This window comes from Streptomyces sp. NPDC018610, assembly GCF_044391765.1.
In the GTDB taxonomy this organism is placed as follows: Bacteria; Actinomycetota; Actinomycetes; order Streptomycetales; family Streptomycetaceae; genus Streptomyces.
The window spans coordinates 504,103-617,969 of record NZ_JBISAL010000002.1 but is presented as its reverse complement, the minus strand read 5'-3'; the positions used below and the strand labels follow the sequence as shown (position 1 = coordinate 617,969).

General features: G+C 73.9%; 99 protein-coding genes and 2 pseudogenes (1 of these 101 running past the window's edge). 63 read left to right on the top strand and 38 right to left on the bottom strand.

The genetic code is table 11. The features are described from left to right. Both ACH5A8_RS08080 and ACH5A8_RS08075 read left to right on the top strand, forming a co-directional pair. Window positions 1-427 carry the final stretch of a YihY/virulence factor BrkB family protein gene (locus ACH5A8_RS08080; protein ID WP_398999800.1) on the top strand. 611 nt of this gene lie to the left of the window's left edge, so the window shows 427 of its 1,038 coding nt (coding positions 612-1,038); its start codon lies beyond the left edge, outside the window; it ends in the stop codon at window positions 425-427. 77 nt (window positions 428-504) lie between these two features. After that, window positions 505-1,227: a helix-turn-helix domain-containing protein gene (locus tag ACH5A8_RS08075; RefSeq protein ID WP_398999193.1), complete on the top strand. Its 723-nt coding sequence runs from the start codon at window positions 505-507 to the stop codon at window positions 1,225-1,227. Here ACH5A8_RS08075 and ACH5A8_RS08070 read toward each other — a convergent pair. Then, window positions 1,207-1,611: a VOC family protein gene (locus ACH5A8_RS08070; RefSeq protein WP_398999191.1), complete on the bottom strand. Its 405-nt coding sequence runs from the start codon at window positions 1,609-1,611 to the stop codon at window positions 1,207-1,209. The two genes, ACH5A8_RS08075 and ACH5A8_RS08070, sit on opposite strands and share 21 nt — an antisense overlap. A gap of 265 nt (window positions 1,612-1,876) precedes the next feature. Here ACH5A8_RS08070 and ACH5A8_RS08065 point away from each other — a divergent pair, with 265 nt between their 5' ends. The 4 genes from ACH5A8_RS08065 to ACH5A8_RS08050 all read left to right on the top strand — a co-directional run bounded on the left by ACH5A8_RS08065 (window position 1,877) and on the right by ACH5A8_RS08050 (window position 6,080). After that, window positions 1,877-2,533 carry a ThuA domain-containing protein gene (locus tag ACH5A8_RS08065; RefSeq protein WP_398999189.1) on the top strand — a complete coding sequence of 219 codons (657 nt, stop codon included), beginning with the start codon at window positions 1,877-1,879 and terminating at the stop codon, window positions 2,531-2,533. A gap of 214 nt (window positions 2,534-2,747) precedes the next feature. Further along, complete coding sequence (locus ACH5A8_RS08060) at window positions 2,748-3,611, top strand: oxaloacetate decarboxylase (RefSeq protein ID WP_398999187.1); 864 nt, start codon at window positions 2,748-2,750, stop codon at window positions 3,609-3,611. Further along, complete coding sequence (locus ACH5A8_RS08055; protein WP_398999185.1) at window positions 3,608-3,898, top strand: hypothetical protein; 291 nt, start codon at window positions 3,608-3,610, stop codon at window positions 3,896-3,898. Before ACH5A8_RS08060 ends, ACH5A8_RS08055 begins: the two co-directional genes overlap by 4 nt. Window positions 3,899-4,490: 592 nt before the next feature. Then, a complete protein-coding gene (locus tag ACH5A8_RS08050; protein WP_398999183.1) occupies window positions 4,491-6,080 on the top strand; it encodes a carboxylesterase/lipase family protein in 1,590 nt (529 codons plus the stop codon). A 52-nt stretch (window positions 6,081-6,132) separates the two neighbouring features. Here ACH5A8_RS08050 and mmuM read toward each other — a convergent pair whose 3' ends face one another. Next, on the bottom strand, window positions 6,133-7,053 hold the full coding sequence (gene mmuM, locus ACH5A8_RS08045) for a homocysteine S-methyltransferase (protein ID WP_398999181.1): 921 nt from the start codon (window positions 7,051-7,053) through the stop codon (window positions 6,133-6,135). 202 nt (window positions 7,054-7,255) lie between these two features. Between mmuM and ACH5A8_RS08040 the strand changes: the two genes are divergently transcribed. Further along, window positions 7,256-7,624, top strand: coding sequence for a VOC family protein (locus ACH5A8_RS08040; protein ID WP_398999179.1), 369 nt, complete (start codon window positions 7,256-7,258; stop codon window positions 7,622-7,624). 74 nt (window positions 7,625-7,698) lie between these two features. Here ACH5A8_RS08040 and ACH5A8_RS08035 read toward each other — a convergent pair whose 3' ends face one another. From ACH5A8_RS08035 to ACH5A8_RS08025, 3 genes are all read right to left on the bottom strand, one after another. After that, window positions 7,699-8,484 carry an alpha/beta fold hydrolase gene (locus ACH5A8_RS08035; protein ID WP_398999798.1) on the bottom strand — a complete coding sequence of 262 codons (786 nt, stop codon included), beginning with the start codon at window positions 8,482-8,484 and terminating at the stop codon, window positions 7,699-7,701. 38 nt (window positions 8,485-8,522) lie between these two features. Further along, entirely contained in the window at window positions 8,523-9,134 is a 612-nt protein-coding gene (locus tag ACH5A8_RS08030) for a TetR/AcrR family transcriptional regulator (protein ID WP_398999177.1), read from the bottom strand. 107 nt (window positions 9,135-9,241) lie between these two features. Then, on the bottom strand, window positions 9,242-10,492 hold the full coding sequence (locus ACH5A8_RS08025; RefSeq protein ID WP_398999175.1) for an FAD-binding protein: 1,251 nt from the start codon (window positions 10,490-10,492) through the stop codon (window positions 9,242-9,244). Window positions 10,493-10,729: 237 nt separating this feature from the next. On the opposite strand from ACH5A8_RS08025, the gene ACH5A8_RS08020 reads away from it, so the two are divergent. The 4 genes from ACH5A8_RS08020 to ACH5A8_RS08005 all read left to right on the top strand — a co-directional run bounded on the left by ACH5A8_RS08020 (window position 10,730) and on the right by ACH5A8_RS08005 (window position 17,626). After that, window positions 10,730-12,091, top strand: a complete 1,362-nt coding sequence (locus tag ACH5A8_RS08020; protein WP_398999173.1) for a radical SAM protein — start codon at window positions 10,730-10,732, stop codon at window positions 12,089-12,091. Between the two features lie 247 nt (window positions 12,092-12,338). Next, complete coding sequence (locus ACH5A8_RS08015; protein ID WP_398999171.1) at window positions 12,339-13,883, top strand: cellulose binding domain-containing protein; 1,545 nt, start codon at window positions 12,339-12,341, stop codon at window positions 13,881-13,883. 253 nt (window positions 13,884-14,136) lie between these two features. Beyond that, complete coding sequence (locus tag ACH5A8_RS08010; protein ID WP_398999169.1) at window positions 14,137-16,521, top strand: phosphoketolase; 2,385 nt, start codon at window positions 14,137-14,139, stop codon at window positions 16,519-16,521. Between the two features lie 88 nt (window positions 16,522-16,609). Continuing rightward, a complete protein-coding gene (locus tag ACH5A8_RS08005) occupies window positions 16,610-17,626 on the top strand; it encodes a pyridoxamine 5'-phosphate oxidase family protein (protein ID WP_398999168.1) in 1,017 nt (338 codons plus the stop codon). A gap of 146 nt (window positions 17,627-17,772) precedes the next feature. Here the strand turns inward: ACH5A8_RS08005 and ACH5A8_RS08000 are convergent, their stop codons facing one another. Continuing rightward, entirely contained in the window at window positions 17,773-18,228 is a 456-nt protein-coding gene (locus ACH5A8_RS08000) for a Crp/Fnr family transcriptional regulator (RefSeq protein ID WP_398999166.1), read from the bottom strand. A 453-nt stretch (window positions 18,229-18,681) separates the two neighbouring features. Between ACH5A8_RS08000 and ACH5A8_RS07995 the strand changes: the two genes are divergently transcribed. Beyond that, a complete protein-coding gene (locus tag ACH5A8_RS07995; protein WP_398999796.1) occupies window positions 18,682-20,055 on the top strand; it encodes a rhodanese-like domain-containing protein in 1,374 nt (457 codons plus the stop codon). A 287-nt stretch (window positions 20,056-20,342) separates the two neighbouring features. Further along, window positions 20,343-21,089: a sulfite exporter TauE/SafE family protein gene (locus tag ACH5A8_RS07990; protein ID WP_398999164.1), complete on the top strand. Its 747-nt coding sequence runs from the start codon at window positions 20,343-20,345 to the stop codon at window positions 21,087-21,089. A 97-nt stretch (window positions 21,090-21,186) separates the two neighbouring features. Here ACH5A8_RS07990 and ACH5A8_RS07985 read toward each other — a convergent pair whose 3' ends face one another. Continuing rightward, on the bottom strand, window positions 21,187-21,474 hold the full coding sequence (locus ACH5A8_RS07985) for a metal-sensitive transcriptional regulator (protein ID WP_398999161.1): 288 nt from the start codon (window positions 21,472-21,474) through the stop codon (window positions 21,187-21,189). Window positions 21,475-21,567: 93 nt separating this feature from the next. Here ACH5A8_RS07985 and ACH5A8_RS07980 point away from each other — a divergent pair, with 93 nt between their 5' ends. From ACH5A8_RS07980 to ACH5A8_RS07965, 4 genes are all read left to right on the top strand, one after another. Further along, window positions 21,568-22,155, top strand: a complete 588-nt coding sequence (locus tag ACH5A8_RS07980; protein ID WP_398999159.1) for a rhodanese-like domain-containing protein — start codon at window positions 21,568-21,570, stop codon at window positions 22,153-22,155. A gap of 666 nt (window positions 22,156-22,821) precedes the next feature. Then, window positions 22,822-23,979 carry a ribosome small subunit-dependent GTPase A gene (gene rsgA / locus ACH5A8_RS07975; protein WP_398999156.1) on the top strand — a complete coding sequence of 386 codons (1,158 nt, stop codon included), beginning with the start codon at window positions 22,822-22,824 and terminating at the stop codon, window positions 23,977-23,979. Between the two features lie 108 nt (window positions 23,980-24,087). Then, a complete protein-coding gene (locus ACH5A8_RS07970; protein ID WP_398999794.1) occupies window positions 24,088-25,482 on the top strand; it encodes a bifunctional transcriptional activator/DNA repair enzyme AdaA in 1,395 nt (464 codons plus the stop codon). 157 nt (window positions 25,483-25,639) lie between these two features. Further along, entirely contained in the window at window positions 25,640-26,167 is a 528-nt protein-coding gene (locus ACH5A8_RS07965; RefSeq protein ID WP_398999792.1) for a methylated-DNA--[protein]-cysteine S-methyltransferase, read from the top strand. Window positions 26,168-26,176: 9 nt separating this feature from the next. Here the strand turns inward: ACH5A8_RS07965 and ACH5A8_RS07960 are convergent, their stop codons facing one another. Beyond that, a complete protein-coding gene (locus tag ACH5A8_RS07960) occupies window positions 26,177-27,166 on the bottom strand; it encodes a helix-turn-helix domain-containing protein (RefSeq protein WP_398999154.1) in 990 nt (329 codons plus the stop codon). 396 nt (window positions 27,167-27,562) lie between these two features. Here ACH5A8_RS07960 and ACH5A8_RS07955 point away from each other — a divergent pair, with 396 nt between their 5' ends. The 3 genes from ACH5A8_RS07955 to ACH5A8_RS07945 all read left to right on the top strand — a co-directional run bounded on the left by ACH5A8_RS07955 (window position 27,563) and on the right by ACH5A8_RS07945 (window position 32,155). Beyond that, window positions 27,563-29,653, top strand: a complete 2,091-nt coding sequence (locus ACH5A8_RS07955) for a protein phosphatase 2C domain-containing protein (protein ID WP_398999152.1) — start codon at window positions 27,563-27,565, stop codon at window positions 29,651-29,653. 85 nt (window positions 29,654-29,738) lie between these two features. Continuing rightward, the gene (locus ACH5A8_RS07950) at window positions 29,739-31,481 is read left to right on the top strand and encodes a pyruvate dehydrogenase (RefSeq protein WP_398999790.1); all 1,743 of its coding nucleotides are present in this window, start codon (window positions 29,739-29,741) and stop codon (window positions 31,479-31,481) included. 188 nt (window positions 31,482-31,669) lie between these two features. After that, on the top strand, window positions 31,670-32,155 hold the full coding sequence (locus ACH5A8_RS07945; protein WP_398999151.1) for an ATP-binding protein: 486 nt from the start codon (window positions 31,670-31,672) through the stop codon (window positions 32,153-32,155). 166 nt (window positions 32,156-32,321) lie between these two features. Here ACH5A8_RS07945 and ACH5A8_RS07940 read toward each other — a convergent pair whose 3' ends face one another. Together ACH5A8_RS07940 and ACH5A8_RS07935 are read right to left on the bottom strand one after the other, a co-directional pair. Then, complete coding sequence (locus tag ACH5A8_RS07940; RefSeq protein WP_398999149.1) at window positions 32,322-33,359, bottom strand: DUF2637 domain-containing protein; 1,038 nt, start codon at window positions 33,357-33,359, stop codon at window positions 32,322-32,324. Between the two features lie 363 nt (window positions 33,360-33,722). Beyond that, a complete protein-coding gene (locus tag ACH5A8_RS07935) occupies window positions 33,723-34,607 on the bottom strand; it encodes a (2Fe-2S)-binding protein (protein ID WP_398999148.1) in 885 nt (294 codons plus the stop codon). Between the two features lie 165 nt (window positions 34,608-34,772). On the opposite strand from ACH5A8_RS07935, the gene ACH5A8_RS07930 reads away from it, so the two are divergent. Beyond that, window positions 34,773-35,588: a GntR family transcriptional regulator gene (locus tag ACH5A8_RS07930; RefSeq protein WP_398999146.1), complete on the top strand. Its 816-nt coding sequence runs from the start codon at window positions 34,773-34,775 to the stop codon at window positions 35,586-35,588. A gap of 465 nt (window positions 35,589-36,053) precedes the next feature. On the opposite strand, the gene ACH5A8_RS07925 is transcribed toward ACH5A8_RS07930, so the two are convergent. Beyond that, a complete protein-coding gene (locus ACH5A8_RS07925) occupies window positions 36,054-36,821 on the bottom strand; it encodes a hypothetical protein (RefSeq protein ID WP_398999144.1) in 768 nt (255 codons plus the stop codon). 416 nt (window positions 36,822-37,237) lie between these two features. Next, the gene (locus ACH5A8_RS07920; RefSeq protein ID WP_398999142.1) at window positions 37,238-38,944 is read right to left on the bottom strand and encodes a PucR family transcriptional regulator; all 1,707 of its coding nucleotides are present in this window, start codon (window positions 38,942-38,944) and stop codon (window positions 37,238-37,240) included. A gap of 338 nt (window positions 38,945-39,282) precedes the next feature. On the opposite strand from ACH5A8_RS07920, the gene ACH5A8_RS07915 reads away from it, so the two are divergent. The 5 genes from ACH5A8_RS07915 to ACH5A8_RS07895 all read left to right on the top strand — a co-directional run bounded on the left by ACH5A8_RS07915 (window position 39,283) and on the right by ACH5A8_RS07895 (window position 46,018). Then, window positions 39,283-40,173 (top strand): FAD binding domain-containing protein, encoded by an 891-nt coding sequence (locus ACH5A8_RS07915; RefSeq protein ID WP_398999141.1) that lies wholly within the window; start codon window positions 39,283-39,285, stop codon window positions 40,171-40,173. After that, window positions 40,173-40,754: a (2Fe-2S)-binding protein gene (locus tag ACH5A8_RS07910; RefSeq protein WP_398999139.1), complete on the top strand. Its 582-nt coding sequence runs from the start codon at window positions 40,173-40,175 to the stop codon at window positions 40,752-40,754. Before ACH5A8_RS07915 ends, ACH5A8_RS07910 begins: the two co-directional genes overlap by 1 nt. Before the next feature lie 2 nt (window positions 40,755-40,756). Further along, window positions 40,757-43,144 carry a xanthine dehydrogenase family protein molybdopterin-binding subunit gene (locus ACH5A8_RS07905; protein ID WP_398999137.1) on the top strand — a complete coding sequence of 796 codons (2,388 nt, stop codon included), beginning with the start codon at window positions 40,757-40,759 and terminating at the stop codon, window positions 43,142-43,144. Between the two features lie 204 nt (window positions 43,145-43,348). Beyond that, window positions 43,349-44,815: an NCS2 family permease gene (locus ACH5A8_RS07900; RefSeq protein WP_398999135.1), complete on the top strand. Its 1,467-nt coding sequence runs from the start codon at window positions 43,349-43,351 to the stop codon at window positions 44,813-44,815. 51 nt (window positions 44,816-44,866) lie between these two features. Beyond that, window positions 44,867-46,018: an XdhC family protein gene (locus tag ACH5A8_RS07895; protein WP_398999133.1), complete on the top strand. Its 1,152-nt coding sequence runs from the start codon at window positions 44,867-44,869 to the stop codon at window positions 46,016-46,018. Between the two features lie 180 nt (window positions 46,019-46,198). Here ACH5A8_RS07895 and ACH5A8_RS07890 read toward each other — a convergent pair whose 3' ends face one another. Continuing rightward, entirely contained in the window at window positions 46,199-46,510 is a 312-nt protein-coding gene (locus ACH5A8_RS07890; RefSeq protein ID WP_398999131.1) for a YciI family protein, read from the bottom strand. Window positions 46,511-46,581: 71 nt separating this feature from the next. On the opposite strand from ACH5A8_RS07890, the gene ACH5A8_RS07885 reads away from it, so the two are divergent. Further along, complete coding sequence (locus ACH5A8_RS07885; RefSeq protein ID WP_398999129.1) at window positions 46,582-47,490, top strand: LysR family transcriptional regulator; 909 nt, start codon at window positions 46,582-46,584, stop codon at window positions 47,488-47,490. A gap of 49 nt (window positions 47,491-47,539) precedes the next feature. On the opposite strand, the gene ACH5A8_RS07880 is transcribed toward ACH5A8_RS07885, so the two are convergent. Then, window positions 47,540-47,980, bottom strand: coding sequence for an SRPBCC family protein (locus ACH5A8_RS07880; protein ID WP_398999127.1), 441 nt, complete (start codon window positions 47,978-47,980; stop codon window positions 47,540-47,542). Window positions 47,981-48,197: 217 nt separating this feature from the next. Here ACH5A8_RS07880 and ACH5A8_RS07875 point away from each other — a divergent pair, with 217 nt between their 5' ends. The 12 genes from ACH5A8_RS07875 to ACH5A8_RS07820 all read left to right on the top strand — a co-directional run bounded on the left by ACH5A8_RS07875 (window position 48,198) and on the right by ACH5A8_RS07820 (window position 61,101). Continuing rightward, window positions 48,198-49,160, top strand: a complete 963-nt coding sequence (locus ACH5A8_RS07875; protein WP_398999125.1) for an NAD-dependent epimerase/dehydratase family protein — start codon at window positions 48,198-48,200, stop codon at window positions 49,158-49,160. Window positions 49,161-49,460: 300 nt separating this feature from the next. Beyond that, window positions 49,461-51,098 carry a carbamoyltransferase gene (locus tag ACH5A8_RS07870; RefSeq protein ID WP_398999123.1) on the top strand — a complete coding sequence of 546 codons (1,638 nt, stop codon included), beginning with the start codon at window positions 49,461-49,463 and terminating at the stop codon, window positions 51,096-51,098. Then, a complete protein-coding gene (locus tag ACH5A8_RS07865; protein WP_398999121.1) occupies window positions 51,095-52,162 on the top strand; it encodes a glycosyltransferase family 2 protein in 1,068 nt (355 codons plus the stop codon). The genes ACH5A8_RS07870 and ACH5A8_RS07865 overlap by 4 nt, the downstream gene beginning before the upstream one ends. After that, a complete protein-coding gene (locus ACH5A8_RS07860) occupies window positions 52,159-52,875 on the top strand; it encodes a D-glycero-alpha-D-manno-heptose-1,7-bisphosphate 7-phosphatase (protein ID WP_398999119.1) in 717 nt (238 codons plus the stop codon). Before ACH5A8_RS07865 ends, ACH5A8_RS07860 begins: the two co-directional genes overlap by 4 nt. Next, on the top strand, window positions 52,872-53,867 hold the full coding sequence (locus ACH5A8_RS07855; RefSeq protein ID WP_398999118.1) for a glycosyltransferase family 9 protein: 996 nt from the start codon (window positions 52,872-52,874) through the stop codon (window positions 53,865-53,867). Before ACH5A8_RS07860 ends, ACH5A8_RS07855 begins: the two co-directional genes overlap by 4 nt. Continuing rightward, entirely contained in the window at window positions 53,864-54,817 is a 954-nt protein-coding gene (locus ACH5A8_RS07850) for a glycosyltransferase (protein ID WP_398999116.1), read from the top strand. The genes ACH5A8_RS07855 and ACH5A8_RS07850 overlap by 4 nt, the downstream gene beginning before the upstream one ends. Further along, a complete protein-coding gene (locus ACH5A8_RS07845) occupies window positions 54,814-56,037 on the top strand; it encodes a glycosyltransferase (protein ID WP_398999114.1) in 1,224 nt (407 codons plus the stop codon). Before ACH5A8_RS07850 ends, ACH5A8_RS07845 begins: the two co-directional genes overlap by 4 nt. A 37-nt stretch (window positions 56,038-56,074) precedes the next feature. Beyond that, window positions 56,075-56,659, top strand: coding sequence for an SIS domain-containing protein (locus tag ACH5A8_RS07840; protein ID WP_398999112.1), 585 nt, complete (start codon window positions 56,075-56,077; stop codon window positions 56,657-56,659). Between the two features lies 1 nt (window position 56,660). Then, window positions 56,661-58,076 (top strand): D-glycero-beta-D-manno-heptose 1-phosphate adenylyltransferase, encoded by a 1,416-nt coding sequence (gene rfaE2, locus ACH5A8_RS07835; RefSeq protein WP_398999110.1) that lies wholly within the window; start codon window positions 56,661-56,663, stop codon window positions 58,074-58,076. A gap of 275 nt (window positions 58,077-58,351) precedes the next feature. Beyond that, window positions 58,352-59,290: a glycosyltransferase family 9 protein gene (locus ACH5A8_RS07830; RefSeq protein WP_398999788.1), complete on the top strand. Its 939-nt coding sequence runs from the start codon at window positions 58,352-58,354 to the stop codon at window positions 59,288-59,290. Between the two features lie 18 nt (window positions 59,291-59,308). Then, window positions 59,309-60,208, top strand: a complete 900-nt coding sequence (locus ACH5A8_RS07825; RefSeq protein WP_398999108.1) for a glycosyltransferase family 2 protein — start codon at window positions 59,309-59,311, stop codon at window positions 60,206-60,208. Further along, window positions 60,205-61,101 (top strand): glycosyltransferase family 2 protein, encoded by an 897-nt coding sequence (locus tag ACH5A8_RS07820; RefSeq protein WP_398999106.1) that lies wholly within the window; start codon window positions 60,205-60,207, stop codon window positions 61,099-61,101. Before ACH5A8_RS07825 ends, ACH5A8_RS07820 begins: the two co-directional genes overlap by 4 nt. A gap of 174 nt (window positions 61,102-61,275) precedes the next feature. Here ACH5A8_RS07820 and ACH5A8_RS07815 read toward each other — a convergent pair whose 3' ends face one another. The 4 genes from ACH5A8_RS07815 to ACH5A8_RS07800 form a co-directional block, all read right to left on the bottom strand. Beyond that, window positions 61,276-61,476: a hypothetical protein gene (locus tag ACH5A8_RS07815; protein WP_398999104.1), complete on the bottom strand. Its 201-nt coding sequence runs from the start codon at window positions 61,474-61,476 to the stop codon at window positions 61,276-61,278. Between the two features lie 53 nt (window positions 61,477-61,529). Beyond that, a complete protein-coding gene (locus ACH5A8_RS07810; RefSeq protein WP_398999102.1) occupies window positions 61,530-61,844 on the bottom strand; it encodes a DUF3040 domain-containing protein in 315 nt (104 codons plus the stop codon). 68 nt (window positions 61,845-61,912) lie between these two features. Continuing rightward, the gene (locus ACH5A8_RS07805; RefSeq protein WP_398999100.1) at window positions 61,913-62,842 is read right to left on the bottom strand and encodes a polysaccharide pyruvyl transferase family protein; all 930 of its coding nucleotides are present in this window, start codon (window positions 62,840-62,842) and stop codon (window positions 61,913-61,915) included. Window positions 62,843-62,973: 131 nt separating this feature from the next. Continuing rightward, the gene (locus ACH5A8_RS07800; protein WP_398999098.1) at window positions 62,974-63,714 is read right to left on the bottom strand and encodes an MgtC/SapB family protein; all 741 of its coding nucleotides are present in this window, start codon (window positions 63,712-63,714) and stop codon (window positions 62,974-62,976) included. Window positions 63,715-63,831: 117 nt separating this feature from the next. Between ACH5A8_RS07800 and ACH5A8_RS07795 the strand changes: the two are divergent. The 3 genes and pseudogenes from ACH5A8_RS07795 to ACH5A8_RS07785 form a co-directional block, all read left to right on the top strand. Continuing rightward, a pseudogene (locus ACH5A8_RS07795) lies at window positions 63,832-64,218 on the top strand (TIGR03668 family PPOX class F420-dependent oxidoreductase); the annotation flags it as partial. Between the two features lie 147 nt (window positions 64,219-64,365). Beyond that, on the top strand, window positions 64,366-64,791 hold the full coding sequence (locus tag ACH5A8_RS07790) for a CBS domain-containing protein (protein ID WP_398999786.1): 426 nt from the start codon (window positions 64,366-64,368) through the stop codon (window positions 64,789-64,791). A gap of 85 nt (window positions 64,792-64,876) precedes the next feature. Further along, on the top strand, window positions 64,877-65,149 hold the full coding sequence (locus tag ACH5A8_RS07785) for a DUF6343 family protein (protein ID WP_398999096.1): 273 nt from the start codon (window positions 64,877-64,879) through the stop codon (window positions 65,147-65,149). 102 nt (window positions 65,150-65,251) lie between these two features. Here the strand turns inward: ACH5A8_RS07785 and ACH5A8_RS07780 are convergent, their stop codons facing one another. The 3 genes from ACH5A8_RS07780 to ACH5A8_RS07770 all read right to left on the bottom strand — a co-directional run bounded on the left by ACH5A8_RS07780 (window position 65,252) and on the right by ACH5A8_RS07770 (window position 70,442). Further along, window positions 65,252-66,076, bottom strand: coding sequence for a S1 family peptidase (locus ACH5A8_RS07780; protein WP_398999094.1), 825 nt, complete (start codon window positions 66,074-66,076; stop codon window positions 65,252-65,254). Window positions 66,077-66,376: 300 nt separating this feature from the next. After that, the gene (locus ACH5A8_RS07775) at window positions 66,377-69,313 is read right to left on the bottom strand and encodes an AAA family ATPase (protein WP_398999092.1); all 2,937 of its coding nucleotides are present in this window, start codon (window positions 69,311-69,313) and stop codon (window positions 66,377-66,379) included. Window positions 69,314-69,590: 277 nt separating this feature from the next. Beyond that, a complete protein-coding gene (locus tag ACH5A8_RS07770) occupies window positions 69,591-70,442 on the bottom strand; it encodes a response regulator transcription factor (protein WP_398999089.1) in 852 nt (283 codons plus the stop codon). Window positions 70,443-70,577: 135 nt separating this feature from the next. Here ACH5A8_RS07770 and ACH5A8_RS07765 point away from each other — a divergent pair, with 135 nt between their 5' ends. From ACH5A8_RS07765 to gcl, 3 genes are all read left to right on the top strand, one after another. Next, window positions 70,578-72,251, top strand: coding sequence for an AMP-binding protein (locus ACH5A8_RS07765; protein WP_398999087.1), 1,674 nt, complete (start codon window positions 70,578-70,580; stop codon window positions 72,249-72,251). After that, window positions 72,248-73,885, top strand: coding sequence for an AMP-binding protein (locus ACH5A8_RS07760; RefSeq protein WP_398999085.1), 1,638 nt, complete (start codon window positions 72,248-72,250; stop codon window positions 73,883-73,885). Before ACH5A8_RS07765 ends, ACH5A8_RS07760 begins: the two co-directional genes overlap by 4 nt. A 429-nt stretch (window positions 73,886-74,314) precedes the next feature. Then, window positions 74,315-76,099 carry a glyoxylate carboligase gene (gene gcl, locus ACH5A8_RS07755; RefSeq protein ID WP_398999083.1) on the top strand — a complete coding sequence of 595 codons (1,785 nt, stop codon included), beginning with the start codon at window positions 74,315-74,317 and terminating at the stop codon, window positions 76,097-76,099. Between the two features lie 405 nt (window positions 76,100-76,504). Here the strand turns inward: gcl and ACH5A8_RS07750 are convergent, their stop codons facing one another. The 4 genes from ACH5A8_RS07750 to ACH5A8_RS07735 form a co-directional block, all read right to left on the bottom strand. Next, the gene (locus ACH5A8_RS07750; protein ID WP_398999081.1) at window positions 76,505-76,741 is read right to left on the bottom strand and encodes a hypothetical protein; all 237 of its coding nucleotides are present in this window, start codon (window positions 76,739-76,741) and stop codon (window positions 76,505-76,507) included. A 502-nt stretch (window positions 76,742-77,243) separates the two neighbouring features. Further along, on the bottom strand, window positions 77,244-78,707 hold the full coding sequence (locus ACH5A8_RS07745) for a catalase (protein ID WP_398999079.1): 1,464 nt from the start codon (window positions 78,705-78,707) through the stop codon (window positions 77,244-77,246). Between the two features lie 233 nt (window positions 78,708-78,940). After that, a complete protein-coding gene (locus ACH5A8_RS07740; RefSeq protein WP_398999077.1) occupies window positions 78,941-79,834 on the bottom strand; it encodes a 2-hydroxy-3-oxopropionate reductase in 894 nt (297 codons plus the stop codon). A gap of 30 nt (window positions 79,835-79,864) precedes the next feature. Then, window positions 79,865-80,704, bottom strand: a complete 840-nt coding sequence (locus ACH5A8_RS07735) for a TIM barrel protein (protein ID WP_398999075.1) — start codon at window positions 80,702-80,704, stop codon at window positions 79,865-79,867. Between the two features lie 169 nt (window positions 80,705-80,873). On the opposite strand from ACH5A8_RS07735, the gene ACH5A8_RS07730 reads away from it, so the two are divergent. The 8 genes from ACH5A8_RS07730 (at window position 80,874) to ACH5A8_RS07695 (ending at window position 88,119) form a co-directional block, all read left to right on the top strand. Further along, complete coding sequence (locus tag ACH5A8_RS07730; protein WP_398999073.1) at window positions 80,874-81,125, top strand: hypothetical protein; 252 nt, start codon at window positions 80,874-80,876, stop codon at window positions 81,123-81,125. Further along, window positions 81,122-81,484: a helix-turn-helix domain-containing protein gene (locus ACH5A8_RS07725; protein WP_398999071.1), complete on the top strand. Its 363-nt coding sequence runs from the start codon at window positions 81,122-81,124 to the stop codon at window positions 81,482-81,484. Before ACH5A8_RS07730 ends, ACH5A8_RS07725 begins: the two co-directional genes overlap by 4 nt. A 167-nt stretch (window positions 81,485-81,651) precedes the next feature. Further along, the gene (gene uraD, locus ACH5A8_RS07720) at window positions 81,652-82,161 is read left to right on the top strand and encodes a 2-oxo-4-hydroxy-4-carboxy-5-ureidoimidazoline decarboxylase (protein ID WP_398999069.1); all 510 of its coding nucleotides are present in this window, start codon (window positions 81,652-81,654) and stop codon (window positions 82,159-82,161) included. Between the two features lie 32 nt (window positions 82,162-82,193). Further along, entirely contained in the window at window positions 82,194-82,595 is a 402-nt protein-coding gene (gene uraH / locus ACH5A8_RS07715; protein ID WP_398999067.1) for a hydroxyisourate hydrolase, read from the top strand. Window positions 82,596-82,602: 7 nt separating this feature from the next. Beyond that, window positions 82,603-83,538: a factor-independent urate hydroxylase gene (gene pucL / locus ACH5A8_RS07710; protein WP_398999064.1), complete on the top strand. Its 936-nt coding sequence runs from the start codon at window positions 82,603-82,605 to the stop codon at window positions 83,536-83,538. 64 nt (window positions 83,539-83,602) lie between these two features. Continuing rightward, the gene (locus tag ACH5A8_RS07705; RefSeq protein ID WP_398999062.1) at window positions 83,603-85,015 is read left to right on the top strand and encodes a nucleobase:cation symporter-2 family protein; all 1,413 of its coding nucleotides are present in this window, start codon (window positions 83,603-83,605) and stop codon (window positions 85,013-85,015) included. A 68-nt stretch (window positions 85,016-85,083) separates the two neighbouring features. Next, window positions 85,084-86,469 carry an 8-oxoguanine deaminase gene (locus ACH5A8_RS07700; RefSeq protein ID WP_398999060.1) on the top strand — a complete coding sequence of 462 codons (1,386 nt, stop codon included), beginning with the start codon at window positions 85,084-85,086 and terminating at the stop codon, window positions 86,467-86,469. 321 nt (window positions 86,470-86,790) lie between these two features. Continuing rightward, entirely contained in the window at window positions 86,791-88,119 is a 1,329-nt protein-coding gene (locus ACH5A8_RS07695) for a nucleobase:cation symporter-2 family protein (protein ID WP_398999784.1), read from the top strand. A gap of 69 nt (window positions 88,120-88,188) precedes the next feature. On the opposite strand, the gene ACH5A8_RS07690 is transcribed toward ACH5A8_RS07695, so the two are convergent. The 5 genes from ACH5A8_RS07690 to ACH5A8_RS07670 all read right to left on the bottom strand — a co-directional run bounded on the left by ACH5A8_RS07690 (window position 88,189) and on the right by ACH5A8_RS07670 (window position 91,164). Further along, window positions 88,189-88,611 (bottom strand): acyl-CoA thioesterase, encoded by a 423-nt coding sequence (locus tag ACH5A8_RS07690; RefSeq protein ID WP_398999057.1) that lies wholly within the window; start codon window positions 88,609-88,611, stop codon window positions 88,189-88,191. A gap of 56 nt (window positions 88,612-88,667) precedes the next feature. Beyond that, the gene (locus tag ACH5A8_RS07685) at window positions 88,668-89,312 is read right to left on the bottom strand and encodes a hypothetical protein (RefSeq protein WP_398999055.1); all 645 of its coding nucleotides are present in this window, start codon (window positions 89,310-89,312) and stop codon (window positions 88,668-88,670) included. A 110-nt stretch (window positions 89,313-89,422) separates the two neighbouring features. After that, window positions 89,423-90,040: a histidine phosphatase family protein gene (locus ACH5A8_RS07680; RefSeq protein ID WP_398999053.1), complete on the bottom strand. Its 618-nt coding sequence runs from the start codon at window positions 90,038-90,040 to the stop codon at window positions 89,423-89,425. 99 nt (window positions 90,041-90,139) lie between these two features. Beyond that, entirely contained in the window at window positions 90,140-90,343 is a 204-nt protein-coding gene (locus ACH5A8_RS07675; RefSeq protein WP_398999051.1) for a DUF397 domain-containing protein, read from the bottom strand. Next, the gene (locus ACH5A8_RS07670; RefSeq protein WP_398999782.1) at window positions 90,343-91,164 is read right to left on the bottom strand and encodes a helix-turn-helix transcriptional regulator; all 822 of its coding nucleotides are present in this window, start codon (window positions 91,162-91,164) and stop codon (window positions 90,343-90,345) included. Before ACH5A8_RS07670 ends, ACH5A8_RS07675 begins: the two co-directional genes overlap by 1 nt. A 197-nt stretch (window positions 91,165-91,361) precedes the next feature. Between ACH5A8_RS07670 and ACH5A8_RS07665 the strand changes: the two genes are divergently transcribed. Further along, window positions 91,362-91,826 carry an ATP-binding protein gene (locus ACH5A8_RS07665; protein ID WP_398999050.1) on the top strand — a complete coding sequence of 155 codons (465 nt, stop codon included), beginning with the start codon at window positions 91,362-91,364 and terminating at the stop codon, window positions 91,824-91,826. Window positions 91,827-91,869: 43 nt separating this feature from the next. Here the strand turns inward: ACH5A8_RS07665 and ACH5A8_RS07660 are convergent. The 3 genes and pseudogenes from ACH5A8_RS07660 to ACH5A8_RS07650 form a co-directional block, all read right to left on the bottom strand. Continuing rightward, a pseudogene (locus tag ACH5A8_RS07660) lies at window positions 91,870-92,440 on the bottom strand (hypothetical protein). Window positions 92,441-92,660: 220 nt separating this feature from the next. Then, window positions 92,661-93,017, bottom strand: coding sequence for a hypothetical protein (locus ACH5A8_RS07655; protein WP_398999048.1), 357 nt, complete (start codon window positions 93,015-93,017; stop codon window positions 92,661-92,663). A gap of 214 nt (window positions 93,018-93,231) precedes the next feature. Then, window positions 93,232-94,440: a pyridoxal phosphate-dependent aminotransferase gene (locus ACH5A8_RS07650; protein WP_398999046.1), complete on the bottom strand. Its 1,209-nt coding sequence runs from the start codon at window positions 94,438-94,440 to the stop codon at window positions 93,232-93,234. A gap of 81 nt (window positions 94,441-94,521) precedes the next feature. Between ACH5A8_RS07650 and ACH5A8_RS07645 the strand changes: the two genes are divergently transcribed. Next, complete coding sequence (locus ACH5A8_RS07645; RefSeq protein ID WP_398999044.1) at window positions 94,522-95,148, top strand: winged helix-turn-helix transcriptional regulator; 627 nt, start codon at window positions 94,522-94,524, stop codon at window positions 95,146-95,148. Window positions 95,149-95,203: 55 nt separating this feature from the next. Here the strand turns inward: ACH5A8_RS07645 and ACH5A8_RS07640 are convergent, their stop codons facing one another. The 5 genes from ACH5A8_RS07640 to ACH5A8_RS07620 form a co-directional block, all read right to left on the bottom strand. Next, a complete protein-coding gene (locus ACH5A8_RS07640; RefSeq protein ID WP_398999042.1) occupies window positions 95,204-96,025 on the bottom strand; it encodes a hypothetical protein in 822 nt (273 codons plus the stop codon). After that, window positions 96,025-97,290 (bottom strand): VWA domain-containing protein, encoded by a 1,266-nt coding sequence (locus ACH5A8_RS07635; protein ID WP_398999040.1) that lies wholly within the window; start codon window positions 97,288-97,290, stop codon window positions 96,025-96,027. Before ACH5A8_RS07635 ends, ACH5A8_RS07640 begins: the two co-directional genes overlap by 1 nt. Before the next feature lie 73 nt (window positions 97,291-97,363). Continuing rightward, complete coding sequence (locus ACH5A8_RS07630; RefSeq protein WP_398999038.1) at window positions 97,364-98,107, bottom strand: NUDIX hydrolase; 744 nt, start codon at window positions 98,105-98,107, stop codon at window positions 97,364-97,366. 39 nt (window positions 98,108-98,146) lie between these two features. Further along, complete coding sequence (locus ACH5A8_RS07625) at window positions 98,147-99,691, bottom strand: hypothetical protein (RefSeq protein ID WP_398999036.1); 1,545 nt, start codon at window positions 99,689-99,691, stop codon at window positions 98,147-98,149. Window positions 99,692-99,810: 119 nt separating this feature from the next. Next, window positions 99,811-101,325 carry an IucA/IucC family protein gene (locus ACH5A8_RS07620; RefSeq protein WP_398999033.1) on the bottom strand — a complete coding sequence of 505 codons (1,515 nt, stop codon included), beginning with the start codon at window positions 101,323-101,325 and terminating at the stop codon, window positions 99,811-99,813. A 91-nt stretch (window positions 101,326-101,416) separates the two neighbouring features. On the opposite strand from ACH5A8_RS07620, the gene ACH5A8_RS07615 reads away from it, so the two are divergent. The 8 genes from ACH5A8_RS07615 (at window position 101,417) to ACH5A8_RS07580 (ending at window position 113,714) form a co-directional block, all read left to right on the top strand. Further along, window positions 101,417-102,934, top strand: coding sequence for an IucA/IucC family protein (locus tag ACH5A8_RS07615; protein WP_398999780.1), 1,518 nt, complete (start codon window positions 101,417-101,419; stop codon window positions 102,932-102,934). Window positions 102,935-103,060: 126 nt separating this feature from the next. Then, the gene (locus ACH5A8_RS07610; RefSeq protein ID WP_398999031.1) at window positions 103,061-103,660 is read left to right on the top strand and encodes a BLIP family protein; all 600 of its coding nucleotides are present in this window, start codon (window positions 103,061-103,063) and stop codon (window positions 103,658-103,660) included. 237 nt (window positions 103,661-103,897) lie between these two features. After that, entirely contained in the window at window positions 103,898-107,869 is a 3,972-nt protein-coding gene (locus ACH5A8_RS07605; RefSeq protein ID WP_398999029.1) for a NocE, read from the top strand. 103 nt (window positions 107,870-107,972) lie between these two features. Further along, the gene (locus tag ACH5A8_RS07600; RefSeq protein WP_398999027.1) at window positions 107,973-108,362 is read left to right on the top strand and encodes a hypothetical protein; all 390 of its coding nucleotides are present in this window, start codon (window positions 107,973-107,975) and stop codon (window positions 108,360-108,362) included. A gap of 193 nt (window positions 108,363-108,555) precedes the next feature. After that, window positions 108,556-109,866, top strand: coding sequence for an ATP-grasp domain-containing protein (locus tag ACH5A8_RS07595; RefSeq protein ID WP_398999025.1), 1,311 nt, complete (start codon window positions 108,556-108,558; stop codon window positions 109,864-109,866). Beyond that, a complete protein-coding gene (locus ACH5A8_RS07590; protein WP_398999023.1) occupies window positions 109,863-110,972 on the top strand; it encodes a GNAT family N-acetyltransferase in 1,110 nt (369 codons plus the stop codon). The genes ACH5A8_RS07595 and ACH5A8_RS07590 overlap by 4 nt, the downstream gene beginning before the upstream one ends. Then, a complete protein-coding gene (locus ACH5A8_RS07585) occupies window positions 110,969-112,660 on the top strand; it encodes an ABC transporter substrate-binding protein (protein WP_398999022.1) in 1,692 nt (563 codons plus the stop codon). Before ACH5A8_RS07590 ends, ACH5A8_RS07585 begins: the two co-directional genes overlap by 4 nt. Before the next feature lie 10 nt (window positions 112,661-112,670). Further along, window positions 112,671-113,714 (top strand): GNAT family N-acetyltransferase, encoded by a 1,044-nt coding sequence (locus ACH5A8_RS07580; protein WP_398999020.1) that lies wholly within the window; start codon window positions 112,671-112,673, stop codon window positions 113,712-113,714. Window positions 113,715-113,867: the final 153 nt, after the last annotated feature.

Here is a 113,867-nt window from a genome sequence, read left to right as displayed (position 1 = left end):
GGTGGTGTGCAGCTTCCTGCTGCGCATCTACCTCACCAGCACCGTCGAGGGCCCCACCATCTACGGATCGCTGGCCGCGCCGGTCGCCGTGCTGCTGTGGATCGGCGTGTCCGCCTTCGCCGTGCTCGTCGGGGCGGCGGTCAACGCCGCCATCGACCGGGTCTGGCCGGCCGCGGCGACGGCCGCGGCCCGCGCCGCCAACGAGCGGGTGCGCGAGGCCCAGATCGCCGAGTACGTCGCCCGCGCCTCCGCCGTCCGGGAGTACGACGCGGACGACCCGGACGACTTCGACATGCCCTCCGAGTTCCCCGAGCGCTGGTCGCGCTTCCTGCCGCCCGAGGACGTGACGGCCCGGTTGCGGGCCCACGCCAAGCACGCACAGGCGCGCGGGCCGCACAAGGAGGAGAACAACAACAGCGGCGGCTAGCCGGCCGGCCGAGGGGGCCCGCGGGTGAGCTGTGGTCGCGGGCGGGGCTTCCCCGCAGTGCGGCTAGCCTGGCGTACGTGGCTGCCGAGACGTCCGCGCGGGCGGCCGGGTACGCGGAACGGCCCTCCCGGCTGGCCGGCGCGGTGGTGTGTACGAAGAGCCCGGCCGGTCCCGGGCCGGCGGGACTCGTGCTGCCCGACGGCTGCATGGACCTGCTGTGGAGCGAGGGGCGATTGCTCGTCGCCGGTCCCGACACCCGGGCGTTCGAGCCGGGCGGACCGCCCGCGCACTGGGCCGGCGTGCGGTTCTTCCCGGGCACCGCGCCGGGCCTGCTCGGGGTGCCCGCGCACGAAGTGCGCGACCGCCGCGTCGAACTGTCCGAACTGTGGCCCGCCGCGTCGGTGCGGCGGTTGCGCGAGCGCGTCGAGGCGGCGCCGGTCGCCGCCACCGCGCTGGAGGAGGCGGCCCTGGAACGGGCGGCCGGGGCCGGCCCGCCCGACCCCCTTCTGAGAGCCCTTGTCGTCGCCCTGGACGCGGGCCGCCCGGTCGGCCGGGCGGCCGACGAACTCGGCATCGGGGCCCGCCGGTTGCACCGGCGTGCACTGGTCGCCTTCGGTTACGGCCCCAAGACGCTGGCCCGCGTGCTGCGGCTGCGGCGGGCGCTGGCAATGGCGCGCGCCGGGGTGCCGTACGCGGAGTGCGCGGCCCGGGCCGGTTACGCCGACCAGGCGCACCTCGCGCGGGACGTCAGGCAGTTGGCGGGCATGCCGCTCGGGGAGCTACCGGGCGGGCGCCGGTAGCGGCGCGAACAGGTCGACGCCGTTGCCGTCGGGGTCGTGCACGACCGCGTACCGCATCCCCCAGACCGCGTCCCAGGGCTTGAGCTCTCCGTGGTATCCCGCGCCGACCAGGTCCTCGTACACGGAGTCGACGTCGGCGGGGGAGTCGCAGCGGAAGGCGAGCGAGACCCGGCCGCCCCCGGCCGGCGGCCGCCAGGCGGGGTGGAAGGAACGGACGGTGTCCTCGGTGTCCAGGGCGAGGGTGAGCCCGCCGGGCAGCTCCGCCTCGACGTGCGGTTCCCGTTCGGCGCCCTCGGGGAAGACGAGACCGAGGCGGCGGTAGAAGGCGAGCGCGGCGGCCAGGTCGGAGACGACCAGGCCGACCACGGCGAATCGTGGAGTCATGCCGCCACGCTAGGGCCGCGCCGTCGGCTCGTCTTGAACGAATCGGACAGCCGGGGAACGGGCGGCCGGGTGGTGGGGTAGCTGGTCGACTGACCGTTGAGCCGTTGAGCCGTTGAGCCGTTGAGCCGTTGAGCCGTTGAGCCGCCGGGCGGTCGGGCGGCCCTGGGCGGGCCGGGGCGCGGTCGGGCGGCGGCTGCGGGGCCGGTCTCCTCGGGGCCTGTCGGCCTCTTCAGCGGGGGCGCCGGCCCCCGTAGGGTCGTGGCCCATGGCCCCGCCTCGCCTCCTCGTGCACACCCGCACCACCGGTTACCGCCACGAGTCGATCCCGGCCGCCGTCGCCGCCGTGCGCGCGCTCGGCGGGTACGACGTCGAGCACACCGAGGATCCCGCCGCCCTGGAGCGGCCTCTGGAGCCGTACGCGGCCGTGGTCTTCCTGTCCACCAGCGGCGAGATCCTCACACCGGCCGGCCGGGACCGCCTGGCCGGGTACGTCGAGGCGGGCGGCGGCTTCGTCGGCGTGCACGCCGCGGCCTGCACCGAGGAGGACTGGCCGTACTACGGCGAGCTGCTGGGCGCCCGCTTCACCCGGCACCCCGAGTACCAGCCCGCCCGGGTCCTGGTCGAGGACCGGACCCACCCGGCCACCCGGCACCTGCCCGCCGTGTGGGAACGCACCGACGAGTGGTACGACTTCGACCCCGCCCCGCGCCGACGGGCGCGGATCCTCGCCCGCGTCGACGAGGCGTCCTACCGGGGCGGCGGCATGGGGGCCGATCACCCGTTGGTGTGGTGCCGCGAGCAGGGTCGCGGACGGGTGTTCTACACGGCCCTCGGACACGCCGCCGAGGCCTACGCGGACCCCGACTTCCGCGCCCACCTGCGCGGAGGCGTCGACTGGGTGACCCGACACGCCGACCAGTGACGTTTCTCCGGTGAAGGCGTTGCTCCGAACGAGTGAGTAAAGCACGTCCCATCTGGAGGTCTGCTTCAGACCTAGGGATCCTTTCGTCTTGGCAAAGGAGACACCTTGCCGCAGACCACCGTCACCGGCGGACCGCCCGGCGCTCCACGTCCTGCGGGCGCTTCGCGGCCCGGTGGGCGGCACGCCCCACCCCCCACATTCGAGGAGTCACGCCTTGACGTACGGAAAGAAGCTGCGCGAGCAGATCGCCGGGCCGGGGACCACCCCGCTCATCGGCGTCTACGACATGTACTCCGCCTCCATCGCCGCCGAACACTACGACGGGATGTTCGTCTCCGGTTTCGGCTTCGCGGCCTCCTACTACGGGCTGCCGGACATCGGCTTCATCGCCTGGCCGGACATGGTGGCGTTCGTCCAGCGGCTCCGGGGCGCCTTCCCCGCCCATCACCTGCTGGTGGACATCGACGACGGGTACGTCGACGCGGAGGTGGCCTGCCACGTGGTGGAGCAGCTGGAGCGGATCGGGGCCTCCGGCGTGATCCTGGAGGACCAGAAGCGGCCCCGCCGGTGCGGACACGCCGACGGCAAGCAGGTGCTCCCGCTGGAGGAGTACCTCGCGAAGCTGGAGCAGGTGCTCGCCGCCCGGCAGGACCTGGTGGTGGTGGCCCGCACCGACGCCACCGACGAGGCCGACATCCTGCGCCGGGCCAAGGCCCTGGCGGCCACCGCGGCGGACGTGATCCTGGTCGACGGCATCCGCGACGTGCAGTGGATCCGCCGGGTGCGCGACGTGGTCGGCGACAAGCCGCTGCTGTTCAACCAGATCGCCGGCGGCAAGTCCCCCCGCCTGTCGCTGGGCGAGCTGTCCGAACTCGGTGTGGACGTCGCGATCTACAGCACCCCGTGCCTGTTCGCGGCGCACGAGGCGATGGACAGCGCGCTCGCCGAACTCCGGCGGGCCGACGGCCGGCTGCCCGTGGTGGATTCTTCGCGCGGCATCGGCGTGCAGGCCTCGACCAGCCTGCTGGAGCGCAACATGGCGCACCGGCGGCCCGAGCGGGCGGATGTGGGCGCGTGAGCAAGGCCTCGCCCCGGCTGCGCACGGCGGCCGTCCTGGCGGTGGCGCTGCTGGGCGGCGCGGCGCACCAGGCGGCGGCGGACGACGACCCCGGCACCGGCGGAGGAAACAGCAGCGTGGTCACCGTTCTTGACAACTCGCACGCCGACTCGATCCTCGAGGTCGACCGCACCGCCAACCTCCAGACCGGGAGGGGCACCGCCGGCAGCGACCACGACGGCAGCGCCGTCGACGCCATCGAAGCCCTCATGGGCGAGCCCCACGGCGACCAGGAGGACGGCGGCTGACACATCGAACGCCCGGGCCCCGCACCGCCGTTCACCGCGAAGGGCCGCATCCCGGGCGGCGGACGCGGCTTGCGGAGGCCGGGCGCCGGGCATGCTCCCCCCGGGTGACGAACGTGAGGGACGTGCTCGCGCCGAGGAGCGCCTGCCGCACGGCCGGGCCCGTGGCGCGGTGCCGTGGCCGCGATGCCCTGAAGACGGTGCCGAGGACGCGGTCCCGAGGGCGGAGCGGACGGCCGACGGCGGACGCACGGCCGGGAGGCCGCACAAGGCCCCGGAAGAGGCCGGGAGCTCCGGCGCCCGGTCACCGGGGGGCGGCTCCCGGATCCCGGCCGCCGGGGACCGCCGGGATACGCGGCCACGGCCGGTCCGGCCGGCGCGCGGCCCCGACCGCCACGGCGCCCGGCCGCCCGGCCGCGATTCTGCCCGCCGGGCACCGGAGCGCCGGGGTGGCGGGACGCCGTGGCACCGGGGCGCCGGGTACGCCGAACAGCCCCACTTCGGACCCGTGCGGCGGAATACCGCGCGCCGTTGTGGTGCTCTGGTGTCACCGGTGCGCGCGGTGAGGCGAGCGCGGCGAAGGGCTGGTGGGCGTATGACGGCAGACCGGACGGACCCCGTGGTCACGACGCCGCACGGGGCGGTGCGCGGCAGGTACGAGCACGGCGTGGCCGTGTTCCGGGGGATCCCGTACGCGGCGCCTCCCTTCGGACCCCGCCGGTTCCGGCCCCCCGCGCCGCCCGAGCCGTGGGAGGGGGTGCGCGACGCGGGCGCCTACGGACCGACCGCGCCGAAGCCGCCGTACTCGGAGGCCTTCGCCCAGTACCTGTCCGATCCGTCCGTCCCCGGCGACGACTGCCTCAACCTCAATGTGTGGACGCCCGAGCCCGGCCCAGAGGCGCGGCTGCCCGTGCTGGTGTGGCTGCACGGGGGCGCCCTCACCCGCGGCTCGTCCGCCGTGCCCGTCTACGAGGGCCATGCCTTCGCCCGTGACGGAGTCGTCGTCGTCTCCGTCAACTACCGACTGGGCGTGGAGGGCTACGGCCTGTTCCCGGACGTCCCCGCCAACGCCGGACTGCGCGACCAGCTCGCCGCGCTGAAGTGGGTGCACGAGTCGGTCGCGGCCTTCGGCGGCGACCCCGGCCGGATCACGCTGGCCGGGCAGTCGGCCGGCGCGATCAGCGTCGGCGCGCTGCTCGCCGCCCCGCAGGCGCAGGGCCTGTTCCGGCGCGCCGTGCTGCAGAGCGGGCCGCCGGAGGCGTCCGACCGGGCCAAGGTGCGGCGCATGGTGCGCCGCATGGCGACCCGGCTGAAGGTGCCCGCCACCGCCGAGGCCTTCGCCGCCGTCGACCGTGACCTGCTGCTGCGCACCCAGGCCGAGGTGGGCCGGCTCAGCAGCCCGGTCCTCGGCGGCCCCGCCTTCGGCATCGTCGTCGACGGCGACCTCGTGCCCCGCGACCCCCTGGAGGCGCTGGTGGCCGGGGACGCCGCGCCCGGCACCGACCTGCTCATGGGATGGACCCGCGACGAGTACCGGCTGTGGCTGGTGCCCGGCGGGCTGCTGGAGCGCGTCGACCGGCTCGGCGCGGTCGCCCTGGCCGGCGCCATGGCCCGCTGCCACTGCGGGCACGAGGTGGTGCGCGGCTACCGCTCGCTGCGGCCCCGGGCCGGCGCCGCCGAGATCGTCGGCCAGCTGGTCACCGACCACCTGCTGCGCCGCCCGCTGCACCGCCTGGCCGACGCCCGCCCTGGCTCCTCGTACCTCTACGAGTTCGCCTGGCCCTCGCTCCTGCCCGACCTCGGCTCCTGCCACGCGCTGGAGCTCGGCTTCGTCTTCGACACCGGCGACGTCCCGGACTCCCGCCGGCTCGCCGGCGAGGGCGCGCCGCAGGAACTGGCCGACGCGATGCACGCCGCCTGGGTCCGCTTCGTCACCGACGGCGACCCCGGCTGGGCGGCCTGGGACCCGGCCCACCCCGTACGGATCTTCGGCGACGGCCCCCCGCACACGGCGTACGGACCGCGCGACGCTCAGCTCGCCCTGTGGTCGGCCGACGCCACGCCCCGCCCCGCGCCGGACCGGACGCCCCCGGTCCCCCCGCTCGACGGCTCCCCGGCGCGGGCCGCGGAGCTCCGCGCGGTGATACGTCGGCTGCGCCGGGCCGGCGGAGTCCGCGGCGCGTGAGCCCCCTCGGGGCCCCGGGCCTCGACCGGATCCGTCAGCCCGACGGGAGCCGTCAGACAGGCCCCAGGGACCGGGCGATCTCCGTGATCGTCTCCGGGCCCACCCGGCAGCAGCCGCCGATCAGGCGGGCGCCGAAGGCGCGCCACCGCGTCGCCAGCTCGGGGCGGAAGGTGGCGCGTCCGTTCCACGCCCGGGCCCCGGCGTCCCAGCCCTCGCCGCTGTTGGGGTAGACGACGACCGGCTTGCCGGTCACCCGTGCGGCCGTCGCCACGGCGGCGTCCGCGTCCCGCGGAGCGCAGCAGTTCACGCCCACCGCGATCACCTCCTCGGCGTCCGCGGCCAGTGCGAACGCCTCTTCCAGGGGCTGCCCGGCACGGGTGCGGGGTCCCTCGACGGAGTACGACAGCCAGGCCGGCACGCCCAGCCCGCGCACCGCCCGCAGCAGGGCCCTCGCCTCGTCGGTGTCCGGCACCGTCTCCAGGGCCAGCACGTCCGGCCCGGCCGCGGCCAGGACCTCCAGCCGGGGCCGGTGGAAGCGCTCCAGCTCGCCGACCGTCAGCCCGTAGCGGCCCCGGTACTCGGAGCCGTCGGCGAGCATCGCCCCGTAGGGCCCGACCGACGCGGCCACCCACAGCGGCCGTACGGCACCCCGGGCCCGCCGCGCCGCCTCCCGGGCGAGTTCCACGCTCGACGCGATCAGCTCCGCCGCCCGCTCTCCGCCGATGCCGCGCCGCGCGAACCCCTCGAACGTGGCCTGGTAGCCGGCCGTGATCGCCACGTCGGCGCCGGCCTCGAAGTAGGAGAGGTGCGCCTGGACGACCGCCTCCGGCCGCTCGGCCAGCAGCCGCGCCGACCACAGCGCGTCGCCCAGATCGTGCCCGGCCCGTTCGAGCTGGTTGGACAGCCCGCCGTCGAGCACCACCGTCCCGGCGGCGAGCGCCTCGGCCAGGCCGGGAGAGGTCTCGCTGGTCATGCCCCGACAGTAGTGCGCCCCGGCGCGGGACCACCCGTACGGGCGCGGGACCACCCCGTACGGGCGCGGGGACCACCCGTACGTGCGCGGGATCGCCCACGCGGGCGGGAGCGTCCGGCAGGCGCCCGTGCAGTGGCTACGGGGCCCGTGAACAGCCGAGAACCCCGGTTTCTGCCTCGGACGCCCCTGTCACAATCCCCGCATGACTTCAGCGATCCGCCATGTGACGATCGACAGCGCCGACGCCTACGCCCTGGCCCGCTTCTGGTCCCAGGTCCTCGGACTTCCCCTCCACGACGACGACGCGCCGGGCGACCAGGAGGTGCTGATCGAGGGCGCCGGTCTGCTCTTCCTCACCGTGCCGGACGCCAAGACGGTCAAGAACCGTGTGCACCTCGACCTCCAGCCGCAGGACCGCACCCGCGACGAGGAGGTCGAACGGCTCCTCGCCCTCGGCGCCACCCTCCTCGACGACCGCCGCACCCCGGACGGCAAGGGCTGGGCGGTGCTCGCCGACCCGGAGGGAAACGAGTTCTGCGTGGAGCGCAGCGCGAAGGAACGGCAGGGCTGAGCCGACGGCGCCGGCCCGGGAGGGACGCTTCGCGCGGCGCCGAAGCACTCGGCTGGTCCGACGGTCGCCCGCCTTCAGCGCCCCGGGGACCCGAGCAGGGCGGCCAGACGGTCGGCGAACGCCTCGGGCCGCTCGACGGCTCCGATGTGGCCGCCGGGGAACTCGGCGAAGCCGCCGCCGTAGTGCTCGGCGAGCAGCGAGGCGGTCCGGTGGAGCAGCCCGCCGGCCGAGTCCGCCCCGGCGGCCACGGTCACCGTGACCGTCTCGGGCACGGGAGCCGGCACGTACGAGGTGAAGGGCCGCAGCACATGGGCGAGGAAGAGGGCCATGGGCGAGCCCAGTTCCTCGGAACGGGTGAGGGGCCGGCCCTCGTGACCGTCCTCCGGCGCGCGTTCCATGAGCACGGCGCCCAGGTGCGCCCCGGCGGCCTGGAGTCCGGACGCACGATAGGTGTCGTACACCTGCGCGAACAGTGCGCGCTGTCGCTCGCCGTCCGGAAGCACCGCCACGCACGGGGGCTCGTGCGCGACGACGTGCCGCAGCCGCCCCGGGTGCCGGGCCGCCAGGTCCAGGGCCACGACGCCGCCGGCGCTGGTGCCGAACACATGGGCCGACCCGCCACGGGGGAGCACCGCGTCGAGCACCCGGGCCGCCCCCTCGCTCCACTCCTCGACCCGCTGGTCGGCGACCGGCAGCCCGAGCCTTCCGTGGGCGAGGCCGAGCGGGTCGTGGACGACGACGGTGAAGCGCCGGGCCAGGCGCTCGGTCAGCGGTTCGAGCCCCATGGGGTGCCCGGCGCCGCCGGGCAGGACCAGCAGCACCGGCCCGGCGCCGGACACCTCGTAGTACGGGTCGCTCATGTCGGCGTACGGATCGTTCGTGTCGGCGTACGGGTCGTTCATGTCGCCGGTTCCCCCTCGGACGTCTCGTTCGTCTCGTTCGTCTCGCGCGGCCAGTTGCTGAGTGCGGCGTGCAGGGCGTCGACGGCCTTGTCCCACGACGCCTGCACGTCCCTGCCGGCGTGGAAGCCGCCGGCGGCCTCCAGGGCGCAGTAGCCGTGGAAGGTACTGCGCAGCAGGCGGACGGCGTCGGTGAGGTCGGGTTCCGCCAGGCCGTAACCGCGCAGCATGCCGTAGGTGATCTCGACGGTGCGGCGCATGGCGGGGGAGCCGGCGGCGAGCGCGGGGTCGACGCGGATCCCGGTGGCGGCGTACCGCCCGGGGTGCGCGAGCGCGTAGGCGCGGTAGGCCCCGGCGAACGCCGCCAGCGCGTCCCTGCCGGCCCGCCCGGCCACGTCGGCGGCGATCCGGTCGATCATCTCCCCGCCGGCGAGCAGCGCGAGCCGGGTGCGCAGCTCCTGGAGGCTACGCACGTGCGAGTAGAGACTCGCGTCCTTCACCCCGAACCGCCGGGCCAGCGCCGACAGGCTGACGTGGTCGAACCCGACCTCGTCGGCGAGCTCGGCGGCGGCCGCCACCAGTCGCTCCACACTGAGTCCCGCACGCGCCACGGAACACCTCCCCGCACCCCGAACCTAGGCCGTCTAGGCTGCAGCCTAGCCGGGGAAGCCGATCCGTGGGCGGAGGACCGGCCGCGGTCCCGCGGGCACGACCGGCGTCAGCCGTCGAGCAGGTCCGCCACGAAGGCGTTGGTGAACTTCCCGGCCGGGTCCAGCTCGCGCGCCAGGGCCCGGAAGCCGGCCAGGCGCGGATACCGTCCGCGCAGCGCGGCGGCCGGCGTCGTGAACACCTTGCCCCAGTGGGGGCGCGGGTCGAACGGCTCCAGCGCCTCCTCCACCCGCCGCACCGCGGGCAGCACGGCCGCCGTGTCCTCGACCCAGGTGAAGTGCAGCGCCACCGTGTCCCGGCCGTGGCTCGGGCTCAGCCACTGCGCGTCGGCGGCGACCGTCCGCACCTCGCAGATCTGGAGCACGGGGGCGACCGCCCGGCGGATCCCCTCGACGGCGTGCAGCGCCGCGAGGGCGTGGGCGCGCGGCAGCAGGTACTCCGACTGGAGCTCGGCGCCGCTGCTCGGGGTGAACTCCGCCCTGAAGTGCGGAAGCCGCTCGTGCCAGGGGCCGGGCACGCCGAGCTGCTCGGTGCAGTTCTGGGCCGGCATCCCCGGCACCGGGTGCAGCGCGACCTTCGCGGGCACCCCCCACGGGAAGCCGGGCGGCGCCTGGTCGGCGCGCCGCTTCAGCCACACCTGCCTGAATCCCGGATCCCGCCAGTCGGTGAACAGGCTCACGCTGTACGCCGAGCCCGCCACCGCCTCGAAGTCCAGTCCGTCCAGCGGGAGTTCGGTGAACACGTGCTGCTCCACCCGGAAGGCCGGCACCAGCTCCAGGGTGAGCGCGGTGACGATCCCGAGCGCGCCGAGGGAGGTGACGGCCCCGTCGAACCGGGCGTCCCCCCGGGCGATCGTCACCGTGGTCCCGTCGGCCGTGACCAGCTCCACCTCGCGCACCGCCGAGGCGAGCGGCCCGTTGGCCACGCCCGAGCCATGGGTGCCGGTGGCGACCGAGCCGGCCACCGAGATGTGCGGCAGGGAGGCCATGTTGGGCAGCGCCAGCCCGTGCGCGTGCACCCGCCGGGCCAGCTCCGCGTAGCGCACCCCGCCGGCGACCCGGACGGTGCGCGCCGTCGTGTCGACGTCCACCTCGACCGGCAGCGCGGCCGGGGAGACCAGGACACCGTCCGGGCCCGGGTCGGCGATCCTGTTGAAGGAGTGCCCGCTGCCCAGGGCCCGCACCTTCGCGCTCGCGGCGACCAGCGCCCGCAGCGCCTCGGCCGACTCGGGCCGGTGCACCTCCTTGGCGGTGAAGGTGACGTTGCCCGCCCAGTTGGTCACGGTCCCGGTCCTGATCATCCTGTCGTCCTTCCCACGGTGCCACGGCCGCCTTCCCGCGCGCCACGGCCGCTTTCCCACAGCGCCACGGCCGCCCTGCGGCCCCCGTGACCCCGACAGTGTCATGTCATTTGTAAAGTGACAATACTAATTAGTGCGGGGCCTTGGCGCGCCCCCGAGGGGGGACCCGGCACAGCCCGTCCGCGGGCGGGGGCATACCGTGAGGAGTCGTACGTACGAGCCAGGAGGAGAGACGGGATGGGCAGCCGTACCGCGCTGGTCGAGGATCTGATGGACCGCTTCCCGCACGTGCCGCGGGAAGCGGTCTTCAAGGAGGACCTGCTGCGGGGTGGGGTGGCCTTCGACCCCTCCGCCCTCAGCGACAACGAGGGCGGCGAGGTCAAGCCGAAGTCGTACTTCATCTTCTCCTTCGACCACGGCACCCTGCCCGAGCTGGGCGAGGCCGCGCTGCGCCGCCCGCCAGAGGAGATCATCCTCACCGGCGGCCCCTACGATCTGAGGCGCACCGTCGTCTCCGTGCGGGTCAACCCCGCCTCGCCCTACCGGGTGGCCGCCGACGAGGAGGGCGTGCTCGGCCTCTACCTCGACGGGAAGCGGATCGCCGACGTCGGTGTGCCGCCGATGCCCGAGTACTACCGGCACACCCTGTCCAACGGGAAGTCCGTGATGGAGGTGGCCCCCACCATCCAGTGGGGCTACCTGATCTACCTCACCGTCTTCCGGGTCTGCCAGTACTTCGGCGCCAAGGAGGAGTGCCAGTACTGCGACATCAACCACAACTGGCGCCAGCACAAGGCGGCCGGCCGCCCCTACACCGGCGTCAAGGACGTCGAGGAGGTGCTGGAGGCCCTGGAGATCATCGACCGCTACGACACCCAGAAGGCGTCCACCGCCTACACCCTCACCGGCGGCGCCATCACCAAGACCGTCTCCGGGCGTGACGAGGCCGACTTCTACGGCCACTACGCCAAGGCCATCGAGGAGCGCTTCCCGGGCCGCTGGATCGGCAAGGTCGTCGCCCAGGCGCTGCCCAAGGCGGACGTGCAGCGCTTCAAGGACTACGGCGTGCAGATCTACCACCCCAACTTCGAGGTGTGGGACGAGTACCTCTTCAAGATGTACTGCCCCGGCAAGGAGCGCTACGTCGGCCGCGACGAGTGGCACCGGCGCATCCTGGACTCCGCGGACGTGTTCGGCGCGCGCAACGTGATCCCCAACTTCGTGGCCGGCGTGGAGATGGCCGAGCCGTTCGGCTTCACCACCGTCGACGAGGCCATCGCCTCCACCACCGAGGGCCTGCGCTTCTTCATGTCGCACGGCATCACGCCCCGCTTCACCACCTGGTGCCCCGAGCCCACCACCCCGCTCGGCAAGGCCAACCCGCAGGGCGCGCCGCTGGAGTACCACATCCGGCTGCTCCAGGCCTACCGCCAGACCATGGAGGACTTCGGGCTCTCCTCGCCCCCCGGCTACGGCCCGCCCGGACCCGGCCGCGCGGTCTTCTCGGTCAGCTCCTTCATGGACAGCCTCCCGGCGGACGATTCCACGGGCGAGGCGGCCGGCGGGGACGCGAAGGAGACGGTGCCCGGCGGCGCGTAGAAGGACGTGCGCGAGGACGGCGCGACGGGCGGCCGGCGGCGCGGTCTCCCGGGCGCCGTGAGCCGGTCGCGCCGCCGGCCGCGGTGACGGAGCGCGGTCGGGGGGCGCGGCGCGCGTCACGGTATGCGGATGTACGGCTTGTCAGTTGTGCAGAAGCCGTGAAAGGCTCTTGCTCCGCTGCGAGAATGGCCACAACTGCTCTATCCCTACGGTCAGTTGCCCTCGCACCCGTGGACGCAGGAGAGCCATGCCCGACCAGCCGAGCCCCAAGGACGCCACCGAGGCCGCGCTGTTCGCCGAGTGCTGGGACGCGGTGCTCTCCTACGCCGACCTGTGCACCGCCGGTTCCACCGCGGCGCACGATCTGGCCACGGAGGCGTTCGCGCTCGGCGTGCGGGACCTGCGCGCCGCCGACGCCGGAGCCTCCCGGGGCCGCCGTACGCCCCGGCTGCCCGCGATCCCGCTCATGCTGAGCGCCGTGCGCACCACCGCCGCCTCCTGGGAGGCCTCGGGCCTCGGCCACCGGCTCGACCCCGACCTGCGGCTGTGGCTCAACTCCGGCCAGGCCGCCCGCTACCCGGGCCCGCCGCTGCACCGCCCGCTGGCCCTGCGCGCCTTGCGGGACCTCCAGGAGGCGGACGCCGCCCTGCTCTGGCTCACCGAGGTGGAGGCGCTGCCCCTGGTGGTCGCGGCCCGCCGGCTCGGCCTGGACCCCGCGGCCGTGTCGGGCGAACTGGACCAGGTGCGGGCCCTGTTCCGCGACCGCTGCCGGCGCGACCACCTCGACACCCCGATGCACGCGGAGTGCCGCAGCTACGCCCGGCTGCTGGACGCGGTCACCCGGCCGGCGGCGGCCGCCGCCGCGGCCGAGGCCCCCGAGGACCTCTCCCGGCACCTCGCCACCTGCGCGGGGTGCGCCGAGGCCGCCGCCTGTCTGCGCCTGCACGGCGGGGGACTGCCCGCCGCGCTGGCCGGCGGAGTGATCGGCTGGGGCGGCCTCGCCTATCTGGAACGCCGCCGCCGGGCCGCCGAGGCGCGTCTGGGCGCACGGCGCCCCGCACCCGGGGCGACGGACGACGAGCTGCGGGAGGGCGGTGCGAGCCGGGCCCGGGTGGTGCGCGGCAGCCTGCTCGCCACCGCCGTCGCGCTGTCGGCCCTGGCGCTGACCGTCTCGCTGATGCCCGCGGGCGGCTCCGCGAGCGATGCCGCGCAGGGTGACAGCGGCGGGCAGTCGGTCGCCGACCCCGGCGTCCTCCCGCTGACCGCCGATCCCTCGCCGAGCCCGGACGCGGGCGCGGGCGCCGCGGCGGCCACGTCGTCCGCCGCGCCCCCGTCCGCCACGGCGTCCTCCGCGTCCGGCAAGCCGTCCCCGGGCGGCACGGCGACGGGCCCCGGCCGCGAGAACCCCGACCCGGAGCCCCAGGGCACCGCCTCGCCCACCGCCGGCGACGACGCACCCGGCCAGGCGGGCCGAGCGGCCGCCTGCCAGGTCCGCTACGAGGTCGTCAACCAGTGGACCGACGGCTTCCAGGCCACCGTCACCGTCACCACCGCCCGCGCCCTCGACACCTGGCGCCTGTCCTGGTCCTTCCGCGACGGCCAGCGCATCGGCCAGATGTGGGACGCCGGCGTCGCCCAGAACGGCTCCCGGGTCACCGCGACCGCCACCGACTACAACGGCTCCGTGACCGCGGGCGGCACCCTCGGCTTCGGCTTCGTCGCCTCATGGCACGGCGCGAACTCCGCACCGTACGGCTTCGCGCTCAACGGGCACGGCTGCGCCACGGCCTGACCGGAAGCCACGGCTTCGCTCGAAGCGGTGGCCCGATGGCGGGCCGCGGCCCGACTCGAGACGACGGTCCGGACAGGCCGCGGCCGGTCCGGAAACCGCGCCGGAACCGGAGGACACGGACCCCCGGGTCCCGAGTGTGACCCGAACGGCCCTGTCGGGTACCCGGACGGCCACCGGAGGGTGGAGGGTGTGCCACGTGGCACGCACGCGCAGCACGCTCACCGCCGCTTCTTTCCACCAGGAGGGAATCCCGATGTCCGTCGAGACGCAGCAGGCGCCCGCCGCACTCGCGGACGAGGAGCTCGCAGACCTGGACGCCCACTGGCGTGCCGCGAACTACCTCGCCGTCGGCCAGATCTACCTGATGGCCAACCCGCTGCTGACCGAGCCGCTGCGCCCGGAGCACATCAAGCCGCGGCTGCTCGGCCACTGGGGCACCTCGCCCGGCCTCAACCTCGTCCACACCCACCTCAACCGCCTCGTCAAGAAGCGCGACCTGGACGCCGTGTGCGTCTGGGGGCCCGGTCACGGCGGCCCGGCCGTGCTCGCCAACTCCTGGCTGGAGGGCTCGTACACCGAGATCTACCCGGACGTCACCCGGGACGCGGCCGGCATGGCCCGGCTGTTCAAGCAGTTCTCCTTCCCCGGCGGCGTGCCCAGCCACGTCGCGCCCGAGACGCCCGGCTCCATCCACGAGGGCGGCGAACTCGGCTACGCCCTCTCCCACGCCTACGGCGCCGCGCTCGACAACCCGGACCTGCTGGTCGCCTGCGTCATCGGCGACGGCGAGGCGGAGACCGGACCGCTGGCCGCCTCCTGGCACTCCAACAAGTTCCTCGACCCGGTCGACGACGGCGCGGTCCTGCCGATCCTGCACCTCAACGGCTACAAGATCGCCAACCCGACCGTCCTGGCCCGGCTGCCCGAGGCCGAACTCGACGAGCTGCTGCGCGGCTACGGCCACGACCCGCTGCACGTCACCGGCGACGACCCGGCGGCCGTGCACCGCGCCCTGGCCGCCGCCCTGGACACCGCCGCCGACCGCATCGCCGCCATCCAGCGCGCCGCCCGCGAGGACGGCGCCGGCGAGCGGCCCCGCTGGCCGATGATCGTGCTACGTACCCCCAAGGGCTGGACCGGCCCCGCCGAGGTCGACGGCCTGCCCGTGGAGGGCACCTGGCGCGCCCACCAGGTCCCCCTCGCCGCCGTCCGCGACAACCCCGAACACCTGCGGCAACTGGAGGCCTGGCTGCGCTCCTACCGGCCCGAGGAACTCTTCGACGAACACGGCGCACCGCGCCCGTCCGTCCTGGCCTGCCTCCCGCACGGCGCCCGCCGGCTCGGCGCCACCCCGCACGCCAACGGCGGCCTCCTGCTGCGCGAACTGCCCCTGCCCCCGCTGGAGAAGCACGCCGTCGCCGTCGACAGGCCCGGCGCGAGCATGCACGAACCCACCCGCCTCCTCGGCGAGTTGCTCCAGGACGTCATGCGGGCCACCGCCGACCGCCGCGACTTCCGCCTCGTCGGCCCCGACGAGACCGCCTCCAACCGCCTCCAGGCCGTCTACGAGGCCAGCGGCAAGGCCTGGCAGGCGACGACCCTCGACGTCGACGAACACCTCGACCGGCGCGGCCGGGTGATGGAGATCCTCTCCGAACACACCTGCCAGGGCTGGCTGGAGGGCTACCTCCTCACCGGCCGGCACGGACTGTTCTCCTGCTACGAGGCCTTCGTCCACATCGTGGACTCCATGGTCAACCAGCACATCAAGTGGCTGCGCACCACGCGCCGCCTGAGCTGGCGGGCCCCCATCGCCTCCCTCAACTACCTGCTCACCTCACACGTGTGGCGCCAGGACCACAACGGCTTCTCCCACCAGGACCCCGGCTTCGTCGACCACATCCTCAACAAGAGCCCCGAAGCGGTCCGCGTCTACTTCCCGCCGGACGCCAACACCCTGCTGTCCGTCGCCGACCACGCGCTGCGCAGCCGCGACTACGTCAACGTCATCGTCGCCGGCAAGCAGCCCTGCTTCGACTGGCTCTCCATGGAAGAGGCCACCGTGCACTGCGCGCGCGGCGCCGGCGTCTGGGACTGGGCCGGCACCGAGGACGGCACCCGCGAACCCGACGTCGTCCTGGCCTGCGCCGGCGACGTGCCCACCCTGGAGGTGCTGGCCGCCGCCCAGCTGCTCCGCCGCGAGCTGCCCGAGCTGGCCGTGCGGGTGGTCAACGTCGTCGACATCGCCCGGCTGCTGCCCAGCGAGGAGCACCCGCACGGCATGTCCGACTTCGAGTACGACGGGCTGTTCACCGCCGACAAGCCGGTGATCTTCGCCTACCACGGCTACCCGTGGCTGATCCACCGCCTGGCCTATCGCCGCAACGGCCACCGCAACCTGCACGTGCGCGGCTACAAGGAGATCGGCACCACCACCACGCCCTTCGACATGGTCGTCAGCAACGACCTCGACCGCTACCGGCTGGTCATGGACGTCATCGACCGCGTCCCCGGCCTCGCGGTGCGGGCCGCGGCCGTACGCCAGCGCATGGAGGACGCCCGGCTGCGCCACCACTCCTACATCCGCGAGCACGGAGTGGACCTGCCCGAGGTGGCCGACTGGTCCTGGGACGGCTGAGGAGAGCACGGAACGGCCGGTCCGCCCGTTGGTGCCGGAAGCGGAGGCGGGCGATCCTGGGAGACGGGTCCCGGAGGGAGACACGGTCATGCACGCTCAGCTAGGCGACCGGCTCGTCGTCGAGAGCCCGGCCACCGGCGTCACCCGGCGCGACGGCGAGGTCGTCGGCCTGCACCACGACGACGGCACGCCCCCGTACGACGTGCGCTGGTCGGACACGGGCGAGATCACCCTGGTGTTCCCCGGCCCGGACGCCCACGTCCACCACCCGGCCGAAGGACGGGAGCCCGCCTCCGCCTCCGCCGCCCCGGCCGGGGCGGCGGAGGCGGGCGAGGCAGGGGCGTCGGGCACGGGCACGGGTACGGGCACGGAAAGGGCGGGGGGCGCGGGTACGGGCGGTACCGCCGAAGCCGGGCCGCCCGGCGGCGGGCCCGGCGCCACCGGAGCGCGGGCGACCCGGCCCGGGGACATCGGGCGGCGGCTGACGGCCGCCCGCGAGCGGCAGGGGCTCGGCCTGGAGGAGGCGGCCGCGCGGGCCCGGATGTCGCCCCACTACCTGGCCTATCTGGAGGGACACCCCTCGGACCCGAGCCTGGCGACGCTGCTGCGTCTGGCCGACGCGCTGGGCACCACCCTCGACGGGCTGCGGGGCGGCGACCAGGACCTGCCGCCGGGACAGGGCCACGCGCTGCTGCACCCGCGGCTGACGGACATCGGCGAGGAGGAGAGCAGGGCGCTGCTGTCCACGCACGGGCTGGGGCGTGTGGCGGTGACCACGGCGGACGGGCCGGTGGTCCTGCCGGTCAACTACGACGTGATCGACGGCGACGTCGTCTTCCGCACCGCGCACGACGCGGCGCCCGCCGCTGCCGTCGGCGCCGAGATCGCCTTCGAGGTCGACCACGTCGACGACGCGCTCAGCCGGGGCTGGAGCGTGCTCGTGGTCGGTCCCGCCGAGGCGGTCACCGACCCGGAGGCGGTGCGCGGGCTCGAACAGCGGGCGCACTCCGCCCCCTGGGCGGGCGGTCCGCGCACCCTGTGGGTGCGGATCCGCCCCGCCCGCGTGACGGGCCGCCGCATCACCCCGGCCGAGCAGCGGGAATAGCGGGCGGGCCGGGCACGAGCCGGATCCCGGGGAGGCGCCGGGGGCTCGCACCGGGGCCGGCTCCGGGGGACGGCGGGGCTCACGCCGGCCGGGCCCCGGGGACAGCCGGCCCTCGCCGGTGGAGAGCCGGCGGGGGCCCGGGTCGTTCACTTGCGGCCGCTGCCGTACGGGGCGTACAGGTCGAGGAGGCGGACCCGGGCGGCGTGGAGCCGGTGGGCGACCACCCGGCCCACCCAGCAGGCGACGGCGTGGCCGAACTCGTGGTCTTGCCCGCACAGTGTCCGCACCGTGTCCGCGTCGAACTCGTAGGCCCGTACGGGGGTCACGGCCTCGGCGCCCAGCTGCCACACGTACGGCGCGAAGTGCCAGGAGCAGCCGACCAGTTCGCCGTGGCCCAGCGACTCGATCACGGCGGCCTGCCGGCCGGGGACGTGCAGGTCCAGGGCGACGGTGCCGGTCCGGACGATCCAGAACCGGTCGGCGTGCTGCCCCTCCTCGAACAGGCGGGCCCCCACGTCGAAGGACACCTCCCGGGCGAGTTCCGTCAGCCGTGCCCGGTGTTCGGCCGGCAGGGCTCCGGTCAGCGTGGTGGTGGAGGTCATAGCCGCCGCTCCTTCGTTTCCCTCGGTCCCCGTGCCGGCCGCGGGCGGTCCCCGTGCCGGCCGCGCGCGTCCCGTGCCCGCCGTGGGCCGCCGCCGTCTACAGACTGCGGCTCGCCCGGCGCGGGCGCCACGGGTCGCTCGGCCCCGGTGCGGGGCCGTTCGGCCCGGTGCGGGCGGCCGGGTGTGAGCGTCCACCGGGGTCAGCGACCCGGTGTGAGCAGCCCTGCGTGTGAGCAGCCCTGGGTGTGAGCAGCCCGGGGTGTGAGCGGCCCGGTGCGAGTGGCCCGGGTGTGACCTGGCGTGGCGGTGGCAGCCGCAGGGGAGCCGCGCCGCGCGGCGGCCGGGCGGCGCCTCGTGAGGACGGCCCGCAGGAGACCCGTGGATACCCCCGGGGGTACTCGTGTTAGCCTCGTCGATATACCCCGGGGGGTAATTTGGATGAAGGGAGCACCCGTGTTCTTCGTCGAGACCATCGAGCTCGCAGGGCTCGGCAACCGCAGCTACCTGGCCGGCGGCGGGCGCACGGCCGTGGCCGTCGACCCGCCCAGGGACGTCGACCAGGTGCTGGCCGCGGCAGCCCGGCGCGGGGTGCGCATCGCGTACGTCGTCGAGACACACGTCCACAACGACTACGTCTCCGGTGGCCGGGAGCTCGCCCGGCTCACCGGGGCCGTCCACCTCGTCCCCGAGGACGCCCGGGTCCGCTTCCCGCACACTCCCGTGCGGGACGGCGACACCGTGGACCTCGACGGGGACGCCCGGCTGACGCTGCGCGCGCTGGCGACCCCGGGGCACACTCCGCACCACACGTCCTACGTCCTCCAGGAGGCCGGCACGGCGGTGGCCGCCTTCACCGGCGGATCGCTGCTGATCGGCACGGTCGGCCGGCCCGACCTCGTCGAACCGCGCCTGACCGAGCACCTGGCCCGCGCCCAGCACGCCTCCGCCCACCGGCTCGCCGCCGAACTGCCCGACGCCACGGCGGTGCTGCCCACCCACGGCTTCGGCAGCTTCTGCTCCTCCGCGCAGACGACGGGCGACAGCACCACCATCGGCCGGGAACGGGCGGTGAACGACGCGCTCACCAGGGACGTCGACGCCTTCGTCGCCGATCTGCTCGCCGGTCTGGACGACATCCCCGCGTACTACGCGCACATGGGACCGGTCAACGCGGCCGGCCCCTCGCCGATCGACCTCACCCCGCCCGCCGTCGCCGACGCCGAGGAGATCGCCGCCCGGCTGGCCGCGGGGGAGTGGGTCGTCGACCTGCGCAACCGGGTCGCCTTCGCCGAGGGACATGTCGCCGGGTCCCTCAACTTCGAGGCCGAGGGCAAGCTCGCCACCTATCTGGCCTGGCTGGTGCCCTGGGGCAAGCCGGTGACGCTGCTCGCCGAGTCGGCCGCCCAACTGGCCGACGCGCAGCGCGAGCTGGCCCGGGTGGGCATCGACCGGCCGGCCGCCGCGGCCACCGGCGGCCCGGCCGACTGGCTCCGGCCGGGCGAGGCGCCGGCCTCCTTCCGGCGCGCCACGTTCGCCGACCTCGCCGGGCGGCGCCCGGCCGGGGGAGTCGTCGTCCTGGACGTGCGGCGCGACGCCGAGCGGGCCGGCGGCCACATCGACGGCTCGGTGCACATCCCCGTCCACCTGCTGCACGGACGCCTGGGCGAGGTCCCCGAGGGCGAGGTGTGGGTGCACTGCGCGGGCGGCATGCGAGCGGCCGTCGCCGCGTCGCTGCTGGACGCCGCGGGCCGGGACGTCGTCGCGGTGGACGACGCGTTCGACGCGGCCGCCGAGGCCGGCCTGACGGTACGGACCCCCGCCGCCTGAGCAGGACCGCCCCCACCCGTACGTCGCCGCACACAGCAGAGCCCGTACGCCGCCGCGCACGGCCGAGCCGTACGACCCTCCGAAAGGAAGCACGCAGTGCTGACAAGCCGCCCTCACCGCGGCCCGCACCGGACCACCCCGGCCCGTCGCGGCCACGCCCCCCGCCTGCCCGGGACCATCGCGAGCACGAGCCGGGCCGGGGCCGCCGCGGGAGCCCCCGCGGACACCGGCCGAGCCGCGGCCGCCGGCCGTACCGGCCCCGCCCGGGGCAAGGGCGGCGCGGTCGCGTGAGTGTGCTGGTCCTCGCCCTGGCCGCCGGGGCCGTCATCGGTCTGGCGCTGGGCACGCTCGGGGGCGGCGGCAGTGTTCTCACCGTCCCCGCCCTGATCTACCTCCTCGGATTCACGCCGGTCGCGGCGACCACCGCGAGCCTGGTCGTCGTCACCGTCACCTCGGCCACCGCCCTGGTCGCGCACGCGCGCGACGGTCAGGTGCGCTGGCGCACGGGGCTGCTGTTCGCGGGCGCGGGAACCGTCCCGGCGATGCTCGGCGGTCTGGCCGCCGCACGGCTGCCGGCGACCGTGCTGACCGCGGCCTTCGCCGTGGTCGCCGCCTGCGCCGCGGCCCGGATGCTGCGCCGCGGTCCGGCGCCGGACGCCGTCCGGCCGGCGCGGTCCGGCCGCGCGGCGGCGGCCGGCGCGGGCCTCGGCGCGGTCACCGGCGTCCTCGGCGTCGGCGGCGGCTTCCTCGCCGTCCCCGCCCTGGTGGGCGTCGTCGGCCTGCGCATGCGCGCGGCGGTCGGCACGAGTCTGCTGGTCATCACCGTCAACTCGCTGGCCGCGCTGGTGATGCGGGCCGGTACGGCCGACGGGCTCGACTGGGCGGCGATCGCCCCCTTCACGGGCGCGGCGATCCTCGCCGCCTGGGACGGCAGACGGCTCGCCGCGAAGGTGTCCGGGCCCGCGCTCCAGCGCGTGTTCGCCGTGCTGCTGCTGGCGGTGGCGGCCTTCATGCTGATCGACGCGGTCATCTGATGCGCGCCGACCGGCACGGCGTCGCCGCGCACCCCGGCCGCCGCGACGCCGCCGCACATCCCGGCCCCGGCCGCCGCGAGGGTGCGGCGCGGGGCGCTCAGGCCAGGGACAGGAACAGCTTCTCCATGCGGGCCCGCATCAGCGCGGCGTCCTCGCCGTTCGTCCGGCCGGCCTCGATGTCGGCCACGCACTTCTGCAGTCCGGTGGCGATGATGGCGAAACCGGCCCGGTCCAGGGCGCGGGAGGCGGCGGAGAGCTGCGTGACGACCTCCTCGCAGTCCCGGCCCTCCTCGATCATCCGGATCACCCCGGAGATCTGGCCCTGCGCGCGGCGCAGCCGGTTCAGCACGGCCTTGAGGTCGGTGCCGTCGAGCTCCAGTTCCACGATCACTCCTCGCAACATACCCCTGGGGGTACTGTACGTCCCGTCTCGGGACGTCGTCGACCACCCCTCCGTCCCGGAAGGACCGTATCCGCTGTGACCGCTTCCCCCGCCATCGTGGCCCTCACCGTCGAGCAGGCCCGCGCCCGGCTGCACGAGTTCACCGTCATCGACGTGCGCACGCCGGGCGAGCACGCCGCCGGGCACGTGCCCGGCGCGCTCAACGTCCCGCTGGACCTGGTCCGACGGGCGCTGCCGGAGATACGGCACGCGGCGGCACGCGGCGACGTGCTGCTGGTCTGCGCCTCCGGCGCCCGCGCGGAGAAGGCCCGCGCCCTGCTGGCCGGGGAGGGCGTCGGCGCCGCCACGCTCACCGGCGGCACCGCCGCCTGGGCCGCCGCGGGCCACGACCTGGACCGCCCGGCCGCCTGCGACACCCGCGCCGTCTGGAGCATGGAGCGCCAGGTCCGTTTCACGGCGGGCGCGTCGGTGCTGCTCGGCGTGGTCCTCGGCCTCGCCGTGCACCCCGCCTTCCTGGTCCTGTCGGCGGGCGTCGCGGGCGGACTGGTCTTCTCCGCCCTCACCGACACCTGCGGGATGGCCGCCCTGCTCGGCAGACTGCCCCACAACCGCCCGCGCCCGGCCCGCCTCGACGCCGCACTGGAGGCGCTGCGCGGCCGTTGAGCGGCGCTCGCGGGCCTCGGAGGAGCACGCGGGCCGGCCGGCCGGAGGCGCACCACCTCCAGTGGCCGGCCCCGCCCTCCGGCTCGGCCTCGACCAGATCCCCACCATCGGCGGCAATGGCTGCCGGCGCACCTGCCGCCCGTGGCCCACCGGCGGCAGGCTCACAGGGGTGAAGATGATCAAGCGAGTAGGCTTCTACCGGGAGATCGGCGGCCAGGACGCCACGGCACACGACGCGCCGTCCCTGCGCGATGCCGTGCGGGACGGCGGGCCCTGGGACGAGGACCGTGTCCTCGCGTACCTGGAGTACGCCGGCACAGGCGGCCGGCCGCCTGCGACAGCTCGAGCGCGTGCCGACGCCGGTGTGCCGCGCGCCGACGCCGGGCGGCGGCGGCAGCCCCGGTACGGCGCCCGGTCCGGTCGATCGAAAATCGATGGCGCCGGAATGCGGGCGCCTCTAGGGTGAGGTTCGCTTCACGCAGTGGTGTTCGCCGCTGCCGTCTGCCGAGTGAGAAACGGGAGGTGTGACCGATGGCTGTCTCTGAGACGGGCGTTGTCCGCAACCAGAAGTTCATCCACTCCACCTCCGTGGTCTCAGGCTGATCCTTTCCTGCTTTCGCGCCTGCGAGTGCGGGAGGCCGGGGCCACTCCTGTGAAGGGTTCCCCTTGAGTCTCTCTTCTCCTTCGGCTCTCTCCGCTTCTTCGCATCCCCTGACCCCCTACGGGTGGGACGACGGATGGGAAGCGGAGTTCGCTCCGTACGCCGAGCAGGGTCTGCTGCCCGGCCGTGTCGTGCGGGTCGACCGCGGTCAGTGCGACGTCGTCACCCCGCTCGGTACCGTCCGTGCCGACACCGAGTTCGTTGTCCCGCGTGACCCGATGAAGGTGGTCTGCACGGGGGACTGGGTCGCCGTCGACCCCGCGGGCAGCGATCCGCGGTATGTGCGGACGCTGCTGCCTCGCCGTACCGCCTTCGTGCGCTCGACCTCGTCCAAGCGTTCCGAGGGCCAGGTGCTGGCCACCAACATCGATCACGCCGTCATCTGCGTGTCGCTCGCGGTCGAACTCGACCTCGGGCGGATCGAGCGGTTCCTCGCCCTCGCGATGTCCAGCTCGACCGGTGATGCGCCGCCGCACGAGTCGGCACTCCGGGAGTCCGGCGCGCAGCCGCTGGTCGTGCTGACCAAGGCCGACCTCGTGCCGGACGCGGCGGGGCTGTCGTACCTCGTCCAGGACGTGGAGACGGCGGCGCCCGGCGTGCCGGTGCTGCCGGTCAGCTCCCTGACCGGGGACGGACTCGACGTGCTCGCCGCCGTCGTCGCCGGCGGGACCTCCGTGCTGCTCGGGCAGTCCGGGGCCGGCAAGTCGTCCCTGGCCAACGCGCTGCTCGGCGAGGACGTGATGGGCGTCCAGCACACCCGGGACGTCGACGGCAAGGGCCGGCACACGACCACCACCCGCAACCTGCTCGTCCTGCCCGGCGGCGGTGTGCTGATCGACACGCCGGGGCTGCGCGGGGTCGGCCTGTGGGACGCCGAGAGCGGGGTCGGGCAGGTGTTCGCCGAGGTCGAGGAGCTGGCCGAGCGGTGCCGGTTCCACGACTGCGCCCACGACAGCGAGCCCGGATGCGCCGTGCTCGCCGCCCTCGACGCCGGTGACCTGCCCGAACGGCGACTGGAGAGCTACCGCAAGCTGATGCGCGAGAACCAGCGGATCGTGGCCAAGACCGACGCGCGGCTGCGTGCCGAGATCCGCCGCGACTGGAAGCGCAAGGGTGCGGAGGGCCGCGCGGCCATGGCGGTGAAGCGGGGCCGCTGGGGGTAGCGCACGCCCCGCCGCCCCGCCGCGCCGGGATCCTCCCGGCCTGACCTCACGGCGATGTCCGATTTCCGCCAGCCGGGTCGTCGCCGAGGGCGGACACTGGACAGCGTGATGGACGAGGACAGCAGGTACGAGGCGGTGCGCAGCCGGGACGGCAGGTTCGACGGGGAGTTCTTCTTCGCCGTCGAGACCACCGGGATCTACTGCCGTCCCAGCTGCCCGGCCGTCACCCCGAAGCGGCCCAACGTGCGCTATTTCGCCACGGCCGCCGCCGCCCAGGGCGCGGGCTTCCGCGCCTGCCGGCGGTGCCGCCCGGACGCGGTGCCCGGCTCCGCCGCGTGGAACGTGCGCGCCGACGTCGTCGGCCGGGCGATGCGGCTGATCGGCGACGGCGTGATCGACCGGGAGGGCGTCGCCGGGCTCGCCACGCGCCTCGGTTACAGCGCGCGGCAGGTGCAGCGGCAGCTCACCGCCGAGCTCGGCGCGGGACCCGTCGCGCTGGCCCGCGCCCAGCGGGCGCACACCGCGCGGGTCCTGCTGCAGACCACGGAGCTGCCGGTCACGCAGATCGCTTTCGCGGCCGGATTCGCCAGCGTGCGGCAGTTCAACGACACCGTCCGGACCGCCTACGCCGCCACCCCGAGCGAACTGCGGGCCGCCGCGTTCCGCACCCGGCGCCGCCCGGCCGCCCCCACCGCGGGGATCCCACTGCGTCTCGCCCACCGCGGCCCCTACCAGACCGGCCCCGTCTTCGACCTGTTCCAGCACGAGGCCGTGCCCGGGGTGGAGGAGGTGAGCGGACGGCCGGGCGGGCGGACGTACCGGCGCACCCTGCGCCTGCCGCACGGCGCCGGGATCGTCGCCGTCGACGAACGCGGCCGGGTGCCCGAAGCCGGGTCCGCCGCACGGCCGGGCGGCTGGCTGGAGGGGCGGCTGCACCTGACCGACCCGCGCGATCTGACGACGGCCGTGCAGCGGCTGCGGCGGCTGTTCGACCTCGACGCCGACCCGTACGCCGTCGACGAGCGGCTCGGCGCGGACCCTGAGCTGGCCCCGCTGGTCGCCGCCCGCCCGGGCCTGCGCTCGCCCGGCGCCGCCGATCCCGAGGAGGCCGCGGTCCGCGCGCTGGTGGGGCCGACGGCGGCCGAGGAGCTGGTACGCCGCTACGGCAAGGCACTGGACGCGCCCTGCGGTAGCCTCACCCACCTGTTCCCCGAGCCGGCCGTCCTCGCCGAGGCCGAGCCGCACGGCGCCCTGGGCGCGCTGGCCGCCGCCCTCGCCGACGGCACCGTACGGCTGGACCCGGGCGCCGACCGCGAGGAGGCGCACCGCGCGCTGCTCGCCCTGCCGGGCCTGGACGCCGCCACGGCCGCCGTCATCCGCACCCGCGCCCTCGGCGACCCCGACGCGGCCCCGCCCGGCGCGGACGTCCCCGACAGCTGGCGCCCCTGGCGCTCGTACGCCCTGGGCCACCTGCGCGCCGCGGGGAGGCCGCGGGCCCGATGACCACGCACCACGAACCCACGACGAAGCCCTCCGCGACCTCGGCGGCCTCGATGGCCCCGACGCGCCCCACACGCACTTGGAACACGCGATGATCCCCGAGCCCACGATGATCCCCGACCCCATGACGGCCCCCGATCCTCTGACGGCCCCCGATCCCATGACGATCGCCGAGCCCGCGACGAGCCCCGGACCGGGGGAGGCGACCTACTGGACGCGGATCGACAGCCCCCTCGGCCCGCTGCTCCTCACCGCCGACCCGGACGGTGCGCTCACCTCCCTGTCGGTGCCCGGCCAGAAGGGCGGCCGCACGGTCGAGGCCGGGTGGCGCCACGACGCCGGCCCCTTCCGCGCGGCCGAGGAACAGCTGCGCGCCTACTTCGCCGGTGAGCTCAAGGAGTTCGCCCTGCCGCTCCGCGGCCTCGGCACCGACTTCAGGCGGCGGGTGTGGGACGCCCTGGACTCCGTCCCGTACGGCCGGACGACGACGTACGGCGAGATCGCCGCCCGGATCGGCGCCTCCCGGGCCGCCGTGCGGGCGGTCGGCGGTGCCATCGGCGCCAACCCTCTCCTGGTGCTGCGCCCCTGCCACCGTGTGATCGGCGCGGACGGCTCGCTCACGGGCTACGCCGGCGGCCTGGAGCGCAAGACGCGGCTGCTCGCGCTGGAGGGCGTGCTCACGCCCTGAGCCCCCGGATCAGTGCCGCCGTTCCCGGGCCACCCAGCCGCGTTCGTAGGCGTGCCAGCCCAGTTGCAGCCGGGTGGCCACCCCGGCCAGCTCCATCAGCCGCTTCACCCGGCGCTGCACGGTCCGCAGGCCCAGGTCGAGTTGCTTGGCCACACTCGCGTCGGTCAGCCCGGCCAGCAGCAGGGACAGCACCTCCAGGTCGGTGGCGTCGGGGCCGTCCGGATCCTGCTCGGTGACGCCGGACGCGCCCAGGCGCAGCGGCAGTCCGGTCCGCCACACCGACTCGAACAGTCCCGACAACAGCTCCAGCAGACCGCTGGCGTGCACGACGAGCGCGGCCGGCTCCGCCGAGTGCGTGGTCAGCGGCACCATCGCCAGCGTACGGTCGGCGACCACCAGTTTGGTCGGCACCTCGTCGACGACCCGCACCTGTTCGTCCCGGCCGAGGGCGGCGGTCAGCTCCGTGATGCCGTGCGGCTGGTCCAGCACCGCGCGCTCGACCACCACCCGGTAGCGCACCCCTCGCCCGGCCGCCTGCTCCTCGGCGGCGTTCTCCGCCCCGGAGACGACCACCGGGTTGTCGGTGACCAGCGCGCACACCTCCTCGTTCGCGCCCAGTTGGAGCTGGAGGAAGCGCTGCGCGACCGCGGGGGCGCCGGTGACCACCTCCACCAGGTCGTGCACCGCGGGTTCGGCCGCCGCCGCCCGGTACTCCTCGGCGAGCAGCGCGGCGGCGAGCTCCGCCTTGTCCAGTTCGTGCCGCTGCTGGGTGAGCAGCGCGCCCAGCGCCACTCCGGGCGGCGCGGCGACCCAGCGGCCGGGCCGCGCGGAGGACTGGGCCGCGAGTCCGTGCCGCTCCAGCCGGCGCAGGGCACGCTCGGTGTCCCGTTCGCCGAGCATCAGCCGCCGCGCGAGGTCGGGCACCTCCGCGGCGCCCACGGACACCAGCGCCCGGTACGCCGACTCGTGCCTCTCGTCCAGACCTATCGCTGCCAGCATCGGCTGCCGTCCCTCCCCATTCGGGCCCCCTGCCACACCGTTCGCGGCGCGTCGGCGTGGCGGAAAACGGCCACGGCGCAAACCCGCCTCCCAACATCATCGCGGTACCCGCCCTCTCCCTGACAAGGTGGCACCACCGAAGCATCGATGTGCCGCTCCCGAGGCCGTGGCCTGCGGGGACGCCGGCTGCGTGCGGCGGCCGTCCCTACGTGACCCGGGTCCGGGTCGACCAGGCGTCGCCGGGCGGTTCTCCCGTGGGGGGTGGGACCGCCCGGCGGCTGTATTTCGTACGGCCGTGCGGACTGTCACCCGACGGGTCCGATCATGGGCCGGACGCCCGCCGGATTTTCCGGATGCCCCGTTTCCAGGCGGCCCGTGCGGTGGACAATTGAGGGCATGAGCCAGCAGGGGGGAAGGCCCACCGGTCACGAGGACGACTGGTGGGGGCAGCTGTACGACGACTCCACCGAGGACACCGGCCCCACAGCAGCGGCCGATTCCCTGGACGACCGCTTCGCCTCGGCCGCCGACGCCGTGGAGGAGACACCGGGCGTCACCCGGACGGGGGAAGCGGTACCGGGTGAACCGGCCGACGAGTGGCGTGACGCGCGGGCGGACGCCCACGAGGACACCCGGCCCGGCCACGGGGACGAGGAGTGGTTCTCGTTCGGGGACCTCCCGACCTCACCGCCGGCGGTCGTACCCCCGCCGCGCACCGTCCACCCGGACACCGAGCCGCCCGTCGGCGTGGCGGTGGGGTCACCGGCCGCTGCCGGCCCGCCCTCCGAACCCCCGCGTGACCCTGGCCCCGAAACCGACGCCGGTGCCGTCCCCACCCCCCACCCCGAAGCGGACGCGGCACCCGGCCCCGACGCCGCCCCCTGGCACGGGCCCCGGGCGGCCGGACGGACGGCCGAGGACGCCGTCGAGGCGCCGTACGTCCGCCGGGCCCCTTCCCACGACGGCCCGCCGCCGGATCCCGGACCGGACTGGTGGCGGCGAGCCCCCCAGGAAGCCCCGCCGGCCACCGGCCCGCACGTGGGGAGCACCGACTCCGGCCGGGCAGCGGCCACCGGCCCCGCACCGTCGGCCGTGCCCCCCGGACCGCCGCCTCCGCCCGAGCCCCCCACCGCGCCCGCGCCCGGCGCGCCCGAGGACGCCGCGCCCGAGGAGGAAGGGCCGAGCGGCGCCCGCGCCCAGGCAGGCCCCGCCCCGGCCGACCCGCCGGCCCCCCGAGCCCCCTCGCCGCCGCTCCCACCGCCGCCCGCCACGCCTCCTCCGTCTCCACCGCCCACGAAGCCGGTCACGCTCCCGCCGTCCCCGCCACCCTGGTCGGGCGCTGCCGCCGGAGCCGCGCACATCGATCCCACAGGCCAGGCCGGCCACGCCGACCAGGCCGGCCACGCCGATCCCGCCGGCCAGTTCCACCATGCCGCCCCCGCAGCCGCCGCAGCCCCCACGGAACCCACCGACCCGGCAGCCCCCGCTGCCTCCACAGCCGAGGCGAGCACCCGCCCCCCGCTCTCCCCGCCGCCCACCGTCGCCCACGTAGGCTCCGGGCCGCCCACCTACGACGCCGAGCCGACCGCGCTTCCGGCCGCCGACCCCGAGGAGCCCGGCGACCTGCTGCCGGACACGGTGCTGGACGGGGCCCGGTACGGCACCTGCACGCTGCGCGCCGTGTCCCTGCGGGGAGACTCCCCGCGCTATCGGGGCGAACCGCGCCGGGACGCGCTGCTCACCGCCCGGTTCGGCAGCGGAGAGCAGGCGCTCCTGCTGGTCGCGACGGCGACCGGCGCCCGCACCGCCCCGCAGGCGCACCGCGCGGCGGCGGAGGCGTGCCAGTGGATCGCGGGGGCCGTGGGCCGCAGTCACCAGCGGCTGGTGGAGGACATCCGGGCCGGCCGGCGCGGCGAGCTGAAGGCAGGTCTGCACCGCCTCACCGACCGCTGCCTCGGCAGGCTCCGCGCCGCCGCGGCCGAACGCGGCACCGGACCGGAGGGCCATGCGGCCACGCTGCGCTGCCTGCTGGTGCCCGCCGACCCCGAGTGCCGGGTGCGGGTCTTCTTCGGGGTCGGCGCGGGCGGACTGTTCCGGCTGCGCGCCGGGGAGTGGCAGGACATCGAGCCCCAGACGCCCGAACCCGCTTCGGGCGCCGCCCGCGCCACCGCCCCCGACGGCGACCGGCCCACCCCGGACTTCGGCATCCCCGCCCCGCCGAGCCCGTACGCCACCGTCGCCGCGCCCGAGCCGCCCCGCGAGCCCTTCCGCTTCCGGGCCTCCGTAGCCCGTCCGGGTGACGTGCTGGTGATGTGCACGCGCGGCCTGGCCGACCCCCTGCGCGGCGAGGCGGAGCTGCGCGCGCATCTGACCGGACGGTGGGCCGGGGCCGCCCCGCCCGGTCTGGCCGCGTTCCTGGCGGACGCCCAGACGCGGGTGAAGGGGTACGCGGACGACCGTACGGCCGCCGCCGTCTGGGAGGCGTGAGCGGCGAGGCTGTGGATTCATGGACACCGAGGACCCGCGAGGACCGGTACGGGACCTCGAAGAGACCGAAGGGCGTCCAGCAGCCATGGCCAAGCAGAACGTCGCAGAGCAGTTCGTCGACACCCTCGTCCGCGCCGGGGTCAAACGCCTGTACGGCGTCGTGGGCGACAGCCTCAACCCGGTCGTCGACGCGGTCCGCCGCAACGCCGCCATCGACTGGATCCACGTCCGGCACGAGGAGACCGCCGCCTTCGCGGCCGGCGCCGAGGCGCAGATCACCGGGAAGCTGGCGGCCTGCGCCGGCTCCTGCGGCCCGGGCAACCTGCACCTCATCAACGGCCTGTACGACGCCCACCGCTCCATGGCCCCCGTGCTCGCGCTCGCCTCGCACATCCCGTCCAGCGAGATCGGGCTCGGCTACTTCCAGGAGACCCATCCGGACCGGTTGTTCCAGGAATGCAGCCACTACAGCGAGCTGATCTCCAGTCCGAAGCAGATGCCGAGGCTGCTGGACACCGCCATCCAGAACGCGGTCGGCCGCAGCGGTGTCAGCGTGGTGACGCTGCCGGGCGACATCGCCGCCGAACCCGCGCCCGAGAAGGCCGCGGAGACCGCGATCGTCACCTCCCGGCCCACCGTGCGGCCCGGTGACGCGGAGATCGACGAGCTGGTGCGGATGATCGACGAGGCCGACAAGGTCACCCTGTTCTGCGGCAGTGGCACGGCGGGCGCGCACGCCGAGGTGATGAGGTTCGCCGGGAAGATCAAGTCGCCGGTGGGCCACGCCCTGCGCGGCAAGGAGTTCATCCAGTACGACAACCCGTTCGACGTCGGCATGAGCGGGCTGCTCGGCTACGGCGCCGCCTACGAGGCCACCCACGAGTGCGACCTGCTGCTCCTGCTCGGCACCGACTTCCCTTACAACGCGTTCCTGCCCGACGACGTGCGGATCGCGCAGGTCGACGTCCGGCCCGAGCACCTCGGCCGCCGCTCCCGGCTCGACCTGGCCGTGTGGGGAGACGTGCGCGAGACGCTGCGCTGTCTGGTCCCACGGGTGAAGGAGAAGAAGAACCGGCGCTTCCTCGACCGGATGCTCAAGAAGCACGCGGACGCGCTGGAGGGGGTCGTCAAGGCGTACACCAGGAAGGTCGACCGGCACGTGCCGATCCATCCCGAGTACGTGGCCGCCGTGCTGGACGAAGTCGCCGCTGACGACGCCGTGTTCACCATCGACACCGGTATGTGCAACGTCTGGGGCGCCCGCTACATCTCGCCCAACGGCCGCCGCCGCATCATCGGTTCGTTCTCCCACGGCTCGATGGCCAACGCGCTGCCCATGGCGATCGGCGCGCAGTTCACCGACCGCCGGCGCCAGGTGGTCTCCATGTCCGGCGACGGCGGGTTCGCCATGCTGATGGGCGACTTCCTGACCCTGGTCCAGTACGACCTGCCGGTGAAGGTGGTGCTGTTCGACAACTCCGCCCTCAGCATGGTCGAGTTGGAGATGCTGGTGGCCGGCCTGCCCTCCTACGGCACCACCAACAAGAACCCCGACTTCGCCGCCGTCGCCCGGGCCTGCGGCGCCCACGGCGTACGGGTGGAGAAGCCCAAGGAACTCGCCGGGGCGCTCAAGGACGCCTTCCGGCACAAGGGGCCCGCCCTCGTGGACGTCGTCACCGACCCCAACGCCCTGTCCATCCCGCCGAAGATCAGTGCCGAGATGGTGACCGGGTTCGCCCTGTCCGCCTCGAAGATGGTGCTGGACGGCGGGGTGGGCCGGATGGTGCAGATGGCCCGGTCCAACCTCCGCAACGTGCCGCGCCCCTGAGCAGGGCGGCCCCACAGGCTCCCGTCGGCGGCCCCTGAGGGCCGTGGAAAGCGTCGTACTCCGGCCAAGTTGGCCGAACACTCGGTCGTTGACGGCTCGACATGACTGCCGTGTGCTCCGCTGGGCATGGATCCCCGTGAACGTGTTCGAGCTGGAGGGGAACCGACATCGGCGCGCGGGCGGGGGAGATGAAGGGTCAGGCACGAGGGGGCGGCCCCGCGACGGTCGCGGCCGCACCGGTGACGACGGTCGAGACGGCGACCGACGGCGTCGTACGGAGGTTACCGGCGCCCCAGCTCAGGCGCAGACTGATGCGCGCGGATCTGCGGGCGGTGCCCGAGGCGCGCCGGGCGTTGCGCGAACTGCTGCGTCCCTGGGGGCGGCCGGACACCTCCGACGTCGCCGAACTGCTGACCAGCGAGCTGGTCACCAACGCGCTTGTGCACACCGACGACGACGCGATCCTGACCGCCACCGTCTCGCCGGACGGACTGCGGGTCGAGGTAAGGGACTTCGTGGCGCGTCGGCCCCGGCCGCGGATGCCGGAGGCCGCGGCCGACACCAACGGCAGGGGCCTGTTCCTGGTGGAGTCCCTCGCGGACGCCTGGGGCGTGTGCGCGCACGACGTCGGCAAGTCGGTGTGGTTCGAACTGACGGCGGCGGAGGCGGCCTGAGCGGGCGGCCGGCACGAGCCGCCCGGACCGGAGGACGCGCAAGGGGAGGGGGGGGGGGGGGGGGCGGGCCCGGCGCCCCCCCCCCCCCCCTCCCCTTGGCGCTGTCGGTGACCGACCTTTCGCCTCAGTCTCGGCCTCGGTATCAGCCTCAGCCTCAGTCTCGGTATCAGCCGAACTGCTGCTCCAGGTCCTTCAGTTTGCGCTCCAGCGAGTCCAGGCGCGGCAGCGCCTGGGTGTCGTCCTCCGCGGTGAGGTCGACCGTGAGGGCGTCAGAGCCCTTGCGGACGGGCTGCAGTGAGGGACGCGCGCGCACCGGCAGGGGCTCCGCCGGCGATATGGCAGGCTCCGCGGTGACCTGACCGGAGCCGCGCTCCAGGGCCTGCGTCTCGCCCTGCCGGCCGCCCCGGCCGACGAAGCCGCGGTGGCCCCGGCTGATCGCCTTGAGCTGGGCGCGCTCGACCCGCTCCTGCTCGCGCCGCAGCCGGCTCCGCTCCTCCTTCTGCCGCTTGTCCTCGCGCACCTCCTCGACCGCCTCGTCCAGGCTGCGCACGCCCTCCAGGAGCATCAGCGACCAGGCGCGGTACGTCTCCCGGGGGGCCCGTAGCCAGCGGACGATACGGATCTGCGGCAGCGGGCGCGGGACCAGGCCCTGCTCGCGCAGGGCGGCACGGCGGGTCTGCTTCAGCGCGCGGTCGAAGAGGACCGCCGCCGACAGCGACATGCCGGCGAAGAACTGCGGCGCGCCCGCGTGGGCGACGCCCCGGGGCGCGTGCACCCAGTTGAACCAGGCCGCCGCAGCGGCGAACAGCCACACCAGCAGCCGGGAGCCGAGCGCCGCGTCACCGTGGCTGGCCTCCCGCACCGCGAGCACGGAGCAGAACATCGCGGCGCCGTCCAGACCGAACGGCACCAGGTACTGCCAGCCGTCGGTCAGGCCGAGATTCTGCTCGCCGAAGCCGACCAGGCCGTGGAAGGAGAGCGCGGCGGCGACCGCCGCACAGCAGAACAGAAGCACATAGGAAGCGGTGCCGTAGACGGCCTCCTTGCGCCTGCGGCGCTCCTCGCTGCGCTCCCACGAGTCGTCGGCACTCGTGTTCCCCTTGGACCGCTTGCCGCGCGCGAGCACCGCCACCGCCGCCAGCACGCCCAGGAGCAGCACGGCGCCCGGAAGCAGCCAGTTCAGCGATATGTCGGTCAGTCTCATCTAGGGTCCCTTGCATTGGGATAGGGCGTAACGCCCGCCATAGTGGCCCAATCCCGGCTGCCCTCAGGGGGTTTCGGGGCAAGAGGCCGCCAAGGAGGTGCAAGGGGATGCCCGGGGACGGCGTTCTGCTCGAACTGCCGCGTGAGGGGCGGGAGTTGAGTTCGAATAAGACTACCCGTACGGGTGGTTCCGCGGAAAGTTCCCGCGACGGGTGAGGGAGTTGTGAACACCCTGAGCCCGTATGGGGTCCCAGTCGTGGACGATCTTACGGGACGCGTGACGGGCCGCCGTACGTTCCGACGAGCCGTCAAGTCGTGCATGAGGTGCCGGGGTCGGTGGGCCACCGCCTCGACCGACGTGACGTCAGGCGGCGACCGTGGCGGTGGCGGACCGGTCCGCGATCCGACCCGGGATCCGGTCGGCTGTGGCGCAGGTGCGCGGGCAGTTGGCGCAGGTGTCCTCGGGGCGCACCGTGTAGAACATGCAGCAGCTGACCCGGTCGCGGCTGGGCTGGGAGCGCTCCCTGCCCGAAGGGCCTGGGGCGATCTCGCCGTCGGGGCCGGTCGGCTCGCGGAACGCGGCCGAGCCGACGTAGGGGCGGGTCGCGCCCGGCATCAGCAGCTCCAGCTCGCGCATCGCCCGCTCCTGCTCGTCGAGCAGCTGGGCGACGTACCACAGGCCCTCGACGACCTCGTCGGTCGCCATGCCCCACAGGGCCCGGCCGCGCCGGCGCATGCGGGGGCCGAAGCCGCCGAGCACGGGTTCCAGGTGCTCGGCGACGGCCGCCCGTACCTCGGCGCGCAGCGCCTCCTCGTCGGGCACCACACGGGCGCCGGGCAGGGCGGCGGCGGGGTCGCCGGGCAGGCAGGCGAAGGAGGTGACGCGTACGGCCATGCGGCCCGAGGTGCGGTCGTAGGAGACGTGCGCCACGGGCAGGCGGGGGACCCGGCGGTGCAGGAACCAGGGCGCCGTGAACAGCAGGCAGGCGGGCCAGGCGTAGCGGTGCAGTCCGAAGCTCGCCACCACGTCCGGCCGGGCCCGCGTCCCGTAGTCGCGCAGCACCTGTGCGTCGTCCCAGGCCAGGAAGGCGTCCAGCTCGGGGCCGCCCGCGGCCAGGGAGTCGGCGGTCGTCCACGCGCCGCCGCTCGGCGCCTGCTCGCCGGGGCCCAGCTCGGTCACCGTGAGGCCGGGGAAGGCCTCGCTGAGCCGCGCGTACGCGGCCGCGACTGCCGAAGGGGGCACAGGCATGCCGGAACCACCGATTCACGGTCGACGGGGACGGTTGGAGGTAAGCCTTACCTTACTTCACTTCGGTGGAATGTGAACCCTTGGCCAGTTGTGTCTAAGGTGCTTGACGGAGGAGCAGCAACCCGCCGTAATGGCCCCAAGCACACCCAAGCCCGGAGGAGCACCGTGAAGCAGGGCGCGCAGGACCCCGCCGGCGCCGCCGGGGCGGCCCTCGCCGGGGCCCCGCAGGCCGCTCCGGACGCGGGCGGGGCCCGGCTGCCCCGGCAGCCGTGGGCGGCCCGGGAGAGGGAACGGGACGCGTCGGTGGCGGACGGCGCCCGCGGTGGACACACGCACGGCCGGTCGCCCGCCGCGCCCGCCCGCCCGTCCGTGCGCCGCTCCTCCGTGCGCGGACAGGTCCTCGACGCCCTGCGCGCCGCGCTGGCCACCGGTGAGCTGCGGCCCGGCGAGGTCTACTCGGGGCCCGCGCTCGGCGAACGGTTCGGGGTGTCCGCGACCCCGGTCCGCGAGGCGATGCAGCGACTCGCCCAGGAGGGCGCCGTCGAGGTCGTGCCCAACCGGGGCTTCCGGGTCGTCGAGCGGGGCGCCCGCGAACTCGCCGAGCTGGCCGAGGTGCGGGCGCTGATCGAGGTTCCGGTGCTGCTGCGGCTGGCCGGCACCGTCCCCGTCGAGCGCTGGGCCGGACTGCGTCCCCTCGCCGAGGCCACCGTGCGGGCGGCGTCCTCCGGATGCCCGGCGGCCTACGCCGAGTCCGACCGTGCCTTCCACCACGCGCTGCTGTCCCTGTCGGGCAACGAACAGCTCGTCCGGATCGCCGCCGACCTGCACCGCCGCACCCAGCGGCCACCGGCCCCCGGTCCCGGCCGCCCCGACCTCCTGGCCGACGCGGCCGAACACACGGCCCTCCTGGACGCCTTGATCGCCCACGACGACACAGCGGTCCGCACCCTGATCCAGGAACACTTCACCGGCCCCCTCTGACGGCCGGCGCTCCGTCGCACGGGCGTCCCCCGCGCCGCGTCGGCGCCGATGCGGCCTGCCGCCCCGGCGCAGCGCGCCCCGGCACCGCCGATGCGGACCCTGCCGACGGCCGTCGAGCGCACGGGTCGGCGCAGCGGTAGGGGTCCTGGTCCAGGAGCGCTTCAGGCGGGCCCCGCTGACGGCCGGCGGCCCGCGGCCCGGCGTCGCGCGCCGCGGCGGCATCGACGCGGCCCCCGGCCGGCGGCCGTCGAGCGCTCGGGTCGGTGCGATGGTCCGGCGCCCTGGCCCAGGAGCGCGTCACCGGGCCCCGCCGGCGACCGGCGGTCCGCACCGTAGCGGCGTCCCCGTCTCCCGGCGCCGTCGGTGCGCCCGCGCCGCCCGCGCTGCTGCTCCCGGCTCGCCCGCGCCGCCCGCCGTCCACTGTCCGCCCGCGCGCCTGCCGAGCGTCCTCGTGCCGCCCGCCGGCTACGCCGTGGCCGCTCCCGGTGTCGGTGGGGTCAGGTGGCGGGAGAGCCAGGTGGGGACGCCGCCGAGGAGGCGGAAGAGGCGGCTGGCCTCCTCGCGGAGGCGGGAGGCCTCTGGTTCCGTCTCCGTGTCGGCCAGGGAGACCAGCGCCGGGGCCGTGCCGACGAGGTAGCCCAGCTCCTCGCGGATCCGCAGCGACTCGGCGAAGCCGTGCCGGGCGTCGGCCAACTCGCCTTCTCTCAGGGCGAGTCCGGCCAGGTGGCGCCAGGTGGAGGAGAGCAGCAGCGGGTCGTGATGCGCGGTGGCGCCGGCGTGGGCGCGTCGGTAGGCGGCGCGCGCGGCCTGCGGGGAGCGCGTCAGCTTCTCCGCGATCAGCCCGCGCCGGAAGTCCAGCAGGGCCCGCCCCGGCGAGCCCGGCGGGATCAGCGCCGCCGCCCGGCCCAGCGCCGAACGCGCCTCGTCCGCCCGGTCGCGCACGCCGTGCAGCGTGGCCGAGTAGGCCAAGTACCCGCGTTCACAAGCGGCCGCGCCGCGCTCCTCGTCGGTGTGCGCCAGCGCCTCGGCGGCCCGCAGCGCGTCCTCCGCGTCCTGCCACCCCGCCTCCGTGTACAGGCACCGTTCCACCAGCAGCGCGGTGCGCTGCAGCGCCGCGTCGGCGGTGGCCGACTGCAGCAGCGCCGCCGCGTCGGCCCAGCACGCGCGCGAGCGCAGCCGCCATACCGCGGTCTGGAGTGGATCGTCACCTGCGGTCGTTCCGTTACCAGACATGGCGGTATGCGCCACGTTGCCCTCCCCGAGCACGTCTTCGAGCTTTGAGTGGTGGCGGAATCTCAGCACGAATCCCGGGGCCCGGCCAAGGGGGTGGGTGAAGGATTTCACAAAGTCGGGGGAACGTGGCCGGTAGCAGGTGTCACCACCGCCCGCCGGCCACGCCGGGGGCCTTCCGTCCGGATCAGGCCGCGAGCCCGCCCTGATCCGGACGAGAGGCGCTAGTGCCGCAACAGGCGACGTTCGCCCCGTCGCGACGCCCGGCACGCCTCCCCCAAGCTCTTCGAGCAGGGGGACCCCCACTCGCCGCACCGGCCGAAAGCCCGAGTACGTCCAGTACGAGGGCTTCCGGCCGGCACGGCGAGAGCACGCACCGGACGCCGCTCCTTGACGGGCGAACGTCACCTGCCGCGGCGCTAGCTCATCCGCAGCGCCAGGAAGAAGTCCAGCTTGTCCTCCAGCCGCGACAGGTCACGCCCCGTCAACTGCTCGATCCGCCCGACCCGATAGCGCAACGTGTTGACGTGCAGGTGGAGCCGGGCCGCGCACCGGGTCCAGGAGCCGTCGCAGTCGAGGAACGCCTCCAGGGTCGGGATGAGCTCGGCGCGGTGCTTGCGGTCGTAGTCCCGCAGCGGGTCCAGCAGCCGGGCGGTGAAGGCGCGGCGCACGTCGTCCGGGACGAAGGGGAGCAGCAGCACGTGCGAGGCCAGTTCCTGGTGGCCGGCCGCGCAGACGCCGCCCGGCCGGGCGGCGGCGACCCGCCGGGCGTGCCGCGCCTCCTCCAGCGCCCCGCGCAGCCCCTCGGCCGAGTGCACGGCCGCGCTGACGCCGAGCGTGAGCCGGCCGTCGTCGCCGAGGCCGGCCGACAGCGGGTCCCGCACGGACTCCAGGAGGGCGTCGGCCAGGATCCCGCTCTCCGAGCCGTCGTGCTCGGCCGAGACGGCGGGCAGCGGCACCAGGGCGATGGCCTCGTCACCCGTGTGGGCGACCGCTATCCGGTCGGACGGCTCGTGGCCGGCGCCCGGGGCGCCGGGGGAGGGGTCGGCGAGGATCTCCTCCAGCAGCGCCTGGGCGACCGGGCCGCCCTCGGCGGGCGCGCCGTCCCACTCGACGCGGGCCACCACGACCTGCCAGTGCGGGGCCGCGCCGAGGCCGGGCAGCAGCACCGGCGCGGCGACCCGGAGCCGGGCGGCGATCTCGGCGGGCGGCGCGCCCGTCTGCACCAGCTCCAGCACCTCCTGGGCGAGACGCCTGCGCACCGTGCGCGCCGCCTCCCGCCGGTCCCGCTCGACGGCGATCAGCTGGGTGACGCCCTGCAGCAGGTCGAGCCGCTCCTCGGGCCAGTCGCCGGCGTCCGCCTCGACGGCCAGCAGCCAGTCCGACAGCACCGTCTCGCGCACGTCCCGCGCGGCCTGGGCGGGACGTGCGGCGGCCTGCGCGGCGCGCTGTCCGCCGCGGATCGGGAAGAGGGAGTACGTCGTGCCGTCCAGCGTGACCCGGTGCGGGCCGCGCCGGCCCGTGCGGCCCGCCGTCATGTGCTCGGCGGCCAGCAGGGCGCAGGTGCGCGCGGGCAGCGCCGGGCCGCCCGCGCCGGGCCCGGCGATCAGCCGGCCGGTGGGGGAGAGCAGCCAGGCCCGCAGGTCCAGGTCGGAGCCGAGCAGGTCCAGGACCACGTCCGGGCCGCCGCCCGCCGGCCCGGAGGTCATCATCCGGCGGTGCCGGTCGACCACCGCGGCCAGGTCGCCGGCGCGCTCGCCGGAGACCTGGCGCACCACGTGCTCGGTGATCGTCGCGAAGGCCACCGACTCGTGCACCGCGAACAGCGGCATCCGGTGCCGGGCGCAGGCCCGTGCCAGGTCCTCGGGCACCGCGCCCAGCTCCGCCTCGCCCGCGGCCAGCGCGGCGACACCGGCCTGCGCCAGGATCCGTACGAAGGGCTCGGAGTCGGCGGCGTCGCGGCGCCAGGCCAGGCCCGTCAGCACCAGCTCGCCGCCGGAGAGGTACCGGCTCGGGTCGCGCAGGTCGGTGGTCATGACACCGCGGACGGTGCGGTCCAGCTCCTCCTCGCCGCCGAGCAGCTTCAGGCCCAGCGCGTCGGTGTCCAGCAGTGCGCGCAGCCGCATGTGTCGTCGCCGCCGTTCTTTGTCTCGAAAACTACGATGAATCCTGTGGTGGGCGCCCGGCCGGGCGGCCGGTCGGCAGCTCCGCCGGGAGGGCGGTGACCTCTGTTTCCCGGGTGAACCCAAGATGTCACCGACGACCTCCGTTCATACGAATCTACAAGATGCCCGGCGTGGCCAGCCAAACCCTTCATGGTTTCGGTGACTGACCCCGCCGGAGCACCGGGCGGTGTACTGACTGCACTCCGCGTGAACAGCACATGAACGAGAACGAGCCTGGCCCGCCGCACACGGATTGGCTCAATCTGTACGACCTTTCGAGACGAAGAAGAGAGCCGGTCATGGACTTCCTTCGCCCCGCCAGCTGGGAGGAGGCGCTCGCCGCGAAGGCAGAGCACCCCACCGCTGTGCCGATTGCGGGTGGCACCGACGTGATGGTCGAGATCAACTTCGACCACCGCCGGCCCGAGTACCTGCTCGACCTGAACCGCGTCGGCGACCTCTACGAGTGGGAGGTCGGCGAGGACAGCGTGCGGCTGGGCGCCTCGGTCCCCTACACGAAGATCATGGACAATCTCCGTGCCGAGCTGCCGGGCCTGGCGCTCGCCTCGCACACGGTCGCCTCCCCGCAGATCCGCAACCGCGGCGGCGTCGGCGGCAACCTCGGCACGGCCTCCCCGGCCGGCGACGCCCACCCCGCCCTGCTCGCCGCGGGCGCCGAGGTCGAGGCCGAGTCGGTGCGCGGCACCCGCCGCATCCCGATCGACGAGTTCTACACCGGCGTCAAGCGCAACGCGCTCGCCCCCGACGAGTTGATCCGCGCCGTGCACATCAAGAAGGCGGACGGACCCCAGCAGTACTCCAAGGTCGGCACCCGCAACGCCATGGTCATCGCCGTGTGCGCCTTCGGCCTGGCCCTGCACCCCGAGACCCGGACGGTGCGCACCGGCATCGGCTCGGCCGCGCCCACCCCCGTCCGCGCCCAGGCCGCCGAGGAGTTCCTGAACGCGGCCCTGGAGGAGGGCGGCTTCTGGGACAACGGAAAGATCATCACCCCGTCGGTCGCCAAGCAGTTCGCCGAGCTGTGCTCCGCCGCCTGCAACCCGATCGACGACGTCCGGGGCACCGCGAGCTACCGCCGCCACGCGGTCGGTGTGATGGCCCGCCGGACACTCACCTGGACCTGGGAGTCGTACCGCGGCGCCCGCAACGCCTCGGAGGGAGCTGCGTAATGCGTGTCAACTTCACCGTCAACGGACGGCCGCAGGAAGCCGACGACGTCTGGGAGGGCGAGTCCCTGCTCTACGTCCTGCGCGAGCGCATGGGCCTGCCGGGCTCCAAGAACGCCTGCGAGCAGGGCGAGTGCGGCTCCTGCACGGTGCGCCTGGACGGCGTGCCGGTGTGTTCCTGTCTGGTCGCGGCCGGGCAGGTCCAGGGCCGCGAGGTCGTCACCGTCGAGGGCCTGGCCGAGTACGCCAAGGACCGCGCCGAGGGCGGCTGCGCGAGCGGCGCCGCCGGCACGACGCTCGACGAGGCCAAGCGGTGGCGGGCGCAGGGCGCCGACTCGCAGACCGGCGAGGGCGTCGAACTCGCCCCGATCCAGCAGGCGTTCATCGACGCCGGCGCCGTCCAGTGCGGCTTCTGCACGCCCGGTCTGCTGGTCGCCGCCGACGAGATGCTGGAGCGCAACCCCAACCCGACCGACGCGGACATCCGCGAGGCGCTGTCGGGCAACCTGTGCCGCTGCACGGGCTACGAGAAGATCATGGACGCGGTCCGCCTCGCGGCCGCCCGGCAGTCCGAGGGGGTCTGAGCATGACGACTGCCAACGGTGCTCCCACCAAGATCACGCAGGGTTCGAAGACCAAGGGCGGCATCGGCGAGTCCACGCTCCGCCCGGACGGCACCCTCAAGGTGACCGGCGAGTTCGCGTACTCGTCCGACATGTGGCACGAGGACATGCTGTGGGGCCAGATCCTGCGCTCCACGGTCGCCCACGCCGAGATCGTCTCCATCGACGTCTCCGAGGCCCTCGCCATGGCAGGCGTCTACGCCGTCATGACCTACGACGACCTCCCGGCCGAGATGAAGCACTACGGCCTGGAGATCCAGGACACCCCGGTCCTCGCCCACGGCAAGGTGCGCCACCACGGCGAGCCTGTCGCGATCGTCGCCGCCGACCACCCGGAGACCGCGCGCCGCGCCGCCGCCAAGATCAAGGTCGAGTACAAGGAGCTGCCCGTCATCACCGACGAGGCCTCCGCGACCGCGCCGGACGCGATCCTCGTCCACGAGAACCGCGACGACCACCACATCGGCCACGTGCCGCACCCCAACATCGTCCACCGCCAGCCGATCGTGCGCGGCAACGCCGACGCGGCCGCCGAGAAGGCCGACTTCGTCGTCAAGGGCGAGTACTACTTCGGCATGCAGGACCAGGCCTTCCTCGGCCCCGAGTCCGGCCTCGCCGTGCCCGAGGAGGACGGCGGCGTCCACCTCTACATCGCCACCCAGTGGCTGCACAGCGACCTGCGCCAGATCGCGCCCGTGCTCGGCCTGCCCGAGGACAAGGTCCGCATGACCCTGGCCGGCGTCGGCGGCGCGTTCGGCGGCCGCGAGGACCTGTCCATGCAGATCCACGCCTGCCTGCTGGCGCTGCGCACGGGCAAGCCGGTCAAGATCGTCTACAACCGGTTCGAGTCCTTCTTCGGGCACGTCCACCGCCACCCGGCCCGCCTCTTCTACGAGCACGGCGCCACCAAGGACGGCAAGCTCACCCACATGAAGTGCCGGATCGTCCTGGACGGCGGCGCCTACGCCTCCGCCTCCCCGGCGGTCGTGGGCAACGCCTCCTCGCTGTCGGCCGGCCCGTACGTCATCGACGACGTCGACATCGAGGCCATCGCCCTCTACACCAACAACCCGCCGTGCGGCGCGATGCGCGGCTTCGGCGCGGTCCAGGCGTGCTTCGCCTACGAGGCGCAGATGGACAAGCTCGCCGACGCGGTGGGCATGGACCGGGTGGAGTTCCGCCGGCTCAACGCCATGGAGCAGGGCACGATCATGCCCACCGGGCAGCCGGTCGACTCCCCGGCCCCGGTCGCCGAACTCCTGCGCCGAGTCAAGGCGATGCCGCTGCCGCCCGAGCGCCAGTGGGAGTCCAGCGAGGGCTCCGACGTACGCCAGCTGCCCGGCGGCCTGTCCAACACCACGCACGGCGAGGGCGTCGTGCGCGGGGTCGGCTACGCGGTCGGCATCAAGAACGTCGGCTTCTCCGAGGGCTTCGACGACTACTCCACCGCCAAGGTGCGCATGGAGGTCATCGCCGGCGAGCCGGTCGCCACCGTGCACACCGCCATGGCGGAGGTCGGCCAGGGCGGCGTCACCGTCCACGCGCAGATCGCCCGCACCGAGCTCGGCGTCGCCCAGGTCACCATCCACCCGGCCGACACCCAGGTGGGCAGCGCCGGTTCGACCTCCGCCTCCCGGCAGACGTACGTCACCGGCGGCGCCGTCAAGAACTCCTGCGAGCTGGTGCGCGAGCGGGTGCTGGAGATCGGCCGGCGCAAGTTCGGCTCCTACCACCCCGCCTGGGCCACCGCCGAACTCCTGCTGGAGGGCGGCAAGGTCGTCACCGACGGCGGCGAGGTCCTCGCCGATCTGGTGGACGTGCTGGAGGGCGAGGCCGTCGAGATCGAGGCGGAGTGGCGCCACCGGCCCACCGAGCCCTTCGACCTGCGCACCGGCCAGGGCAACGGCCATGTGCAGTACTCCTTCGCCGCGCACCGCGCCGTCGTCGAGGTCGACACCGAACTCGGCCTGGTCAAGGTCGTGGAGCTGGCCTGCGCGCAGGACGTCGGCAAGGCGCTCAACCCGCTCTCCGTCATCGGGCAGATCCAGGGCGGCACCACCCAGGGCCTGGGCATCGCCATCATGGAGGAGATCATCGTCGATCCGAAGACGGCGAAGGTCAGGAACCCCTCCTTCACGGACTACCTGCTCCCCACCATCCTCGACACGCCGACCATCCCGGTGGACGTGCTCGAACTCGCCGACGACCACGCCCCCTACGGGCTGCGCGGCATCGGCGAGGCCCCCACCCTGTCGTCCACCCCGGCCGTCCTCGCGGCGATCCGGAACGCGACCGGGCTGGAGCTCCCCCGCACGCCCGTCAGGCCGGAGCACCTCACCGGCAAGGCGTGAGCAGACCCTCCGGGCGGCGCACGGAACGTCACACCCACGCGCCGCCCGGAGCACTCCCCGTCCTTCATGCTCCGCTCCGCTCGCGGTCCTGAAGTACCCGCAACGAGGTTCGTCCTGGGCCGTCCCCCGGGTCGTCCATTCCCAAATCCCGTGCCCCTGAGGGGGTCTGTACGGGTGCCCCTGTGAACCTTGGGAGATGGCCCCATGACCCAGCAGTCAGTGGAGCCCAGAACCACCGCCGAAGACGCGGGCGCGGGCAGCCGCGTCCCGGCGGGAAGGTCCTGGCTCGACCGGTACTTCCACATATCCCAGCGGGGATCCACGCTCGCGCGCGAAGTGCGCGGCGGCGTCACCACCTTCATGGCGATGGCGTACATCCTGCTGCTCAACCCGATCATCCTGTCCGGCAAGGACGTCGCCGGGGACACCCTCGGCCAGAAGGCCCTGATCACCGCGACCGCGCTCGGCGCCGCGTTCACCACCCTGCTCATGGGCTTCGTCGGCAAGGTGCCGCTCGCCCTCGCCGCCGGCCTGTCCGTCTCCGGCGTCATCTCCACCCAGGTCGTGCCGGAGATGACCTGGCCGCAGGCGATGGGCATGTGCGTCGCCTACGGCGTCGTCATCATGCTGCTGGTCGTCACCGGCCTGCGCGAGATGATCATGAACGCCATCCCGCTGCCGCTCAAGCACGGCATCACCATGGGCATCGGCCTGTTCATCGCCTTCATCGGCCTGGTCAAGGCCGGCTTCATCGGCCGCAACCCGTCGCCCGGCGGCGGCCCGGTCGTCCTCGGCCCCGGCGGCGAGCTCTCCGGCTGGCCGGTGCTCCTCTTCGCGGTCACGCTCCTGGCGATCTTCGCCCTCCAGGCCCGCAACGTCCCCGGCGCAATCCTCATCGGCATCGTGGCCGGCACCGTGATCGCCGCGGTCCTGAACGCGGCCGGCGCCATCGACACCAAGCAGTGGGTCAACGGCGCGCCCGAGCTGCACGGCAGCCCCGTCTCGATGCCCGACTTCTCGCTCTTCGGGCACGTGTCCTTCGGCGGCTGGGGCGACGTGGGCGTCATGACCATCACGGTCATCGTCTTCACCCTGGTCCTGGCCGGCTTCTTCGACGCCATGGCCACGATCATCGGCGTCGGCACCGAGGCGAACCTCGCCGACGACAAGGGCCGGATGCCCGGCCTGTCCAAGGCGCTGTTCATCGACGGAGCCGGCGGTGTGGTCGGCGGTGTGGCGGGCGGCTCCGGCCAGTCCGTGTTCATCGAGTCGGCCACCGGCGTCGGCGAGGGCGCCCGCACCGGCTTCTCCTCGGTGATCACCGGCCTGTTCTTCGCGGCCTGCCTCTTCTTCACCCCGATCACCGCGATCGTCCCGCAGGAGGTCGCCTCCGCGGCGCTCGTCGTCATCGGCGCGATGATGATGATGAACGCACGGCACGTCGACTGGGCCGACCGCGCCACAGCGATCCCGGTTTTCCTGACCGTGGTGATCATGCCGTTCACGTACTCCATCACCCCGGGCGTCGCCGCCGGCGTGATCTCGTACACGGTCATCAAGGTCGCCCAGGGCAAGGCACGGGAGATCGGCGCCTTCATGTGGGGTTTGACGGCCGTCTTCCTCGTCTACTTCGCACTGCATCCCATCGAGGCCTGGCTCGGCGTCCACTAGCCGTACCACCGAGCGCCCCTCACACGAACCTTCCTGAAGGAGAACCGACAGATGCTGGACATCGCCGAGGAGCTGAACCGGTGGGTCGAGCAGGGCCGTGACTTCGCCGTCGCCACCGTGGTGGCCGTCGGCGGCAGCGCACCCCGCCAGCCGGGCGCGGCCCTCGCCGTCGACAGCGGGGGAACGGCCGTCGGGTCGGTCTCCGGAGGCTGTGTGGAGGGCGCGGTCTACGAGCTGTGCCGACAGGCGCTGGAGGACGGCGAGACCGTGCTCGAACGCTTCGGCTACAGCGACGAGGACGCCTTCGCGGTCGGCCTGACCTGCGGCGGCGTCATCGACATCCTGGTCACACCGGTACGGGCCGACTCCTCGGCCCGTCCGGTGCTCGCGGCCGCGCTGGCCGCCGCCGCCCGTGGGGAGGCGGCGGCGGTCGCGCGGATCGTGACCGGCCCCGCGGAACTGACCGGCCGGGCCCTGCTGGTCCGCCCGGACGGCTCCTTCGAGGGCGGTTTCGCCGCCCACCCGGAACTGGACCGCACCGTGGCCGGCGAGGCGGCCGCCCTCCTGGACGCCGGGCGCACCGGCACCCTGGAGATCGGCGAGCAGGGCTCGCGCTGCGGCGCGCCCCTCACGGTCCTCGTCGAGTCCTCGGTGCCGCCGCCCCGGATGATCGTCTTCGGGGCGATCGACTTCGCCTCGGCGCTGGTGCGGACCGGCAAGTTCCTCGGCTACCACGTCACCGTGTGCGACGCCCGCCCCGTCTTCGCCACCCGCACCCGCTTCCCGGACGCCGACGAGATCGTGGTCGAGTGGCCCCACAGGTACCTGGAGGGCACGGAGGTGGACGGCCGTACCGTCCTGTGCGTGCTCACCCACGACGCCAAGTTCGACGTGCCGCTGCTGAAGCTGGCGCTGAGGCTGCCGGTGGCGTACGTCGGCGCGATGGGCTCGCGCCGCACCCACCTGGAGCGCAACGAGCGGTTGCGCGAGGTCGGCGTCACCGACCTGGAACTGGCCCGGCTGCGCTCCCCGATCGGCCTCGACCTCGGCGCCCGCACCCCCGAGGAGACGGCCCTGTCCATCGCCGCGGAGATCGTCGCCGCCCGGCGCGGCGGCAGCGGCGTCTCCCTCACCGGAGCCCACACCCCGATCCACCACGACCCGGCGTCCCTCCCGCCCCGCCGGATCGGCTCGGTGGCCTGAGGCACGCGCCCGAGGGCGCCGGGCGGGGAGGGGCACGCCCCTCCCGCGGACCGCGCTCCTCCCGCGCTCCTGCCGTGGACCGCGTTTTCTCCCGCGGACCGCGCCCCCCGCCGCGAAGCTCCTCGCCGGCCGCGACCGCCCTCGCCGGGCGCGCCGCCCCGCACCGGCCGCGGCGCCCCGTCATCGGCCGCACCGCCCCGCACCGGCCGGCGCGTCCTCCGCGTCGTGCGCCATGGTGGCGAACACCGGGCGGAAGGACAGGATCTCCGCCGTCGCCGCGCCGCCGGTGACGAACGGGTCGGAGGCGACGGCGGCCTCGATCTCCTCGCGGGTGCCGTCGGCGACGACGACGCCGCCCGTACGCGGCTCCAGCGGCCCCGCGATCCGGGCCAGCCCCCGGGCGAACAGGCCGTCCGGATTGGCGTAGTGGGCCTCCTTCAGCGCGTCGATGGTCTCCAGGGGGGCGCTGTATCTGAACACGATGACGAACATGTCCCCAGCCAACCGCGACGGCCCGTCCCGCAGCCAATACCAGTCGACCGGGCGGCTATAGGCTGACGCCTATGGCTGCTGGTGAGGCGGGGCGCGAGGACATCAACGCGGTGGCGGACCTGGAGTTGCGTCAGCTGCGCTACTTCGCCGCCGTCGCCGAGGCGGGCACCGTCACCGAGGCCGCCCGCCGCCTGCGCATCGCCCAGCCCAGCCTGAGCCAGCAGGTCAAACGGCTGGAACGGCGCGTGGGCACGCCCCTGTTCCGGCGGCTGCCGCAGGGCATGGAGCTCACCGAGGCCGGACGGCTGCTGCTGGCCGGTGTCGAGCAGGCGCTGACGGCGCTCGGTTCGGCGCTCGAAGCGGCCCGCGCCGCTCCCGTCACCGCGACCGTCGGGGTGTGCCGGGGCGTGCCGGGAGACGTACTGGACCGCGTCGAACGGATCCTGACGGCGTCGGGGCCGCTGCGGCTGGTGTACGAGCCGGCCGACTCCGCGAGCCAGCCCGCGGCGCTGCGCACCGGGGCCCTGGCCTTCGGCGTGCTGCGGGCGCCCGTCGACGACCGGGCCGGCCTGGAACTGCGCCCCGTCGGCGACGAACCCCTGGGCGTGGTGCTGCACGACCGCCATCCGCTCGCCCGGCACACGGAACTGACCTGGGACGACCTCGACGGCCTGCGTCTGCTCTGGTTCGCGCGACGGCGGGCCCCCGGCTACGCGTCCGCCGTCCTGGCCGAGCTCGCCGGGCACGGCTGGCGCCCGGACCTCCTCGTCCAGGACGGCGGCAGCCACACCCTGTTCCGCCACGCGCTGCTCGGCCGGGACGACCTGGTGGCGCTGCGCGCACGGTCCGCCGCCACGGACGCCGGCCTCGCCTGGCGCCCGGTCGGCCCCCGGCCGCCCCGCGAACGGCTGCTGCTGGCGGCCGCCGGGCGCACGGCCTGGTCCCGCCGGCTCGCCGACGGCGCCCCGGGCGGCTCCTGAGGGCCTTCTCGGCCCCGGGCACGGGTTCGCGCACAAGTCCTTCGCGCCGTCACGCCCGGCGCAGCAGCTCGTTCACGGCGCGCCCGAACATCGCGCGCGTCGCGCGCTCCAGCAGGGGATCGAACACGCCCGGCAGGAACCGCACCCGCAGCTCCTCACGCCACAGCACCCGCGTACGACCCCCGGGTCCGGGCCGGACCTCGATCTCCGCCCAGCCGAGGACCACCCGGCCCCGCTTCTGAAGCCGGCACAGGCCCGGTTCGCCGTCGGCCGGCGGACGCCAGAGCGTGACCTCCATGCGGTCGTCGAAGCGCAGCGGGCCGACTCCCGTACGGGCCACGAAGCACGTGCCCTCGCGGGTCGGCCCGGGCGTCTCCACCGCGACACGGGTCAGCGGGACCACGTCGGCGTGCAGGGGCCACCGCGTGAGCCGCCGCCAGGCCTCGGCGGGCGGGAGCGGCGGCGTGCGTTCGAGGGAGAAGAGGACCACGGTGCGATCGTAGGCAATCGGGCCCGCCGTGCCGCCCGTTCGCGCCCGGGTCACCCGCCTGGCCCCGCGCCGCCGCCCGCGTGAGGTGTGTCGTCGAATGAATGACCGATGAATGTTTGATCGAACCTTATTGGCCGTGAATGGCGCGATGTGTGCTGTTCTGTCACCGGGTTACTCAAGCCGACAGGCAAGTGGAGGCGAGAGGGAGGAGAGTCCCGTGAGCGGACGCACCTGGCGCCGGGCCCTGGTGACCGGCGGAGCCGGCTTCGTGGGATCCCATCTGTGCGCGCGACTGCTCGACGCCGGCACCGGCGTCGTCTGCCTGGACAACCTGGCGACCGGCTCCCACGCCAACGTGGCCGAACTGGAACGGCGCCGCGGCTTCCGCTTCGTCCGCGCCGACGCCACCGACCCCGACGCCCTGCGCGGTCTGCCCGGCCGCTTCGACCTCGTCCTGCACTTCGCCTGCCCGGCCTCGCCCGCCGACTATCTGCGCCTGCCGCTGCAGACCCTCGACGCCGGCAGCACCGGCACCCGCAACGCACTGGAACGCGCCCGCCGCGACGGCGCCCGCCTCCTGCTCGCCTCCACCTCCGAGGTCTACGGGGACCCGCTGGAGCACCCGCAGCGCGAGAGCTACTGGGGCAACGTCAACCCGATCGGCCCGCGCAGCGTCTACGACGAGTCCAAGCGCTTCGCCGAGGCCCTGGTCACCGCGCACCGTCAGGTCCACGGCACCGACGCCGCCATCGTGCGCATCTTCAACACCTACGGCCCCCGGATGCGCACCGGCGACGGCCGCGCCGTCCCCACCTTCATCGCCCAGGCCCTGGACGGCGCGCCGCTCACCGTCGCCGGCGACGGCGGCCAGACCCGCTCGCTGTGCTATGTCGACGACACGGTCGACGGCATCCTCGCGCTGGCGGCCTCCGGCGAGAGCGGGCCGGTGAACATCGGCGGCGGCGACGAGATCACCGTGCTGGAGCTGGCCCGCCGGATCGTGGAGCTCACCGGCTCCGCCTCCCGCATCCGGTTCGTGGACCGTCCCGTCGACGACCCCGGACGGCGCCGCCCCGACACCCGGCTCGCCCGCGAACGCCTGGGGTGGCGGCCGCGCGTGGACTGGAACGAGGGTCTGGAGCGCACGATCGGCTGGTTCGCCCGGGCGGCGGCCGCCTGACGTACGGGTCCGAGGGCCCGACGCCGGTCGCCGACCTCGGCGACCGGCTTCTCGTGCCGCCCGCAGGCCCGTCCCCGCCAGTATCCGCAGTGTCTTGAAACCTACTGCGAGCCTCTGACCTGCGAAGGTTGCTTTGTGTCACCAAGTCGGCACATATCGGGAAAAAACAGGCGCGTACGCGCCGGTCACCCCGCCAGTTGGCTTCACGTGTTTGAGACAGCCGCAGCGCGGCACCCAGGTAACCCGAAGCCGACAGTCCCCACACGCCGAACTTTCGCCGACGGGACGGAGCCACCCCCCATGCGCATCCTTGGTATCAACGCCCTGTTCCACGACCCGGCCGCCGCGCTCGTCGTCGACGGCAGGACGGTCGCGGCCGGCGAGGAGGAGCGCTTCAGCCGCCGCAAGCACGGCAAGCGCCCGGTGCCGTTCTCCGCGTGGGAACTGCCGGAGCTCTCCGCCCGCTGGTGCCTGGAGCACGCGGGCCTTCGCCCCGAGGACCTGGACGCCGTCACCTACTCCTTCGACCCGGCCCTCGCCCGGCCCGCCGCCGACATGGGCCTGTTCGACCCGTGGGACCCGCTGCGTCTGGAGTACGCCCGCCGCGCCCCCGAGTTCCTGGCCGAGGCGCTGCCCGGACTCGACCCGGCGAAGGTCGTCTTCGTCCCGCACCACATCGCCCACGCCGCCTCCGCCGGGCCCGCCTCCCCGCACCCGGACAGCGCCGTCCTGGTCCTGGACGGCCGCGGCGAGGCCGCCTCCCACCTCGCGGGCCGCTTCCACGACGGCAAGCTCGACACGCTCGCCGCCCAGGCGCTGCCCGACTCCCTCGGCCTGGTCTACGAGGAGCTGACCGAGCACCTCGGCTTCCTGCGCAGCAGCGACGAGTACAAGGTCATGGCGCTCGCCTCCTACGGCACGCCCCGCTTCCTGGACCGGCTGCGCGAGCACGTGCACGCCACCGGCGACGGCGGCTTCCGCGCCCACGGCGTCGACTGGGCCGCCCTCGCCCCGCCGCGCGGCAAGGACGAGCCCTGGACCCGCGACCACGCCGACCTGGCGGCGAGCTGCCAGGCCGTGCTGGAGGAGGTCCTGCTCGACCTCGCGCACTGGCTGCACCGCGAGGCGGGCGGCGACGCCCTCGCCCTGGCCGGCGGCGTCGCCCTGAACTGCGTCGCCAACTCCAGGCTCGCGGCCAAAGGACCGTACCGGCACGTGTGGGTGCAGCCCGCCGCCGGCGACGCCGGCACCGCGCTCGGCGGCGCCCTGTACCTGACCGCGAGCGAGGGCGCCGTACCCGAGCCCCTGTCCGGCGCCGACCTGGGGCGCGGCTGGAGCGACGAGGAGCTGCGGCACTGGCTGGAGGAGGCCGCCGTACCGTACGAGCGGCCCGACGACATCGCCGAGACCGTCGCCGAGGAACTGGCCCGCGACGGCGTCGTCGCCTGGTTCCAGGGCCGCAGCGAGTACGGCCCGCGCGCCCTCGGCCACCGCTCCCTGCTCGCCCACCCCGGCCGCGCCGAGAACCTGGAACGGCTCAACAGGGTCAAGGGCCGCGAGGAGTTCCGGCCGGTGGCGCCCATGGTGCTCGCCGAACGCGCCCACGAGCTCTTCCAGGGGCCGCTGCCAAGCCCGTACATGCTCTTCGTGCACGACGTGCGCCCCGACTGGCGCGAGCGCGTCCCGGCCGTGGTGCACGTGGACGGCACCGCCCGCGTCCAGACCGTGGACGAGCGTCAGGAACCGCTGGTCGCGCGCATGCTGCGCGGCTTCGAGCGGCGCACCGGACTGCCCGTCGTCGTCAACACCAGCCTGAACACCGCCGGCCGGCCCATGGTCGACGACCCGCGCGACGCGCTGGAGTGCTTCGGCTCGGCGCCCGTCGACCTGCTCGCCATCGGCCCGTACGCGGTGCGCAGGGGGAAGGCGTACGCATGAACCGCACCGACGAGGGCCGGCCCGCCGCCGGGGCCGGCCGCGCCGCCGGGACACCGCCCGCCACCCCGGCCGCCTACGCCGTGGTCGTCCCCACGCTCGCCCGCGACACGCTGGCCGACTGCCTGGCCGCGCTGGCCGCCGCGCACGGACCGGGACCGGAGGAGATCGTCCTCGTGGACGACCGGCCCGACCCCGAACCGGGCGCGCTCGACCACCCGTTGACCGTGCTGGGCGACCTGCGCTCCCGCACCACCGTGCTCACCAGCGGCGGCCGGGGCCCCGCGGCCGCCCGCAACACCGGGCTGCGCGCCGTCACCACCCCCTGGGTGGCGTTCCTCGACGACGACGTGCAGGTCGGCCCGCACTGGTGCGACCAGTTGACGCAGGACCTGGCCGAGGCGAGCCCCGACACCGGCGCCGTCCAGGGCGTCATCGCCGTGCCGCTGCCCGGCGAGCGACGCCCCACCGACTGGGAGCGGGGCACCGCCGGGCTGGCGCGGGCGCGTTGGATCACCGCCGACATGGCCTACCGCGCCGACGCCCTCGAGCAGGTCGCCGGCTTCGACGAACGCTTCACCCGCGCCTTCCGCGAGGACGCCGACCTGGCACTGCGCGTCCTGGACGCCGGATGGCGCATCCGCCAGGGCCGGCGCACCACCCGTCACCCGGTCCGCCCCGCCGACCGCTGGGTGTCGCTGCGCGCCCAGCGCGGCAACGCCGACGACGCGCTGATGCTGCGGCTGCACGGACCCGACTGGTGGCACAAGGCGGTCGCCCCGCGCGGCCGGATCCGCTCCCACCTGGCCGTCACCGCCGCCGGCGTCGCGGCCTGCGTCCTCACCGCGGCCGGCCGGCGCCGGGCCGCCGCCGTCGCCGCGCTCGGCTGGGCCGCGGGCACCGCCGAGTTCGCGTGGACACGGATCGCCCCCGGGCCGCGCACCCGCGACGAGGTCACCACCATGGCCGTCACCAGCGTCCTCATCCCGCCCGCCGCCACCTGGCACTGGCTCAGCGGCCTGTGGCGCCACCGGGCCGCCCCCGCCTGGCAGGAGGTGGCCCGGTGAACGCGCCCACCGGCCGGGTCCGGGCGGTGCTGTTCGACCGCGACGGCACCCTCGTCGAGGACGTCCCCTACAACGGCGACCCCGAGCGGGTACGGCCGCTGGAGGGCGCCCGCCAGGCGGTGGCGCTGCTGCGGGAGCGGGGCATCGGCGTCGGCGTCGTCACCAACCAGTCCGGCGTGGCCCGCGGGCTGCTCACCGCCGCCGACGTGCACCGCGTCAACGAACGCGTCGAGGTGCTGCTCGGCCCCTTCGACGTGTGGACCGTGTGCCCGCACGGCCCCGGCGACGGCTGCGAGTGCCGCAAACCGCGGCCCGGCATGATCCGGTGGGCCGCCGCCCGGCTCCGCGTGCGGCCCGAGGAGGTCGTCGTGATCGGCGACATCGGCTCCGACATGGAGGCCGCCCGCCGCGCGGGCGCCCACGGCGTCCTCGTCCCCACCCCGGTCACCCGCCCCGAGGAGATAGCCGCCGCCGAGCACGTCGCCCCGAACCTGCTGACGGCCGTGCGCGCCGTCCTGTCCGGGCCGCCGCGGGGCAGGGTCCTGGCCGACGAACGCCCCCTCGAGGCCGCCGGGACCAAGGACCCCGCACGACCCCGGGGCCGGCCCGTCCGCCCGTCGGTCCGCGCCGGGGCCGCGGACGACGGAGCCGTCCGGACCGCCCGCCGCCCGGCCGAGCCGTCCGTCCACGACGACAGCCGGAGGACCCGATGAAGGCCCTCGTCAGCCGCCTCGACAGCTTCGGCGACGTCCTGCTCGCCGGACCCGCCGTGCGCGCCGTCGCCGCCCGCGCCGACAGGGTGACCCTCCTGTGCGGGCCGCGCGGCGAACCCGCCGCGCGGCTGCTGCCCGACGTGGACGAGATCATCGTCTGGGACGCCCCCTGGGCCGGTTTCGCACCGCCGCCCGTCGACCGCGCCGACATCGAACGGCTGCTCGACGGCGTACGGGCCGCCGGCCCCGACACCGCTCTCGTCCTGACCTCCTTCCACCAGTCCCCGCTGCCCACCGCCCTGCTGCTGCGCCTGGCCGGCGTACGGCACATCGCCGCGGACAGCGTGGACTACCCCGGCTCCCTGCTCGACGTACGCCACCGCCGCGCCCCGCACGCGCACGAGGCCGAGGCCGCCCTCGACCTCGCCGAGGCCGCCGGCTTCCCGCGCCCCGACGACGGACGGCTCCGGGTGCTGCCCCCGCCCGACACCGGCGCCCTGACCGGCCCCGGTCCCTACGTCGTGCTGCACCCGGGCGCCAGCGTCCCCGCCCGCGCCTGGAGCGCCGAACGCTGCGCGCAGGCCGTACGGGAACTCACCGCCGCCGGCCACCGGGTCGTCGTCACCGGCGGCCGGGGCGAGAAGGAGCTCACCGCGCACGTCGCCGGCGCGCACGGCCTCGACCTCGGCGGACGCACCGAGGCCGCCGAACTGTCCGGTGTGCTCGCGGGCGCCGGCGCGGTCGTCACCGGCAACACCGGCCCCGCGCACCTGGCCGCCGCCGTGGGCGTCCCCGTCGTCTCCCTGTTCGCCCCGGTCGTCCCGGCCGAGCGCTGGCGCCCCTGGGGCGTCCCCTGCGTGCTGCTCGGCGACCAGCACGCCCCGTGCGCCGACAGCCGAGCCCGCGACTGCCCGGTGCCCGGACATCCCTGCCTGGAGTCGGTGACCGCGCACGACGTGCTCGCCGCAGTGGAGAAGGTGATGCAGGCGTGAGGATCCTCATCTGGCACGTGCACGGCTCCTGGACGACCGCGTTCGTCCAGGGCCCGCACACCTATGTCGTCCCCGTCACCCCCGACCGCGGACCCGACGGCCTCGGCCGTGCCCGCACCTTCGACTGGCCCGACTCGGTGGTCGAACTCCCGCCGGAGCGGCTGCGCGAGGCCGGCATCGACCTGGTCGTCCTGCAACGCCCGCACGAGTACGACCTCGTACGGCAGTGGCTCGGCCGCACCCCGCCCATGGTGTACCTGGAGCACAACGCCCCTGACGGCGACGTGCCCGACACCCGGCACCCGGTCGCCGACCTCCCGGCCGGCGTCCCCCTCGTCCACGTCACCCACTTCAACCGCCTGATGTGGGACGCGGGGAGCGCCGACACCGCCGTGATCGAGCACGGCATCGTGGACCCCGGACCGCGCTGGACCGGCGAGCTGCCGCACGCCGCCGTCGTCGTCAACGAGCCGATCCGGCGTGGCCGCACCACCGGCACGGACCTGCTGCCCGACTTCGCGCGCTCCGCCCCGCTGGACGTCTTCGGCATGCGCACCGACGGCCTGGCCGAGCACGTCGGACTGCCGCCCGAGCGCTGCCGCACCCACGAACTGGCGCAGCGGGACCTCCACGCGGAGATGGCCCGGCGCCGCCTCTACCTCCACCCGGTCCGCTGGACCTCCCTCGGCCTGTCCCTGCTGGAGGCGATGCACCTCGGCATGCCCGTGGTCGCCCTCGCCACCACCGAGGTCACCGAGGCCGTGCCGCCGGGCGCCGGAGTGGTCTCCAACCGGATCGACGTACTCACCGACGCCGTACGGGACTTCGTCGCGGACCCGCTGTACGCCCGCACCGTCGGCGAGGGGGCGCGCGCCGCCGCGCTCGCCCGCTACGGGCTCACCCGCTTCCTGGACGACTGGGAGCGGCTGCTGAAGGAGGTCACCCGATGAGGATCGCCATGGTGTCCGAGCACGCGAGTCCGCTCGCCGCGCTCGGCGGGGTCGACGCCGGTGGCCAGAACGTCTACGTCGCCCGCCTCACCGAGGAGTTGGCGCGCCGCGGACACGACGTCACCGTCTACACCCGCCGCGACTCGGCCGAACTGCCCGACCGGGTGCCGCTGCCCGGCGGCGCCGTCGTCGAGCACGTGCCGGCCGGGCCGAGCGAAGTCATCGCCAAGGACGACATGTTCGAGCACATGCCGGCCTTCGGCGCGTACCTGGCGCGGGCCTGGCGCCGGGAACGGCCCGACGTCGTGCACGCGCACTTCTGGATGTCCGGCATGGCCTCGCTGCTCGGCGCCGGCCCGTACGGCGTCCCGGTCGTCCAGACCTTCCACGCCCTGGGCACCGTCAAGCGCCGCCACCAGGGCCGCGAGGACACCAGCCCGCGTGAACGCGTCGGCATAGAACGGCAGATCGGCCGCACCTGCGAACGGGTCCTGGCCACCTGCACCGACGAGGTGCACGAACTCGCCGACATGGGCGTCTCGCCCCGCCAGGTGTCGGTGGTGCCCTGCGGCGTCGACGCCGCCCACTTCCACCCCGGCGCCGACCCGGCCACCGCCCCCGCGCCCGCCCGCGTACAGCGCCACCGGCTGCTGTCCTGCGGCCGGCTGGTCCGCCGCAAGGGCTACGACCAGGCGATCCGCGCCCTGACCCGGATCCCGCACACCGAACTCCTCCTGGCCGGCGGCCCGCCCGCCGACCGCCTGCGCACCGAACCCGAGGCGGAACGGCTGCTGAAGCTGGCCGCCGCGGAGGGCGTCGGCGACCGGGTACGGCTGCTCGGCGCCGTCGACCCGGCCCGGATGCCCGCGCTGATGCGCAGCGCCGACCTGGTGCTGTGCACGCCGACCTACGAGCCGTTCGGCATCGTGCCGCTGGAGGCGATGGCGTGCGCGGTGCCGGTGGTCGCCACCGACGTGGGCGGCCACCGGGACTCGGTCGCCGACGGCCGCACCGGCCGGCTCGTGCCCGAGGGCGACTGCGCCGCGATCGCCGCCGCCGTACGCGACCTGCTCGGCAGCGAGCGCACCCGCCGCCGCCACGGGGCCGCCGGCCGCGAGCGGGTTCTCGCCCGCTTCACCTGGCGGCGCGTCGCCGACGGCGTCGAGCAGGTCTACCGGCGGGTCACGGCCGGCCACGAGGTCGGCTCGGAGGTGGCGTGATGAACACCGGTACCACCGAGACCCCGGAGGTGATGTCATGAGCGTCCAGACACCGGCCGTCACCGGCCACTGCGACGAACTCCTCGTCGCCCTCGAACGGTTCCGCGCCTCCGCGCACATCACCCAGCGGTGGGGCGAACGGCTGGCCGCCGTCCTCGGCGGCGGCGGCCGGCTGCTCGCCGCGGGCAACGGCGGCAGCGCCGCCCAGGCCCAGCACCTCACCGCCGAACTCGTCGGCCGCTACCGCGAGGACCGGCCGCCGTTCTCCGCGATCGCCCTGCACGCCGACACCTCCAGCACCACCGCCATCGCCAACGACTACGGCGTGGACGAGGTGTTCGCCCGCCAGGTGCGCGCCCACGGACGCGACGGGGACGTGCTGATGCTGCTGTCCACCAGCGGCGCCAGCGCCAACCTGCTGTCCGCCGCCGACGCCGGACGCGCCGCCGGGATGCGGGTGTGGGCGCTGACCGGAGCCGCGCCCAACCCGCTCAGCGCCGGCAGTGACGAGACGCTGAGCGTGGCGGGCGCCTCCACGGCCACCGTGCAGGAACTCCACCTGGTCGCGGTGCACATGGTCTGCGCCGCGTTCGACGCGGCCGTCGAGCGGGCCGGGAGGTGACATGACGGGCAAGGCACCCCTGGTCGTGGTCGGCGACGCCCTGCTGGACCGCGACCTGACCGGACACGCGGACCGGCTCGCGCCGGACGCGCCCGTGCCGGTCGTCGCCGACTGCGACGAGCGGATCCGGCCGGGCGGCGCCGCGCTGGCCGCGTACCTCGCCGCCCGCGACGGCCGCGACGTCACCCTGATCACCGGCCTCGACGACGGCCGGGCCGGGCACGAACTGCGCCGGCTGCTGGAACCCCGGCTGACCCTCGTGCCGTTGCCGATGGCCGGCGAGGTGTCGGAGAAGACCCGGGTGCTCGCGCAGGGCCGCCCGGTGGTCCGCCTCGACCGCGGCGACGGCCGCGCCCGCGCGGCCACCGCGGAGGCCCGCGCGGCCCTCGGCGCCGCCTGTGCCGTCCTCGTCTCCGACTACGGCCGGGGCACGGTGGACGCGCTGCGGGCCGAGCTGACCCGGCGGCCCCCGGTCGTGTGGGACCCGCACCCGCGCGGCGGCCCGCCGGTGGCCGGGACCCGCCTGGTCACCCCGGCCCGCTCGGAGGCCCACGCCTTCGCGGAGGCGCTCACCGCCCACCATCCCGACGGCACGGGCGAGCGGAGGCCGCCGGGCGTCGATGCGCCCGGCAACGAGCTGCGCGCCGTCGCCCGCGAGGCCGCCGCCCTCGTACGGCACTGGCGGGCCGCCGCCGTCGCCGTCACCCTCGGCGCCCGCGGCGCCCTGCTGTCCTACGGCGAGTACCCGCTGCTGGTGCCGGTGACCGCCGCCCACCACGGCGACCCGTGCGGCGCCGGCGACCGCTTCGCCGCCACGGCGGCCGGACTGCTCGCGGACGGCGCGCTGGTGGGGGAGGCCGTCGAGGGCGCCGTCACCGCGGCCACCGCGTTCGTCGGCGCGGGCGGGGCGGGCGGCGTGATCGGCGCCCCGCCGGACACCGCGGACGCCCCGCACCCGGGCGAGGAACCGGCCGCGCTGATCGCCCGGGTCCGGGCGGCGGGCGGCACGGTCGTCGCCGCGGGCGGCTGCTTCGACCTGCTGCACGCCGGCCACGTCGGTCTCCTCCAGGCCGCCCGGCGCATCGGCGACTGCCTGGTCGTCTGCGTCAACTCCGACGCCTCCGTACGACGCCGCAAGGGCGACGGCCGCCCCGTCAACCCGCTGGCCGACCGGCTGCGTGTCCTGCGCGCCCTGGCCTGCGTCGACGCCGTCGCCGTCTTCGACGAGAACACCCCCGAGCGCCTGCTGACCGAACTCCGCCCCGACGTCTGGGTCAAGGGCGGCGACTACGCGGGCGCCGAACTCCCGGAGGCGGCCCTGCTGGAGGAGTGGGGCGGCCAGGCCGTCCTGCTCCCGTACCTCGACGGCCGCTCCTCCACGGCCCTCATGGCCCGGGCCGCGGAGGGGGCACGATGAGCGGGGGCGCCGGGCGGCCGTCCTCGGGCGCGGGGGCGGCGGCTCGGCCCTGCCCGGCGCCCGCCGGCGGCCGGCGGGCGACCGGCCGAGCCGGGTCCACGGGCCCGGACCGGCACCCGGCGGACGTCGGTCTGCGGGCCGGGCGCGTGGCCCCGGTGAGCCGGAGGGCCGGGGCCGAGGCGCGCCCGGCGCGGGAGAGCGCCGACGACGGGCGGGCGACCGGCCCGGCCGCCCCCGCGGGTGAGACCGGGCGGCCCCCGGGAGCGGCGCCCCGGCTGCTCGTCCTGCGGGCCCTCGGGCTCGGGGACCTGCTGGCGGCGGTGCCCGCGCTGCGCGCGCTGCGGCGGGGCTTTACGGGACACGAGATCGTGCTCGCCGCGCCCGGCGGGCTCGCACCGCTGGCACGGGCCACCGGCGCCGTCGACCGGCTGCTGCCCGCCGCCGCGCCCGGCCGCGCCGTACCGGCCGCCCTCGACTGGACCGGCCCGCCCCCGGACGTCGCCGTCGACCTGCACGGCAACGGACCGCCCAGCCACCTGCTCCTCGCCGGACTGCGCCCCCGACGGCTGTTCGCCTTCGCGCACCCCGGCACACCCGGCGTCCGGGGCCCGCGCTGGTACGCCGACGAGCACGAACGGGACCGCTGGTGCCGGCTGCTGCGCTGGTACGGCGTCGACGCCGACCCCGCCGACCTGCGCCTGCCCCGGCCGGCCACCCCCTCACCGGCCCCCGGCGCCGTCGTCCTGCACCCCGGCGCCGGATCGCCCGCCCGCCGCTGGCCCCTCGACCGGTTCGCCGCCGTCGCCGAGGCCCTGCGCGCCCGCGGCCGGCACGTGGTCGTCACCGCGGGAGCCGAGGAGAACGATCTCGTCGCCGGCCTCGCCAAGGAGGCGGGCCTGCCCGACACCGACGTGTTCGGCGGCGGCCTGCCGCTGGACCGGTTCTCCGCACTGGTCGCCGGCGCCGGAGCCGTCGTCAGCGGCGACACCGGCATCGCGCACCTCGCCGTCGCCCACGCCACCCCCTCCGTGACCCTGTGCGGCCCGGTCCCGCCCGAGCGCTGGGGCCCGCCCCCGGGCGACCCCCGCCACCGCGCCCTGTGGCACGGCCCCGAAGGCGACCCGCACGGCGACCGCCCCGACCCCGCCCTGCTGAGGATCACCACCGACGAGGTCCTGGACGCCCTCGACGCCCTCCCCGAGGCGTCGAGCTGACCCGAGGGGACCAGCACCATGGAACGCTCACCCGTAGGCGTGGTCATCGCCACCCGCAACCGCTCCGCCCATCTCGCCGTCACCCTGGACCACCTGCTCGCCCTCCCCGAACGCCCCGAGATCGTCGTCGCCGACAACGCCTCCACCGACGGCACCCGCGCCCTGCTCGCCCGCGAGTTCCCGCAGGTCCGGGTGATCGCCCTGCCGTTCAACCGGGGCGCCCTCGCCCGCACCCACGGCGTCCGCGCCCTGCACACCCCCTACGCCGCCTTCAGCGACGACGACTCCTGGTGGGAACCCGGCGCACTGGCCGAGGCCGCCCGGCTCCTCGACGCCCACCCCCGGCTCGGCCTGCTCGCCGCCCGCACCCTCGTCGGCCCCGAGAACGAACCCGACCCGCTCAACAAGGTCCTCGCCGACTCGCCGCTCGGCACCGCCACCGACCTGCCCGGCACCCAGGTCCTCGGCTTCCTCGCCTGCGCCGCCGTCACCCGCCGCACCTCCTACCTCGACGCCGGCGGCTTCCACCCGCTGCTCTTCTTCGGCGGCGAGGAGACCCTGCTCGCCTACGACCTGGCCGCCCGGGGCTGGGGCGTCACCCACTGCCCCGACGTCGTCGCCCACCACCACCCGGCCGGCGACCCGCGCACCGGCCGCCCGGTCGTCCAGCGCCGCAACGAACTCCTCACCTCCTGGCTGCGCCGCCCCCTGCCCCACGCCCTCGCCCGCACCCGCGGCCTGGCCGCCGAGGCCCGCCGCGATCCCGGGGCCCGGCGCGCGCTGCGCGAGACGCTGACCCGGCTGCCCGCCGCCCTGCGCGACCGCCGCCCGCTCCCCCCGCACGTGGAGCGCGCCGCCCGCCTGCTGGACACCGACACGGGCGCCCCGGCGCGCGCCCGCACCGGAGGCGCCCCATGACCGACCCCCGCACCACCGTCGTGGTCATCACCCACAACCGTCGCCCCGAACTGCTGCGCACCCTCGACCGGCTGGCCGAACTCCCCGAGCGGCCCGAGATCGTCGTCACCGACAACGGCTCCACCGACGGCACCGCCGCCGCCGTGACCCGCCACCACCCCGGGGTACGGCTGCTGACCCCCGGCCGCAACCTCGGCGCGGTCGGCCGCAACCTCGCCGTACGCCACGTCCGCACCCCCTACGTGGCCTTCTGCGACGACGACTCCTGGTGGGCGCCGGGCGCGCTGTCCGGGGCCGCGGACCTGCTCGACCGGCACGCCGCGCTCGGTACCGTCACCGCACGCATCGTCGTCGAACCGGACGGCACCGAGGACCCCATCGTCGAGGAACTGCGCAACTCGCCCGTCCCCGGCCCGAGTTGGCTGCCAGGCCCGGCGCTCGGCTCCTTCCTCGCCGCGGCGACCGTGCTGCGCACCGACGCGTTCCGCCAGGCGGGCGGCTTCCACCCGAGGCTGTGGCTCGGCGGCGAGGAGGAGCTGCTCGCCGCCGACCTGGCCGCGGACGGCTGGTGGCTGACGTACGCCGAACACCTGACGATTCATCATCACCCCTCGGCGGTACGGGACTCCAGGCGTCGCCGTCGCGACGGCATCCGCAACACGCTGTGGTTCACCTGGCTGCGCCGGCCGGTACGGCCCGCCCTGCGCCGCACCCTGCACCTGGCCCGCACGGTGCCGCGCGACACCGCCTCCCTGCGCGCCTTCGCCGAGGCGGCCGCCGCCCTGCCGTGGGTGCTGCGCGAGCGGCGCACACTGCCGCCCGAGGTGGAGGGACGGCTGCGGCTCCTGGAGGACAGCCAGCGCCGCTCGAAGGCCCGCCGCTACACGGGATGACGGACCGCGGCAGCACACACGCGGGGCCCGGTCGACGGGTGCGCGTACGCGGCGGACCGCGCCGGCAACGGCACGCACGCGGGCCCGGTCGACGGACGTACGTACGCGGAGCCCCGCCGTCGGCTCGGACGGCGGGGCTCCGCGTACGGCCGGCTCGGCCGGAGGCCGGCCGGGTCAGTCCGTGTTGCCGGGGCGTTCGCCCTTCGGGCCCCGGCCGCGCTCGGTGCGCGGTCCGCTGCTGCGGTGCCGGGGATCCCGCTGGAGTTCCTCGTCGGCGGCTCGGCCGGCGTCCTGGTCGGAGATCCCCGACCGCTCCGCCTCCTTGCGCGCGCGTGCGCGCTTGGTGTCGTACTTCTTGCTTCCGGGCTCGGGCACGACGCTCACCTCCTGCCACGCGGGTCCCCCCGGCCCCGCCCGGACAAACGGGATCAGCCGGCCCGCGACCAGCGGCACAGCAGCCGGAAGCCGGCGAACAGCGCCACCGGCCACACCGCGGCGAACGCCCAGATCACCCCCGCCCGGGAGGTGACGACACCCGCGGTCATCAGGGCCACGGAGGCCGCCAGCAGCACCGCCACGGTCCACGGGCGGGGCGCGTAGCCCGCCACCCGGGAGAGGTCGGGACGGCGCCGGCGCCGCCGCACCGTGCGCAGCCGCCGGGCCAGTCTGCGGTCACGGCTCAGGGCGCGCTCTATCTCGTCCAGGATCCGCTGTTCGTGTTCGGGGAGTCGGCTTGTCGACACTGTTGCTCCTACGGGGGGACCGACCTGGCTGCCGCGTCCTCTCCCGGGTGCCCCGCACGCCGTTCGCGCTAACCGGCGCGCGGCGGCGACAGCGCCGCCACCAGTTCCTCGGCCCGGTCGGCTCTCGTGCCCGCCGCGAACCCGTCGCGGATCCGCCGCGCGGTGTCCCGGCCCGAGGTCAGACACCACCGCCACCAGTGGTCCAGCTCGCCCGTGCCGTCCCCGTCCAGCCGTTCGGCGGGCACCAGCGCGGGCCAGCCGCAGGCCCGCGCCTGCGCGGTCACCTTCGCGCCGCCCTCGACCGGGTCCACCGCCAGCGCGGGCGTCCCGGCGCGCAGCGCGAGCACCAACCCGTGCAGCCGGTCGGTGACCACCAGGTCCAGGCGCAGCAGTACGGACTCCAGCTGGGCGGGGGTCGCGCACAGCCGCCAGTCGCGGGTGTCGAGCCGGGTCTCCAGTTCCAGGCGCGCGCAGTCCCTGCCGTGCAGCCAGTCCGTCAGCCGCCGGGCGACCGCGTCGTGCCGTCGCGCCGGCCCGTACTCGTGCTGCCCGTGGGTGAGGATCACCCCCACGACGGGCCGGGCGGGCAGGGCGGGGGCGGCGGCAGCCAGGTCGCGGACGGGCTCGGCCGCCGGGGCGTCCCGGGCGAGGACGCGGTGGAAGCCGCCGGCCGCCGGACCGTGCGGGTCGATCACCGAGGTGCCGACCGCGATCCGCAGGCAGTGCGCGAACCGGCGGTGCAGCGCTTCGATCTGCGGCCCGTGCAGCGGACCGCACAGGAAGACCAGCCGCCCGTACCGCTCGGGCACGACATCGGCCAGGTGCAGGGCGTCCGGCCGGAATCCGGGGCTCCAGGCGACGTCGTGGTCCAGTCCCGCCCGCCGCAGCACGTCCTCCACCCGCCGCAGCGCCAGGACGTCCCCGGCGGTCGCCTCGCCGTCCGGGAAGCTGAACCAGCCGGTGAGCAGAACGCGTGTCGCGTGTGGTTCCTGGTGCACAGTGCGCCCGGGTGCCCGCCCGGCGCGACCCCATGCACCGGGCTCGCCCGTCCGGGTGAGGGCCCGGCCCTCGGCGCGGTCCTCCGCCGAGCACCGCCGGCCGGCGCCGCCGCGTGGACGTCCGCACGGCGTCAGGCGTCCGGTTCGTCCTCCTCCGCCGGAAGACTGAGCTCGACGTCGACGACCCCGTCGTCCTGGAACAGCTCGGAGGCCAGCCGCCCGGCGTCGGCCGTGCCCTCCAGACGCAGCAGCACCCGCGCGGCCGCGTCCGTGCGGCCGGGCAGCCGGTCGGCCTTCACCTCCACGATGCGGAACCCCCGCCGCGTGCACGCCTCCATCAGCCGTGGCAGCAGCGCACGCCCCGTCAGATAGGTCAGCCGCACCTCGACCGTCGCGGGCGCGCCGCCCGCGGCGCGCCCGGAGAGGTACGGATAGCCGCGTACGACGAGGAAGTGCAGCGCGGTCGTCGCCAGGGCCAGGATCGGCAGCCCGCCGCCGCAGGCCATGCCGACCGCGCAGGTCAGCCAGACCGTGGCGGCGGTCGTCAGCCCGCGCACCGCGTCCCGCCGTACGAAGATCAGACCACCGCCGATGAAGCCGATGCCGGAGACGATCTGGGCGGCCACCCGGGACGGGTCGAACGACACGTTGTCCAGGCCCAGCACATTGGTGAACCCGTGCTGGGACACCTCCATCATCAGCGCGCTGGCGACCCCGACCAGGGTGTGGGTGCGCAGTCCGGCGCTCTTCTGGTGGGCCTCCCGCTCCCAGCCGATCAGGCTCGACAGCAGCAGGGCGAGCCCCAGTTCGGCCAGCTGGCGCAGTCCCTGTCCATTGGCCACGTCCCACAGCGGAACGGCGAGCCCCGGCATGCGTCTCCCTTCGTCGGCGTCACGTCGGCCCGCCCATTGTGTGGCCGGCCCGGCCGTGTCGGGGTACCCGGCACGGGAGAAGGGACCCGAAGAACAGGAGCCACGCCGGTGCCACGTATGGACGCCGGCCAGGCGCGGCGGTGTTTCACGGCCGCCCGGGTGGCCCGCCTGGCCACGGTGGACGAGTCCGGGCGCCCCCGTCTGGTCCCGGTGGTCTTCGCCGTGCACGGCGAGAACGGCCTGGTGACGGCGGTCGACCGGAAACCGAAGCGCACCGCCCGCCTCGCCCGGTTGCGCGACGTCGCGGTCAACCCGGCGGTGTGCCTGCTGGTGGACGCCTACGACGAGGACTGGGACCGGCTGTGGTGGGCGCGCGCCGACGGCACCGCCCGGGTGATCCTTCCCTCGGAGGCCTCGGAGGCCTCGGAGGCCCCGGCCCCCGGCGCGCGCGAGTGCTACGAGGCGGCGCGCGCCGCGCTGTGCCGCAAGTACCCGCAGTACCGGTGCGCCCCGCCGCACGGCCCGGTGATCGCCGTCGACGTCCACCGATGGAGCGGCTGGCAGGCGGCCGGCGGCGCGTCGTTTGGAACCGCCGGATCCGGTTACGCGGCGCGCGACCGGTCGTCCACGGATCCCATCCGGGAGGTGCCCATGACCCGGCGAGTACGCGACGTGATGTCACCCGGCGCGGTGGCCGTCGAACCGATGACCACGCTGGACAGCACGGCCCGCGTGATGCGCGAGCAGAACGTCGGCGACGTGCTGGTGGCCTACGACTGCGACCTGTTCGGTGTCCTCACCGACCGGGACATCGTGGTCAGGGCCGTGGCCGCCGGCGACGACCCGCACACCACCACCGCGGGCTCGGTCTGCACCAGGCCGCCCGTGGTCACCCTGGCCCCCGACGACACCACCGACCACGCGGCCGAACTGATGCGCGAGTACGCCGTGCGCCGCCTGCCCGTCGTCGAGCACGGCGGCTGCCCCGTCGGCATGGTGAGCCTCGGCGACCTCGCCACCACGGAGGACCCGCGCTCGGCACTCGCGGACATCAGCAAGGCCGACCCCAACCGCTGAGGCCCGCGCCGGAGCACCCGCCGCAGCCCGCGCCGAGACGCGCGCGGACGCGTGTCCGCGACCATGGAAGTGAGGGGAAGCGCCCGTGTACGACGCCCCACGCAGCGGCAGCGAGCCGCGCACCGCGCGCAGTCCGCTGCGCCTGAGGCGGTGGCTGGCCGGGGTCTTCCTGCCCGTCTTCGCCGTGGCGGCCGCCCTGTTCGCCTACGGGGCCACCCGTTCCGGGCCCGGCGACAGCCCGTCGAGCACCGTCCTGGCCGCCCTCGCCGGCATCTGCGCCGCGCTCGCCCTCGCCACCGCCGTGGACCTGCTGGTCGTCGCCCGCCGGCTCCGAGCGGGGCGGGGCCGGTCCGCCTGACCGGGAGCGGGGGAAGAGCGCGTGGAAAGGGGGCGTTGCGGGCCGCTCGTGGTGGCTCGCAACGCCCCCCGGTACGCACCCGGGGGGATACCCCGGGAACCTTCAGGAGCCGACCTGCGCCGTGACCGGACCGGAGAAGGTGGTCAGCCGGGTGTAGACACCCGGCTGACCGGCCTCCGCGCAGCCGTTGCCCCAGGAAGTGATCCCTGCCAGGACGCCCCCGACTAGCAGGGGACCGCCGCTGTCGCCCTGGCAGGTGTCTGTGCCGCCGGACTCGTATCCGGCGCAAACCATGTCGCTCTCGACGAAGTCGGAGCCGTAGGCGCTCTCGCAGCCGGCGTCGGACACGACCGGGACGGTCGCGGTCCGCAGCTGGTTGGAGGAGCCGCCGCTCTCGGACGTGGTGCCCCAGCCGAGGATCCGGGCGGTGGTGCCGGCCGCGTACACGCCGGTGTCGGTGGGCGAGACGTACTTCGCCGGGGTGTACGGCATCGCGGTCGACAGGGTCAGCACGGCCACGTCGTCACCGCCGGCGGCGTCCTTGTAGTCCGGGGCGACCCAGATCCCGCCGACCTCGCTCACCGTCCCGTCGGTGCCGTCGAGGTAGGTGCGGCCGCCGACCACCCGCACGCTGCCGGTGCTCTCGCCGGCCACGCAGTGCGCCGCGGTGACCACCTTCCTGGCCGCCACCAGGGTGCCGCCGCAGAACTGGTTGCCGGCCGCGTCCGTGATCTGCATGACGAACGGGTACTCGGCCGTCGTGGTCGTGGTGCCGCCGACGACGGGCTGGGGTGCGTCGACGGGATGGGGGTCGGCGGTGGCGGTGGGGGCGGTGAGCAGCGCGGTCGCGGTGGTGGCGGCGCCGGTCGCGAACGCGGCGGCGGTCCGTCCGCCGCGCGTCCGTCTGACGCGGGTGAGGCCGAACATGCGTCTCCTCGTGGGGCCGGCCGATGGGGGGTCGCACGGGTGGGGTGGAGCACGGAAGTCCTGGAGTCCGGCGGACTCCCGTTGTGCCCGGGCGATCGGCACGCCCCTTACGCTAGGGCCCGGCCCACCCGCCTCCAATGAGGGAACCCCCTAGGGGCGTAGGGCAGGGAAAACCCTCGGTCCTCCCGGCCGGACCCGCGGTCACGGCCGTGGCCGGCCTGTCCTGGCCGACCCGGCGGTCGTGCGGCGCGCCCGGTGGGCCCTCACTGGATCCGTCCGGTCAGTCAACCCGGACCGGGCTCACTTCGCGCGCCGGCCCGCCGCCAATCGGACGATGTCCACCCGCGAACGGATCCCCAGCTTGCGGTAGACCCGGGTGAGGGTCGCCTCCACCGTCTTGACGCTGACGAACAGCCGCGCGGCGATCTCCCGGTTGGTCGCGCCCTCCATGACGAGCGCGGCCACCTGACGCTCCATCGCGGCCAGCCCCTCCAGCACCGCCGGCCCGTCCGGCGCCGCCGCCCCCTCGACCACCGGGGACCCGGCCGTGGCCGCCGGCGCCGGCGGCGCGGCCTCGGCGCGCACAGGTCGGGAACGGGCGGCGGCCTCCGCCATGCGCAGCCACGGCTGCGCCCGGCAGCGCCGGAAGAGCCGCGCCGCCTCGTCGTAGGACATCGGGCCCGGCACGGACCCCGCCCCGGCCCGGGCGACACCGAGGGTCCGCGGCAGGGTGCGCAGCCGGGCCAGCGCGAACGCGGCCCGCGCCTCCTCCAGGGTGTTCCCGAGCTTCGCCAGCCGGTCCTGTGCGGACGTCAGCTGGGCGAGGGCCGCCTCCGTCTCGCCGCGGGCCGCCCGGACCAGCGCCTCGGAGCGGTCCAGGACCGCCAGCACGCTCTCACGGCCCAGCCGCAGCGCGTGCGCGCGGGCCACGTCCACCACCTGCTGCGCCTCCTCCGGCTCGCCCACCAGCACCAGCGCCTCGGCCAGGTCGCCGTGCCAGCGGCCGCGGGCCGGATCGGTGATGCCGAGCCCGAGCTCCAGCTCCCGCACCCGGCGCAGCGCGTCCACGGCGGCCCGCGCGTCCCCAGCGACGAACTGGGCGTACCCCAGGGCGGCCAGGGCGCGCGAGAGATACATCAGGTCGCCGTCCTCCTCGGCGTGGCCCACCGCCTCCCGGGCCAGCGTCAGCGCCCGCCCGGTGTCGCCGCCGGAGGCCTCGGCTAGGGAGGCCAGCATCGCCGAGGCGCCCTCGCCGATTCCGGTGTCCCGGGCCAGCCTGAGGCTCTCCCGGGCCAGGTCCAGGGCGCGGCCGCAGTGCCCGGAGAGCAGCTCCGTCTCGGCGTGCGAGCGCAGGAAGTGCACCTCGCTCTCGACCATCCCGCGCCGGCGCACCTCGCGCAGCAGCGCGGTGATGGTGGCCCGGGCCTCGGCCAGCCGGCCGTTCATCAGCAGCCAGCGGAACCGGGCCGAGCCGACCCCGTTGTGGTGGCAGGCGACGTAGTCGTCCTGGGGCTCGCGCAGCGCCCGCTGGGTCGTCGCGGCGGCGTCGGGGTGGCCCATCAGGGTCTCGGTGGAGGCCTGGTGGGCCAGCGACATGAGCTCGGTGCGCCGGTCGCCGGCCCGGGCCGCCAGCCGGGCGGCGTGCGCGGCCTCCTGCCGGGCCTCGGCGAAGTCGCCCGCGACGATGAGCGCCCGCCAGGCCAGCATGTAGTGCACCAGGGCGAGCAGCCGCGGGTCGTCGCCGGCGTCGGCCAGCGCCTGCGGGAAGACGGCGTCCACCTCGCCGAGGGCCTGTCCGGCCGCCTCGATCACCACCATCCACGCCCGCACCCGCTCCGCCGGCACGGTGGCCCGGGTCAGCACCTCGCGGGCGATGTCGCGGGCGAGGTCCGCCTCGCCGGCCGTGATGGCGTCCTCGGCGGCCTGCAACCGCCGTTCGTCCGGGCCGGGTTCGCCGTCCGCCGGGGTGTGCCGGGCGGCGAGCAGCCCGAGCGAGGCGGCCACCGAGGGCGCCCCGCGGTCCCGGGCCAGGGCCGCGGCCTCGGCGAGCCGGGCGGCCACCTCGGGATCGGTTCCGGTGCTGGCCAGGGCCAGGTGCCGGGCCCGTTCGATCGGATCGGAGGCCGCGGTGGACAGCGCCGCGTGCGCGGCCCGGCGCTCCTGGGCGGGCGCCTCCGCGTACAGCGCGGCCGAGATCAGCGGATGCGCGAACCGTACGGCCGGGCCCTCCGGTTCGGTGGCCAGCAGCCCGAGTTCGGCGGCCTGGGCGCACTCGGACTCCGCGTTCTCCCGGCCGGCCGCGTGCAGCAGGGCCGGGGTGGGGCGGGCGCCCGCGCTGGCCACCAGCAGGGTGCGGCGCGCCTCGTCGGACAACATCTCCAGCCGGCTGAGGACCAGGGCGCGCAGCGAGGTGGGCACGGGCAGCGGCTCGCCGGGGCGCGGTGACGCGGGCGTCTCCGCGAGCGCCCGGCCCAGTTCCAGGGCGAACAGGGGGTTGCCGCCGCTGGTCCGGTGGATCTCGCGGACCGTGGAGCGGGGCAGGCCGGTGTAGCCGCGGTGGTCGAGCAGCGTGGAGACCTGGACGCGGGTCAGCGGGCCGAGCCGGACGGAGAGGGTGTCGGGCGGGCACGGGGGTCCCCCCGCCCGAGCGAAGCCGGGAGTGGGGGAGCCCAGGTGACGGCCGTACTCCTCTTCCTCGGTGCGCACCGCGCACAGCATCTGCACCGGGGTGCCGCCCAGCCGGCGGGCGGCGAAGCCGAGCAGTTCCGCGCTGGCCGAGTCCAGCCACTGCAGGTCGTCGGCGACGAGCAGGACGGGCCCCTGCGCGGCGAGCGCGCGCAGCGCGGAGAGCACCGCCAGGCGCAGCGCGAGGCCGTCGCGCTGGAGGGTGGACTCGCCGCGGCCGGTGAGCGCCGACTCGAGCGCGGTGCGCTGCGCGGCGGGCAGCTTGCCGGACACCTCCTCCAGGACCAGACCGAAGAGGTCGGCGAGGGCCAGGAAGGGCAGGTGCGATTCGGACTCGGTCGCCGAGCAGCGCAACACGGTGCGGGCCGCCGGCGCGTATTCCGCCGCCAATGCCCGCAGCACGGTGGACTTTCCTATTCCGGCCGGGCCGTGCAGCAGCACACTGCCGCCGCGGGTGAGCTGCTCGCGCGCCGCGGCGGACGGCTCCTCCTGGCCGATGACGAGCTCGGAGCGGCAGCTCGCAGGGTCCTTGAAGTCCCGTCGCACGGTCACCGCTCCCCTCGAATGTCGTGTCCGGGCCAAATTCTAGGCAACAAGTCCTTGAATTTCGGAGTGCCGGGGTGGTGAGGGAAATAACAGCGGCCGGCGCACGGCCTAAAGAAAGCACCGGCGAATGAATACGAACCCCACACGGACAGCCCTTCGAAGGTACTCCCACAGCCCACCCGACGGTACTCCGCCGGCCCCGGCGCGTGACGGTACTCGACCGCTCCGCGACCGCCACGCCCGTCCCCCCACGGCACCGGCCCCGCCCGGGTCGCGCCGCCCCCTACGGCAGCACCCCCGCCCGGCGCGCCGCCGTCACCGCCTCGCCGCGGGTGTGGGCGCCCAGCTTGCGCATGGCCGAGCGGAGGTAGGCCTTGACCGTCTCGGCGCTCAGTCCCAGCCGGGCGCCGGCCGTCGCGTTCGTCGCGCCGGCCGCCACGCAGGCCAGCACGTCCACCTCGCGCGGGGCCAGCCGCGCCGTCGCCGCCGGAGCCGCCGCCGTCAGCAGTCCGCAGGCGCTCAGCAGCTCCGCGCGCAACGCGGGGTCCGCGATCCTCGGGGCCAGGGCGCGCAGCGCCGCATGGGCCTCGCGGACCTGCTCCCACGCCGCCCCGGGCGCCGCGTCCCCGGGAGCCGCCTCCCCGGGGGCGGCCTTCGGGCGGGACGCCGCCAGCAGCTCCCGCGCCTCCTCCCGCACCACGAGCGCCTGCTCCACGTCCCGCGCCGCCGCCACGGCCGCGCTCAGCGTCCGGTCGCCCAGCGGCTGGGCGGTGCGCAGCGCGCCGTACAGCACCCCGCGCACCCGGCGCCGTACCACCACCGGCACCGCCAGCACCGAACGCAGCCCCTCCGCGGCGACCGCCGCGTCGTACTCGTGGCTGATCCGCCGGGACATCGAGTAGTCCGTCACCGCGCACGGGCGGGCCAGCTCCACCGCCTTGCCGCCCAGCCCGTTGCCCGAGGTCACCGCCAGCGCGCTCAGCGCGAGCGTCGCCGTGCCGGTCAGCTCGCTGATCCGCATCCGGGGCCGGCCCGGCTCGACCAGGCCGCCGAACGCGACCGGCAGCCCCGTCGCGCGCCGCAGCCGTACCAGCGCACCACGGATCTCCGCCGCCCCGGACGTCTCAGCCGTCACCCGCTCGTCCCTTCCTCACGGACCCGCGCCCCACCACACCCCCGTTCGGGGGTAGTGAGACCTGCATCACGGATTACACGATGGAGCCGAGCCGCACGGCAATGGTCCGGATTCTGGACCGCACATGGAGGACAGATGACGACGGCGACGGAGACCTTCCGCGGGGCGCGGGACTTCCTGCTGCAACACCGTGAGGACTACGCCACGGCCTACGCCGGGTTCCAGTGGCCCCGCCCGGAGCACTTCAACTGGGCGCTGGACTGGTTCGACGCCATCGCCGAGGGCAACGACCGCACCGCCCTGCACATCGTCGAGGAGGACGGCGCCGAGATCCGGCTCTCCTTCGCCGAGTTGGCCGAGCGCTCCGATCGCGCGGCCAACTGGCTGCGCGACCGCGGCGTCCAGCCCGAGGACCGCATCCTCGTCATGCTCGGCAACCAGGCCGAGCTGTGGGAGACCGCGCTCGCCGCGATGAAGCTGCGCGCCGTCGTCATCCCCGCCACCCCGCTGCTCGGCCCCGCCGACCTGCGCGACCGCGTCGAGCGCGGCCGGGCCAAGCACGTGATCGTGCGCGCCGGGGACACCGCGAAGTTCGACGACGTGCCCGGCGCCTACACCCGGATCTCGGTCGGCGGCCTGCCCGAGGAGGGCTGGGAGCCGTACGAGGACGTGTACGCGGCGCCCGCCGAGTTCGTCCCCGACGGCCCCACCCTCGCCGACGACCCGCTGATGCTCTACTTCACCTCGGGCACCACCGCCCACCCCAAGCTGGTCGAGCACACCCACACCTCGTACCCGATCGGGCACCTGGCCACCATGTACTGGGTCGGCCTCAAGCCCGGCGACGTGCACCTGAACATCTCCTCGCCCGGCTGGGCCAAGCACGCCTGGTCGAACCTGTTCGCGCCGTGGAACGCCGAGGCGACCGTCTTCATCCACAACTACACCCGCTTCGACGCGGCCCGGCTGATGGCCGAGATGGACCGCGTCGGCGTCACCACCTTCTGTGCCCCGCCCACCGTGTGGCGCATGCTCATCCAGGCCGATCTGAGCCGGCTGGCCACCCCGCCGCGCGAGGTCGTAGCCGCCGGTGAGCCGCTGAACCCGGAAGTCGTCGAGCAGGTCCGGCGGGCCTGGGGGGTGACGGTCCGGGACGGTTTCGGGCAGACCGAGACGGCCGTGCAGGTCTCCAACAGCCCCGGCCAGGAGCTGAAGGCCGGCTCCATGGGCCGCCCCAGCCCCGGGTTCCGCGTCGAACTGCTCGACCCGGTCTCCGGCGCGCCCGGCGCGCGCGAGGGCGAGATCGCGCTCGACCTGTCCGCCCGCCCGGTCGGCCTGATGACCGGCTACCACGGCGACGCCGACCGCACCGCGGAGGCCATGGCCGGCGGCTACTACCGCACCGGCGACGTCGCCTCCCGGGACGAGGACGGCTACCTGACCTACATCGGACGCTCCGACGACGTCTTCAAGGCCTCCGACTATAAGATCAGCCCCTTCGAGCTGGAGAGCGCGCTGCTGGAGCACGAGGCGGTGGCCGAGGCGGCCGTCGTGCCCGCGCCGGACGAACTGCGCCTGGCCGTCCCGAAGGCGTACGTCGTGCTCGCGGCGGGCTGGGAGCCCGGCCCCGGCACCGCCAAGGTGCTCTTCGAGCACTCCCGTCAGGTCCTCGCCCCCTACAAGCGCGTCCGCCGCCTGGAGTTCGGCGACCTGCCCAAGACGGTCTCCGGGAAGATCCGCCGGATCGAGCTGCGCGAGGCCACGGCCGGCGGTTCGGACGCCGAGTACCGCGAGGAGGACTTCCGGTGACCGCCGGGCTGTCGTACGCCCACGGGACGAGCCGGACGACCCTGCTCGGCGACACCATCGGCGCCAACCTGGACCGGGCCGTGGCCGCCTGGCCCGACCGCGAGGCGCTGGTCGACGTCCCCTCGGGGCGACGCTGGACGTACGCGGGGTTCGCCGCCGACGTGGACCGGCTGGCCCGCGCGCTGCTGGCGAGCGGCGTAGCCAAGGGCGACCGGGTCGGCATCTGGGCCGTCAACTGCGCCGAGTGGGTGCTGGTCCAGTACGCCACCGCCCGCATCGGCGCGATCATGGTGAACATCAACCCGGCGTACCGCACGCACGAGGTCGAGTACGTCCTCAAGCAGGCGGGCGTCTGTCTGCTGTTCGCCTCGCTGCGGCACAAGAGCAGCGACTACCGGGGGATGGTGGAGCAAGTGCGGGGCGCGTGCCCCGACTTGCGGGAGGCCGTCTACATCGACGACCCGAGCTGGGAGGCGTTCGCCGCTCGCGACACCCCCGACCGCGCCGAGGAACTGCGCCTGCGCGCCGCCGAGCTGTCCTGCGACGACCCGATCAACATCCAGTACACCTCGGGCACCACCGGTTTCCCGAAGGGCGCCACCCTCTCCCACCACAACATCCTCAACAACGGTTACTTCGTGGGGGAGTTGATCGCCTACACCGAGCAGGACCGGATCTGCGTGCCGGTGCCCTTCTACCACTGCTTCGGCATGGTGATGGGCAACCTCGCGGCCACCTCGCACGGCGCCTGTCTCGTCATCCCCGCCGCGTCCTTCGACCCGGAGGCCACCTTGGCGGCCGTGCAGCAGGAGCGCTGCACCTCGCTGTACGGCGTGCCGACCATGTTCATCGCCGAGCTGAACCTCCCCGGCTTCGCGGAGTACGACCTCTCCACCCTGCGCACCGGCATCATGGCGGGCTCGACCTGCCCGGTGGAGGTGATGAAGCGGGTGGTCGCCGAGATGCACATGGCCGAGGTCGCCATCTCCTACGGCATGACCGAGACCTCCCCGGTGTCGTTGCAGACCCGGACGGACGACGACCTCGAACACCGCACCGGGACGGTCGGCCGGGTGCTGCCGCACCTGGAGGTGAAGATCGTCGACCCGGCCACCGGCGTCACGCGACCGCGCGGCACGGCAGGCGAGTTGTGCACCCGGGGCTACAGCGTGATGCTCGGCTACTGGGAGGAGCCGGAGAAGACCGCCGAGGTGATCGACGCCGGCCGCTGGATGCACACCGGGGACCTCGCGGTGATGCGCGAGGACGGCTACGTGGAGATCGTCGGCCGGATCAAGGACATGATCATCCGGGGCGGTGAGAACGTCTACCCGCGCGAGATCGAGGAGTTCCTCTACGCCCACCCCAAGATCCGCGACGTGCAGGTCGTCGGTGTTCCGCACGAGAAGTACGGCGAGGAGGTCCTCGCCTGCGTCATCCCGCTGGACGCGGCCGACCCGCTCACGCTGGAGGAGCTGCGGGCCTTCTGCGCGGACCGTCTGGCCCACTACAAGATCCCGAGCCGGCTGAGCCTCCTGGACGCCTTCCCGATGACGGTCTCCGGCAAGGTGCGCAAGGTCGAGTTGCGCGAGCGGTACGGCGCGCCGGGAGCCGCGGCGCCCGAGGAGGTGTGAAAGGCCGGACGACGAGCATCCGGTAGTAGTTCGACGGGGGACCCCGGCCGGGATCCGAGTGCGCAGTCGGCGGCGCACACGGCGGGCCGGGGTTCTTCTCGTATCAGGGGGCCTTCGGGCCCCCTTCGGCGTCTTCCGGCGGGCCGGCCCTTCGCCCGGCCCGCCTTCCCGCGCGTCTCCCGCTGCCCTGTGCCGCGACGCTCCGGCTCGGCCGTTCCCCGGGCCCCGGCCCGGCGTTTCCCCGTGCCCGCTCGTCGCCGTGCCCCGCGACGCCCTTGACGCCCTTCGCGCACCCCCCTACATTGCTTCCAGATCGTAGAAAACACTTTCCGCTATACGGAAGTACGGAGAGAGCTCACCGCGGGGCGCGACGGGCGTGCGAATCCGGCAGCCGAAGACAGCAGAAGACAGCCGAAGCAGGAGTACTCGATGGCTCGTATGACCGCTGCCCGCGCGGCAGTTGAGATCCTCAAGCGCGAGGGCGTCACCGACGCGTTCGGTGTGCCGGGCGCGGCGATCAACCCGTTCTACGCGGCGCTCAAGGCCTCCGGCGGCATCACCCACACCCTCGCCCGCCACGTCGAGGGCGCCTCCCACATGGCCGAGGGCTACACCCGTACGCACGCCGGCAACATCGGCGTCTGCATCGGCACCTCGGGCCCGGCCGGCACCGACATGATCACCGGCCTGTACTCGGCCATCGGCGACTCCATCCCGATCCTGTGCATCACGGGCCAGGCCCCGACCGCCGTGATCCACAAGGAGGACTTCCAGGCCGTCGACATCGCCTCCATCGCCAAGCCGGTGACCAAGATGGCGGTCACCGTCCTGGAGGCCGCGCAGGTCCCCGGCGTCTTCCAGCAGGCCTTCCACCTGATGCGCTCCGGCCGCCCCGGCCCCGTCCTGATCGACCTGCCGATCGACGTGCAGATGACGGAGATCGAGTTCGACCCGGACACCTACGAGCCGCTGCCGGTCTACAAGCCCGCGGCGACCCGCGCCCAGATCGAGAAGGCGCTGACGATGCTGACCGCCGCCGAGCGGCCGCTGATCGTCGCGGGCGGCGGCGTCATCAACGCCGACGCGGCCGACCTGCTCGTCGAGTTCGCCGAGCTGACCGGGACCCCGGTGGTGCCGACCCTGATGGGCTGGGGCCTCCTGCCCGACGACCACGAGCTGAACGCCGGCATGGTCGGCCTGCAGACCTCGCACCGCTACGGCAACGCGACCTTCCTGGAGTCCGACTTCGTCCTCGGCATCGGCAACCGCTGGGCCAACCGCCACACCGGCAAGCTGGACGTCTACACGGCCGGCCGGAAGTTCGTCCACGTCGACGTCGAGCCCACCCAGATCGGCAAGATCTTCGCCCCGGACTACGGCATCGCCTCCGACGCGAAGGCCGCCCTGGAGCTGTTCGTCGAGGTGGCCAAGGAGCTGAAGGCGGCCGGCGAGCTGCCCGACCGCTCCGCGTGGGCCGCGTCCGCGCAGGAGCGCAAGTCGACGCTCCAGCGCCGTACGCACTTCGACGACATCCCGATCAAGCCGCAGCGCGTCTACGAGGAGATGAACAAGGCCTTCGGCCCGGAGACCCGGTACGTCTCCACCATCGGCCTCTCCCAGATCGCCGGCGCGCAGATGCTGCACGTCTTCCGGCCGCGGCACTGGATCAACTGCGGCCAGGCGGGCCCGCTGGGCTGGACCGTCCCGGCCGCGCTCGGCGTCGCCAAGGCCGACCCGGACTCCCCGGTCGTCGCCCTCTCCGGCGACTACGACTTCCAGTTCATGCTGGAGGAGCTGGCCGTCGGCGCGCAGCACAAGATCCCCTACGTGCACGTCCTGGTCAACAACTCCTACCTGGGCCTGATCCGCCAGGCGCAGCGGGCCTTCGACATCGACTTCCAGGTCAAGCTGGAGTTCGAGAACGTCAACTCGCCCGAGCTGGGCGTCTACGGCGTCGACCACGTCAAGGTCGCCGAGGGCCTGGGCTGCAAGGCGATCCGGGTGACCGACCCGGCCGAGCTGGGCACCGCCCTCGAACAGGCCAAGAAGCTCGCGGCCGAGTTCCGGGTGCCGGTCGTCGTCGAGGCGATCCTGGAGCGCGTCACGAACATCTCGATGTCCGGCACCAACGACATCGGCAACGTCGTCGAGTTCGAGGAGCTGGCCACCGAGCCCGGCCACGCGCCGACCGCGATCAAGCCGCTGAAGGTCTGACGCACCCCCGCACCACCACGACGAAGGGGTGACCCGTCCTCAAGGACGGGTCACCCCTTCGTCGTGCTCGTACGAGCACCGGGCGGGCCCCGCCGCCCCCGTGCCGACGGGCCCCGCCGGAGGGAAGTCTGCCCCTTCCGCACCCCGCCCGAAGCCCCCCGCGCCCGGGTTCAGAGCTTGATTTGAGCATGACGTAGTCGGCCTGCGTACGGTGCTGTACGCGCCGTACCGCCGGCACGCGCCCCCGAGCCCGGGACACCAGAGCCCGGGTCACCCGAGCCCGGGACACCCGCTCCGACGTCCCCGTGCCCAGCCGTCGTGCCCGGCCGTCCCGTGCCCGGCCGTGCCACACCGGATGTCGTACTGGGACGTCGTGCCGGGGCGCCGTGCCGGGGCGTCCCGTCCTCAGAAGTCCTCGTGTTCCGACAGGCCCGGCCACTCGTCCGGGCCGCCGCCCTGCCACTCGATGAGGTCGCTCTCCTCGACCTCGACGCGGTCCAGGTCGGCCAGGCGGAGGATCTCGATCACGTCGTCCAGATGGGAGGCGAGCCCGAGCGTCACGTCGCCCTCGGTGACCCGGCGGGAGCCGTCCAGGGCCGGCGCGTGCACCACGATGTGCGGATGCTGCGTGAGGTGGTCCATGCCCTCAGCCTCCTGCCGCCGCGGTCGCCGCGCACCCCGGGGAGGGACGCCGGGGGCGGGACACGGAAGAGCGCCGGATGCGGGACCGTCCGCATCCGGCGCTCTTCGGCCCGGTGAGGTGTGGAGTTGTTCGTTGGTGCCCGTCCGACGGCACGAGACTGGGCGCGACAGGACATTCGCGCCGCCGGACGGAGTCTGGTGGGGGAGGGGCCTCGAGCGGGCGAGGCGGGTTCCGGGCTGGGACCGTGGTGGGTGCGACGGCCGCGCGAGGCCTTCCCTCTGGTCGAGAAGGCGCTGCGCGCGAGCCTTCACCACCGCACTGGCTCGCACTGCCCCGAGTTCTCGCCTTCGCTCGAACAGGGGGCACCCCCACCACGGTCCTCGCCCTGACCGCGCAGGTGCCGGGACGACCACCCCTCATCCGGGTCGCCCGACGCCCGCGCGGGGCGTTACGCGTCCGGGTCCCGACCTCCCCGTCGGGACTCCGGACGCGGCTTGTGGATCAGTCCTCGCGCAGGGCGCGGACGGCCGCCTCCACGCGCTTGCCGTAGTCCGGGTCGGCGGCGTGGAAGTGCGCGAGGTTCTTCTCGATCACGTCGTTGCGGGAGACCTGGGACAGACCGCCCGCGATGTTCGCGACCAGACGCTTCTTCTCGTCCTCGGACATGAGGCGGTACAGCTCGCCCGCCTGGTAGAAGTCGTCGTCCTTGGTGTGCAGCGGGGCCTCGTGGGTGCCGGTGTGGCCGTCGACCGCCAGCGGGGCGAACAGCGGGCGTCCGGTCTCCACGGGGCCGTCGTAGGAGTTCGGCTCGTAGTTCTTGGCGTACCGGCCCTGGGAGTTGGACGCCATCAGGCCGTCGCGGCCGTAGTTGGCGGCGCCGCCGGGCACGGCCTTGGGCGCGTTCACCGCGAGCTGGGTGTGGTTGACGCCCAGGCGGTAGCGGTGGGCGTCGGCGTAGGCGAACAGCCGGCCCTGGAGCATCTTGTCCGGCGAGGGGCCGATGCCCGGCACGAAGTTGTTCGGGGAGAACGCGGCCTGCTCGACCTCGGCGAACACGTTGTCCGGGTTGCGGTCCAGCACCAGGCGGCCCACGCGCCGCAGCGGGTAGTCCGCGTGCGGCCACACCTTGGTCAGGTCGAACGGGTTGAAGCGGTAGTGCGCCGCCTCGGCCGCCGGCATGATCTGGACGTACAGGGTCCAGGACGGGTGCACTCCGCGCTCGATCGCCTGGAGCAGGTCGGTCTGGTGCGAGTTGGGGTCCTTGCCCGCCAGCTCGGCGGCCTGCTCGCCGGTCAGGCAGCGGATGCCCTGGTCGGTCTTGAAGTGGTACTTGACGAAGAAGGCCTCGCCCGCCTCGTTCGTCCACTGGTAGGTGTGCGAGCCGAAGCCGTCCATGTGGCGGTACGACGCCGGGATGCCGCGGTCGCCCATCAGCCACGTCACCTGGTGGGTGGCCTCGGGGGCGTGGGCCCAGAAGTCGAAGACGTTGTCCGGCTCCTGGCGGCCGGTGAACGGGTCGCGCTTCTGCGAGTGGATGAAGTCGGGGAACTTGATCGGGTCCTTGATGAAGAACACCGGGGTGTTGTTGCCGACGAGGTCGTAGTTGCCCTCCTCGGTGTAGAACTTCACCGCGAAGCCGCGCGGGTCACGCACCGCGTCGGCGCCGCCGAGGGAGTCGGCCACGGTGGAGAAGCGCACGAACACCTCGGTGCGCTTGCCGACCGTGCCGAGGAAGTCGGCGTAGGTGAAGCCGGTGACGTCGTCGGTCACCTCGAAGTGGCCGTAGGCGCCGGAACCGCGGGCGTGCACCACACGCTCCGGGATGCGCTCGCGGTTGAAGCGAGCCAGCTTCTCCAGGAGGTGCTGGTCCTGCAGGAGGAGCGGGCCGCCGATGCCGGCGGAAGCGGAGTTCTGGTTGTCGGCGACCGGGGCGCCGGACTCTGTCGTGAGCACGCGCTTCGACATCGAAGACCTTCCGTACGAGGGGCAGCGGAAACTTGTTTCCGCTTTGTGGAGCCTAGTTTTGGGGCGATCGGAACGTCAACAGTTTGTTGAAGTTCATGGACCGGTCACCGGGAAGTGGTCCCGGGGGACGCCGCCGCCTGGGCGCGACAGGACAGGTGTCAGCGGCGGCGCCACCCGGAGTCGTGGGGGCCGGCCGGCCTCGTGGTGCCGGCCGGCCCGGGGAGCCCGGTCGGTCAGACCTGGGCGCCGGAGAGGCGCTCCACGGCCCGCAGCAGGGCCGAGTGGTCCAGGCCGCCGTCGCCCTGGGCGCGCAGCGAGGCGACCAGCTGGGCGACCACGGCGCCGACCGGCAGGGCGGCGCCGACGTTGCGGGCGGCGTCGGTGACGATGCCCATGTCCTTGTGGTGCAGGTCGATGCGGAAGCCCGGCTTGAAGTCCCGGTTCAGGAAGTTGTCCTTCTTGCGGGCCAGCACCGTGGAGCCGGCGAGGCCTCCGCCCAGGACGTCCAGGGCCGCGGCGAGGTCCACGCCGGACTTCTCCAGGAAGACCACGGCCTCGGCGCACGCCTGGATGTTCACCGCGACGATGAGCTGGTTGGCGGCCTTCACGGTCTGGCCCGAGCCGTGCGGACCGCACAGCACGATGGTCTTGCCGAGGGCCTCGAAGATCGGCTCGGCCTCGTCGAAGTCGGCCTGCTCGCCGCCGACCATGATGGACAGCACCGCCTCGATGGCGCCGGCCTCGCCGCCGGAGACGGGGGCGTCCAGGACGCGGATGCCCTTCTCCTTGGCCTTGGCGGCCAGGTCGACCGAGGTCTGCGGGGTGATCGAGGACATGTCGATCAGCAGCGCGCCGGACTTCGCGTTCTCCAGGATGCCGTCCGCACCGTAGGCGATCGCCTCGACCTGCGGGGAGGCGGGCACCATCGTGATGATCACATCGGCGTCCTTGACGGCCTCGGCGATCGAGCCGGCCGCGGTGCCGCCGGCGGCGGCCAGCCGGTCCAGCTTCTCCCGCTCCAGCGTGAAGCCGGTGACCTGGTAACCCGCCTTGAGGAGGTTCTCGGACATGGGGGAGCCCATGATGCCGAGGCCGATCCAGGCGATCGAGGGAAGGTTGTTGCTCATGTGAGGGTGCCTCTCAGTACTGGGTGGTGATCAGCGGGCGGCGCGGGCCTCGCGGGGCAGCCAGTCGAAGGCCTCGGCGCTCGGCCGGTCGCCCGGCTTGTACTCCAGGCCGACCCAGCCCTCGTAACCGGCCTTCTTCAGCTGGTCGAGCAGCTCCTCCAGGGGGAGGGAGCCGGTGCCGGGGGCGCCGCGGCCGGGGTTGTCCGCGATCTGCACATGGCCGGTCCTGGCGGCGTACCGCTCGATCACCGCCGGCAGGTCCTCGCCGTTCATCGACAGGTGGTACAGGTCCATCAGGAACTTGGCGTTGCCGAGGCCGGTCGCCTCGTTCACCTTGTCGACGACCTCGACGGCGGCCGGCGCGCTGACCAGCGGGCACAGCGGCGACTCGGGCTTGTTCAGCGCCTCGATCAGGACGATCGCGCCGATCCGGTCGGCCGCGCGGGCCGCCAGGACCAGGTTCTCCAGGGCGAGCGCGTCCTGTTCGGCGGGGTCCACGCCCTCGACGCGGTTGCCGTACAGGGCGTTGAGCGCCTTGCAGCCCAGGGAGTCGGCGAAGTCGACGGCCACGTCGATGTTGGCGCGGAACCGCTCCGACTCCTCGCCCGGGACCGACAGGGCGCCGCGGTCGGGGCCGGGGAGCCGTCCGGCGTAGAAGTTCAGCCCCGTCAGCCGGACGCCCGCGTCCTCGATCGCCTTCTTCAGGGCGTCGAGCTCGGACCGCTCGGGGGTGGGGGTGTCGATCCAGGGCCACCACAGCTCGACCGCGGTGAAGCCGGCCGCGGCGGCGGCCGCGGGACGCTCCAGGAGCGGGAGTTCCGTGAAGAGGATCGACAGGTTGACGTTGAAGCGCTGGTCTGCGAATCCCATCGGGGCCGCGCTCCCTTCCGTATCGCTATTCCATATTGCGGAAGTTCGTTTCTGCTTAATGGAAGACTGCCGTCGAGAGGCAGGGCTTGTCAAGGGGGCCGTCCGGCCGGCGGGCCCCCGGCCTGCCGGGGACGGTCCGGAAGCGGCTCCCGCGCGTTAGGTTGAGCGCGTGCGATTGAGAGTGGAGTTCACGACCGAACCCTTCGACCTGGACGAGGCCCCCGCCCACGCGGTGGTGGCGCGCGAGGTCGTCGAGGCGGCGGAGCTGGACGCCGTGGACGTCGGGCCGTTCGGCAACACCGCGGAAGGAGGCGCCGACGAGGTCCTGACCGCCGTGGACGCCCTGCTGCGCAGGAGCCTGAAGGCCGGCGCCACCCGTATCTCGCTCCAGGTCAACGTGATCGGGGAGGGTGATAGATGACCGGGCAGGAGCCGTTCATCGCGGCAGTGAAGCCGCTGGTCGACGCGATCGGCGGCGAACTGCTGCCGCCCGACGAGGCCGGGCTCGACGACGTCGTGCTCGCCTGGGAGGGCGTGGACGCGGTCGCCGTGCGCCTGCCGCAGCTCGCCGACTCCCTGGACCACATCCTGGCCGCCATGGAGCGCCGCAAGGGCATGCCGCTCGCGGACCTGGACCGCAGGGCCAAACAGGAGGTCGTGCGGGTCCTGGAGGCGCGCGGCGCCTTCTCGGTCAGACACGGGGTGGAGACGGTCGCGAGCGCCCTGGGCGTCAGCCGCTTCACCGTCTACAACTACCTCAACCGGGAAAAGGAAGTCTGAACGGCCCCGACCGGGAGGAGCGTGACAGGGCCGTTGCCGCGGCGTCAGCGGCCCGTCACCGGGGTTTACCCGGAATTTTCAACAAAGTGTTGACGTGATGTTTCGGAGGGCGTTAGCTATCCGCAGCCCGTTCAGCACACAGGCCGTTCGCGGCCACGGAGGCTCCCGTGACTACGAGTTCCACGCCGTCGGGCCTCGCCCGCTTCAACGCTTCCCCGGATGCCGCGGCCCGCGCCGCGCTCCTGGAGGCGTGCGCCTCCACGGCGTGGGCGGACCGGCTGCTCGCCGCCCGCCCCTACGCCGCCGACGAGGACCTCTTCGCCGCCAGTGACGCCGCCATGGCCGAGCTGACCACGGCGGACCTGGAGGAGGCGATGGCCGGCCACCCCCCGATCGGCCGTCCCAAGCCCGGCGACCCGACCTCGGCCCGCGAACAGAGCGGCATGGCCGGGGCGTCGGACGACCTGAAGGCGCGGATGCTCGAACTGAACCTGGCCTACCAGGAGAAGTTCGGTCACGTCTTCCTCATCTGCGCCACCGGCCGGACCGGCGAGCAGATGCGGGACGCGGTCGAGGAACGGATCGGCAACTCGCCCGAGCAGGAGCGGGAGATCGTCCGCACCGAGCTGGGAAAGATCAACCGTATCCGGCTCGCGCGCCTGCTCGAAGCCGCCTGAGCACCTGCTCGACGACGCCCGAAGAGGAAACCATGAGCACCGAGACCACCGCCTCCGTGTCCACGCACATCCTGGACACCAGCGTCGGCCGCCCCGCCGAAAGTGTCGCCGTCCAGCTCTCCGCCCGCTCCGGGCCGAGCGCCGACTGGCGGGCGCTCGGCGGATCCGCGACCGACGCGGACGGGCGGTGCAAGGATCTTCCGGCCCTGCCGGAGGGCACCACCCACGTACGGCTCGACTTCGAGACCGAGCCGTACTTCGCCAAGAAACAAGCCGCGGCCCAGCAGGACGCCCCCGCGCTCCGGGACAGCGAGAACGGCCGGCCGGTGTTCTTCCCCGAGGTCACCATCACCTTCGCGGTGGTGCCCGGTGAGCACTACCACGTTCCGCTGCTGCTCAACCCGTTCGGCTACTCCGTTTACCGAGGGAGCTGACCGACACATGACCCGCTTCGTCCTGGGACAGAACCAGTACGGCAAGGCAGAGAACCGCGTAGTCAAGATCACGCGTGACGGCGACACGCACCACATCAAGGACCTGAACGTCTCCGTCGCCCTCTCCGGCGACATGGAGGACGTCCACCGCAGCGGTTCCAACGCCAACGTCCTGCCGACCGACACCACCAAGAACACGGTGTTCGCCTTCGCCAAGGAGCACGGGATCGAGAGCGCCGAGGACCTCGGCGTCAAGCTCGCCCGCCACTTCGTCGACAACAACGAGCCCATCCACCGGGCCCGCATCCGCATCGAGGAGTACTCCTGGGAGCGGATCGAGACCTCGCAGGGCGGCGCCCGCTTCGTCGGCGCCGACGAGATCGCCCACTCCTTCGTCCGCAAGGGCCAGGAGACCCGCGTCGCGCAGATCACCTACGACGGCCACGGCATCCAGGTGCTCTCCGGCTTCAAGGACCTGACCGTCCTGAACTCGACCAACTCCGAGTTCTTCGGCTTCCTCAAGGACAAGTACACCACCCTCCAGGAGGACCACGACCGCATCCTCGCCACCACCGTCGCCACCTGGTGGCGGCACAACTGGGACGGCATCGACTCGCACGCCCCCGACTGGGACCGTTCCTACAACGGGGTGCGCAAGCACGCGCTCCAGGCGTTCGCCGAGACCTACTCGTACTCGCTCCAGCAGACCCTCTTCGAGATGGGTGTGCGGGTGCTGAACTCGCGCGACGAGGTCGAGGAGATCCGCTTCTCGATGCCCAACAAGCACCACTTCCGCTCGGACCTGTCGCCGTTCGGGATCGACAACGACGCCAAGGACGGCGCCGTGTACTACGCCGCCGACCGCCCCTACGGCCTGATCGAGGCCACCATCCTGCGCGACGGCGCCGAGCAGCTCATCCCGGTCGACATGACCAACCTCTGACGCGGGACGCGCGCCACCGGTCCGGGCACCTGGGCCGGTGGCGCGCCACACCGGAGGGAACACCATGGCACAGCCTGCAACGGAGCCGGCGAAAGGCTCCTGTTCCACCCCGCCGGAGCACATCGAGGACGCCGTCACGTCCGTGCACCCGGTGGACGAGAAGCTCCACCCCTCGCGGCTCGTCCCCGCCGCGCTCCAGCACATCGCCGCCATGTACGCAGGCGTCGTCACTCCTCCGCTCATCATCGGCCAGGCCTGCGGACTCGACATCGCGGCCCGCACCCGGCTGATCGCCGCCTCGCTGCTCATCGCCGGCGTCGCGACCATCCTGCAGACCATCGGCGTCAAGGGCCTGGTCGGCAACCGCCTGCCCTTCGTGAACGCCGCCTCCTCGGCCGGCATCGCACCCATCCTCGCCATCGCCGAGACCAACCCCAGGGGCCACCAACTCCCCGCCATCTACGGCGCGGTGATGGTCGCCGGCGTCTTCTGTCTCGCCATCGGCCCGTTCTTCGGACGGCTGCTCAGGTTCTTCCCGCCGCTGGTCACCGGCGTGGTCATCACGCTCATCGGCGTCACCCTGATGCCCGTGCCCGTCGGTTGGGCGCAGGGCGGCGACAAGACCACCGCCGACTTCGGCTCCATGAGGAACCTCGCGCTCGCCGCCTTCACCCTCGTCGTCATCCTGCTGATCCAGCGCTTCGGCAAGGGCTTCGTCAAACAAGTCGCCCTGCTCTTCGGCCTGTTGATCGGCACCTTGGCCGCGATCCCGTTCGGCATGGCCGACTTCAGCGGCATCGAGTCCGCGCCGGTGGCCGCGCTGCCCACCCCGTTCGCCTTCGGCGCCCCCGTCTTCCAGCCCGCGGCTGTGCTGTCGCTGTGCATCGTGATGCTGGTGCTGATGACCGAGTCCAGCGCCGGCATGCTCGCCCTCGGCGAGATCTGCGACCGCCGCGCGGACGCCCGCACCATCACCCGCGGCCTGCGCACCGACGGCATCGCGACCCTGCTCGGCCCCGTCTTCGGCGGCTTCCCCACCTCCGCCTTCGCCCAGAACGTCGGCGTCGTCTCCCTGACCCGGGTGCGCAGCCGCTACGTCGTCGCCGTCGCCGGCGGCGCCCTGCTCGTCCTCGGCGCCTTCCCGGTGCTCGGCGCGGTCGTCTCCCTGGTCCCCATGCCGGTCCTCGGCGGCGCGGGCATCGTGCTCTTCGGCTCGATCGCCGTCAGCGGCATCCGCACCCTCTCCGAGGCCGGGCTCGACGACAGCTCCAACATCATCCTGGTGGCCGTGGCGCTCGGCGCGGGCATCATCCCGCTGGCCGCCCCGACCTTCTACGCCGAGTTCCCGGCCTGGGCGCAGACCGTCCTCGGCTCCGGCATCAGCGCCGGCGCGATCGTCGCGGTCCTGCTCAACCTCTTCTTCCACCATCTCGGCACCCGGAGCGGCACCGCGGCTCCGGCACTCAAATCCTCCTAGGGTCCTGCCGTGCCCTCCCCGTGGACGACCCCCGTCCACGGGCCGCCACTGAAAGACAAGGAAGCGCAATGGCACCATCGGCAGCCCAGCGCATCGTCATCGAGAACTGTTCGATCGCGACCGTCGACGCGAACGACACCGAGTACGCCCACGGCCACCTCGTCATCGCCGGCAACAGGATCGAGTCGGTCGGCGCCGGCCGAGCCCCGGAGAACCTGGAGAACATGGTCCGCCGGATCGACGCGAGCGGCCACCTGGTCACGCCCGGTCTGATCAACACCCACCACCACTTCTACCAGTGGATCACCCGGGGCCTGGCCACCGACCACAACCTGTTCGACTGGCTCGTCGCGCTCTACCCCACCTGGGCGCGCATCGACGAGGAGATGGTGTACGCCGCGGCCCAGGGCTCGCTGGCGATGATGGCCCGCGGCGGCGTCACCACCGCCATGGACCACCACTACGTCTTCCCGCGCGGCTCCGGCGACCTGTCCGGCGCCGTCATCCGCGCCGCCCGCGAGATGGGCGTCCGCTTCACCCTGGCCCGCGGGTCGATGGACCGCAGCGAGAAGGACGGCGGCCTGCCGCCGGACTTCGCCGTCGAGACGCTGGAGGGTGCGCTCGCCGCCACCGAGGAGACCGTCAAGAAGCACCACGACGCCTCCTTCGACGCCATGACCCAGGTCGCCGTCGCCCCCTGCTCCCCGTTCTCCGTCTCCACCGAACTGATGCGCGAGGGCGCGGAGCTGGCCCGCCGGCTCGGCGTACGGCTGCACACCCACGGCTCGGAGACGGTCGAGGAGGAGAAGTTCTGCCACGAGCTGTTCGGCATGGGCCCCACCGACTACTTCGAGTCGACGGGCTGGCTCGGCGAGGACGTGTGGATGGCGCACTGCGTCCACATGAACGACAGCGACATCGCCGCCTTCGCCCGCACGAAGACCGGCGTGGCCCACTGCCCCTCCTCCAACGCCCGCCTGGCGGCCGGCATCGCCCGGGTCCCCGACATGCTGGCGGCCGGCGTCCCGGTCGGCCTCGGCGTCGACGGCACCGCCTCCAACGAGTCCGGTGAACTCCACACCGAACTGCGCAACGCCCTGCTGATCAACCGTCTCGGCGCGCACCGCGAGGCCGCCCTGAACGCCCGTCAGGCGCTGCGCCTGGGCACCCACGGCGGAGCCCAGGTCCTCGGCCGGGCCGAGCAGACCGGCTCGCTGGAGGCCGGCAAGCTCGCCGACCTGGTGCTGTGGAAGATGGACACCCTCGCCCACGCCTCCATCACCGACCCGGTGACCGCACTCGTCTTCGGCGCGGCGGCCCCGGTCACGGCCTCCTTCGTCGACGGCCGGCAGATCGTGGAGAACGGCCGCCTGCTGCACGCCGACGAGGACGCCATCGCCCACGCCACCCGCGCGGAGGCGCAGCGCCTGGCCCGGATCGCCGCCCAGCGCTGATCCGACGAAGAACTCCGGTCGGGGGGGACGGCCCCCGACCGGTAGCCGTGGACCCGAGCGGGGCCCGCGGCGGCCGGCTCCGGGGCGCGCGTGGACGCGCGCGCCCCGGGACGGTGTCCGTTCGCCACCCCCCCGAGGGTTCCCCAAGGACCCGCCCCCGGTCCCGCACGACCACACGCACCACCTCCAAGACACCCACGTCAGCAGACGTGTTAACCGACCGGAGGAGCAGCCGTGGCCACTCACCCCGCGTCCCGCGATGAGGCACGACAGCCAGCCGAGTCCACCCACCCCGTCGACGAGAAACTCCCCCCGCTCAAAATGGCGACCAGCGGCCTGCAGCACGTGGCCGCCATGTACGCGGGAGTGGTCGCCCCGCCCCTGATCGTCGGCGCGGCCGTCGGCCTGTCCGGCACCGAACTGACCTTCCTCACCGGGGCCTGCCTGTTCACGGCCGGTCTCGCCACCTTCCTGCAGACCCTCGGCATCTGGAAGATCGGCGCCCGGCTGCCCTTCGTCAACGGCGTCACCTTCGCCGGCGTCGCCCCGATGACCGCGATCGTCGCCTCCACCAAGGACAAGTCCGACGCCCTGCCGATCATCTTCGGCGCGGTCATCGTCGCCGGGCTCCTCGGCTTCCTGGCCGCCCCCGTCTTCTGCAAGGCCGTCCGCTTCTTCCCGCCCGTCGTCACCGGCAGCGTCATCACCCTCATAGGCGTCTCCCTGCTGCCCGTCGCCTTCGGCTGGGCCCAGGGCCCGAACCCGGCCGCACACGACTACGGCTCCGCGAAATACCTCACCCTGGCCGGCATCACCCTCGTCATCGTGCTGCTGCTGCGCCGCTTCACCCGGGGCTTCGTCAAGCAGATCGCCGTCCTGCTCGGCCTGATCGCGGGCACGGTCATCGCGATACCCTTCGGCGTCACCGACTTCGGCCCGGTCGCCGACGCCGACGTCGTCGGCTTCCCCACCCCCTTCCACTTCGGCGCGCCCCAGTTCCAGATCGCGGCGATCGTGTCGATGTGCGTGGTGATGGTCGTCTCCATGACCGAGTCCACCGCCGACATGCTGGCCCTCGGCGAGGTCGTCGAACGCCCCTCGAACGAGGAGACCATCAAGGCGGGCCTGCGCGCCGACACCCTCGGCTCCGCCCTCAGCCCCCTGTTCAACGGCTTCATGTGCAGCGCCTTCGCCCAGAACATCGGCCTGGTGGCGATGACCCGCATCCGCAGCCGCTTCGTGGTCGCCTTCGGCGGCGGCTTCCTGGTCCTGATGGGCCTGTGCCCGATGGCCGCCTCGCTGATCGCCGTCGTCCCGCGCCCGGTGCTCGGCGGCGCCGGCGTGGTGCTGTTCGGCTCGGTGGCCGCCAGCGGCATCCAGACCCTGGCCCGGGCCGGCCTCGACAAGGACAACAACGTCCTGATCGTGGCCGTGGCGCTCGCCGTCGGCGTCATCCCGATCACCGTCCCCGACTTCTACCACGCCTTCCCGGAGACCGCCCGGATCGTCCTCGACTCCGGCATCTCCACCGGCTGCGTCGCCGCCGTCGTCCTCAACCTGGTCTTCAACCACCTCGGCAGGTCCCGCAAGGAGGAACGGGACGTCACCCACCCGATGGAGGCGGGCGAGGAGATCGCGGTCGTGCACTGACGTCACACGTCGAGAAGTGGCGGGGTACGGCCCGGTCGCCACCGGGCCGTACCCCGCCACCGCGCCCGTCTACAGCTCGAACAGCCCGGGATCCGCCGCGAGTTCCTTGAAGTGGTCCCGCGGGGCAGGCACCAGCTTGCGCGCCTTGAGGTCCATCAGCCCGCCGACCGCGGTGACCTCGGCCGCCACCGTGCCGTCGGCCTTGCGGATCGTCTGCTCGATGCGGAACGTCTTGCCGCCGCCCCACTCGAACGAGCACGTCACGTCGACCTCGTCACCGGCCAGGAGCTCCCGCCGGAAGCGGATGGTCGTCTCCAGCGCCACCGGCCCGACGCCTCGGGCGAGCAGGCCGGCCTGGGTGATCCCGGCCGCCTGGAGCATGGACCAGCGGGCGTGCTCGGCGTAGTTGAGGTACACGGCCTGGTTCAGATGGCCCTGCGTGTCGGTCTCGTACCCCCGGACGCTCACCCGGACGGAAAACGGCTCGCTCACAACATCCCCTTCGCACACGTCTCACCTGTCGTACCCCCCCGATCCTGGCACGCCGGTCAGACCCGGCGCGGGGACGCCAGCAGGTACCGGGCCCGGGTCCGCGGCTCCGTGTACTCCCCGGCCTGCCAGCCCGCCCGCTCCAGCGCGGCGGCGCACGCCCGCAGCGCCTCGGCGTCCGGGCCGTACACGGCGACCGCCTCCGGCTGCGCCGTCGCCCGCACCCGGTACCCTTCGTCGCCGCCCGGCCCGGCGGGACGGCACCCGGCCGCCTCCAGGGCCAGCGCGGCGGCCCGCACCAGATGCGTACGCTCCCAGCCGCACGGACGCTCCGCGGAACCGTCCGGATTGGTCATCCGCCGCAGCTCCACCAGGCCCTGCCAGGCGCTGTGCACCTCACGACGGCGCGAGGACGCCTCGTACGGCTCCTCCTCCCCTCCGACCCGGGCGGCGAACACCCCGGTCGGAGCGGGCGCTTCCCCGGTGACGGCGGTGACGGCGGTGCCCTCGGGCTCGGGCTCCGCCTCCCGTATCCGGTGCCCGGCGGGGGTGAGGAAATGGTCGTGCGGCGGGCGCGGGTGCCGGAAGGCGAGTCCCCGCGTCACCAGCGCCGCGAGCTGCGCCGGGGTCCCGCGCAGCCGCCCGGTCACCGGGTCGGCCGCGTCGATGACCCGGCGCTGCGCGGCGGTCGGCGGTCGTGTCACGGCGTCCTCCCTCCCCAGGGCCGCAGCATGAACGAGTGGGTCGGGAAAGGCTCTCCCGACCCACTCAGAAGGCTACGACCCGGGTCTGACAACGAGCCGTGGACCGGCCGTCAGCCGGACGTCTCGACCGGTGCGGTCGGCCGGAGGTTCCAGCCCGCGATCACCGGCCGGTCGTGCTCCGTGCTCAGCCGGCACACGGTTCCCGTCGCCAGCTGGAACAGCGCGCCCGCCGACGGCGGCAGACCGAGCCGCCGCGCGGTGAGCACCCGCAGGAAGTGGCCGTGCGCCACCAGCAGCACGACGCCCTCCGTGTTGCAGAACGCGGCGTCCACCTTGGCCAGCATCCGGTCGGCCCGCTCGCCGACCTCCTCCACGCTCTCCCCGGGATGCTCCGGCGGACCCGGCGTCACCCCGTCCGTGAACAGGAACCAGCCGGGCCGCGTGCGCTGGATCTGGGGCGTGGTGACGCCCTCGTAGCCGCCGTAGTCCCACTCGTGCAGATCCGGGTCGATCCGTGCGTCGTGGACGCCGATCAGCTGGGCCGTCTCCCGGGCCCGCGACAAGGGGCTGACGAACGCCGCGCCGATCCGGTGCGAGCGGATCAGCGGCACCAGCCGCCGGGCCTCCTCGCGCCCGTGCTCGGTGAGCGGCACGTCCGTGCAGCCGGTGTGCCGCCCGGACCGCGACCACTCGGTCTCCCCGTGCCGGACCAGAAAGAGGTCACCCACGTGCGCTGTTCCTTCCCTGACGTTGCCGAGGACACCTTGACACGTACCCGCCCCGGCCGCAGACCGGACTGGTCCATACGGCCGGGGCGGGGGTGAGGTTCAGCACTCGGCGACGTAGGGGAGGAAGGCGGCCCAGCCCTGCGGGGGGAAGGCCAGGTGGGGGCCTTGGGCGGTCTTGGAGTCACGGACGTGGACGGTCTGCGGTGCGTAGGCGACCTCCACGCACTCCGGGCCGTCGTTCGTGCTGTAGCTGCTCTTGAACCACTCCAGCGCGGAATCGTTCCCGGCCGAGGGGTTGGTCATCATGTCTCTCCCAGCACTTTTTCGATGAAGGCCAGCGATTTACGGGGCGTGAGGGCCTGGGCTCGGATGATGCCATAGCGGATCTCCAGGACCTGGATCTCTTTCGGATGGGAGATGAGGCGGCTGACGAGTTGAACCTCGTTGTGGGCCACCGTGTCTCCTTCCTTGAGTCGGAGCAACTGGAACGACCCGGCGAGACCGGCGTGGTCCTCCTGGTCGGTGGGCATCACCTGGAGCTCCACGTTCCGTTGTCGACCAACCTCCAACAAGCGTTCGAGCTGCTCACGCATCACCATTCTGCCCCCGATGGGACGGCGCAGCGTCACCTCCTCCAGGACAAAGGCGAAGACGGGCGCAGGCTTTCTGGTGAAGACCTCCTGCCGTGCCAGACGTGCGGCGACGAGCCCTTCCAACTCATCCTCGGTGAAGACGGGACGGCGCGCGCCATACAGCGCTCTCGCGTAGCCCGGTGTCTGCAACAGGCCGTGAACGACGGAATTGGCGTAAGCGCACAGCTCTACCGCCTCGTCCTCCAGCTTCCGCAAGTCCCGCACCTTCTTCGGGTACCGGGCCTCCTCCACGTCCTTCCTCAGCTCGGTGATCACGCCGCCCGCGTCCAGTGCCCTGTCGGCATCAAGGAGGAACTGCCCCTTGGGCGCCCGCCGTGCCCGTTCCACGGAGGACACCTGTTCCTCGCTGTAGCCGATGGCCGTGCCCAACTCGGCCTGAGTGAGCCCGGCGCGTTCGCGGAACTTCTTGATGACCTTGCCGACCGTGCGGAGGACCGCCGCCGACTCCTCGTCGTCCCAGCCCGCTTCCATCCCGTCGCCGCTCTGCGGCCGTTGCTCCGTCGCGCCCACGCTCCGACACCTCCCGTGTGTTGCCCGGTCCCAACTCCCCGCCGGTACGCGACGTAACGCGTCGTGGTCCGGACAGCGCCCGACAGCACCCGGACAGTGACGCTGCGTACCGACGTCGTCGCTGGGCAGCGTAGTGAGGACCGGCCGCTCTGAGTGATGTGAACGCTGATATCTCCACCCCCGGGTGGACCGCAGACCCCTTGGCCTCCACCGGCCGCTTCACGATCCGCCTGTCGGCCACGCCGAGGGGCGCCCGACTGGCCCGCCGCCTGGCGACGCAGCAACTGGCGGACTGGGGCTGGGGGTACGAGACCGAGGCGAACGGGACGGTCGCCCTGCTGGTCGCGGAACTGACCGCGAACGCGGTGCGGCACGGCCGGGTGCGGGGCCGGGACTTCCGCCTGACGCTCACCCTCCACGCGGCGGACCCGGCGCTGCGCATCGAGGTCGCGGATGCGAGGCCGGACGAGCGGCCGCCCACACCGGGCACCCTCCCGCAGGCGTCTCCGGACGCGGAGTCGGGCCGGGGCCTGCTCCTGGTCGAGGCGCTGTCGACGCACTGGGGCGTGACGAGCGCGGACCCCTACACGAAGACGGTCTGGTGCGAGGTCCTCCTCGACTGACCGCCGGGGCCCGGGCGCCTGGACCACGGCGTCGAGCGACGTCTCAACGGCCGATGGCGGAGACCGGGTCCAGGCGCGGCGCGCCGCTTGTGCGGCGTCGGTAGTAGTGCACCGTGACGACGGCCTAGCAGCGGTCCCCAGGCCACCATCGGCACGTAGCAGATGTTCATCACCCACTCTCCCCAGCGGGTGATCTGCATGTCGGCGTGCAACGTCGTCCAGGTGAACAGCACACCGTAGACCGTGCAGGCGAGTGCGCCCAGCGCCGCGGGGACGACGGCGGCCGGCACGGGGACGCGGCGTCCGCCGAGGCCGGGGATCCACCGTGGCCACACCTCGCCCCACGGCCTCACCAGCCCGAGCGTCAGGAAGGCCAGTGCCTCCTGGAAGGCGCAGAGCAAGGGCAGGACGAGGTATCCCCAGCCAGGGACGAGCATCGCGTCGTACTCGGACCGCGCGAGCCCGACCGGGACGCCGGCCACCACGGCGAGGCGCCAGAGGGCGGACGGCAGGGAGGCCCATAAGGTCGCTTCCGCCGCGCGCCGGGCCCACGGGGGGACGGGCGAGGCGGTCGTGGGGTGCACGGGGACCGGAGAGGGCGTGTGGATGAGCATGAGGTAGCTCCAAGTGACGGACCAGAGGGAACACTTGGAGGCTGCCAGGCGACGTCCGGGGCCACATCCGCCCACCGGATCGTCGGGCATCAGCCTTCGGGCGCACGGGCGCGACGAGCATCAGACCACGGGCTTACGGCCCGGTCGTCGTTCGGGCCGGCCCTTCGGGCAGGGGGTTCGCGGGTACGGCAAGTGATCGCGGGCGCCCGCCGCCAGGACCTCAGTCCACTCCCCGGAGATACACCCGGCTGTGCTGTGCGTCGAGGGGGTGCAGGGCGATGGTCAGCGAGTTGAGGTCGTCCTCGCAGGGCGTGCAGACCGGCCCCTCGGTGACGTCGGCGAGCGCTTCGGGCTCCGGCAGCCCGAGATGGGCGAAGGGAGCGGCGGGCTCGCCGTCACCGGCGGAGGCGAGGGGGCGTGAGCGGTGTGAGAGAGGACTGTCGGGGCGCAGCCCTCGGACGAACGCCTCGGCGTCCCCCTCGGGCAGCGTGAACGCGAGCAGCAGCCCGTCGTCCTGGAACCCCTTCTGGTAGGCCGCCCGTACGTCCGTTGCCTGTGACGGGACCATCGTGTCCATGCGCCGGGCGACCTGTGTCGGCGTCGTCCCCTCCACCCAGTACGGCGTCCGCCGCCCGGCACCCGAGTTCCCGCGTCCGGACGGGTCCCTCGCCGGGGCCGAGGAACAGGCGCCCAGCGAACACACCAGCGCGATCACGAGAAGGCCGCCGACCGCGTTCCTCGAGGACGCGGGCCCCCTCGCACGTCCGAACGAACACCTCACCTTCGGCACCCTACTGCCGATACCCCCCGAGGAACCGCCCGATCCTGCTGATCGCCGTGTCCAGGACGTCCGCGTGGGGGAGGGTGAGGATGCGGAAGTGGTCGGGGGAGGGCCAGTTGAAGCCGGTGCCCTGGACGACCTGGATCTTCTCGCGCAGCAGGAGGTCCAGGACGAACCTCTCGTCGTCGTGGATCTTGTGGACCGCGGGGTCCAGGCGGGCGAACGCGTACAGCGCGCCCTTCGGCTTGACGCAGGAGACGCCGGGGATCTCGTTCAGCTTCTGCCAGGCCACGTCGCGCTGTTCGTGCAGCCTGCCCCCGGGCGCGGTCAGCTCCTTGATGGACTGGCGGCCGCCCAGCGCGGCCTGGATGGCGTACTGGGCCGGCGCGTTGGCGCACAGGCGCATGGAGGCCAGCATGGTCAGGCCCTCCAGGTAGTCGCGCGCGTGCTGCTTCGGGCCGGTCACCACCAGCCAGCCCGAGCGGAAGCCCGCCACCCGGTAGGTCTTGGACAGGCCGCAGAAGGTGAGGACGACCAGGTCCGGGGCGAGCGCGGCCGTCGAGTGGTGCACGGCGTCGTCGTAGAGGATCTGGTCGTAGATCTCGTCGGCGAAGACCATCAGGCCGTGGCGGCGGGCGAGGTCGAGGATGCCCTCCAGGATCTCCTTGGGGTACACCGCGCCGGTGGGGTTGTTCGGGTTGATGATCAGCACCGCCTTGGTGCGGTCGGTGATCTTCGAGGCCATGTCGTCCAGGTCCGGGTACCAGTCGGCCTGTTCGTCGCACAGGTAGTGCACCGCCTTGCCGCCGGCCAGCGTCGTCACGGCCGTCCAGAGCGGGAAGTCGGGGGCCGGGATGAGGATCTCGTCGCCGTCCTCCACCAGGGCCTGCACCGCCATCGACACCAGCTCCGATACGCCGTTGCCGAGGAAGACGTCGTCGACGCCCACCTCCAGGCCCCGGTCCTGGTAGCGCTGGGCCACCGCCCGGCGGGCGGAGAGCACACCGCGGGAGTCGGTGTAGCCGTGCGCCTGGGGCAGCATCCGGATCATGTCCTGGACGATCTCCTGCGGCGCTTCGAAGCCGAAGAGCGCGGGGTTGCCCGTGTTCAGCCGCAGGACGCTGTGGCCCGCCTCCTCCAGCGCGTTGGCGTGCTCGATCACCGGGCCGCGGATCTCGTAGCAGACCTCGCTGAGCTTGTTCGACTGCCGGAACTCCATGCGCCCCTCCAGGAACTCGTGTTGCTTGGTTTTACCAAGTAGGAGCTTGGAAAGTCCAACGACATGTCTAGACTGCGTCGCATGTCACCTCGCCGAAGCTACGACCAGTACTGCTCCGCGGCCCGCGCGCTCGACCTCGTCGGCGACCGCTGGACGCTGCTGATCGTCCGTGAACTGCTGGCCGGTCCCCGCCGCTACACGGACCTGCACGCCGATCTGCCCGGAGTGAGCACGGACGTTCTCGCCTCCCGGCTGAAGGACATGGAGCGCGACGGGCTGACCGGCCGCCGCAGACTGCCCCCGCCCGGCGCCGCGTACGTCTACGAACTCACCGAGCGGGGTTACGCGTTGCTGCCCGTGCTCCAGGCGCTGGGGGAGTGGGGGCGTGCCGAGCTGGGCGAGGCGCGGCCCACCGACGCGGTGCGCGCCCACTGGTTCGCGCTGCCGCTGCTGCGGGCGCTGGAGGGGGAGGGCGTCGTCGAAGTGCGCCTGGAGGAAGGGGTGTTCCATCTGCGGGTCGGCGCGCGGGGCGGTCCCGTGTACGGGGACGGGCCGGCGCCCGGCGAGCCCGACGCCCGGCTGGTGTTCGACTCCGCGACCTGCGCGGCCGTCGCCCGGGGCGAGGCGACCCTCGTGGATGCCGTGCGCGACGGGAGGGTGGACGTGAGCGGCGAGGGCACGCTCGCCAAGGAACTGCGGGAGGGATGACGCAGGGCCCGTCCTCCGGGGAGGACGGGCCCTCGGCGAGCAATGTGACGGGTCGTCAGACGCCCGGCGGCACCCGGGACGGCCGTCCCGAACCCCGGGTCAGCGCGTAACCGCCGATGCCCGCGAGCGCGGCCAGCACGGCGCCGATCCCGCTCCACACCCACCGGTCGGACCACCAGTTGGAGGACCAGCCGCCGTCCGGCTCGATGCTGGAGAGCACGGCGTGCTTCTTCGAGCCGTCGCCGTCGGCCGAATCATCCTCGTTCTGGGCGGCCTTGACGGCGATGCCGGGGACCAGCGGCTGCGACAGCGAGCCGTCGACCGCAGCCGGGCCGCCGACGTGCTTGGCGTCGGCCCGCACCTCGGCGCTCACCGGCTGGCCCAGGTCGGACGCCTGGAGGCCGACCACCGTGAGCCGGACGTAGTACGTGCCGGGCAGCGGGTCGTTCGCCCACGGCTCCGACCAGGCGCGGACCGTGCGCAGCACGCAGGTCAGCTCCACGGAGGCGGCGCCCTGCGCGGCGGTGCGGGTCTGCGCGCCGTACTGGCAGGACTGGCGGCGGCGCAGACCGTCGTAGACGTCGAGCTGCCAGGTCTGCTCGGTGTGCTTGTCGGAGAGCTTCACCGTCGCCTTCACGGTGGGCCGCTCGTCCGCGTCCGCCGGGAACGACCAGTACATGTAGTCGCCCGTGGAGCCGGAGGCGGTCGCCTGCTGCCCCTGCTCGATCTCGGTGGCCGTACGGAACGACGTACCCGCCTGGGTCGGCGCGTCACTGCCGCCGGACGGGCTCGGGGAGGGCGAGGAGTCGGCCGCCGCGGGACCCGCGGCGAGCCCGACCGCCAGCAGTGCCGTGCTCAACACACGTGTGAAACGCATCAGTTCGTCCTCCAGATCGCGACCCGCCAGCGAGACAGCCAGCCCCAGACGAGACCCGCCAGGAAGCCGATCACCACCAGCAGTCCGAGCAGCCACCAGCCGCGGCCCAGGCCGAACGCCGCCACGTCGTGCGCCTTGCCCGGACCGTCCACCACGTCCACGGTCAGCTCCAGCGGCAGACCCGGCGTCGTCTTGACCCCGGCGGCGGCCGAGAAGGAGTTGGTGACCTGGAGGCAGACCGTCTCGGCCGGCGCGTTGTCGTCGTCGCTGTCGGGCCGCGGATAGCGCAGGCCCGTCGAGATCACGTCCGTACGGCCGGTGCCGGCCGCCTCGCCGCGCACGATCTCCCGGCCGTGCTCCGTCACCGCCCGCAGCAGCACCCCGTAGTCCGGGTTCACCGTGCGGTCGTCGGCGACGCTCACCGAGGCGCGCAGCTCCTGGCCGGGGTTCACGGCCACCCGGTACCAGCGCTGCTGCCCGAACTCCTCGCGGTCGGTGTAGAGACCGGACTTGAGCTCGGGGGCCTTGACGCAGTCGGCGGCGCCCGAGGTGGCCACCGGGGTCACCACCGGGTCGGCGGCCCGGTCGACCAACTGGCCGACGCGGTCGCTCAGTTCCTCCTTGTGCCGCACGTCGGTGTAGGTGCCGCCGGTGGCGTCCGCGATGCAGCTGAGCTGGTCACGGGTCTTGGCGTCGGGGACCAGGCCGAGCGTGTCGATGGTCAGCCCGATGCCCTTGGCGGCTATCTCGCGGGCCACCTCGCACGGGTCCAGCGGCTGGCAGGTGTCCTCGCCGTCGCTGATCAGGACGATCCGCCGGGTGCCGTCGCCGCCCTCCAGGTCGGTGGCCGCCTTCAGCAGCGCCGGCCCGATCGGCGTCCAGCCGGTCGGGGCCAGCGTCGCGACGGCCGTCTTGGCCTCGGTGCGGTTCAGCGGGCCCACCGGGTAGAGCTGCGCGGTGTCCTTGCAGCCCTCCTTGCGGTCGTTGCCACGGTAGTTGGCGCCCAGCGTGCGGATGCCGAGCCGCACCTCCTCGGGCGTCGCGTCGAGCACCTCGTTGAACGCCTGCTTCGCCGCGGCCATCCGCGTCCCGCCGTCGATGTCCCGCGCGCTCATGGAACCGCTGACGTCCAGGACGAGTTCGACCTTCGGCGCCGCCTGGCCGTCCGTCTCGTCGGCGACCGCGCCGGCGGGGAAGGCCATCGAGGCGGTCAGGGCGGCGAGCAGAGCACAGACCCCTGCCGCCAGCCGTTGTCTTGTGATCATCGGCGGATCCTATTGACCAAACCCGCCTGGCTTCAAAACGAGAGGTGGCCGCGGAGCGCCGTCCGGGGCGCCGTCAGGTGGCGCCGCCCTTCGGCCCGTTGCCCAGAAGACCCGCGAGGCGCGCCCGGTACAGCGCCGCGACGGTGAAGCCGTCGCTGATCCGCCCGTCGGCCACCATCTCCTCCGCCTCGGCCGCGGTCACCGTGACGATCCGTCGGATCCCCTCGCCCCGCTCCGGATCGCCGAGGCCGTCCACCCGGGCCGCGTAGAGCCGGACCCTGTGGGCCAGCAGGCCGGTGTCGGGGTGGAGGTCACCGAGGGCGATCACCGCCGTCGGACTCGCGGAGATCTCCTCCCGCAGTTCCCGCGTGACGTTCTCCTCGTCCGTGGCCCCGGGGTCCCCGAAACCGCGCACCACCTCCCAGTGCCGCTCGCGGGTGGCGTGCCGGTGGTGCTCGACCAGCACGACCAGCCCCTCGGGCCCGAGCAGCGGCAGCACCACGACGCCGGGGGAGGCGCCCGGAGGCGGCATGATCCGGTCGTACAGGCCCAGTCGGCCGTCGGGGAAGCGCACGGCGTCCCGCAGGTACCACAGATGGCGGTTGGCCGAGACCACACCGGTCGGCACCGGCCGCAGGGCCGCCCTCAGCCCCGCCCACAGGGCGCCGGCCCGGCCCTGCCGGCGTTCCCGCCCGCCCGCGGCGGCCTGGCGCCGGGCCCTGCGGACCCACGCCGGATCCGTCAGGATCTCGATCCCCCCGGGGTCGTCGCGGAACCACTCGGGAACGGCCCGGCGCAGGGCCTCGTACCGGCTCATCGGATGCTTCGCAGGCTGTGCAAGGGCGTACTCCGGCCTTCAGTACTCGGGCAGGTCTTCGTTGTCCTGGGTGGTCGTGGACGCTCTACCGGTGGGGCCGGAGCCCGTCGCGTCCCGGTAGCCGGGCAGCCGGCGCACCAGATCGTGGAACTGCGACCACTCTCGTTCACCGGCCAGTCGTACGGCGGCTATCTCGCGGGCGAACCGCTGCTCCTGCCGCCCGGCGATCCGATTGCGCAGTACCAACTGCACCGATCCGGTGAGCGACCCGCTCACCGTGAGCGGCAGGACCGAGCCCGCCACCTCCCAGATGTCGTTGCCGCTGACGGCCGTGAACACGGCCGCCCCCACGGTGACCACGACCTCGACCACCGGTCGCCACGCTGCCGGACGCGCCCGCCCGCGCTCCCGGGACAGCTTCAGGATCTCCGTGTTGAGCCGGACGTAGCGGTCGAAGACCCGCCCCACCGAGTCGTGGAAGGCCCCGGGAGCGGCGGTCAGCGCTCCGAACGCCCGGATGTACTCGTTCCAGGCGGAGGTCTGCCGTAACCGCCAGATGTCCTGGAGGGTCAGCGCGTCCACCGCGGACGGCGTCAGACGGTCCTGGACCGTGGCGAAGGACTGTCGGCGCAACAAGGTCAGCAACTGCTCCGGGTCTTCGACGAAGCCGGCCGTGGCCCTGGCCCTGGCCTCGCGGGCCTCCTGGAGCACCACGCGACGCAGGCTGTCGACGGGCGTGAGAGGGTAACGGCCCAGCGCGTCGGCCAGGTTGACGTTGTAGATCAGGTCGAGAAGCTGCTTGATCTCCGTGGCGAAGGGCTTGTTCCGGTCGTATCTGCCCTCCGCAATGTTCGTCCCCGGCACCGAGACGAACTCCTCGTAGAGGGTGTTGCGTACCACCGGCCGCCTGCGCACGCTGAGGTCGTTGCTGAAGGCGACGACCTCGCCGAGACGGCGCCCGAACCGGTCCGCGTCCCGCCGGTCCACACCGACCTGGGCGGCGAGGACGTCGATGTCCTTGGCCGTCAGCCCCTGGACCTTCTCCGCGAACGGCTGGAACAGCCGGATCCGGGTCTGCTCCCTGTTCTCCTGGTCGCCCGGGGTGTCGTCCCAGGACATGCGCACACAGCGCACCCGGTCGGTGGACGGCATCCCCGCCAGCGTCTCCTGCCAGGCCGCGAACCCGTCACGCCGCGGGTGGAGATAGGCGGGCGGCTCCTCGGCCGGATGCCGCTCGTTGAGCAGGAAGGGGACGATCGCTCCCGAGGCGAGGAGCCTCTGGTGCGCCGCACGCGCCTCACCCTCCCGCACGAGGTCGCGGTTGATCGCGTCGTTGTTGTAGAAGTAGGCGCGGTTGATCACCACCTGACTCGCGTTGATGAGGCTGCGGAAGTACTCCGCCCGCACCTCGCGGATCCGCCGCGGTCCGACCTGGTCCAGGGACCGGCCCTGCTCGACCATTTCCTTGGTGAGCTGCCCCGGGACCCACTGGTTGTCCAGCGACTGCGCGATCACCGCCCCGGGCTCCAACTGCTCGGGGCGGATCGGCCGCATCAGGCCGTCACTGCTGTCGACGTCAGTCATCTTCTGCTCTCGAGACTCTCGGGACCTGCCAACCCCTCACAGTTACCTTCCCGGAAGGGCGGGCGGGACGAACATGTCCTGTTCGTGATGCGCGACGACCGGGATTCAGCCGCGGACCGTCACCCGGATCGCAGGGGATTGGGCAACCGCGTCCAGAGATCCCCCGGGTGCCCCGGCGACAGCCGCATCAGCGTCAACGCCTTCGCGGGCCACGGCTCCTCGCGCAGCGCCCGCGCGTCCGGTGAGTCCGGCAGGTCCCGTACGGCCGTCTCCAGGGCCCTTCGCAGGGCCGCGGCCGAGCCGGCCGTCCCCGCCAGCGCGCCCGCCACCAGGGAGCCGAACAGCTTGCGGCGCAGGGCCACCGGATCGTCGGTGAGGATGCGGGCGGGCAACCCGGGCGCCGTGATGCCATGGCGCGCCAGCCGGGCCGGGCTCACCCGGATGTCGGCCAGATCGCGGTAGACCAGCCGCACGGGCGCTCCCGAGGCGGAGAGCACGACCAGCAGGTTCTGGCCGTGCGCCTCCAGGGCCACACCCAGCTCCAGCAGCCGCAGGCCGACCGAGAGGGCCAGTCGCGCGAAACCGGCCAGCCAGTCGGCCGAGGCGGGCAGGTCCGTGGTGGCGAGCGCCGCCACCGGCAGCACCCGCTCGCCGGGCGCGGCGTACGTCCGGGGGGACTCGCGCCACAGCGCCGCCAGATCGGCGGAGCCCGCGGCGGCGGCGCCCAGGGTGCGGGTGACGTGCAGCAGACCGTCCGTACGGGCCGCCAGGACCTGCGCGAACTCCGACAGCGCCGCCGACGCCGCCACCGAGCCCACCGAGATGTCCCGCACCGACGAGGTCAGCCGCGCCGACAGCGCCGTCTTGACGTGCGGGCCGTCCGGCAGGGCCAGGGTGCGCAGGGACATCAGCGGGCGCGCCGCGAGCCCCGCGCCCTCGCCCGTGCGCTTGAGCACGTGCCGCGCCTGCCACGGATGCACGGGGATCAGCAGCCGCCCCCCGTCCCGCATCCCGTCCGGCCACCGACCGCTCACCAGGCACTCCGAGACCGGCACCGGCAGCAGCTCCAGCTCCACCACCGGCCGGTGCTCCGGCCCGTACGCCAACTGCTCGGCCACCGAGAAACCGGGCCGGGAGCGGCAGTTGGGGTGGAAGGGGTGCCCGTCGACCACTCGCTGCTCCCACTCCCAGTCCGCCTCGGGCCACACCTTCGGGTGCGTCGCGCCGCCCGCCGGCCGGCCGGCCCTCGACAACGCCAACGAGGCCACGCTGTGAGCGAGTTCGGACGCGAAGTCCTCGCCGTGCGGCACGGCCAGCGCCGTCGTCAGGCGCGCCGGATCGTCGTACGGCGTCCCGTCGAGGCGTACGGCGGTCACATACGCGTCGGTGGCGTACGGGTCCGCGGGCGGGCCGCTGAGCGCGCGGCCGTCGGCGAGCCGCAGGACCAGCCCGTCGCGCACCCGCTCCCCGCCGGTGATCCACGGCAGCGGCTCGTGCGCCAGGGCGCGCCACAGCCGGGTCAGCACGGACGCCCGCGCGCCGGGCAGCTCCCGCGCGTACCGGGAGACCAGTCCGGGCCGCAGGGCGGCCAACTCGTCGCCGATCTCGGTCTCGGCGCTCGGGAAACGGTGCACGATCGGCCTTTCGGTCGCGGGTCGGGCGTCACGGTAGCGCGCGCCGGGCAGACATACTGATCACATCGCACCGTGTGGACGTATGGAACGAATGGAACGCGTGGAGCCCATGCCCCCCAGCGACGAGGTCGCGGCGCGCGCCGACGCGTACGCCGCCGCGCCCCTGTTGAACTGCCTGATCCGCGAGCTGGCGCAGCCCTGCGCGGATCCGGAGGGGCGGCGGGCGTACCGGCTGCCCGGCGGCCGGCTGCTGCGGGTGCGCGCCGGACGGCGTCCGGCCGGGCCCGAGGTCCACACGGCCGGCGGCTGGCGGCGCGTCGGCCACACGGAACTGGTCAAACTCGTCGCCGAGGAACTGCGCCGGCACACGGGCCGGGCCAACGACGAGCTGTCCGCCGAGATGATCGACAGCCGGGAGGCGGTGGCGGCGCTGCTCGCCGCACGCGAGCGGGCGGCACCGCCCGAGGACCCGTACATCCGCTCCGAGCAGTCCCTCGTCACCGGCCACCCCCACCACCCCGCGCCCAAGGCGCGCGGCGGCGGCCCGGTCGCCTCCTGGCTGCCCTACGCGCCCGAGGCGTACGCCCGTTTCCCGCTGGTGCTCCTCGCCGTGCGCGAGGACCAGGCCGTCGAGGACGGCGACACCTCCGCGCTCGACACGCTCGGCCAGGCGCCGCCCGGCTACCGGCTGCTGCCCGCCCACCCCTGGCAGCTGGACCTCGTGGGCGACGCCCTCGCCGGGGCGTTCGCGGACGGACGGCTGCTGCGGCTCGGCCGCACGGCGTTCGAGACACGCCCGACGGCGGCGATCCGCACCGTCCACGCCGTCGGCGCCGACCTCTTCCTGAAGTTCAGCCTCGACGTGCGGATCACCAACGACGTGCGGCGGCTGTGGCGGCACGACCTGCTGAAACTGCGCCGCACGGACGCGGCGGCGACGGCCGCCTTCGCCCGCGCCGGCGGCCCGGCGGCCTGGCTGAGCGACCGCGGCTACCGCACCGCCGCGTTCGCCTTCGAGGAACTGGCCGTGGTCGTGCGCGACGGACTGGAGCGGCACACGCTGCCCGGCACGACGGTGCTGCTGGCCGCCGCCCTGGCCGAGGGATTCGACGGCAACCCGCTGGACGGCCCGGTGGACCCGGCCCTGTGGTGGGCGGCGTACCTGCGGCAGGTGGTGCCCCCCGTCCTGGCGGCCTTCGCCGGCCACGGCGTCGTCGTCGAGGCCCATCTGCAGAACTCGCTGATCGCCGTGGACGCGTCCGGCCTGCCCGTGCAGGCGCTGTTCCGGGACGCGGAGGGCGTGAAACTGCTGCCGGAGACCGGCCGGGAGGACGGCTGGGAGCGGCTGGTGTACTGCCTGGTCGTCAACCACCTCGCCGAGATCGCCGCCGCCCTCGCCGAACGCCACCCGGGCTTCGACCCCTGGCCCGCCGTCCGCGGCGAGCTGTCCCGCCACGACCTGCCCGAGATCCCCGCCCTGCTGGCCGCGCCGGCCCTGCCCGGCAAGACCAACCTGCTGCTGCGCTGGACCGGCGCGGACGGGGCCGCCGCCCGCTACCGCCCGCTGCCCAACCCCCTGACGGGCGAGCCGGGACGTGCGGCTCCGTGACGAAGCCCTACGGCGGTGGGGCGCCCGCGCGCCGATGTGACGGAGACACATAAAAGAGGCGTCGGTGCCACGATGACTCCCGCCACTCGGATGGTTGAACCATCCGCCTCGTCGGGAGGACATGACGTGACGTTACGAAAGACCCGATCCACCGTGTCCGCGGGGGCCCGTACCCTTGCCCTCGCGGCCGCCGCGGCCGGACTCGTCGTCTCCGCGGCCGGTACTTCCTCGGCCGCGTACTCGGGGATGACGGGCGCGAAGTTCCAGCAGGTCCAGTTCGGGATGACGCGCCAGCAGGTGCTGGACATCGTCGGTCCGGGAGCGTGCGAGACGGGCGGCTTCTGGGGCACTTCCCTCCAGTGCTGGCAGAGCCAGAGCGGTGACTTCAACCCCTACGCGACCTTCGACTTCACCAGCGGCGACAAGGTCAACGGCAAAGCGCAGGAGTTCCTGTTCAAGCCCGTGGCGCCCGCGCTGACGCTCGCCAAGTTCAACTCGGTGGTCCTGAAGAGGACGACCTTGAGTCAGTTCAAGGACCTCGTGGGCGCGGCAAACTCCTGCGTCCCGTTCTGGGAGAGGTACCCCGACTACCCGTCGACCTCCACGTCGGACATCGCCTACCGGTGCTTCGCCCCCGGCTACTCGGAGATCACGGGCCGCGGTGTCGCCCAGTTCTTCTTCGACAACGGAGTGGCCTCCGACAAGGTCCAGTCCGGCCTGAGCTGACCCGGCGTTCCATCCGCGCATCCTGACGGCGGAGGGCCGCAGCGCGCCCCCCCGCCCATCCTCGAGCCCCGCCCGGGGAGGCCTTCTTCTCTGCCGTGAGACCGGCCCCCCGGGGCGGCGCAACGCCCTGACCCGGGCATAACTCCCAGTAGAGAGACAGGTCAGTTGAGACGCAGCATATCCAGATATGCGCGTATCCCGGTGACCACGGCCGTCGCTTTCGCGGTGGCCTGTGGTGTGGGTACGACGCAGGCGTACGCGAACGCGATACCACCGGGCGCGGCCAACGGGTGGTCCGCGCCGGCCGCCAAGAAGGCGGCCTCCGGGGAGAACGCCGAACCCGGCGCCAACCCGCCGGCGATCCCGCTGAAGAAGCGCGCCGAGATCCTGGGCGACGACTACCGGGCCTCCTCGGACCGGGCGTTCACCACCTCGGGTGACGGCACCGGCTTCCACGTGATGATCGCCGACGAGAAGAACGGCTATCAGTGGAAGACCGCGGCCTCGCTGTCCGAGCCCGGCTTCGACACGGACACCTGGATCGGCAACGCCTGTGTGACCGAGTCCGGCAAGTACGCCGCCGTCGCCTACGCGCCGCGCACCTTCACCAACAAGCCCGAGCTGATGAGCCGCGGCGCGTTCACCGCGCTGGTGAACCTGGACAACGGCCAGGTCCGCAAGCTGCCGTTCCAGGCCACCCTCGGCTACTTCTCGCCGGGCTGCGGCACCGGCGACAAGGCGGTGTTCTCCCAGTTCACCGACGAGGCCACGTCCAAGAAGAACGAGACGCGGCTGGTCACCACCGACGCCCGCACCGGCAAGGGCGTCAAGGCGACCGTCGCCGGCGAGGTCACCTCGGCGGTGCCCGTGGGCTCCGGCATCGTCGCCGCGCGCGGCAAGCGGATCGTGCGCATCGACGGCTCGGCCGTGAAGACCGTCGCGCCCACCCACGCGGTGCCCTTCCAGCTCCAGCCGGACTCCGACGGCGGTGTCACCTTCATCGACCGCCTCCCGGCCGACAAGAAGGGCAAGGCCGCCGACCAGGCCGCCGTCTCCCGGGTCACCCCGCAGGCGCTGCGGACGGCCGACGGCAAGGCCCGCGCCACCGAGCTGGCCCAGGGCTCGCTGACCGGCTTCGACATCACCCGCACGCCCAAGGGCGCGGTGTACGTCACGGGCCAGGCCAAGAACAAGGGCGCGCTGCCGGCCGCGGTCCGCAACCCCGGCGGCATCGCCAAGGACGCCCGGGTCACCAGCCGCGGCGCCGCCGCGCTGACCACGGGGTGGGCCGACGGCAAGGACTCGCGGATCTCGCAGAAGGACTCCTTCACCGCGCGCACCGCGCGGATCACCCTCACCTCGCTGGGCACCCGCAAGAAGACCGTGCTGGACGCCCAGCCCGGTGCCCACCTCGGCGACGCGGCCGCCCAGCGCACCGCGACCGCGACCTCGCCGGCGCTGGCCCGGCCCGCCGCCGCCTCCGCCGGCGGCGTGAGCGCGCTGGTCGCCCCCGTCGACACGGACCGCACCTGCTCGGTCCCGCGCAACGACCCGGTGAAGCAGGCCTTCCAGCCGACCCCGCGGCAGATCGAGTGGGCCGTGGACCAGGCCGTCGTCGGCGCGCTGAACAAGGGCGCGAGCCGGCCGGCGAACTGGAAGAACATGCAGATGCCGGCGTACTCGCCGCAGTCGCTGTTCCCGCTCCAGTCGCTCTCCGGCGGCAGCGGCGCGGACTGGCACATCCCGGCGCAGGTGATGCTCGGCGTCAGCGCCCAGGAGTCCAACATGTGGCAGGCGACCCGCTACGCCGTGCCCGGCGTCACGGCCAACCCGCTGGTGGCCAACTTCTACGGCGTCAAGTACTCCTCCGACGGCACCCAGACCGACCCGTGGGCCATCGACTGGTCCAAGGCCGACTGCGGTTACGGCGTCACGCAGGTCACCGACGGCATGCGGCTGGCGGGCAAGGAGAAGCCCGGCGAGACCGCCAAGTCCAAGACCCAGCAGGAGGCCATCGCCCTCGACTACGCGGCGAACATCGCCGCGGGCGTGAACATCCTGGTCGAGAAGTGGAACCAGACCCGTGGCGACGGGCTCGTCATCAACGACGGCAGCCCGAAGTACATCGAGAACTGGTTCGCCGCGCTGTGGGCCTACAACACGGGCTACCACCTGAAGTCGCAGTCGGGCAGCAACTCCGGCAAGTGGGGCCTGGGCTGGACCAACAACCCGGCCAACCCGCTGTGGAAGGAGAACCGCACCCCCTTCCTGGAGAACGCCGCCGGCGGCGACGACTACAGCCAGGCCGCGCACCCGCAGGACTGGCCGTACGAGGAGAAGGTCATCGGCTGGGCGGCACGGCCCATCTCCGCGATGTTCGCTCCCGGCGACTACCAGGCCGGATACCGGCCGGCCTGGTGGACCACCGTCGCGGACCGCACCGCCGCCAAGCCCCCGATCGGCCTCTTCTGCGACAGCAGCGACAACTGCGACGCGTCGAAGATCAGCACCGGCGCCACCAACGACACCGGCGGCGGCCCCTGCCTGCTGCCCGGTGACCCCAACGAGTCGGACCCGCTGTACCTGAAGTGCTGGTGGACCAAGCCGGCCACCTGGAAGAACTGCACCAGTTCCGCCCAGTGCGGCAACCCCATCCACCGGTTCGACACCACCTACCCCGAACAGCCGGACGCGAACTCCTACCCGCCGGTGTGCTCCACCGGGCTGCCCTCGGGCACCTACATCGTGGAGGACCTGAACGACGGGACCATCCCGGCCGGTTCCTCGGGACGGTCCTGCGGATCGATCTCGTCGGCGGGCTCGTTCGACTTCAGCTTCGGCTCCGCGTCGGCCAAGATCGACCTGCACCAGATCGGCGCGGGCTACGGCAACCACTTCTGGTTCTCGCACACCAACAAGAGCGGCACGACCGACGCCTCCCGGCTCCAGGCCACCGGCACGTGGACGCTGAACAAGTCCGACCGCGGCTGGATGCGCGTCTGGGTGCACCTGCCCGACCACGGCGCCCACACCCGCCAGGCCATGTACACGGTGTCCGGCTCCGACTCGAAGGGCGGCGCCAGCCGCGCGGTGCCGCAGCGCGTCCAGTCCAACCTGTGGGTGCAGCTCGGCGTCTTCAACTTCACCGGAACGCCCAAGGTGTCCCTGTCGAACGTGACGCAGGACGGCAAGGGCACGGAGGACGTCGCGTGGGACTCGGTCGGCTTCCAGCCGCTGTCCAAGAAGCCCACCAACCAGGTCGTGGCCATGGGCGACTCCTACTCCTCCGGAGAGGGTGCCTCGGCCAACGGCGGTGACGACTACTACCCGGAGTCCGACTACTACGACTCCAGCCAGCCCGACACCGAGGACAAGTGCCACCGCTCGAAGTACGCGTGGTCGCGCCAGGCCGTGCTGCCGGGCCAGACGCAGTCCGTCGGGGCCCTCGCGGACGGCCGCGACTCGAACATGGACTACCACTTCATCGCCTGCTCGGGCGCCCGTCACTACAACATCATCGGCAACGGCCAGAACGGTGAGCTGGGGCAGATCGCCCAGGGCTATCTCGACCAGAACACCACCCTGGTCACCCTGTCGATCGGCGGCAACGACATGCGGTTCGCCGACATCATCCAGGAGTGCATCACGGCCCTGACCGTGTGCAACGACAACTCCCTGGACGCCGTCAACCCGGACACCGGGCAGAAGATCGACGGGCAGTCGACGGGCGCGCTCGACCAGTGGGCCCCGACCTGGGCGCACAACACCGTCCGGCCCCGGCTGGCCAGCACCCTCGCCGCCATCCACGCCAAGGCGCCCAACGCCAAGATCGTGCTCATGGGCTACCCCAAGCTCCTGGAGAACGACGGCCAGTGCGTCCTCGGCATCGGCACCGAGGAGGCCCCCTGGCTGAACCAGATGGCCGACACCGTGGCCACCGAGATGAAGGGCGCGGTCGACGACGCCAACGCCCAGTACGGCGCCAACGCCGTCTTCTCCGACCCGCGCGACGAGTTCGCCGGCAAGGCCATCTGCGGTGACCCGGAGGACGTGAACGGCATCGTCCTGAGCGGCCACTCCAAGGCGGACAACCGCGACTGGGACTGGCTGCCGGGCAACGTGGCGCCGTCCATGAAGTCCTTCCACCCGAAGATCGCGGGCGCCACGCTGTACGCCCACGCCCTGGAGCACACGCTCGCGGGCAACTGACGCACCACCGCACCACCGCACCACCGCACCACCCACCTGAGGGACGGGGGCCTGAGTACGCGTACTCAGGCCCCCGTTCGCGTGCCATGGAAGAGTGAACGTCATGACGAGACGCAGGATGATCCGTGCGGCGAAGGGGACGCTCGTGTCGGCGGTGGCGGCGGGCGTCTGCCACTGGATCTGGTCCTCCCTGCGGCAGTGGGCCGAGGACGCCTCCGAGGCCGGCCAGGGGGCGATGGGCGCCGGATGGCTTCAGAGCGCGCTGGCGGGGTTCGTCGGCCTGCTGTCGATGCCGCTGCTGCTGTGGGCGGGGATGCGGCTGCTGGGGGAGCGGGGCAACCATCTGCTCGTCCTCGCCGGCGTGGTGGCGTGGTGGGTCCTGGGCGGCCATGTCGTCGAGGGGGACTCCGGGACCGCGGTCACCGCGCTGTTCCTGGCCCTGTTCGCGGTGCTCGGCGGGCTGCTCTCGACGGCGGAGGTCCGGCGCGGCTGAGCGGCCCGGCACACCCGTCGCGGTGACGCCGCTCTTCCCTCTCTCTCGCCCCCCGCTCGGTTCTGGCCATTCCTATGCGCCTCGGTGCACCGCTTATGCACGCCACCGGTCGAATCGTGGTCTCGCCGTGATCGAAGGGCTGAACTGTTCCTGACTCCAGTCGACTGTACGGCGGATTCATGGAGGCGGTTCGATGACGACACCCCTGGCCGACTATGCGAAGTTCGCTGGCAAGCGAGTCGCGATCGTCGAGCACATGCAGAACCACCCCTTCGTCCTGGGCCTGCACCAGGCGCGCGAACACGGACTGGAGGTATGGCTGCTCACCGGCGACCGGGACTGGTACACCCACGGCCACGACTGGGACACCCATCCCCTGGCCGCGGCCCTCGACCGGGTGATCGACGTGGACACCACCGACCTGGACGCGGTGCTCGCGGCGGTCACCGACGACGACGGCCGGCCCCTGGTGGACGGACTGACGTCCTTCTCCGACTACCACACGGTGATCGCGGCGCGGGCCGCCCGGAGCCTCGGCCTGCCCGGCCCCGACCCCGAGGCCGTGGAGACCGCCAACGTCAAGGACCGGCTGCGCGTCGCGCTCGGCGACGTCCCGTACAACATCCCGCACATGCGGGTCGGCAGCCGTGACGAACTCGACGAGGCGGTCCGCAGACTCGGCTTCCCGATGATCGCCAAACCACCCGCGGAGGCCATCAGTTACGGCGTCCGGCGGGTCGACGACATGGACCAGCTGGTCGAGGCGTGGCAGGAGCTCTCCGGCATCCGGCACAGCCTGCGCGGCCAGCCGAGGTCCGGTGACGTGCTGCTCGAGTCGTACGTCGAGGGCGTCGAGGTGAGCGTCGAGACGATGACCGTGGACGGGTACACCCACGTCTTCGGCGTCACCTCCAAGGACCTGTTCGGCGACCCGGCCTACATCGAGTGCGGGCACACCTTCCCCGTGCCGCTGAGCGACGACGAGCGCGAGGCGCTGTACTCCGTGGTCCGCGGCACCCTGGAGGCCATCGGCTACCGGCACGGCCCCTGTCACACCGAGGTCCGGCGCACCGAGTCCGGATGGCGCGTCATCGAGGCCAACCCGCGCACCCCGTCCAGCTGCATGACCATGCTCGTCACCGACGTCACCGGGCGCAGCCCCATCCTGGACGCCTGGCTGCTCGCGATCGGGGAGGTGCCGCCCATCGAACCCGTCGTCCACAACGGCGGCGCCGCCGTGCGCATGATCTACCCCCAGCGGCGCGGCACCCTCAAGCGCGTCGACGGCGTCGAGGCCGCCGCCGCGGTGCCCGGCGTGCAGGTGCTGCTGCACGTGGAGAAGGGGGACAAGCTGCTGCAGCGCATGGACAACTCCTCCTGCGTCGGGTTCACCTACTGCAACGGCCCGGACCGGCTGGAGGCCCAGGCGCTCGCCGACAAGGCGGCCGCGTACCTGGACTTCGTCGTCGAGGAGGACGAGGCCGACGAGGACGCGCGGTCGTGAGCGAAGCCGCCGAGGTGGTGCCGGTCCCGGACGCCGCCGCCCTGACCGACGCCGGCTGGGCCGAACTCGTCGGCCCCGAGGACTTCTTCCAGACGCCCCGCTGGCTGGCCGTCCAGGAACGCAACTCCGGCACCAGCATGGACTTCCTGATCCGCCGCCGCGCGGGCCGGCCCGTCGCTGCGCTGGTGACCGCGTGGGCGGACGACTCGGTGCCGTGGCTGCTGGCCCGGCCCGACGCGATGCTCGCCCGCGCCGTCCAGGACGAGGTGCCCGAGGCGGCGGCCTTCCTGGCCGGCGTCGCCCAGGGCGATCCGGCGTCGCTGCTGCCGTCCCTGGTGTGCGGCGGCCGCCACCTGGGCCGCACCCGCCCGCTGGCCGCGCCCGACGCCCTGCCCTCGGACGTGGAGGCGCTGGTGGCGGAGGCGGAACGGCTCGCCGGCGAACGGGAGGCGGCCTCGGTCTGCTTCCCGCACGTCGACGAACGCGACACCGCCCTGGTGGAACTGCTGCGCCGCCGCGGCTACGCCTCCCACCCGTCCGCGCACTACGCCTGGCTGCCCATCCCGCCCGGCGGCTTCGAGCAGTTCCTGGCCGAGATGTCCAAGCACCGGCGCCGCCGCGTACGCCTGGAGCGCCGCGCCCTGGACGAGGCGAAGATCGAGGTGAGCATCGAGCCCGTCACCCCCGAACTGGTGCCCAGGCTCGGCGAACTCGACTGCAACCTGCTGCGCAAGTACGGCAACCCGGCCAGCCCCGAGCACTCGGCCGCCCTGATCGCCTGGATCGGCGAGGTCATGGGCGACGACGTGATGGTCTCCGTCGCCCGCAAGGACGGCGTCCCCATCGGCTTCGGCATGGTGCTGCGCTCCCGGGCCCGGGGCAGGGAGGAGTGGTTCGGCCACCGCGCGGGCTTCGACTACGACGCCCAGGGCAAGCTGCCGCTCTACTACGACGTCCTGTACTACCGCGTCCTGGAGGCGGCGGCCGAACAGGGCGTGAGCGTGCTGCACGCCGGGATCGGCAGCGTCGAGGCGAAACTCGCCCGCGGCTGCCACGCCGCCCAGGAACACTCCTTCGTCCTCCCTCTCGAAAGGGCCCCACGATGACCGCCCCGGCACAACGACTCGGAGCCGGCTGGGACGCGGGGGTCGGGGCGCTGGTCAACCCCTCCGACCGGCGCGGCGGAACCCTCAGGCTGGTCTCCTCCGCCGACGTGGACTCCCTCGACCCGGCGCGCACCTACTACGTGTGGGTCTGGCTGCTCCAGCGGATGCTCAACCGCACCCTCATGGCCTACCCGACCGACCCCGGACCCGCCGGCCTCGTCCCGGCGCCCGACCTGGCCACCGGCCCGGGCGAGGTCGGCGACGGCGGCCGGACCTGGACGTACCGGCTGCGCCCCGGGCTGCGCTACGACGACGGCACGCCGATCACCGCGCACGACGTACGCCACGCCGTCCAGCGGGTGTTCGCCCAGGACGTGCTGCCCGGCGGCCCCACCTACCTGGTCCCGCTCCTCGACGACCCGGACCGGCCCTACCCGGGCCCCTACCGGACCGAGCAGCCGCTGCGCTCCGTCGTCGTGCCCGACGACCACACCATCGTCTTCCACCTGAACCGGCCGTTCTCCGACTTCGACCACCTGATGGCCCAGCCGTGCGCCGCGCCGGTGCCGCGGCACGCCGACACCGGCGCCGACTACGGCGCGGCCCCGCTCTCCAGCGGCCCCTACCGGGTCGCCGCGCACCGGCCGGGCGCCTTCCTGCACCTGGAGCGCAACCCGCACTGGGACCGGGCCACGGACCCGATCCGGCCCGCGCTGCCCGACCGGGTGGAAGTGACCATCGGCGTGGACGTCGACGACCTCGACACCCGGCTGATCGCGGGCGAGTTCGACATCAACCTGGAAGGCAGGGGACTGCAGCACGCGGCCCAGGGGCCGGCCACCACCGACCCGGCGCTGCGCTCCTGCACGGACAACCCGCGCACGAGCTTCCTGCACTTCGTCGCCATCCAGCCGCACATCCCGCCCTTCGGCGACGTGCACGCCCGCCGCGCCGTGCACTACGCCGCGGACAAGATCCTGCTCCAGCAGGCCCGCGGCGGACCCGTCACCGGCGGCGACCTGACCACCGCGCTGTTCCCGCCCCGGCTGCCGGCCCACCAGAAGCTGGACCCGTACCCCACCGGACCGGACCTGCGCGGCGACCTCGACGCGGCGCGGGCCGAACTCGCCGCCGCCGGCCTGCCCGACGGCTTCGAGGCGGTCATCGGCACCCAGCGCGGCAAGTTCCGGCTGGTCGCCGACGCGGTCGCGGAGTCGGTGGCCCGGGTCGGCATCCGGCTGACGGTCAAGGAACTCGACGTCGCCACGTACTTCAGCCTCGGCGCCGGCCACCCGGACACCATCCGCGAGCACGGTCTCGGGCTGATCGTCACCGACTGGGGCGCCGACTTCCCCACCGAGTACGGTTTCCTCGCCCCGCTCGTGGACGGCCGCCAGATCAAACCGGGCGGCGGCAACTGGAACATCCCCGAACTCGACGACCCGTACGTCAACGACCTGATCGACCGGACCCTGCACACCACCGACCCCGACGAACGCGCCCGGCAGTGGCAGGCCGTCGAGCGCCGGGTCATGGAGCACGCCGTCCTGCTGCCCCTGGTGCACGACAAGACCCTCCACTTCCGCAATCCCTGGGTCACCAACGTCTATGTCCACCCCGCCTTCGGCCTGTACGACGTCCAGGCGATGGGCCTCGCGCAGGACGCGCCGGGCGGCTCCGACTCGTAAGGGAAATCGCATGACCGACACCTCGCGTGCCCCCGGGCACCTCCCGCGCGACCTGGAGTTCGTCCCGCTGAGGGCGAACGACGACGAAACCGTGGGCCAGTGGCTGGAGTTGCTGGCGCAGCCCTCCGAAGGACCCTCGTGGTCGGCGCCGCCGTGCAACGTCGACCTGGTCGGCTCGCTGCGCTTCGCCCCGCCCGCCACCGCGCTGGAGGACTGGGTGGTGTGCGCCGGCGGCACGGTGGCCGGCGCCCTGCGCCTGGCGCTCGTCGAGGGCGCGCCGAACGCCCGGGTGGACCAGCTGGTCGTCCACCCCCGGCTGCGCCGGCGGGGCATCGGGCGCGCCCTGTTCGGCCACGCGCTCGAACTGGCCCGCAAGCACGGGCGGTCACAGCTGACCGGGACCGTCGTCGAGGGCCTGCCGGACGGACCCGGGGCGGACCCCGGCCCGGCCGCCTTCGCCGCGGCCGTCGGCGCGGCGCGCGCCGACGGCCCGGGAGGCGTGCACCAGTGGCTGGACCTGGACCGGCACGACCCGCTGGCCGGCGGCGTCCCCGCGACACCCCAGGGGTACTCCCTCGTCACCTGGGGCACCGTCACGCCCGACGCGTACGCGCTCCAGGTGTCCGCGCTGGAGCTCTCGCTCGGCGACGCCCCCGCGGACGTCGCCGACCAGGAGGTGCGCACCAGCTACGCCCGCCAGTTCGAGCGGATGCGCGTGGGCCGGGGCCGCCGCGCCTACCACACGGGCGTCGTCCACGAGGGCGACGGCCGGCTGGCCGGCTACACCAGCGTGTCGAAGACCGCCGGGAACCCGGAGTACGCGCTCCAGGGCATGACCGTCGTGCACCGCGACCACCGCGGCCACCGCCTGGGCCTGCTGCTCAAGCTGGCCAACCTGGAGTACGTGCTGCGCCACGAGCCGGCCGTACGGCTGGTGGAGACGGCGAACGACGAGACCAACCACGCGATGATCGCGGTCAACGCGGCGATGGGCTTCGAGCCCCGCGAACGCTGGGTGACCTGGACCGCCCCGGCCGACCCGGCCGGGATCTGAACGAAGACGCCCCCGGGGCGGGGGGGGGGGGGGCCCCCCCCGCCCCCCGGGGGGGGGGGGGGGGCCCCCCCCCCGGGGGGGGGGGGGGGGGCCGGTCCCCCGGCCCCGGGGCGGGGGGCGCGCCCCCGCCCCGCGGGGTGCCCCCGCCACCCG

Bases quoted from the DNA above. Each gene is read 5' to 3' on its own strand.
- ACH5A8_RS07915 (WP_398999141.1), top strand. From the start codon at position 39,283: ATGGACTTCCTTCGCCCCGCCAGCTGGGAGGAGGCGCTCGCCGCGAAG.
- ACH5A8_RS07750 (WP_398999081.1), bottom strand. From the start codon at position 76,741: ATGGACCACCTCACGCAGCATCCGCACATCGTGGTGCACGCGCCGGCC.
- ACH5A8_RS07895 (WP_398999133.1), top strand. From the start codon at position 44,867: ATGCTGGACATCGCCGAGGAGCTGAACCGGTGGGTCGAGCAGGGCCGT.
- ACH5A8_RS07960 (WP_398999154.1), bottom strand. From the start codon at position 27,166: ATGCTGGCAGCGATAGGTCTGGACGAGAGGCACGAGTCGGCGTACCGG.
- ACH5A8_RS07890 (WP_398999131.1), bottom strand. From the start codon at position 46,510: ATGTTCGTCATCGTGTTCAGATACAGCGCCCCCCTGGAGACCATCGAC.
- ACH5A8_RS08005 (WP_398999168.1), top strand. From the start codon at position 16,610: ATGCACGCTCAGCTAGGCGACCGGCTCGTCGTCGAGAGCCCGGCCACC.
- ACH5A8_RS07675 (WP_398999051.1), bottom strand. From the start codon at position 90,343: ATGACCAACCCCTCGGCCGGGAACGATTCCGCGCTGGAGTGGTTCAAG.
- ACH5A8_RS07845 (WP_398999114.1), top strand. From the start codon at position 54,814: ATGAGGATCGCCATGGTGTCCGAGCACGCGAGTCCGCTCGCCGCGCTC.
- ACH5A8_RS07820 (WP_398999106.1), top strand. From the start codon at position 60,205: ATGACCGACCCCCGCACCACCGTCGTGGTCATCACCCACAACCGTCGC.
- ACH5A8_RS07905 (WP_398999137.1), top strand. From the start codon at position 40,757: ATGACGACTGCCAACGGTGCTCCCACCAAGATCACGCAGGGTTCGAAG.
- ACH5A8_RS07825 (WP_398999108.1), top strand. From the start codon at position 59,309: ATGGAACGCTCACCCGTAGGCGTGGTCATCGCCACCCGCAACCGCTCC.
- ACH5A8_RS07965 (WP_398999792.1), top strand. From the start codon at position 25,640: ATGACGATCGCCGAGCCCGCGACGAGCCCCGGACCGGGGGAGGCGACC.
- ACH5A8_RS08070 (WP_398999191.1), bottom strand. From the start codon at position 1,611: ATGACTCCACGATTCGCCGTGGTCGGCCTGGTCGTCTCCGACCTGGCC.
- ACH5A8_RS07645 (WP_398999044.1), top strand. From the start codon at position 94,522: ATGTCACCTCGCCGAAGCTACGACCAGTACTGCTCCGCGGCCCGCGCG.
- ACH5A8_RS07600 (WP_398999027.1), top strand. From the start codon at position 107,973: ATGACGAGACGCAGGATGATCCGTGCGGCGAAGGGGACGCTCGTGTCG.
- rfaE2 (WP_398999110.1), top strand. From the start codon at position 56,661: ATGACGGGCAAGGCACCCCTGGTCGTGGTCGGCGACGCCCTGCTGGAC.
- pucL (WP_398999064.1), top strand. From the start codon at position 82,603: ATGACCCGCTTCGTCCTGGGACAGAACCAGTACGGCAAGGCAGAGAAC.
- ACH5A8_RS08015 (WP_398999171.1), top strand. From the start codon at position 12,339: ATGCCCGACCAGCCGAGCCCCAAGGACGCCACCGAGGCCGCGCTGTTC.
- ACH5A8_RS08035 (WP_398999798.1), bottom strand. From the start codon at position 8,484: ATGAGCGACCCGTACTACGAGGTGTCCGGCGCCGGGCCGGTGCTGCTG.
- ACH5A8_RS07865 (WP_398999121.1), top strand. From the start codon at position 51,095: ATGAACCGCACCGACGAGGGCCGGCCCGCCGCCGGGGCCGGCCGCGCC.
- ACH5A8_RS07870 (WP_398999123.1), top strand. From the start codon at position 49,461: ATGCGCATCCTTGGTATCAACGCCCTGTTCCACGACCCGGCCGCCGCG.
- ACH5A8_RS08065 (WP_398999189.1), top strand. From the start codon at position 1,877: ATGGCCCCGCCTCGCCTCCTCGTGCACACCCGCACCACCGGTTACCGC.
- ACH5A8_RS07765 (WP_398999087.1), top strand. From the start codon at position 70,578: ATGACGACGGCGACGGAGACCTTCCGCGGGGCGCGGGACTTCCTGCTG.
- ACH5A8_RS07885 (WP_398999129.1), top strand. From the start codon at position 46,582: ATGGCTGCTGGTGAGGCGGGGCGCGAGGACATCAACGCGGTGGCGGAC.
- ACH5A8_RS07840 (WP_398999112.1), top strand. From the start codon at position 56,075: ATGAGCGTCCAGACACCGGCCGTCACCGGCCACTGCGACGAACTCCTC.
- ACH5A8_RS07925 (WP_398999144.1), bottom strand. From the start codon at position 36,821: ATGTCTGGTAACGGAACGACCGCAGGTGACGATCCACTCCAGACCGCG.
- ACH5A8_RS07585 (WP_398999022.1), top strand. From the start codon at position 110,969: ATGACCGCCCCGGCACAACGACTCGGAGCCGGCTGGGACGCGGGGGTC.
- ACH5A8_RS07855 (WP_398999118.1), top strand. From the start codon at position 52,872: ATGAAGGCCCTCGTCAGCCGCCTCGACAGCTTCGGCGACGTCCTGCTC.
- ACH5A8_RS07910 (WP_398999139.1), top strand. From the start codon at position 40,173: ATGCGTGTCAACTTCACCGTCAACGGACGGCCGCAGGAAGCCGACGAC.
- ACH5A8_RS07615 (WP_398999780.1), top strand. From the start codon at position 101,417: ATGGAACGCGTGGAGCCCATGCCCCCCAGCGACGAGGTCGCGGCGCGC.
- mmuM (WP_398999181.1), bottom strand. From the start codon at position 7,053: ATGACCAGCGAGACCTCTCCCGGCCTGGCCGAGGCGCTCGCCGCCGGG.
- ACH5A8_RS07700 (WP_398999060.1), top strand. From the start codon at position 85,084: ATGGCACCATCGGCAGCCCAGCGCATCGTCATCGAGAACTGTTCGATC.
- ACH5A8_RS07935 (WP_398999148.1), bottom strand. From the start codon at position 34,607: ATGCCTGTGCCCCCTTCGGCAGTCGCGGCCGCGTACGCGCGGCTCAGC.
- ACH5A8_RS07630 (WP_398999038.1), bottom strand. From the start codon at position 98,107: ATGAGCCGGTACGAGGCCCTGCGCCGGGCCGTTCCCGAGTGGTTCCGC.
- ACH5A8_RS08025 (WP_398999175.1), bottom strand. From the start codon at position 10,492: ATGATCAGGACCGGGACCGTGACCAACTGGGCGGGCAACGTCACCTTC.
- ACH5A8_RS07740 (WP_398999077.1), bottom strand. From the start codon at position 79,834: ATGAGCAACAACCTTCCCTCGATCGCCTGGATCGGCCTCGGCATCATG.
- ACH5A8_RS07650 (WP_398999046.1), bottom strand. From the start codon at position 94,440: ATGGAGTTCCGGCAGTCGAACAAGCTCAGCGAGGTCTGCTACGAGATC.
- ACH5A8_RS07900 (WP_398999135.1), top strand. From the start codon at position 43,349: ATGACCCAGCAGTCAGTGGAGCCCAGAACCACCGCCGAAGACGCGGGC.
- ACH5A8_RS07800 (WP_398999098.1), bottom strand. From the start codon at position 63,714: ATGCCGGGGCTCGCCGTTCCGCTGTGGGACGTGGCCAATGGACAGGGA.
- ACH5A8_RS07940 (WP_398999149.1), bottom strand. From the start codon at position 33,359: ATGAGACTGACCGACATATCGCTGAACTGGCTGCTTCCGGGCGCCGTG.
- ACH5A8_RS07725 (WP_398999071.1), top strand. From the start codon at position 81,122: ATGACCGGGCAGGAGCCGTTCATCGCGGCAGTGAAGCCGCTGGTCGAC.
- ACH5A8_RS07595 (WP_398999025.1), top strand. From the start codon at position 108,556: ATGACGACACCCCTGGCCGACTATGCGAAGTTCGCTGGCAAGCGAGTC.
- ACH5A8_RS07580 (WP_398999020.1), top strand. From the start codon at position 112,671: ATGACCGACACCTCGCGTGCCCCCGGGCACCTCCCGCGCGACCTGGAG.
- ACH5A8_RS07625 (WP_398999036.1), bottom strand. From the start codon at position 99,691: ATGACTGACGTCGACAGCAGTGACGGCCTGATGCGGCCGATCCGCCCC.
- ACH5A8_RS07920 (WP_398999142.1), bottom strand. From the start codon at position 38,944: ATGCGGCTGCGCGCACTGCTGGACACCGACGCGCTGGGCCTGAAGCTG.
- ACH5A8_RS07695 (WP_398999784.1), top strand. From the start codon at position 86,791: ATGGCGACCAGCGGCCTGCAGCACGTGGCCGCCATGTACGCGGGAGTG.
- uraH (WP_398999067.1), top strand. From the start codon at position 82,194: ATGAGCACCGAGACCACCGCCTCCGTGTCCACGCACATCCTGGACACC.
- ACH5A8_RS07655 (WP_398999048.1), bottom strand. From the start codon at position 93,017: ATGGACACGATGGTCCCGTCACAGGCAACGGACGTACGGGCGGCCTAC.
- ACH5A8_RS08040 (WP_398999179.1), top strand. From the start codon at position 7,256: ATGACTTCAGCGATCCGCCATGTGACGATCGACAGCGCCGACGCCTAC.
- ACH5A8_RS07640 (WP_398999042.1), bottom strand. From the start codon at position 96,025: ATGCGTTTCACACGTGTGTTGAGCACGGCACTGCTGGCGGTCGGGCTC.
- ACH5A8_RS08050 (WP_398999183.1), top strand. From the start codon at position 4,491: ATGACGGCAGACCGGACGGACCCCGTGGTCACGACGCCGCACGGGGCG.
- ACH5A8_RS07950 (WP_398999790.1), top strand. From the start codon at position 29,739: ATGGCCAAGCAGAACGTCGCAGAGCAGTTCGTCGACACCCTCGTCCGC.
- ACH5A8_RS07745 (WP_398999079.1), bottom strand. From the start codon at position 78,707: ATGTCGAAGCGCGTGCTCACGACAGAGTCCGGCGCCCCGGTCGCCGAC.
- ACH5A8_RS07705 (WP_398999062.1), top strand. From the start codon at position 83,603: ATGGCACAGCCTGCAACGGAGCCGGCGAAAGGCTCCTGTTCCACCCCG.
- ACH5A8_RS08020 (WP_398999173.1), top strand. From the start codon at position 10,730: ATGGGCAGCCGTACCGCGCTGGTCGAGGATCTGATGGACCGCTTCCCG.
- ACH5A8_RS07780 (WP_398999094.1), bottom strand. From the start codon at position 66,076: ATGTTCGGCCTCACCCGCGTCAGACGGACGCGCGGCGGACGGACCGCC.
- ACH5A8_RS07945 (WP_398999151.1), top strand. From the start codon at position 31,670: ATGAAGGGTCAGGCACGAGGGGGCGGCCCCGCGACGGTCGCGGCCGCA.
- ACH5A8_RS08000 (WP_398999166.1), bottom strand. From the start codon at position 18,228: ATGACCTCCACCACCACGCTGACCGGAGCCCTGCCGGCCGAACACCGG.
- ACH5A8_RS07970 (WP_398999794.1), top strand. From the start codon at position 24,088: ATGGACGAGGACAGCAGGTACGAGGCGGTGCGCAGCCGGGACGGCAGG.
- ACH5A8_RS07635 (WP_398999040.1), bottom strand. From the start codon at position 97,290: ATGATCACAAGACAACGGCTGGCGGCAGGGGTCTGTGCTCTGCTCGCC.
- gcl (WP_398999083.1), top strand. From the start codon at position 74,315: ATGGCTCGTATGACCGCTGCCCGCGCGGCAGTTGAGATCCTCAAGCGC.
- ACH5A8_RS07670 (WP_398999782.1), bottom strand. From the start codon at position 91,164: ATGGAAGCGGGCTGGGACGACGAGGAGTCGGCGGCGGTCCTCCGCACG.
- ACH5A8_RS07790 (WP_398999786.1), top strand. From the start codon at position 64,366: ATGACCCGGCGAGTACGCGACGTGATGTCACCCGGCGCGGTGGCCGTC.
- ACH5A8_RS08010 (WP_398999169.1), top strand. From the start codon at position 14,137: ATGTCCGTCGAGACGCAGCAGGCGCCCGCCGCACTCGCGGACGAGGAG.
- ACH5A8_RS07955 (WP_398999152.1), top strand. From the start codon at position 27,563: ATGAGCCAGCAGGGGGGAAGGCCCACCGGTCACGAGGACGACTGGTGG.
- ACH5A8_RS07735 (WP_398999075.1), bottom strand. From the start codon at position 80,704: ATGGGATTCGCAGACCAGCGCTTCAACGTCAACCTGTCGATCCTCTTC.